At 71.5% G+C, this 88,053-nt stretch carries 81 protein-coding genes and 1 pseudogene; 41 read left to right on the forward strand and 41 right to left on the reverse strand.

Annotation, left to right across the window (positions count from 1 at the left end):
- Positions 1 to 232 (forward strand): annotated as a pseudogene (locus ACFPZN_RS26790) (cytochrome P450); the annotation flags it as partial.
- Here the strand turns inward: ACFPZN_RS26790 and ACFPZN_RS26795 are convergent.
- Positions 229 to 1,392 (reverse strand): acyl-CoA dehydrogenase family protein, encoded by a 1,164-nt coding sequence (locus ACFPZN_RS26795; protein ID WP_378284960.1) that lies wholly within the window; start codon positions 1,390 to 1,392, stop codon positions 229 to 231. The pseudogene ACFPZN_RS26790 and the gene ACFPZN_RS26795 overlap by 4 nt on opposite strands.
- Before the next feature lie 132 nt (positions 1,393 to 1,524).
- Here ACFPZN_RS26795 and ACFPZN_RS26800 point away from each other — a divergent pair, with 132 nt between their 5' ends.
- Entirely contained in the window at positions 1,525 to 2,190 is a 666-nt protein-coding gene (locus ACFPZN_RS26800) for a TetR/AcrR family transcriptional regulator (RefSeq protein WP_378284961.1), read from the forward strand.
- A 19-nt stretch (positions 2,191 to 2,209) separates the two neighbouring features.
- Here the strand turns inward: ACFPZN_RS26800 and ACFPZN_RS26805 are convergent, their stop codons facing one another.
- The 5 genes from ACFPZN_RS26805 to ACFPZN_RS26825 all read right to left on the reverse strand — a co-directional run bounded on the left by ACFPZN_RS26805 (position 2,210) and on the right by ACFPZN_RS26825 (position 6,696).
- Positions 2,210 to 2,641 carry an SMI1/KNR4 family protein gene (locus ACFPZN_RS26805; protein ID WP_378284962.1) on the reverse strand — a complete coding sequence of 144 codons (432 nt, stop codon included), beginning with the start codon at positions 2,639 to 2,641 and terminating at the stop codon, positions 2,210 to 2,212.
- Between the two features lie 97 nt (positions 2,642 to 2,738).
- Positions 2,739 to 3,341, reverse strand: a complete 603-nt coding sequence (locus ACFPZN_RS26810; RefSeq protein ID WP_378284963.1) for a hypothetical protein — start codon at positions 3,339 to 3,341, stop codon at positions 2,739 to 2,741.
- Between the two features lie 197 nt (positions 3,342 to 3,538).
- Entirely contained in the window at positions 3,539 to 5,014 is a 1,476-nt protein-coding gene (locus ACFPZN_RS26815; protein ID WP_378284964.1) for an aldehyde dehydrogenase family protein, read from the reverse strand.
- Between the two features lie 126 nt (positions 5,015 to 5,140).
- Positions 5,141 to 5,914: an SDR family oxidoreductase gene (locus ACFPZN_RS26820; protein ID WP_378284965.1), complete on the reverse strand. Its 774-nt coding sequence runs from the start codon at positions 5,912 to 5,914 to the stop codon at positions 5,141 to 5,143.
- On the reverse strand, positions 5,911 to 6,696 hold the full coding sequence (locus ACFPZN_RS26825; RefSeq protein ID WP_378284966.1) for an SDR family oxidoreductase: 786 nt from the start codon (positions 6,694 to 6,696) through the stop codon (positions 5,911 to 5,913). The genes ACFPZN_RS26820 and ACFPZN_RS26825 overlap by 4 nt, the downstream gene beginning before the upstream one ends.
- Positions 6,697 to 7,060: 364 nt before the next feature.
- Between ACFPZN_RS26825 and ACFPZN_RS26830 the strand changes: the two genes are divergently transcribed.
- Complete coding sequence (locus ACFPZN_RS26830) at positions 7,061 to 7,825, forward strand: carboxymuconolactone decarboxylase family protein (RefSeq protein WP_378284967.1); 765 nt, start codon at positions 7,061 to 7,063, stop codon at positions 7,823 to 7,825.
- A gap of 85 nt (positions 7,826 to 7,910) precedes the next feature.
- Positions 7,911 to 8,594 carry a TetR/AcrR family transcriptional regulator gene (locus tag ACFPZN_RS26835; RefSeq protein WP_378284968.1) on the forward strand — a complete coding sequence of 228 codons (684 nt, stop codon included), beginning with the start codon at positions 7,911 to 7,913 and terminating at the stop codon, positions 8,592 to 8,594.
- 34 nt (positions 8,595 to 8,628) lie between these two features.
- Here the strand turns inward: ACFPZN_RS26835 and ACFPZN_RS26840 are convergent, their stop codons facing one another.
- From ACFPZN_RS26840 to ACFPZN_RS26870, 7 genes are all read right to left on the reverse strand, one after another.
- Entirely contained in the window at positions 8,629 to 9,339 is a 711-nt protein-coding gene (locus tag ACFPZN_RS26840) for a TetR/AcrR family transcriptional regulator (RefSeq protein WP_378284969.1), read from the reverse strand.
- Positions 9,340 to 9,422: 83 nt separating this feature from the next.
- On the reverse strand, positions 9,423 to 10,484 hold the full coding sequence (locus tag ACFPZN_RS26845; protein WP_378284970.1) for a phosphotransferase: 1,062 nt from the start codon (positions 10,482 to 10,484) through the stop codon (positions 9,423 to 9,425).
- 68 nt (positions 10,485 to 10,552) lie between these two features.
- Entirely contained in the window at positions 10,553 to 12,016 is a 1,464-nt protein-coding gene (locus tag ACFPZN_RS26850) for an MFS transporter (RefSeq protein ID WP_378284971.1), read from the reverse strand.
- Between the two features lie 116 nt (positions 12,017 to 12,132).
- Positions 12,133 to 12,357 carry a ferredoxin gene (locus ACFPZN_RS26855; protein ID WP_378284972.1) on the reverse strand — a complete coding sequence of 75 codons (225 nt, stop codon included), beginning with the start codon at positions 12,355 to 12,357 and terminating at the stop codon, positions 12,133 to 12,135.
- 47 nt (positions 12,358 to 12,404) lie between these two features.
- Entirely contained in the window at positions 12,405 to 13,595 is a 1,191-nt protein-coding gene (locus ACFPZN_RS26860) for a cytochrome P450 (protein ID WP_378284973.1), read from the reverse strand.
- Between the two features lie 45 nt (positions 13,596 to 13,640).
- Positions 13,641 to 14,477, reverse strand: a complete 837-nt coding sequence (locus tag ACFPZN_RS26865; RefSeq protein ID WP_378284974.1) for a mycofactocin-coupled SDR family oxidoreductase — start codon at positions 14,475 to 14,477, stop codon at positions 13,641 to 13,643.
- A gap of 403 nt (positions 14,478 to 14,880) precedes the next feature.
- The gene (locus ACFPZN_RS26870) at positions 14,881 to 15,486 is read right to left on the reverse strand and encodes a TetR/AcrR family transcriptional regulator (protein WP_378284975.1); all 606 of its coding nucleotides are present in this window, start codon (positions 15,484 to 15,486) and stop codon (positions 14,881 to 14,883) included.
- Between the two features lie 245 nt (positions 15,487 to 15,731).
- On the opposite strand from ACFPZN_RS26870, the gene ACFPZN_RS26875 reads away from it, so the two are divergent.
- The 6 genes from ACFPZN_RS26875 to ACFPZN_RS26900 all read left to right on the forward strand — a co-directional run bounded on the left by ACFPZN_RS26875 (position 15,732) and on the right by ACFPZN_RS26900 (position 22,404).
- Complete coding sequence (locus ACFPZN_RS26875; RefSeq protein ID WP_378284976.1) at positions 15,732 to 18,059, forward strand: xanthine dehydrogenase family protein molybdopterin-binding subunit; 2,328 nt, start codon at positions 15,732 to 15,734, stop codon at positions 18,057 to 18,059.
- Positions 18,056 to 18,931 carry an FAD binding domain-containing protein gene (locus tag ACFPZN_RS26880; protein ID WP_378284977.1) on the forward strand — a complete coding sequence of 292 codons (876 nt, stop codon included), beginning with the start codon at positions 18,056 to 18,058 and terminating at the stop codon, positions 18,929 to 18,931. The genes ACFPZN_RS26875 and ACFPZN_RS26880 overlap by 4 nt, the downstream gene beginning before the upstream one ends.
- Positions 18,924 to 19,409 carry a (2Fe-2S)-binding protein gene (locus ACFPZN_RS26885; protein ID WP_378284978.1) on the forward strand — a complete coding sequence of 162 codons (486 nt, stop codon included), beginning with the start codon at positions 18,924 to 18,926 and terminating at the stop codon, positions 19,407 to 19,409. Before ACFPZN_RS26880 ends, ACFPZN_RS26885 begins: the two co-directional genes overlap by 8 nt.
- A 46-nt stretch (positions 19,410 to 19,455) precedes the next feature.
- Positions 19,456 to 20,190 carry an SRPBCC family protein gene (locus tag ACFPZN_RS26890; protein WP_378284979.1) on the forward strand — a complete coding sequence of 245 codons (735 nt, stop codon included), beginning with the start codon at positions 19,456 to 19,458 and terminating at the stop codon, positions 20,188 to 20,190.
- 177 nt (positions 20,191 to 20,367) lie between these two features.
- Positions 20,368 to 20,979, forward strand: a complete 612-nt coding sequence (locus tag ACFPZN_RS26895) for a hypothetical protein (RefSeq protein WP_378284980.1) — start codon at positions 20,368 to 20,370, stop codon at positions 20,977 to 20,979.
- A gap of 225 nt (positions 20,980 to 21,204) precedes the next feature.
- Positions 21,205 to 22,404 (forward strand): cytochrome P450, encoded by a 1,200-nt coding sequence (locus ACFPZN_RS26900; RefSeq protein ID WP_378285043.1) that lies wholly within the window; start codon positions 21,205 to 21,207, stop codon positions 22,402 to 22,404.
- On the opposite strand, the gene ACFPZN_RS26905 is transcribed toward ACFPZN_RS26900, so the two are convergent.
- From ACFPZN_RS26905 to ACFPZN_RS26925, 5 genes are all read right to left on the reverse strand, one after another.
- Positions 22,388 to 23,734, reverse strand: a complete 1,347-nt coding sequence (locus tag ACFPZN_RS26905) for a cytochrome P450 (RefSeq protein ID WP_378284981.1) — start codon at positions 23,732 to 23,734, stop codon at positions 22,388 to 22,390. The genes ACFPZN_RS26900 and ACFPZN_RS26905 overlap by 17 nt on opposite strands.
- Positions 23,731 to 24,372 (reverse strand): GTP-binding protein, encoded by a 642-nt coding sequence (locus ACFPZN_RS26910; RefSeq protein ID WP_378284982.1) that lies wholly within the window; start codon positions 24,370 to 24,372, stop codon positions 23,731 to 23,733. Before ACFPZN_RS26910 ends, ACFPZN_RS26905 begins: the two co-directional genes overlap by 4 nt.
- Entirely contained in the window at positions 24,353 to 24,715 is a 363-nt protein-coding gene (locus ACFPZN_RS26915) for a DUF742 domain-containing protein (protein WP_378284983.1), read from the reverse strand. Before ACFPZN_RS26915 ends, ACFPZN_RS26910 begins: the two co-directional genes overlap by 20 nt.
- The gene (locus ACFPZN_RS26920) at positions 24,712 to 25,125 is read right to left on the reverse strand and encodes a roadblock/LC7 domain-containing protein (RefSeq protein ID WP_378284984.1); all 414 of its coding nucleotides are present in this window, start codon (positions 25,123 to 25,125) and stop codon (positions 24,712 to 24,714) included. The genes ACFPZN_RS26915 and ACFPZN_RS26920 overlap by 4 nt, the downstream gene beginning before the upstream one ends.
- A 91-nt stretch (positions 25,126 to 25,216) precedes the next feature.
- Entirely contained in the window at positions 25,217 to 26,929 is a 1,713-nt protein-coding gene (locus tag ACFPZN_RS26925; protein ID WP_378284985.1) for a sensor histidine kinase, read from the reverse strand.
- A gap of 258 nt (positions 26,930 to 27,187) precedes the next feature.
- Between ACFPZN_RS26925 and ACFPZN_RS26930 the strand changes: the two genes are divergently transcribed.
- From ACFPZN_RS26930 to ACFPZN_RS26985, 12 genes are all read left to right on the forward strand, one after another.
- Complete coding sequence (locus ACFPZN_RS26930; protein ID WP_378284986.1) at positions 27,188 to 27,946, forward strand: GntR family transcriptional regulator; 759 nt, start codon at positions 27,188 to 27,190, stop codon at positions 27,944 to 27,946.
- On the forward strand, positions 27,943 to 29,406 hold the full coding sequence (locus ACFPZN_RS26935) for an aldehyde dehydrogenase (protein ID WP_378284987.1): 1,464 nt from the start codon (positions 27,943 to 27,945) through the stop codon (positions 29,404 to 29,406). Before ACFPZN_RS26930 ends, ACFPZN_RS26935 begins: the two co-directional genes overlap by 4 nt.
- A 65-nt stretch (positions 29,407 to 29,471) precedes the next feature.
- Positions 29,472 to 30,794, forward strand: coding sequence for an MFS transporter (locus ACFPZN_RS26940; RefSeq protein ID WP_378284988.1), 1,323 nt, complete (start codon positions 29,472 to 29,474; stop codon positions 30,792 to 30,794).
- Entirely contained in the window at positions 30,791 to 32,284 is a 1,494-nt protein-coding gene (gene tcuA, locus ACFPZN_RS26945) for an FAD-dependent tricarballylate dehydrogenase TcuA (protein WP_378284989.1), read from the forward strand. Before ACFPZN_RS26940 ends, tcuA begins: the two co-directional genes overlap by 4 nt.
- The gene (locus ACFPZN_RS26950) at positions 32,281 to 33,153 is read left to right on the forward strand and encodes an isocitrate lyase/PEP mutase family protein (RefSeq protein WP_378284990.1); all 873 of its coding nucleotides are present in this window, start codon (positions 32,281 to 32,283) and stop codon (positions 33,151 to 33,153) included. Before tcuA ends, ACFPZN_RS26950 begins: the two co-directional genes overlap by 4 nt.
- Positions 33,150 to 34,016, forward strand: a complete 867-nt coding sequence (locus ACFPZN_RS26955) for an NAD(P)-dependent oxidoreductase (protein WP_378284991.1) — start codon at positions 33,150 to 33,152, stop codon at positions 34,014 to 34,016. The genes ACFPZN_RS26950 and ACFPZN_RS26955 overlap by 4 nt, the downstream gene beginning before the upstream one ends.
- An 18-nt stretch (positions 34,017 to 34,034) precedes the next feature.
- The gene (locus ACFPZN_RS26960) at positions 34,035 to 34,856 is read left to right on the forward strand and encodes an N-acyl homoserine lactonase family protein (protein ID WP_378284992.1); all 822 of its coding nucleotides are present in this window, start codon (positions 34,035 to 34,037) and stop codon (positions 34,854 to 34,856) included.
- A 35-nt stretch (positions 34,857 to 34,891) separates the two neighbouring features.
- Complete coding sequence (locus tag ACFPZN_RS26965; RefSeq protein WP_378284993.1) at positions 34,892 to 35,986, forward strand: PrpF domain-containing protein; 1,095 nt, start codon at positions 34,892 to 34,894, stop codon at positions 35,984 to 35,986.
- A 262-nt stretch (positions 35,987 to 36,248) separates the two neighbouring features.
- Positions 36,249 to 36,800, forward strand: coding sequence for an NUDIX domain-containing protein (locus ACFPZN_RS26970; protein WP_378284994.1), 552 nt, complete (start codon positions 36,249 to 36,251; stop codon positions 36,798 to 36,800).
- 138 nt (positions 36,801 to 36,938) lie between these two features.
- Positions 36,939 to 38,171, forward strand: coding sequence for a class I SAM-dependent methyltransferase (locus ACFPZN_RS26975; protein WP_378284995.1), 1,233 nt, complete (start codon positions 36,939 to 36,941; stop codon positions 38,169 to 38,171).
- Between the two features lie 44 nt (positions 38,172 to 38,215).
- Complete coding sequence (locus ACFPZN_RS26980; RefSeq protein WP_378284996.1) at positions 38,216 to 39,208, forward strand: GDP-mannose 4,6-dehydratase; 993 nt, start codon at positions 38,216 to 38,218, stop codon at positions 39,206 to 39,208.
- 111 nt (positions 39,209 to 39,319) lie between these two features.
- Entirely contained in the window at positions 39,320 to 40,588 is a 1,269-nt protein-coding gene (locus ACFPZN_RS26985; protein WP_378284997.1) for an ROK family protein, read from the forward strand.
- Here the strand turns inward: ACFPZN_RS26985 and ACFPZN_RS26990 are convergent.
- Positions 40,564 to 41,013 carry a VOC family protein gene (locus tag ACFPZN_RS26990; protein WP_378284998.1) on the reverse strand — a complete coding sequence of 150 codons (450 nt, stop codon included), beginning with the start codon at positions 41,011 to 41,013 and terminating at the stop codon, positions 40,564 to 40,566. The genes ACFPZN_RS26985 and ACFPZN_RS26990 overlap by 25 nt on opposite strands.
- Before the next feature lie 307 nt (positions 41,014 to 41,320).
- On the opposite strand from ACFPZN_RS26990, the gene ACFPZN_RS26995 reads away from it, so the two are divergent.
- The gene (locus ACFPZN_RS26995; protein ID WP_378284999.1) at positions 41,321 to 41,872 is read left to right on the forward strand and encodes a VanZ family protein; all 552 of its coding nucleotides are present in this window, start codon (positions 41,321 to 41,323) and stop codon (positions 41,870 to 41,872) included.
- 160 nt (positions 41,873 to 42,032) lie between these two features.
- On the opposite strand, the gene ACFPZN_RS27000 is transcribed toward ACFPZN_RS26995, so the two are convergent.
- Both ACFPZN_RS27000 and ACFPZN_RS27005 read right to left on the reverse strand, forming a co-directional pair.
- Entirely contained in the window at positions 42,033 to 42,980 is a 948-nt protein-coding gene (locus ACFPZN_RS27000) for a PDR/VanB family oxidoreductase (protein ID WP_378285000.1), read from the reverse strand.
- A 12-nt stretch (positions 42,981 to 42,992) separates the two neighbouring features.
- Complete coding sequence (locus tag ACFPZN_RS27005) at positions 42,993 to 44,264, reverse strand: Rieske 2Fe-2S domain-containing protein (RefSeq protein WP_378285001.1); 1,272 nt, start codon at positions 44,262 to 44,264, stop codon at positions 42,993 to 42,995.
- A 420-nt stretch (positions 44,265 to 44,684) separates the two neighbouring features.
- On the opposite strand from ACFPZN_RS27005, the gene ACFPZN_RS27010 reads away from it, so the two are divergent.
- The 8 genes from ACFPZN_RS27010 (at position 44,685) to ACFPZN_RS27045 (ending at position 54,611) form a co-directional block, all read left to right on the forward strand.
- A complete protein-coding gene (locus ACFPZN_RS27010) occupies positions 44,685 to 45,473 on the forward strand; it encodes an SDR family oxidoreductase (protein ID WP_378285002.1) in 789 nt (262 codons plus the stop codon).
- 343 nt (positions 45,474 to 45,816) lie between these two features.
- Positions 45,817 to 46,818, forward strand: a complete 1,002-nt coding sequence (locus ACFPZN_RS27015; RefSeq protein ID WP_378285003.1) for an ABC transporter permease — start codon at positions 45,817 to 45,819, stop codon at positions 46,816 to 46,818.
- A 4-nt stretch (positions 46,819 to 46,822) separates the two neighbouring features.
- Positions 46,823 to 47,743, forward strand: a complete 921-nt coding sequence (locus ACFPZN_RS27020; RefSeq protein ID WP_378285005.1) for an ABC transporter permease — start codon at positions 46,823 to 46,825, stop codon at positions 47,741 to 47,743.
- 1 nt (position 47,744) lies between these two features.
- Positions 47,745 to 49,403, forward strand: coding sequence for a dipeptide ABC transporter ATP-binding protein (locus tag ACFPZN_RS27025; protein WP_378285006.1), 1,659 nt, complete (start codon positions 47,745 to 47,747; stop codon positions 49,401 to 49,403).
- 32 nt (positions 49,404 to 49,435) lie between these two features.
- Positions 49,436 to 51,064, forward strand: a complete 1,629-nt coding sequence (locus ACFPZN_RS27030) for an ABC transporter substrate-binding protein (RefSeq protein WP_378285007.1) — start codon at positions 49,436 to 49,438, stop codon at positions 51,062 to 51,064.
- 64 nt (positions 51,065 to 51,128) lie between these two features.
- Positions 51,129 to 52,442, forward strand: coding sequence for an NtaA/DmoA family FMN-dependent monooxygenase (locus ACFPZN_RS27035; RefSeq protein ID WP_378285008.1), 1,314 nt, complete (start codon positions 51,129 to 51,131; stop codon positions 52,440 to 52,442).
- Positions 52,443 to 52,461: 19 nt separating this feature from the next.
- Positions 52,462 to 53,760, forward strand: coding sequence for an NtaA/DmoA family FMN-dependent monooxygenase (locus tag ACFPZN_RS27040; protein ID WP_378285009.1), 1,299 nt, complete (start codon positions 52,462 to 52,464; stop codon positions 53,758 to 53,760).
- Positions 53,757 to 54,611 carry a hypothetical protein gene (locus ACFPZN_RS27045; protein WP_378285010.1) on the forward strand — a complete coding sequence of 285 codons (855 nt, stop codon included), beginning with the start codon at positions 53,757 to 53,759 and terminating at the stop codon, positions 54,609 to 54,611. Before ACFPZN_RS27040 ends, ACFPZN_RS27045 begins: the two co-directional genes overlap by 4 nt.
- A gap of 48 nt (positions 54,612 to 54,659) precedes the next feature.
- Here the strand turns inward: ACFPZN_RS27045 and ACFPZN_RS27050 are convergent, their stop codons facing one another.
- Together ACFPZN_RS27050 and ACFPZN_RS27055 are read right to left on the reverse strand one after the other, a co-directional pair.
- Positions 54,660 to 55,835 carry an amidohydrolase family protein gene (locus ACFPZN_RS27050; protein ID WP_378285011.1) on the reverse strand — a complete coding sequence of 392 codons (1,176 nt, stop codon included), beginning with the start codon at positions 55,833 to 55,835 and terminating at the stop codon, positions 54,660 to 54,662.
- Positions 55,836 to 56,129: 294 nt separating this feature from the next.
- Positions 56,130 to 56,291 (reverse strand): hypothetical protein, encoded by a 162-nt coding sequence (locus ACFPZN_RS27055; protein ID WP_378285012.1) that lies wholly within the window; start codon positions 56,289 to 56,291, stop codon positions 56,130 to 56,132.
- 316 nt (positions 56,292 to 56,607) lie between these two features.
- Between ACFPZN_RS27055 and ACFPZN_RS27060 the strand changes: the two genes are divergently transcribed.
- The gene (locus tag ACFPZN_RS27060; protein ID WP_378285013.1) at positions 56,608 to 57,825 is read left to right on the forward strand and encodes an extracellular catalytic domain type 2 short-chain-length polyhydroxyalkanoate depolymerase; all 1,218 of its coding nucleotides are present in this window, start codon (positions 56,608 to 56,610) and stop codon (positions 57,823 to 57,825) included.
- Positions 57,826 to 57,897: 72 nt separating this feature from the next.
- On the opposite strand, the gene ACFPZN_RS27065 is transcribed toward ACFPZN_RS27060, so the two are convergent.
- The 14 genes from ACFPZN_RS27065 to ACFPZN_RS27130 all read right to left on the reverse strand — a co-directional run bounded on the left by ACFPZN_RS27065 (position 57,898) and on the right by ACFPZN_RS27130 (position 72,589).
- Positions 57,898 to 59,124, reverse strand: a complete 1,227-nt coding sequence (locus ACFPZN_RS27065; RefSeq protein ID WP_378285014.1) for an MFS transporter — start codon at positions 59,122 to 59,124, stop codon at positions 57,898 to 57,900.
- On the reverse strand, positions 59,117 to 60,100 hold the full coding sequence (locus ACFPZN_RS27070) for an LLM class flavin-dependent oxidoreductase (RefSeq protein WP_378285015.1): 984 nt from the start codon (positions 60,098 to 60,100) through the stop codon (positions 59,117 to 59,119). The genes ACFPZN_RS27065 and ACFPZN_RS27070 overlap by 8 nt, the downstream gene beginning before the upstream one ends.
- A gap of 38 nt (positions 60,101 to 60,138) precedes the next feature.
- On the reverse strand, positions 60,139 to 60,360 hold the full coding sequence (locus tag ACFPZN_RS27075; protein WP_378285016.1) for an acyl-CoA carboxylase subunit epsilon: 222 nt from the start codon (positions 60,358 to 60,360) through the stop codon (positions 60,139 to 60,141).
- A gap of 40 nt (positions 60,361 to 60,400) precedes the next feature.
- Positions 60,401 to 61,987, reverse strand: a complete 1,587-nt coding sequence (locus ACFPZN_RS27080) for an acyl-CoA carboxylase subunit beta (RefSeq protein ID WP_464044054.1) — start codon at positions 61,985 to 61,987, stop codon at positions 60,401 to 60,403.
- Positions 61,988 to 62,072: 85 nt separating this feature from the next.
- Positions 62,073 to 64,124: an SDR family oxidoreductase gene (locus ACFPZN_RS27085; RefSeq protein WP_378285019.1), complete on the reverse strand. Its 2,052-nt coding sequence runs from the start codon at positions 64,122 to 64,124 to the stop codon at positions 62,073 to 62,075.
- A 3-nt stretch (positions 64,125 to 64,127) separates the two neighbouring features.
- A complete protein-coding gene (locus ACFPZN_RS27090; protein ID WP_378285020.1) occupies positions 64,128 to 65,075 on the reverse strand; it encodes an aromatase/cyclase in 948 nt (315 codons plus the stop codon).
- Positions 65,076 to 65,104: 29 nt separating this feature from the next.
- Positions 65,105 to 65,914, reverse strand: coding sequence for an SDR family NAD(P)-dependent oxidoreductase (locus ACFPZN_RS27095; RefSeq protein ID WP_378285021.1), 810 nt, complete (start codon positions 65,912 to 65,914; stop codon positions 65,105 to 65,107).
- A 21-nt stretch (positions 65,915 to 65,935) separates the two neighbouring features.
- Positions 65,936 to 66,196: an acyl carrier protein gene (locus ACFPZN_RS27100; protein ID WP_378285022.1), complete on the reverse strand. Its 261-nt coding sequence runs from the start codon at positions 66,194 to 66,196 to the stop codon at positions 65,936 to 65,938.
- Between the two features lie 60 nt (positions 66,197 to 66,256).
- The gene (locus ACFPZN_RS27105; protein WP_378285023.1) at positions 66,257 to 67,495 is read right to left on the reverse strand and encodes a ketosynthase chain-length factor; all 1,239 of its coding nucleotides are present in this window, start codon (positions 67,493 to 67,495) and stop codon (positions 66,257 to 66,259) included.
- Positions 67,492 to 68,772, reverse strand: coding sequence for a beta-ketoacyl-[acyl-carrier-protein] synthase family protein (locus ACFPZN_RS27110; protein ID WP_378285024.1), 1,281 nt, complete (start codon positions 68,770 to 68,772; stop codon positions 67,492 to 67,494). Before ACFPZN_RS27110 ends, ACFPZN_RS27105 begins: the two co-directional genes overlap by 4 nt.
- On the reverse strand, positions 68,769 to 69,095 hold the full coding sequence (locus ACFPZN_RS27115; RefSeq protein WP_378285025.1) for a TcmI family type II polyketide cyclase: 327 nt from the start codon (positions 69,093 to 69,095) through the stop codon (positions 68,769 to 68,771). The genes ACFPZN_RS27110 and ACFPZN_RS27115 overlap by 4 nt, the downstream gene beginning before the upstream one ends.
- 18 nt (positions 69,096 to 69,113) lie before the next feature.
- Positions 69,114 to 70,574 carry an FAD-dependent monooxygenase gene (locus tag ACFPZN_RS27120; protein ID WP_378285026.1) on the reverse strand — a complete coding sequence of 487 codons (1,461 nt, stop codon included), beginning with the start codon at positions 70,572 to 70,574 and terminating at the stop codon, positions 69,114 to 69,116.
- A 58-nt stretch (positions 70,575 to 70,632) separates the two neighbouring features.
- Positions 70,633 to 71,058, reverse strand: a complete 426-nt coding sequence (locus ACFPZN_RS27125; RefSeq protein WP_378285027.1) for a MarR family transcriptional regulator — start codon at positions 71,056 to 71,058, stop codon at positions 70,633 to 70,635.
- Between the two features lie 205 nt (positions 71,059 to 71,263).
- On the reverse strand, positions 71,264 to 72,589 hold the full coding sequence (locus ACFPZN_RS27130) for a helix-turn-helix transcriptional regulator (protein WP_378285028.1): 1,326 nt from the start codon (positions 72,587 to 72,589) through the stop codon (positions 71,264 to 71,266).
- Positions 72,590 to 73,759: 1,170 nt separating this feature from the next.
- On the opposite strand from ACFPZN_RS27130, the gene ACFPZN_RS27135 reads away from it, so the two are divergent.
- From ACFPZN_RS27135 to ACFPZN_RS27145, 3 genes are read left to right on the forward strand one after another with little or no spacing between them, the layout of a single operon-like run.
- A complete protein-coding gene (locus ACFPZN_RS27135) occupies positions 73,760 to 74,590 on the forward strand; it encodes an SDR family NAD(P)-dependent oxidoreductase (protein WP_378285029.1) in 831 nt (276 codons plus the stop codon).
- Positions 74,591 to 74,615: 25 nt separating this feature from the next.
- Positions 74,616 to 76,379, forward strand: coding sequence for an acetyl/propionyl/methylcrotonyl-CoA carboxylase subunit alpha (locus tag ACFPZN_RS27140; protein WP_378285030.1), 1,764 nt, complete (start codon positions 74,616 to 74,618; stop codon positions 76,377 to 76,379).
- A gap of 7 nt (positions 76,380 to 76,386) precedes the next feature.
- Positions 76,387 to 77,289: an alpha/beta hydrolase gene (locus tag ACFPZN_RS27145; protein ID WP_378285031.1), complete on the forward strand. Its 903-nt coding sequence runs from the start codon at positions 76,387 to 76,389 to the stop codon at positions 77,287 to 77,289.
- A gap of 124 nt (positions 77,290 to 77,413) precedes the next feature.
- Here ACFPZN_RS27145 and ACFPZN_RS27150 read toward each other — a convergent pair whose 3' ends face one another.
- The gene (locus ACFPZN_RS27150) at positions 77,414 to 78,847 is read right to left on the reverse strand and encodes an MFS transporter (protein ID WP_378285032.1); all 1,434 of its coding nucleotides are present in this window, start codon (positions 78,845 to 78,847) and stop codon (positions 77,414 to 77,416) included.
- A gap of 411 nt (positions 78,848 to 79,258) precedes the next feature.
- On the opposite strand from ACFPZN_RS27150, the gene ACFPZN_RS27155 reads away from it, so the two are divergent.
- Positions 79,259 to 79,765: a nuclear transport factor 2 family protein gene (locus tag ACFPZN_RS27155; RefSeq protein ID WP_378285033.1), complete on the forward strand. Its 507-nt coding sequence runs from the start codon at positions 79,259 to 79,261 to the stop codon at positions 79,763 to 79,765.
- 499 nt (positions 79,766 to 80,264) lie between these two features.
- Here ACFPZN_RS27155 and ACFPZN_RS27160 read toward each other — a convergent pair whose 3' ends face one another.
- Complete coding sequence (locus tag ACFPZN_RS27160) at positions 80,265 to 81,011, reverse strand: class I SAM-dependent methyltransferase (RefSeq protein WP_378285034.1); 747 nt, start codon at positions 81,009 to 81,011, stop codon at positions 80,265 to 80,267.
- Between the two features lie 223 nt (positions 81,012 to 81,234).
- On the opposite strand from ACFPZN_RS27160, the gene ACFPZN_RS27165 reads away from it, so the two are divergent.
- From ACFPZN_RS27165 to ACFPZN_RS27180, 4 genes are all read left to right on the forward strand, one after another.
- A complete protein-coding gene (locus tag ACFPZN_RS27165) occupies positions 81,235 to 81,816 on the forward strand; it encodes a TetR/AcrR family transcriptional regulator (RefSeq protein WP_378285035.1) in 582 nt (193 codons plus the stop codon).
- Positions 81,817 to 82,993: 1,177 nt separating this feature from the next.
- Entirely contained in the window at positions 82,994 to 83,992 is a 999-nt protein-coding gene (locus tag ACFPZN_RS27170; RefSeq protein ID WP_378285036.1) for an RNA polymerase subunit sigma-70, read from the forward strand.
- Positions 83,993 to 83,997: 5 nt separating this feature from the next.
- Positions 83,998 to 84,744 (forward strand): DUF6069 family protein, encoded by a 747-nt coding sequence (locus tag ACFPZN_RS27175; RefSeq protein WP_378285037.1) that lies wholly within the window; start codon positions 83,998 to 84,000, stop codon positions 84,742 to 84,744.
- 506 nt (positions 84,745 to 85,250) lie between these two features.
- The gene (locus ACFPZN_RS27180) at positions 85,251 to 86,039 is read left to right on the forward strand and encodes a phytanoyl-CoA dioxygenase family protein (RefSeq protein ID WP_378285039.1); all 789 of its coding nucleotides are present in this window, start codon (positions 85,251 to 85,253) and stop codon (positions 86,037 to 86,039) included.
- Positions 86,040 to 86,195: 156 nt separating this feature from the next.
- Here the strand turns inward: ACFPZN_RS27180 and ACFPZN_RS27185 are convergent, their stop codons facing one another.
- Positions 86,196 to 86,684, reverse strand: coding sequence for a LysR substrate-binding domain-containing protein (locus ACFPZN_RS27185; RefSeq protein WP_378285040.1), 489 nt, complete (start codon positions 86,682 to 86,684; stop codon positions 86,196 to 86,198).
- Positions 86,668 to 87,066, reverse strand: a complete 399-nt coding sequence (locus ACFPZN_RS27190; RefSeq protein ID WP_378285041.1) for a LysR family transcriptional regulator — start codon at positions 87,064 to 87,066, stop codon at positions 86,668 to 86,670. The genes ACFPZN_RS27185 and ACFPZN_RS27190 overlap by 17 nt, the downstream gene beginning before the upstream one ends.
- A gap of 70 nt (positions 87,067 to 87,136) precedes the next feature.
- Between ACFPZN_RS27190 and ACFPZN_RS27195 the strand changes: the two genes are divergently transcribed.
- The gene (locus tag ACFPZN_RS27195) at positions 87,137 to 87,970 is read left to right on the forward strand and encodes an SDR family oxidoreductase (RefSeq protein ID WP_378285042.1); all 834 of its coding nucleotides are present in this window, start codon (positions 87,137 to 87,139) and stop codon (positions 87,968 to 87,970) included.
- The last annotated feature ends 83 nt before the right edge of the window (positions 87,971 to 88,053 follow it).

Genomic DNA, 88,053 nt, shown 5'->3' on the forward strand with positions numbered 1-88,053 from the left:
CAACCGGGCCCATCTGTCCTTCGGGCAGGGCGAGCACGGGTGTCCCTTCCCGGTGCCCGAGCTCGCCGAGATCATCGCCAGGACCTCGGTCGAGGTGCTCCTGGACCGCCTGCCCGACATCGAACTGTCGGTCAAACCCGACGAGCTGGAATGGGTCCCCTCGTTCTGGGTCCGCCGCCTGGCCGCCCTTCCCGTCCGCTTCACCCCGGCCGGCTTCCGCCCGGACGCCTAGCCGCGGAGCAGGTGCCGGGCCATGACCAGCCGCTGGATCTGGTTGGTGCCCTCGTAGATCTGGGTGATCTTGGCGTCGCGCATCATGCGCTCGACCGGGAAGTCGCGGGTGTAGCCGGCGCCGCCGAGCGCCTGGACGGCGTCGGTGGTCACCTGCATGGCGACGTCGGAGGCGTAGCATTTGGCGGCGGCGCCGAAGAAGGGCAGGTCGTCGTCGCCGCGCTCGGACTTCGCGGCGGCCACGTAGACCATCTGGCGGGCCGTCTCGACCGCCGTGGCCATGTCGGCCAGCATGAACTGGAGCCCCTGGAACTCGGCGATGGCCTTGCCGAACTGCTTGCGCTCCCTGACGTAGTCCAGGGCGATGTCCAGCGCCCCCTGCGCGATGCCGACGGCCTGGGCGCCGATGGTGACCCGGGTGTGGTCCAGCGTGCGCAGCGCGATCTTGAGTCCCTCGCCGGGGGAGCCGACCATCCGGTCGCCCGGGACGCGGACGTTGTCGAAGTGCAGCTCGCGGGTCGGTGAGCCCTTGATGCCGAGCTTGCGTTCGGGAGCGCCGAAGGTGAACCCGGGGTCGCTCTTCTCCACGACGAACGCGCTGACGTTCGAGCCGCGCCTGCCGTCGGGGTCGGTGACGGCGAGCACGGTGTAGTACTCGGAGACCCCGGCGTTGGTGATCCACGCCTTGTGCCCGGACAGGATCCAGTCGTCGCCGTCGGGGACCGCCCGGCATTTCATGGAGGCGGTGTCGGACCCGGCCTCGCGCTCGGACAGCCCGTAGGAGAACCCCGCCTCGCCCCGGGCCAGCGGCGGGAGGTACCTGGCCTTCACCTCCTCGGACGCGGCCAGGATCAGCGGCATGCTGCCGAGCTTGTTCACCGCGGGGATGAGCGAGGACGACGCGCACGCGCGGGCGACCTCCTCGATGACGATGCACGTCGCCAGGGCGTCCGCCCCCACCCCGCCGTACTCCTCGGGGACGTGCGGCGCGTGGAAGTCCGCGGCGATCAGGGCGTCGTGGGCGGCCTGGGGGTACACCGCCTGCTCGTCGACCTCCGCGGCATGCGGGGCGATCTTGTCCTGGGCCACCGCGCGGACGGCGTCCCGGACGGCCTCGTGGTCGTCGGAGATGCGGAACAGATCGAAGCCGGTGGCGGGCATGGGCGTCCTTCGGGGTCGGGGAGGGCGGTGTGGTACTAGATACCTAGTAGACGGTACTCAGTCCCTTCGAGGGAGGCAACCCTCGGACGCCGCCGCGGATAAGGTCGCAGCGGCACAGGTGAGGAGCACGGGATGCCAGAGCGAACCGCCAAGGACCGCCTGATCGAGGCGGCGTTCGCGCTGTTCGAGGAGCGCGGCTACGAGGGCACCACGATCGACGACATCACCGAGCGGGCCGGGGTGGGCCGCACGACCTTCTTCCGTGCGTTCCGCTCCAAGGAAGACGTGATCTTCCCCGATCACGAGGCGCTGCTGGCCACCATCCGCTCCCGTCTCGCCGGTTCCACCCAGCGGACCGCGCTCGTCGCGGTCTGCGAGGCGGCCCGGCTCGTCCTCCTGCACTACCTCGGCGAGGGGGAGACGGCCATCGCCCGGTACCGCCTCACCCGGACCGTCCCCGCCCTGCGGGACCGCGAGATCGCCGGCACCCAGCAGTACCAGCGGGTGTTCCGCGAGTTCATCCACACCTGGATGGGCGGTGGCGAGGAGAGCGCCCTGCAGGCCGAGCTCATGGCCGCCGCGGTGGTGACCGCGCACAACCACGTGCTGCGCCGCTGGCTGCGCGGCCTGACCGGGAGCCCCGAGGAGGAGCTGGACGCGGCCTTGGACCACACGGTCGAACTCTTCACCGATGCCGCCGCGGCCGGCGGCGCGGGTTCGATCGTCGTGTTCCGTACGACCAAGAACCTCAACGCGGTGCTGCCCGTCCTGCGCAGCGTCCTCGGCGAACCGGGCTAGCCGGGCGCAGGCGCCCGGGTCACAGCTGGATGTGCCCGGTGAGCCAGGATTCGACGAAGTGCTCCAGGGACTGGGCGACGCAGCGGCGGTTGTCGGTGCGGTGGTCCCAGACGAAGATGTCCGGCCTGCCTTCGGGGACGAGCGCGTAGGCGAACAGGTTGCCGTCGCCGGGAGCGTCGGAGAAGAACAGCAGCTGGTCGAAGGCCATGTAGAGCCTTTTCAGGGCGGGGTAGGTGCGCATTTCCAGGTTGCCCTGGAGGAGCTGTTCGGCGGAGAAGACCAGGTTGTAACCGTTGGCGTCGACCACGCCGTCGGTCTCACCGAGGAGTTTGACCAGGTCGTCGGGAAGCAGGTGCCCCAGTGTCTCCTCGGTCCGGTACAGGGCCTCTTCCGTGGCCGGGGAGGCGAAGCGGGCCTGGGAGGTGTGTTGTTCGATCAGCTCGCGCCACATTCGCGAATCATGACGAAAACGGGCCCGCGCCGTCCAGTCGCCCGATCGGCACGCCCGGATCCTCCTGCGGCCATCACCGTGCCGGTGCCCCACGCCCTTACAGAAGGATCTCGTCGGGCGACGGCGCGGCCAGGTCGCCGAGGTCGATTCCGAACTCCCAGCAGTACAGGCTGTATGTTCTCACCCCGGTGCGCCTGGCGTGCGCACGGTGCAGTGTCGCGTGCTCGCGCGTCTGCCACAGCCGGTCGTCCCCGGTGAGCCAGGCGTCGAAGCGCAACTGCTTGATCCCCTCACTCCGCACGTGCTCGTGGACGCCCTTGAGCAGCGGGTCGGTGGCCGCCGGGTCCGGCCGGACGCGCAGCGAGTACCGTCGGAGCCGCTGCCCCGCCAGCTTCTCGGAGCCGACGCGTACGGGCTCGGACAGGTGCCGTATCGAGGCCACGGTCTCCGAGCGCTCGCTCCTCCAGTTCGTCTGGCCGCCGGTGGCCCGCGTCCAGCGCTTTCCGCTCTGGAGCCGATCTTGTGGCGACAGCTCGGTGAACATGTCCGGTCCCGCGTGGAGAAGGTGCACGGCGTCCGCTCCCGTGCCGAAGCGCAGCAGGCGCAGATGCCGTTCGAAGTCCCAGACCCCCTCACCCCTGTGGTCCCCGCCGATGCCGTGGAACGCATCGGCCACCACGGCGACGCGGGCGGTCCTCACCGCCTCCACCTCATCGGCTATGTGCTCGATCGGCACATCATGGGACCGCAAACCGGTGTCCGTCCGCCACCCGCCCACGCACGCCTCCCCGCCGGTCCTTCCTGCCCACGTCCAGTGGAACGGTGGCAGGCCGGGCGCGGCCCGGACGGGTGATCTTGGTGGATGGCCTGTGGTGGCCAGGCCGCGGGACCGTCCGGTCAGGCGCTGATGTAGACGTTCTTGGTCTGGAGGAACTCGTAGAGGCCCTCCTTGCCGCCTTCCCGTCCGAAGCCGCTCTGCTTGTAGCCGCCGAACGGGGCGCCGGGGGGCTGCCCGGAGACGCCGTTGACGAGCACGGTGCCGGATTGGAACCGGGGCACGAGGCGGTGCACCCGTGCGACGTCGCGGGTCTGGAGGTAGGTGCCGAGGCCATAGGGGGTCGAGTCGGCCAGTTCCACCGCCTCCTCCTCACTGTCGAACGGGGTGATCGACAGCACCGGGCCGAAGATCTCCTGCTGCGCGGCCTCGCTCCGCGGGTCCACGTCGGCCAGGACCGTCGGCTCGATGAAGTAGCCGTCACGGATGTCGGGCGCCAGGGCCGACCGCTCGACGCCGCGGCCCCCGGCGACGACGCGGCCGTCCCCGCCCGCGCGGTCGATCATGCCGAGGATGCGGTCGTAGGCGGCCTGGTCGACGACGGGGCCGACGATCGTGCGCTGGTCGAACGGATCGCCCACCCGCAGTCCGGCGACGCCCTGCGCGGTGGCCTCCACCACCTGGTCGTACACCTGGCGATGCACCAGCATCCGGGTGGCGAGGTTGCAGCCCTGCCCGGCCAGGGTGGTGCAGGACCCGATCGTCAGGGCGATGGCCTGGCCGAGGTCGGCGTCCGGGAAGACCACGTTCGCCGCCTTGCCGCCCAGTTCCAGGACGACCGGTTTCAGGGTGTGCCGGGCGGCCTCCAGGATCTTCTTGGCGGTGGGGATGCCGCCGGTGAAGGAGATCTTGGCGACGTCCGGGTGGCGGACCAGCCTGTCGCCCGCTTCGGGCCCGCCCGGCAGGACGTGCAGGACGCCCGGGGGCAGGCCCGCCTCCAGGGCGATCTCGGCGAACCGGGCGACGGTGTACGGCGACTGCTCGGGGGCCTTGACGACCACGCAGTTGCCCGCGGCCAGCGCGGGCGCGATCTTCATGCCGACCGACACGATCGGCCCGTTCCAGGTCAGGATGATGCCGACCACGCCGTACGGTTCCGGGACGGTGTAGTCGAAGCCCTGCCCCATCAGCGGGCTGGGCGGGATCGTCGCGCCCTCGAGCTTGTCCGCCCAACCGGCGTAGTACCCGAACCATCCCGCGCAGAGGTTCGCCAGCGCCGCCGACACGGTGGCGGGGACGCCGAGTTCGAGCGTGGTGAGGCGGCCGAGCTCGGGCACCCGGGCCTCCATCAGCTCCTCCACCCGCTGCAGGATGCGCCGGCGCTTGTCCGGTGACATGGCCCGCCACTCGGGGAATGCCTTCCTGGCGGCGGCGACGGCCGCGTCCACTTCGTCCGGGCCGCTCAGCACGACGGTGCCGTTGACGCGGGCCGTCGCGGGGTTGATGTGGTCCATCGTGCCTGCGGACGCCCGGTCGAGCCGGCTGCCGTCGATGAGCGGTCCGGTGACGCCCAGGTCGTGTGAGATGGGTGGGGACACGGTCATTCCTGGTACCGCCTTGTCTCCTGTTCGGGGAAGGCGGGGCCGCCGCCCCGCCGTCATTTCTCTTCCGGGGGCCTGAACGCCCCCTTGGCCGGACTGGACGCCGCCGCGGCGGCGTCGCCTTCACAGGCGCATGACCCAGCCGCCGTCGACGCTGATCGTCTGGCCGTTGATCCACTCCCCGGCCGGGGAGGCCAGCAGGAGCAGCGTGCCCAGCAGGTCCTCGGCGGGCGCCTGCTTCTTGCCCGGAATGGCCGCGGCCAGGGCGGCACGGGCGGGGTGGTCGGCCGGCAGGCTCCGCATGCCCGGCTCGTTCTCGACCAGGCCGGGGGCGATGGCGTTGACGTTGATGCCCAGCGGGCCCAGCGAGCGGGCGAGGCCGGCGGTGACGCTGACCAGGGCGAGCTTGCTGATCCCGTAGATGCCGCCGGCCATGAACGCCCCGGCGGACACCTGGTTGATGATCCGTCCGCCGCCGCGCTCGGCCATCGGCGCCCTGACCGCCTTCGAGCACTGGACGGCGCCCAGGACGTTCACCCGCATCACGCGGTCGAACCATTCCGGCGGGAGGTCGAGCAGGTCGACCTGGGGGATCTCGGCCATGACGGCGGCGTTGTTGACCAGGATGTCGACACCGCCGTGCGCGGCGACCGCGGCTTCGGCCATCGCCGCCGCCGACGCTGGGTCGGTGATGTCGACGCGCACGCCGGTGGCCTGGAAGCCGTCGGCCGCCAGGGCCGCGGCGGCCCGTTCGGCGCCGTCGCCGTCGAGGTCGGCCAGTGCCACCGCGGCGCCGGCCTCGGCCAGCGCGCGGCCGTAGACCTGGCCGATGGCTCCGGCGCCGCCCGTGACGATGGCGACCTTCCCGTCGAGGCGGAGACGATCGAGTGTGCTCATGGCGCTTCCTTGAGGAGGTGGGACAGGTAGGCGTCGACGTCGGCTCCGTGCGCGCGGAGTTCGCCGGCGGCCTCCGGGGCGGTGAGGATGAGGAAACGGTCCGCGGCGACGCCGTCGGCGACGATCTCGCCGACGGTCTCGGCGTCGAGAACGGGGAAGCTCGGCCCTCGCGGCGGCGCCGGCTCCCCGTGGAAGGTGATCTGCTCGACGATGTTGGTGGCGACCCCGGCCGGGCACAGGCAGGAGACGCCGATGCCGCGCGGCCGCAGGTACAGCGCGAGCGCCTCGGACAGCCCGACCACCGCGTGCTTCGTCGCCGTGTAGGGCAGCCGGTCGTACCCGTAGGGCAGCAGCCCCGCGGTCGAGGCGGTGTTGACCACGTGGCCCGATCCCCGCTCCAGCAGCAGCGGCAGGAACACCAGGTTGCTGCGGACGATGCCGAGCAGGTTGACGTCGACGACGCGCTGCCAGGTCTCGAGGGGGATGGCCTCGACGGGGCCGACGGCGAGGACGCCGACGTTGTTCATCACCAGGTCGACGCGGCCGAACCGGTCGAGTGCCAGATCGCGCACCGCCTCGAGGTCGCCGAGGCTGGTGACGTCGCAGGTCGCGGCGGTGCCGCGGCCGGCGAGCCCGGCGGCGACGCGCGCCGCGCGGTCGCCGTCGATGTCGGTGACCACGACGCGCGCCCCGCGCCGGGCGAAGGCGTGCGCGGCGGCGCGCCCGATGCCGCTGCCCGCGCCCGTGATGACCGCGACGGCGTTGTCCAGATCGATGCTCATGGGACGCTCACCTTTCCAACGGGGGCGGACAGGCCGGTCGAGACCTGCCGGGTGCGCGAGAGCGGGATTACCGGCGGCGAGAATGTGGCTACCGTCAACGACTGGCATCAAAACATGCGGCCATCGTGAAGTCAATCGCCTTAGTTTGATGGCGGTCGCATAGGGCGAGGCGGAGGAATCGCCGGGTGCGGAGGAGTGGGTGTGGACCGAATTTCACCAGGTGAACGCGGTCAAACGGCTCGCTGCCGGTGCCTGCCGCGCGTGGAACTCGGCGGATCGGCTGCCACAGTCCCCTTGTCCTAGAGAGTCAAGCGACTTAGAGTCTGCCACTCGAAGGCAGGCCGGGGCGTCAGAGGAGAAGCGCATGGGCAACGCAGCCGCCGAGCGGACCTATCGCGAGGTCATGACCCGTGAGGCGCCGGCACCGGCCACGCCGTTCGAGGCGGCGACCCGCGACTTCGTCTTCGGCGAGGTGTGGCCGCGCCCCGGGCTGAGCCGGCGTGACCGCCGCTGGGTCACGCTCACCTGCGTCGGCGCGGCGGACGCGCCCGAGCCGATCGACGAGCACGTGTACGCGGCGCTCAACAGCGGGGACATGGAGCTGGAGGCGATGCTGGAGTTCGTGCTCCACTTCGCCGTCTACTGCGGCTGGCCGAAGGCGTCGCACATCGAGGGCGTGATCCGCCGGCAGTGGGCCCGGATCCGGCAGGAGCGCGGCGAGGAGGCCGGGCCGCTGCCGGTGCTCGACAACGCCGCGCTCGGCCTCAATGACTGGGACGAACGGATCAGGCGCGGAGCGGAGGAGTTCGTCGACGTCAACCTCATCCAGGCGCCCAGGGGCGAGACGCCGTACACCCACGCCGGCATCCTCAACTTCGTCTTCGGGCACGTCTGGCAGCGGCCCGGGCTCACCCGCCGCGAGCGCCGCATCATCACCGTGGCGTGCGTCGCCATCGACGACTCGCCCATGCCGCTGCGGTCGCACGTCGGTGCCGCGCTGAACTCCGGCGACATCTCCAAGGAGGAGATGGACGAGATCGTGCTCCAGTTCGCCGCCTACTACGGCTTCGCCAAGGGGGAGGCGCTGGGGGGCACCGCCGACGCGATCTGGGCCGAGCGGGACCGCTGAGCGTTCGTTCTGACAGTGCGGCCGGGAAGGGACGCCAGGCAGCCGACCTTCAAGTCATTTGACTTACATGCGGACGGTTGGTTACATGACCGCCATGTCAATGCTGGCGCCCTCGACCAAGGCGCAGATAGTCCTCGCCGCCGAGCGCCTCTTCGCCCGGCACGGGATCGAGGGCGTGTCGCTCCGCCAGATCGGCGCCGAGGCGGGGAACGGCAACAAGTCCGCCGTCCAGTACCACTTCGGCACGAAGGACCGCCTGCTCCAGGCGATCTTCGAGCACCGGCTGCCCGGCGTCTACGGGCGGCGCCGGATCCTCATCGCCCAGTACCGCCCCGCCGACCTCCAGGCGTGGGTCAAGTGCTATGTGCTCCCCATCCTGGAGCAGGGCGAGCAGGAGGGCAGCCACTACCTGACCTTCGTCAACATGCTGCGGCACCACGGCCGCCGGGACGTGTTCGAACGCCTTCCCGAGGAGTTCCAGGCATCGACGCGCGAGTTCTACGAGCGGGTCGGGGCGCTGCTCCCGCACATTCCCGAGCCCCTGCGGGCGCACCGCGTCAGCCAGGCGGTGGCCTTCAGCGTCGACGCCGCGTCGCACCGCGAGCACGCCCAAGTGAACGGGCAGCCGGTGCTGCCCTTCGCCGTGCACGTCGCCGATCTCCTCGACGGCCTCGTGGGGTTCCTCCAGGCCCCCGTGTCACCGGTCGCCCGCGCCGTCCTCGACGACGCCTCGCTCGAGAAGACCTGGGCGCCGTCGCCGGTCCTGTGACCGCGAACCGCGACGGCGCCCAGGCCGGCCGCGCTCAGTGCCGTCCCGGCCCGACCTCGGCTCCGGGGGACGAGGGCGCGCTCCGGACACCGTTGAAGGCGGCCCGGCAGAACACCCACAGGCGCTCGATGGTGTCGTCGAGGCTCTCGCGGGCGGTGGTGAAGGCGTAGCGGTGGTAGACCGACATCACCAGCTTCATCACCAGCCATGAGTCGGCGGCCGGATCGGCCGGGGAGAGCAGGCCCAGCGCGGCGGCCTCGTGCAGCTCCCGCTCGATCAGGTCCGCGAAGGGCTGGTTGATCCGCGCCATCTCGTCGGGGAAGAGCTGGTGGAGCCGCCAGTGCTCGGCGGTGACGAACCGCGGCCCGATATCGGGGGGCCGGCCGTGCGGGGCGTCGGCGTCCTGGCGGTGCAGTGACTCCAGCGTGCTGGTGATGAGGAAGCGCAGGCGGGCGACGGGGTCGGGCAACCGGCGGGCGGCGGCTCCGGTGCGAGCGGCCTCGGCGAGGATCTCCTCTTCGAGGACGGCGAGCAGGAGCCGGTCCTTGTCGGCGAAGTACCGGTAGAAGGTCCGCAGCGTGATTCCGGCCTCGTTCACCAGCTCCTGGATGGTGAACGAGGACCCCTTGGCACGGGTCAGCCGGCGCGCGGCCTCGACGATCTCCCGCGCCTGCCGGATGCCGCGCGTCCGCGACCGCTGGACGGAGGGGGACCGTTCCACGGCCCGGTCGGCCAGGGCCGCCACGGAGTTCCCGGCCCCCGGACTCGCGTCCTCCGACTGGGACGGCCCGCTCGCTCCTTCCGGACGGCGCGGTCGCGGACCGCCTCTCACGGCGCGACCGATGTGAACGACTCGTGCTCGCTGGCCGCGATCCCGAGGCGCCGCAGGAGCGCGCTCGTTATCTCGGGGGCGACCTTCTGCGTGACCCCCCACAGGTAGAAGCCGTAGAGGATGCCGCGGCGGAAGCCCAGCCGGACCTCGTCCCAGGACGGGGGTTCGACCCCGTTGGCGCGAAGGCTGTCGAGGTAGTGGCGCAGGAGGTCCTTCTCGGTCCGCCGCCGGTCCTCCACGGTGAGGGTGGAGACGATGTGGTAGCCGACGTCCAGGTACCAGGGGCCGCGCTGCACCAGCTGCCAGTCCACGAGCGAGGGGCGTCCGGCGCCGTCGAGGTAGAGGTTGCCGACGTGGGCGTCCCCGTGAATCACCGACCACGGCGACGCGGTGAGCGTCTGCTCGGCGAGCGCCCGGTACGCCGCGTACAGCCGTTCCGCGTCGCGGACCTCGTCCGGCACGCCCGCGCCGATCTCGCTCTCGAAGTTGGCGCGGATGTCCTTGACGCCGCGGTGCACGGCGATGGCGCCGAGCCGCGGCGCCAGCCACTCGGCCGCGGCCACCGTGGCATCGCCCCAGGTCGCGGCGTGCAGCTTGGCGAACTCCCCGAGGCTCTGGGCCGTCTGCTCCGGGGTGTAGTCGCTGAGGGCGTCGAGGAACCGGCCGCCCTGGGCGACGACGTCCTCGGTGATGACCACGCCGTGCCGGGTCTCCGGGTCGATGTCGGCGTACACGCTGGGCAGGGTCCGCACGCCGCTGGTGGCCGCCAGGTGGCGGTAGAAGGACACCTCGGGGATCCCGGTGCCGCGGGCGTCCCACACGCCGATGTCGGAGAAGTAGCCCTTGCCGCACAGGTCCGGCGACAGCCCGCCGGGGAGGCCCTCCGCCGACTCGATGTGGAACCGGACGTTGGTCGAAACGCGGTTCACCACGGGCCCGGGGGTGACGCCGGTGATCCGGATTCCGGGAAAGCGCGGGGCGAGCGCCGAGTTGAGCCATTCCGGCGACATCAGTTCCGTCGTCGTGCTGGGCACCGGAACGGTGGCTTGGTGCGGCATTCTCTGTCCTTTGATCCTTTGAACGCTGATGTGCGGCGGTCGCCAGGGGGTGCCTGGGGAAGGGGTGGTCAGGCGGCCGCCTGCTCGGTGCCGAGACCGGGCGTGGGCGCCTGCTGCACGGGTGCCCGCCGGGTACCGCCGATGAGCAGCGCCAGCACCAGGCTCACCGCCGAGCAGGCGACCATGAACAGGCAGGCGCCCGTCAGCGCCTTCTCGGTCGGCAGGTGCGTGCCCGGCACGGTCGAGACGGTCAGGATCACCGCGGTGATCGACAGGCCGGTGGCCACCGCGACGTTCAGCGTCACCCGGTTCATCCCGGTCGCCGCGGCGGTCTGCTCGGACGGCACCACCTCGACGATCAGGTTCGCCAGCGCGCTGTAGGCGAAGGCCGAGCCCACGGCCAGGAGCCCGGTGCAGAGGATGGTGCCCGGCAGGCTCTTCGCCATGAAGATCCACATCCCTGCCCCGGCGATGTAGAGGACGCCCGCGACCACCAGCGCCCAGCGGGCGCCGGCCAGCTCGGCGATCCGCCCGCTCACCGCGGCCCCGCCGTACCCGATCGTGGAGGCGATCACCATCACCACCCCGGCGGTGGTGGCCGACAGCCCCTGCCCGATGGGCGAGGCGTCGGGCAGTTGCAGGACCATCGGCGTCAGGAGCGCGGCCGCGCCCATCGGCCCGGCGCCGACCAGGACCGTCGCCAGGGTGGTCAGCGCCACCTTGCGGTCGGTGAACTGCCGGACGTCCACGATGGGCTCGCGGACCCGCAGCTCCCACCAGACCCACAGGGCGAGCGCCACCAGCCCGACCGCGATCGCCGCGAGCACCCGCGCGTCGCTCCAGCCCCACTCCTCGGCCCGGGAGACGCCGAACAGCACGCCGCCGGTCGCCGGGACCAGCAGCACGGCGCCGACGATGTCGACCGGCGGCCGGGGCCTGATCCCGGGCGTGCGCGGCAGGCCGATGAGCGCGGTCAGCGACGCGGCGGCGCCCATCGCGGTCGCCACGATGAAGAGCAGGCGCCAGCCGCTGTGGTCGATCAGCACCCCGGCGAGCAGGGCCCCGGCGCCGGTGCAGATCGGGACGATGCCGCCCAGGAGAGCGACCGCCAGCGGCACCCGCCGCTCCGGCAGCAGCTCGCGGACCAGGCCGAACGACAGCGGGAGCGCGCCGGCGGCCAGGCCCTGGACACCGCGGCCGACCGTGATCATCCACAGGTCGTTGGCCAGCACGCTGACCAGCGAGCCGCAGGCCGCGCCGGCCAGGATGACCACCAGGACGTTCCGGCGGCCGAAGATGTCGCCGAGGCGCCCGGCCGTGGCGGCCGAGGAGGCGCCCACCAGCAGGTAGGCGGTGGTGGTCCAGCCGGCCGCCGCCGCGTCGGCTTCGAAGACCTTCATGAAGTTCGGGATGGCCGCGATCGCCATCGCGGTCTCGAAGACCGCGAAGACCTCGATCACGATGAGGGCGATCAGGATCCGCGTGTGCGAACGTCCACCTGGTGGAACGGTCCTGTCCTGGGGGATGGTCATGGGCTTCTCCGGGCACTGGGGTGGGGTGGGGTGGTCGGCCGGAGCGAGCGGCCGCTCGCCGCGCCCCGGGGCGTGCGGCCCCGGTGGCGGCGCGGCGAGTCCGGGAGGGAGGGCCGCTACGGGAAGACTCGTTCTCCGGTGCCGGCGTCGGTGATGGTGATGGCTTCGACCGGGCACGACTCGGCGGCGTCCCGCACCGCCTCGGACGCCGGCAGCGTCTCGGCCGTCGCGCATCCCTTCCCGTTCTCGTCCAGGTCCAGCGCGTCGGGGGCGGTGGCCGCGCACAGACCCGTGCCGACACAGATATGCCGGTCGAAGGCGACCGTCCAGCGGTCGGTCATCGGTGACCTCCTGAGATCGTTCCTGCCGGGGGCGCGTCGTCCCGGGTTCACCCGATGACGAGCGGCAGCGTCTTCCAGCCGCGGACGGTGGAGGTCTGCGCCAGCTCGGCGGCGTCCCAGTCCACGTCCCAGTCCGGGAAGTTCTTGAGGATCTCCTCCGCCGCGACGCGGCCCTCCAGCCGGGCGAGCGCCGCGCCCAGGCAGTAGTGGGCGCCGACACCGAAGGTCATGTGCTGGGAGACCCGGCGGATGTCGAAGGTGTCGGGGTCGGGGAAGCGCCCGGGGTCGCGGTTCGCGGCGGCGGCGATGAACAGCATGGCGCTGCCGGCCGGGACGGTCTGGCCGTGCAGTTCCACGTCCTTGTTCACGTAGCGGGCCGTGAAGGGGCTGGTCGGCTCGAAGCGCAGGATCTCCTCGATGGCGTTGGGGATGAGGGACGGGTCGGCCGCGAGCTCGCGGCGCTGCTCGGGGTAGCGGGCCATCAGCGCGCCGAACCACCCGATGAGACGTCCCGTCGTCTCGTTCCCCGCGCCGGCGATCACCGAGCAGTAGGTGAGGACCTCGTCGTCGGTGAGCGTGCGGGTGACCCCGTTCTCGTCCTCGAACTCGGCGTTCATCAACTCCGTCATGAGGTCGTCGGAGGGGTTCTGCTTGCGCCACTCGAGGTAGGTCCGGTACGCCTCGGTGTTGAGGATCTCGCCCTCTTTCGGGTTCATCTTCCCGCGGCCCTCGGTGCTCAGCACGGCGTCCACCCTGTCGCGGATGGCCGGCTGGTCGGGCTCGGGGATGCCGAGGAGCATGCCGATGACGCGCATGGGCATCTCGGCGCCCACGGCCTCGATGAGGTCGAACCGGCCGCTTCCGATCACCGGTTCCAGGGTCCGCCGGCAGTACGCCCGGATCTGCGGTTCGAGCATGGCGATCCGGCGCGGGGTGAAGACGCGTGCGAGGAGACGGCGGTGGATGTCGTGGACAGGCGGGTCCTCCATGATGAGGGTGCCCGAGGGCCACTCGATCCCCGACTGGACCAGTTCGAGGATGTCGCCGCGGACGGAGGTGTAGGTCCGCCAGTCCGCGAGGCCACGCTGGCAATCCTCGAAACGCGTGAGCGCGTAGAAGTCGTGTTCCTCGTTGCGGTACAGCGGAGTTTCCTCGCGCATCCGCCGGAAGATGGGGTAGGGGTTGAGCACGAGCGAGGGGTCGTAGGGGTCCCAGTTCAGCTCGGCGACGGTACTCATGAACTCGCCTCCTGGTGGCGGGGGTCGGTGGGCGTTGGCGGCGGCCTACTTGAGGAGGGCTCCGGCGTCGATCGGAAGGGTCACGCCGGTGAGGAAGCGGCCCTCGTCCGAGGCCAGGTACAGGATCGCGTTGCTGATGTCGAGCGGCTCCACCCACGGGGTGGGCAGGATGTGCATGCCCTGCGACACCGCCGCGAAGTCGTCGATGGTCGGGTTCTCCAGGTCCGGCCGGAACATGCGGTACGTGCCCTCGTGCATCACCATCGGCGTGTTCACCTGGCTGGGGTGCACCGTGTTGACCCGGATGTTGTACTGGCCCAGTTCCACCGCCAGGGTCCGCATCAGGCCGACCACGCCGTGCTTGGCGGCGATGTAGTGGCCGATGTGGGCGTGGCCCTTGATCCCCCCGACGGAGCTGGTCAGGATGATCGACCCGCCGCGGCCGCCCTCGAGGATGTGCGGCGTCGACACCCTGGTGGTGATCCACACGCCGGTCAGGTTGACGTCGATCATGTCGCGCCAGGTCTTCTCGGTCATCTTGTGGAGCACGGTGCCGTCGCTGCCGAGACCGGCGTTGGCCACCACGATGTCCAGGCGCCCGAGCTCGGTCACGCCCTCGTCGACCGCGGCCTTGAGCGCGTCGTAGTCGCGCACGTCCGCCTGCACGGCGACGATGCGGCGGCCCAGCGCCTTCACCTGGGCGACCGTCTCGTCCAGGTCCTCGGGGGTCGACATCGGGAAGGTCACGCCGTCGAGCTGCTTGCAGACGTCCACGGCGATGATGTCGGCGCCCTCCTCGGCCAGCCGCACCGCGTGGCTGCGCCCCTGGCCGCGCGCCGCGCCGGTGATGAAGGCGACCTTGCCTTCGACTCGTCCAGGCATGGGGAACCTCGTTTCCTGAGTGGGACCGGACGTCGACGGGGGGCGTCGCGCCGGTCGGAGAGGGACGGTCGGGGGAGGGGGATCGGCTCGCGAGGAGCCGCTGACCCGATGGCGGGCGGGCGCCGGCGTGCCGGCCCGCCGCGATGCTGAACAACTGTGTAACATGAGGCCGCGGGCAGGGTCAACCATGGTTCGAGCACGGATCGCGCTCTCTTCACGGGTGGAGTCGTGCTGGGAAGCCGCCCTGCGGCGCCCTGGGAAACGTGGGCCTGTGCATGCCCGGCTCAGCCGGCCGGCAGCCCGCCGCCGGTCGCCGGCCGCACCTCACTCGGTGTTGACGAATCCGGGTGCGGCGAGAGGAATTCCGCCGCACCCGGAGACCGCGAGACCTCCTGGAACCGGGTTACTTCGCTTCCTTGGGCGGTGCGGGCGGGCCGTCGATCTGGAGCACGGACCGCTCGATCAGGTCGAGGGTCTCGGCGTGGCCGGTGGTCAGCCCCATGGCCTGCTCCATGACGAAGATCCGGGAGATGGCCGAGATCACGACCAGGACGGCGAGCGGGTGCAGTTCGCCGGTGTCGATGCCGCGCTCTTTCAGGTACCCGTCGAGGGACTCGATCTGGGCGTTGCGGAACCGTTCGGCGTAACTGGCCAGTTCCTGGCGGATCACCTTGCGGTGATTGGAGAGGGCCGTGAACTCCATCATCAGCGTCGCGCCGGCGGGATGGCTGCTGTACTTCCACAGGGCCCGCAGGGGCTGGTCGGATTCCAGGGCGCGCGACTGCATCGCGAACTCCTGCTCGGCGCGCCGCCGGAGCACGGCGAGAAAGAGCTCGTCCAGTGACGGGAAGTAGTAGTTGACCAGCGCCGGCGTGACGTCGGCCTCCCGGGCCACGCGCCGGATCCCGACGGCGGCGTAGCCCTCGTCGAGCATCAGCCGTTCGGCGGTGTCCAGGAGGAGGAAGCGCGTCTTGGAGGTCTCGGTGCCCCTACGGCGAGGTGAGGTCATGCCTCACATTGTCCTTGACGGTTCGCCCGGGGCGATGCTACACAGTCGTTCAGCATTCGGTGCCGGCGGGACGGACCCCCGCCGGTCGCCCCTGGACTGCCGGGCGCTTCTCGCCCGCCGGGCGACCGGTGGGGGCGGAGGCGTCCCAGGTGAACGGAGGATCTGTTTGTGACACGGATCACGCTCGTCTCTCGCGGTGATCGGCCGGCGGGGATGATCGGGGACGTCGGGGCGGCGGTGGGCCGGTGAGCGGCCCGCAGGCGGGCGCCGCCCGCTACGCCGGCGCGCGCGTCCCCCGGGTGGAGGACCCGCGGCTGCTGACCGGACACGGCGGCTTCGTCGACGACGTCGTGCGCCCGGGCATGCTGCACGCGCATTTCGTCCGCAGCCCGATGGCACGGGCCCGCATCGCCGGCATCGACGCCTCCGAGGCGCTGGCCCTGCGCGGCGTCCACGCCGTCTTCACGGCGCAGGACCTGAACCCGGACGTGCGTGATCCCTGGTACTCGCTGGTCGGCCGCGATGTCGCGGACACGCCGCGGCCCCCGCTGGCCGAGGGCGAGGCGCGGTTCGTGGGAGACCCGGTGGCGCTGGTGGTCGCCGACGACCGCTACGTCGCCGAGGACGCGGCCGAACTGGTCTACGTCGACTACGAGCCGCTGCCGCCGGTCGTCGACTACGCCACCGCCCAGCAGGCCGGGGAGCTCGTGCACGCCGGGCATCCCGGCAACCTCGTCGGCGAGCTCGCCGGACGCCCGGCGGCCGGCCTCGCGGAGGTCTTCGACCAGGCGGCCCACGTGGCGCGGGAGACGATCCACCAGCAGGCGTACGCGGCCGTGCCCATGGAGACCCGCGGGCTGATCGTGGAGTGGTCGCCGCCCACCGGCGAGATGACGATCTGGGCGTCCACCCAGGTGCCGCACGAGATGCGCCTGTTCTGCAGCAGGCTGCTGGGGCTGGACGAGCACCGCATCCGGGTCGTGATGCGCGACACGGGCGGCGGGTTCGGGCAGAAGGCCCTCCCTCAGCGCGAGGACATGTGCGTCATGCTGGCCGCGCGAAAAGTCCCTGCCCCGCTGAAGTGGATCGAGGACCGCCAGGAGAACCTCATCTCGGCCGGACAGGGCCGCCACGAGCACGCCGACGCCCGGATCGCGTTCGACGCCGACGGCCGGATCCTTGCCGCCGCGATCGACCACGTGCAGGACGCGGGCGCCTACCCGGTGCCCTGGCCGGTGCAGACGACCGCCGTCGTCGGGCTGCTCTTCCCTGGGCCCTACCGGGTTCCCCAGGCCACGTTCTCCTGCAGGTCGGTCTTCTCCAACACCACCGGCCGCACGGCCTACCGCGGCCCGTGGCAGTTCGAGTCGCTGGCGCGCGAAGTGCTCCTGGACATCGCGGCGCGCGAGATGGGGATGGACCCGGTCGAACTGCGCCGCCGCAACCTGCTGCGCCGGGACGAACTGCCGGTGGCGAACCCCAACGGCATGCCCTACAGCGACATCACGCCGCTGGAGACCTTCGAGCAGGCGCTCAAGATGCTGGACTACGGGGCCTTCCGGCGCGAGCAGGAGCGGGCGCGCGCCGCCGGCCGCCACATCGGGGTCGGCACGTGCACCTACGTCGAGCCGACCACGAGCGGGATGGGCTTCCACGCCACCGAGGGCGCGACGATCCGGATCGAGCCCTCGGGCAAGGTCAACGTGTACGTGGCGGGCGGATCGACCGGCAACAGCCTCGAGACGACCGTCGTCCAGCTCGCCGCCGACGCGCTCGGAGCCGACATCGCCGACGTCAACACCATCCAGGGGGACACGGCGATCACCCCGTTCGGCGGCGGCACCGGCGGCAGCCGCTCCGGTTCGATGACCGCGGGCGCCATCGCCGAGACCGCGTCGGTCCTGCGGGAGCGCATGGTGGCGATCGCCGCGCACCGCCTGGAGGCCGCCGCCGGGGACATCGAGCTGGCAGGCGGGCGCGCCCATGTGCGCGGCACGCCCGACATCGGGCTGTCCTTCCCCGAGATCGCCGCCATCGCCTACTTCCAGCCCGAGAAGCTGCCGCCCGGCGTGCCGGCGGGCCTGGAGGCCAGCGGCCGCTACCGTGCGCGCAGCCCGATGATCTGGGCGAACGCGACGCACGTGTGCACCTGCGAGGTGGACGTCGTGACGGGCGAGGTGAGACTGCTGCGCTACATCGTCAGTGAGGACTGCGGCCCGATGATCAACCCGGACGTGGTGGAGGGCCAGATCGCCGGCGGCACCGTGCAGGGGATCGGCGGCGCGCTCTACGAGCACTTCGACTACGACGAGGACGGCAACCCGCTCACCACCACCTTCATGGACTACCTGCTGCCGACCACCACCGAGGTGCCCACCATCGAGTACGGCCACATCGAGACCCCGGGGCCGGGGCAGGGGGGCTACAAGGGCGTCGGCGAGGGCGGCGCGATCGGCTCGCCGCCCGCCGTGGTGAACGCGGTCGCCGACGCGCTCGCGCCGCTCGGCGTCAAGATCACCCGACTGCCGCTGTCGCCCGCGTTCCTCTCCGACCTGGTGAGCGAGGCGCGATGAAACCGGCACCTTTCGACTATCACGCGCCCGCGACGATCGAGGAGGCGGTCGGCCTGCTCGCCGAACTGGGCGAGGACGCCAAGGCGATCGCCGGAGGGCAGAGCCTGGCCCCCATGCTCGCCCTGCGGCTGGCGGCCTTCGACCACCTCGTCGACCTGCGCCGGGTCGCGGGACTGCGGGGCATCGAGCGGCGCGACGGGTCCCTGTGGATCGGGGCCGGCACGACCCAGGCCGCGATCGAACGGTCCGCGGAGGTCGCCGAGGCCGTTCCGCTGCTGGCCCGCGCGACCCCTCTGATCGGCCACTTCCAGATCCGCAACCGCGGCACCATCGGCGGCTCGATCGCCCACGCCGACGCCGCCGCCGAATACCCCGCGGTGGCCCTGGCCCTCGACGCGCGACTGGAGGCGTGCTCGCCCCGGGGGCGCCGGACCATTCCCGCCACCGGCTTCTTCACCGGCCTGTGGAGCACCGACCTGGCGGACGACGAACTGCTGACCGGGATCACCTTCCCGGTCGCCGGCGGCCGCCGCGGGTTCGCCGTCGAGGAGTACGCCCGCCGGCACGGCGACTTCGCCATGGCCGGCGCCGCCGTCGCGATCGAGCTCGACGACGGCGCCCGGATCCGGCGGTGCGGCATCGGACTGTTCGGCCTCGGACCGGCGGCGCTGCGCGCCACGGCCGCGGAGTCGGCGGCGACCGGATCCGCGGCCGCCGACGCGTCGCCCGGCGAGGTCGGGCGGGCCGCCATGGCGGAGCTCGATTCGGTCCCGTCCGACCTGCACGGGTCCGCCGCCTACCGCAGGCGGGTGGGCGCGGAGATGGTGGCGCGTGCCTGGCAGAAGGCCCTTCAGGAGGCGAGCGATGGCTGAGATCGACATCGAGATGAAGGTCAACGGCAGGGTGCGGCGCGCGAGCGTGCAGCCCCGCCTCACCCTCGCCGACTTCCTCCGGGAGCGCTGCCGGCTGACGGGCACGCACCTGGGCTGCGAGCACGGGGTCTGCGGCGCGTGCACGGTCCTGGTGGACGGCGAGGCCGTCCGCGCCTGCCTGGTGTTCGCGGTGCAGGCCGACGGCGCGGACGTCACGACCGTCGAGGGCATCGCGTCGCCGGACGGCGAGCTCTCGCCGGTGCAGGCCGCCTTCCGCGAACACCACGGACTCCAGTGCGGATTCTGCACCCCGGGCTTCATCGTCTCCGCCACGGCGTTCCTGCGCGACAACCCCGATCCCACCGACGACCAGATCCGGGAGGGCCTGTCGGGCAACCTGTGCCGCTGCACCGGTTACCAGGGAATCCTCAAGGCCGTCCGGGCGGCGGCGGACGCGTCCACCGCCGGCGAGGCGTGAACCCCCGTTCCCGGCGCCGACATCACCGACATCAAGAAGGATCCGGATGAAGCTGGAGAACAGCCTCAGCATTCCCGTGCCGGCGCCCGAGGCGTGGAAGGTTCTGCTCGACATCGAGCGGATCGCCCCCTGCGTGCCCGGGGCGACCCTGACCGCCCGCGACGGCGACCGCTACACCGGCAAGATCAAGGTCAAGCTCGGCCCGATCGGCCTGACCTACAACGGCACCGTCACCTTCGTCTCCCAGGACGAGGACGCCGGGGTCGCGGTCCTGGAGGCCACCGGCCGCGAGACCCGCGGCAACGGCACCGCGAAGGCCGTCATCACCTGCCGGCTCGTGGAGTCCGCCGGGGCGACCGACGTCCTGGTGGAGACCGATCTCGCCATCACCGGCAAACCCGCCCAGTTCGGCCGCGGCGCCCTGGCGGAGGTGGCGGGCACGCTCATCGGCCAGTTCGCCGCCAACCTCGCCGAGGTGATCTCCGCGGGCTCCGCGGACGGCGGCACCGAGCCGGACCGGGCGGACGCCCCCGGCCTGCCGGCGACCGGGGACGGCCGCGTGGAGTCCTCCACGCTCACGGCCGGAGCCGCCCCCGCCTCCCGTGCGTCGGCCGAACCGATCGACCTTCTCGGCGCCGCGGGCGGCGGGATCATCAAGCGCGTCGGCCCCGTGGCCGCGGCGACCGCCGTGCTGCTGCTCCTCCTCGCGCTCCGCCGCCGCCTCGGCCACCGGGCCGGCTCCACCGGCGAGCATTTCCCCGAAAAGAATCGATCATGGTGATCATGATAAAACCCGCTCGCCGGCTCATCATGCGATGACAAGGAATGCGGCCATTATCGATTCCCGGCGACCCGCCTCTTGTCGAGCCGATGGCACCTGCTTAATCTCTCGGTCATGGCGGCCTGCCGAAAAGCCTTCGGCCCCGCCCCGGCAAGACGGACGCCTCCGGAGGCGAACATGGCCCACATCAGAAGAATACTGGCGGCCGCCCTGACGATCGCTCTGGTCGTCGGCCTGTCCGCCGTTCCCGCCCGCGCCCTGGACGGCAACTGGGACGTCGTTCCGGGCGGCGAGGTCGTGCTTTACGGCAACAGTCTCCAGGTCACCAACAACGGCGCCACGATCATTATCCAGCAGCCCTTCGTCGAAGGCGACCTTTTCGACGATCAGCCGATCGGCGGAGTCCCGGATCCGGGGCTCGACCGTGTGGGCTATCTGAACTACCTGACCTGTAACGGCGCCCAAGGTCCTCTCGGGCTGACGCTCAACGTGGAGATGCTCAGCGCCTGGAAGGTCTACGCCGACTCCCAGTCCGGTGGCATCGTCGACATCAGGATCACCGATTTCGGGCTACGGTTCTCCGGCCCCGGGTGCGTTTGGCGCGTCACCGGGACGCTGCACGGGACCTACAACAACTTCACGGATACCCTGACGATCGACGAGCCGGAGGACAGCGGGAGCCTCGTCATCTCGAACGCGACCTGCTTCCCCTTCCAGAACGGCCAGTCCCCGGGGATCTCGGGGAGCTTCCAGATCGATCCCTCCACCACGATCAACCGCCGTATCTGACGCCGGGCCGCGCGGACCGGACCAGGCCGGGGCCCTTCGCGGCCCCGGCCTGTCGGCCGCGCCGCGGGCGTCGACGGCGCCCGGTTTCGGTCATGCTGCTTTTGTGACCGAAACAACGATCAAGATCGAACCGTGGATGTGCCGGGCGATGCCTCCCTAGGCTCGGAATGGAACGTTTGTCCGGACCGTCTGCCAGGAGCGTTGCGCGTGACCGTGATTCCAGAGATGCCCGACATCGTGTCAGCCGAGTTCGCCGCCGATCCCTACGCGGCCTACCGGATATTCCGCGAGAATGCCCCGGTCTACTGGCACGAGGGCACGCAGAGTTATGTCGTGTCGCGCTACGAGGATGTGTCACGCGCTTTCCGCGACCAGATCTTCACCACCGCCAACTACGACTGGCAGCTCGAGCCGGTGCACGGCCGCACCATCCTCCAGCTCAGCGGCCGGGAGCACGCGGTGCGCCGCGGGCTGGTCGCCCCCGCCTTCCGCGGGAGCGAGCTGCAGGAGAGGTTCCTGCCGGTGATCGAGCGGAACGCGCGCACGCTGATCGACGCGTTCCGGGCCGACGGCCGGGTCGAGCTGGTCGGCCAGTTCAGCACCCACTTCCCGATCAACGTGATCGTCGACATGCTGGGGCTCGACCAGGCCGACCACGCCCGGTTCCAGAAGTGGTACACCTCGATCATCGCATTCCTGGGCAACCTCACCCAGGACCCGGACGTGGCCGCCGCGGGCGTGCGCACCCGCGACGAGCTGGCCGCCTACATGCTGCCGATCATCGCCCGCCGCCGGGAGGACCCGGGCGACGACCTGCTGTCGAAGCTGTGCCTGGCGGAGGTCGACGGCACCCGGATGAGCGACGAGGACATCAAGGCGTTCGTCAGCCTGCTGCTCGCGGCGGGCGGGGAGACCACCGACAAGGCCATCTCCGCGCTGTTCGCCAACCTGCTCGCCCACCCCGACCAGCTCGCCGCCGTGCGGGAGGACCGCGGCCTGATCCCGCAGGCGTTCGCCGAGACGCTGCGCTTCACGCCGCCGGTCCACATGATCATGCGGCAGCCGGCCGAGGACGTCGAGCTGAGCGGCGTCGCGATTCCCGCCGGCAGCACCGTCACCGCCCTGATCGGCGCGGCCAACCGCGACCCCGACCGCTACGCCGACCCCGATCGCTTCGACCTCTTCCGGAGCGACCTGACCACCACCAACGCGTTCTCGGCCGCGGCCGACCACCTGGCCTTCGCGCTGGGCCGCCACTTCTGCGTGGGGGCGCTGCTGGCCAAGACCGAGGTGGAGGTCGGCGCGAACATGCTGCTGGACGCCATGCCGGACGTGCGGCTGGCCGAAGGGGCGGCGCCGGTCGAGCGCGGGGTGTTCACCCGCGGCCCGGGGGCGCTGCCGCTGGAGTTCACGCCTGCGGCGTGACCTCGGGCGGGACGAAGGGCGGCGGGGCGAGCGGGCTCGTCCCGCCGAGCTGGTCGGCGGCCGGGGTGAACGCGACGGGCAGCGAATGCAGCCCGCGCATCCACAGCGACGCGTGCCATTCCAGCGTCCGGTCCGGGACGGCCAGCTCGATGTCGGGCAGCCGGTCGAGCAGCACCTCGATGGCCACCTTGGCGATCACTTCGGCGTGCTCGGGGGCGGGGAAGGGGCAGCCGTGCTCGCCGTGCCCGAACGACATGTGCGCGCGGTTGCCCGGGTCACCGCGCTCGGCCGGCCGCACCGAGGGGTCGGTGTTGGCCGCCGCCAGGCCCAGGACCAGCAGGTCGCCGGCGCGGATGTCGCGGCCGCCGAGCCGGCAGGCGTGCACCGCCCAGCGGCCGATGAAGTTCTGGGTGGGGGTGTCCTCCCACAGCACCTGGGTGAGCGCCTGGTCGACGCTGTTGCGGCCGCCCTGCAACTCCATCGAGAACTGGTCGTCGACGAGCATCAGCCGCAGGGTGTTGCCGATCCAGTTGCCGGTGGGCTGCTGCGCCGCGGCCATCACCACCAGCAGGTCGATGGTCACCTCCTCGGCGGTGAGCCCGGCCGGGTGGCCCAGCAGGCGGGACGGGACGTCCGGTCCCGGCCGCCGCTCCCGTTCGGTCACCAGCCGCCGCATGCGCTCCTGGATGCGCTGGTGGGCGGCGGCCGCGTCGGCGTCGACGTTCAGCGACTCGGCCACGTCCTGGACCAGGGCCGGCACGTCGGCGTCGGGCAGCCCGAAGAGGCGGGCGATGACCAGCAGCGGGATCCGGTGCGAATACTGCGCGATCAGGTCGGCCCGCCCGTCGCCGGCGAACCCGTCGATGAGGCCGTCGGCGAGTTCCTCGCAGATCTGGGCGAGTTCGGTGCGGTCGACGGCGTCCAGCGCGTCGCCGATCGCACCCGCCCGCCGCTGGTGCTCCTCGCCCTCGGCGAACATCACCGACGGGGCCCAGCCGACGTAGGGCATCAGCGGCCAGTCGTCGGGCACCTGGTCCCAGGCGTTCCAGCGCCGGCAGTCGCGCGCGAACAGCCGGGGGTTGCTGGTGATGTGGTGGATCTCCCGGTAGCCCGCCACGAACCACGCGGGCACGTCGCCGTCCAGCAGGACGGGCACCACCGGGCCGTACTCGTGCCGCAGCCGGTGGTAGAAGGCCTCGGGCTCGCGGGCGACACCCGTCCCGGTCAGCCTGACCGGCTCGACCTCGAGGCCCGCGCCCGGGCCGGCGGCCGTCGCGGTGGGCGGGTGCGGAAGGCCGTCCTGCGCGGACGGATCGGTGCGTTCGGTCACGGCGCGATCTCCTCGAAGGCCGTCGGGTCCTGGAGGCGGGCGAGGTGGCGGACGAGCGTGATCAGCACGGTCTTGGACGACTCCCGCGCCCGCGCGTCGCAGTCGACCAGCGGGATGCCGTCGGGCAGCGAGAGCGCGTCGCGGACCCGTTCGATCGGGGGCCGGGGCCCGGCGAACCGGTTGACCGCGACCACGAACGGCATCCCGTGCGCCTCCAGCCGGTCCAGGCAGTAGAAGGAGTCCTCCAGCCGGCGGGTGTCGACCAGCACCACCGCGCCCAGGCTGCCGGAGAACAGCTGGTCCCACAGGAACCAGAACCGCTCCTGGCCCGGTGCCCCGAACAGGTAGAGGACCCGCTGCGCGTTCAGCGTGATCCGGCCGAAGTCGAACGCGACCGTGGTGGTGCTCTTGTGCGCGACCTGGCTGGGGTCGTCGATCCCGACGCCGGCCTTGGTCATGACCTCCTCGGTGCTGAGCGGGCGGATCTCGCTGACCGAGCCGACCATGGTGGTCTTGCCGACGCCGAATCCGCCGACGATCACGATCTTGGAGGCGTCCCGGACGGTGCGGCGCAGCGGCGTGCCCGGGAGCGGGCCGGACCGCGGGCCCGCGGCGGGATCAGAGGTCTTGGAGTCCAACGAGCACCTGCTTCAGCGTTTCCAGGTCGGCCGTGTGCGCGGGCGCGGCGGCCGAGGACGGGTGGCGGACGGTGACGCGGCCGGCGTCCCGCAGGTCCAGCAGCAGAATCTTCACCACGCTCACCGGCATCTCCAGATGGGAGGACAGCTCGACGACCGCGACCGGGCTGTGCCGGCACAGCCGCAGGATCGCGGCGTGCTCGGACTGCATGCCGGGCACCGGGTCGTCCTCGGCGACGATCAGCGAGACCACGTCGAGTTCGTCGCCCTCGACGCGGCTGCGCCCGCCCGTCACGGTGTAGAGCCGGTCGGGGTTCTCCTTGTCCAGCGGACGCGGGTTCATGGGTGCGCGTCGGGTCCGGGAGTGCGCGGCGCCGCGGTCAGGTAGCCGCCGATCTGCTCGACCAGTTCGTGCATGCTGTGGCCCACCAGCCCCACGTCGGCGATCTCGTCGGCGACCACGGCCAGGTGGGCGCCCTGGCCCGCGGGCACGATGAGCAGCACCCCGCCGGGGAACTCCACCATGGACTGGCCCGCGCCGATCCCGTTGCCGAACTCCCCGGAGGCGCTCAGCGACAGGCTCTGGATGCCCGAGGCGATGGCCGACAGCTGGTCGGCCTTGTCCTCGTCGAGCCCCGGCGTGTGGCAGATCTTCAGGCCGTCCTTGGACAGCACCAGGACGTGCCGTACGCCGGGCGCGCGGTCCACGAGGGTCGCCAGCAGCCAGTCGAGGTCGCGCTGATCGGTGCTCATCGGTTTCCGGGACGCGGCCGGTCGGCTGCGCCCCTCCTCCCCTCAGTCGTCCTGTCATGTGAGCGTCGCGCGGCGGTCGCGCACGCGCGCTCTAGGAATCCGGGTCCGCGCCGGACCGTCCCTGCGCGTCCCCTTCCTGCGCGTGCCGTCCCTGCTCGTCCTGTTTCTGCTCGTCCTGTTTCTGCGCGTGCCGGCCGGCCGCGCCGTCGGTGGTGCGGCCGCGCCCGGAGGCCGACTGGCGGAACGCCGCGAAGCGGGTGCCGGTGTCGCGGGCGCGCGGCACGGCGGCGTCCGGGGCGCTCGTGCCCGGGGCCTTGGCGAGGGCGGCTCCCCTCCGGCGTTTGGGCAGATCGGCGTCGCCGCCCGGGTCGGCCGGGACGGAGATCCGGCTCTCACCGGTGCCGGCGGGCGGCGAGACGGGGAACGCCCCCGAGCTGTGGCCGCCCGCCCGGCCGGTCACGGCCGGGCCGTGCTCGGGGAACGGCGCCTCCACCGCGACGTGCGTGATGAGCTTGCTCGGGACCAGGACGACCACGCCGATGCCGCCGCGCGAGGAGGGCCGGAAGCTGACCCGCAGGTCGTGCTTGCGGGCCAGCCGGCCCACCACCGCCAGGCCCAGCCGCGTCCCGGGGATCGAGGTGAGGTCGGCCGCCTCGGAGACCAGCCGCTCGGCGCGCTCGCGCTCGCGCCGCCGCATGCCCAGCCCGGCGTCCTCGATCATGACCACGACCCCGGCGTCCTCCTCCTCGACGTACACGTGCACCACGCTGCCGCGCGGGGAGAAGTTGGCCGCGTTGTCCATGAGCTCGGCCAGCGCGTGCATCACGCCCTCGGCGGCGAACCCGGCGACCGCGGCGTTGCCCGTCGAGTGGTACTGGACGCGCCGGTAGGCGCTGATCCGGCCCATGGCGCCGCGCACGATGCTCTCCATGACGATCGGCTTGGTCCAGCGCCGCCCCGACCGGCCGCCGCTGAGCAGCGCGATGCTGTCGGCCAGCCGGCCCAGCTGCGAGACGTCGTGGTCGAGGGCGAGCAGGTCGCCGAAGACCTGGTCGTCGCCGTGGCGGTCCTCGAGCTCGCGCAGCTGGGCGAGCATCCGGGTCGTCTGCGCCTGGATCCGCGCCGCCGCGTTCGCGCAGGCGCCCATGGCGGCGGCGCTGGTGCGCTCCCCGGAGGCCAGCTCGTCGGCGAACCGGCCCAGCACCCGGCGCGCGGCCTCGTGCCGGGGTTCGGGAAGCTCGGCGAGCGCCGCGGGGGCCGAGGACTTGCCGCCGCGCAGCCGGCCGACCACCTCGGGGATCGCCGTGTCGGCCAGCCAGACCGCCTCGTCCGCCAGCGCGGCCGCCTCCTTCCGCGCCGCCTCCGCCTCGCGCGTGCCCGACGCGACGCCGTCGACGACGAGGTGCAGCAGGCGCCTGAGCACGGGGTCGGGCACGGCCGGGAACCCGGTCAGCGCGGCCTCCGGCTCCATCCCCTTCCTCAGCCGGGCGACCAGCACGGGCAGCGGACCGTCCACCAGTTCGCGGAGCCGGTGGTCCAGCCGCTCTCCGTCGCTCTCCACCCCCGCCAGCACGGTGCCGATCCGGCGGGCGCGCTCGGCGAAGTAGACCGCCGCCGCGACCGCCAGGCTGAACGCCAGGCCCGCCACGCCGCCGTACAGGCCCAGCAGCGGATCGGGGGACCCGGACGTCAGGTAGACCGCGACCCAGGCGACTCCGGCGACGAGCGCCGCGGCCGACCAGGTCAACAGGGCACGTCCCAAGGCCGCTCGGTCGTTGCCGGACCGGCCTGCCTGTACTGACATCCATCATCCTTGGGAAGGGTGCGGGCGGAAGGTCACGACGGGCCCGGACGACGGGCGTCCCGTGCCGAGAAAGATCGGTGACCATGATGCATCACCCGCGGATCGGCATGCCGGAATTCTCGGAGAAACCGACTTTGAATCGTCCCTTCCGATACGTCCCCTAAGGGTCCGCGGACCCGGATCACGATCAGCTCTTGTGACGAGGGGGGCGCTGGGTTACTTTGTCGTCTGTCGACAGACGACAGATTGGCAGGTTCAATGTCGCCCGCACGTGACCGCAAGGGACTGCCGGAAGGCTTCGACAGCTCGGTGTTCCAGGCCCGCCGCTTCGCCGACGAGGTCGCCGTGATCATCCGGCAGCTCATCCTCTCCGGACGGTTCGGGCCGGGGGAGCGGCTGAACGAGCTGAACCTCGCCGAGACGCTGTCGATCAGCCGGTCGCCGATCCGGGAGGCGCTGCAGGCGCTGGCCGCCGAGGGCATCGTGCGCGCGGTTCCGGGCCGCGGCATGTTCGTGGCCACCTTCGACGCCGACACCATCGACCAGCTCGCCGAGGTGCGGCAGGCGCTGGAGTGCAAGGCGGCCGCGCTGGCCGCCGAGCGCGCGGACGACGCCCTGCTCGACGCGCTGGAGCGGCTGCTGGCCAGCACGAGGGAGGCCCTGGCCGACCCCGATCACTCCTACCCCCGCGACCTTGACTTCCATCAGCAGGTCCTCGACATGAGCGGCAACCTGAAGCTGGTGGAGACGGCCCGGAGCGTGGCGACGCAGTTCCAGCTCGCCCGGGCGCGCTCGGGCGAGGTGCCGGGGCGGGCTCAGGCCGCCTACGAGGAGCACCTGCGCATCTACGAGGCGATACGCGCACGCGACCCGGAGGCGGCCGGCGCGGCCATGCACGCCCACCTGGAGTCGTCCCGGCGGAGCGTCAGGCAGCTGATCGAAGGGACGGGCGGCGAGCCCAGGGCGACCGGCGACCGGCGCCTGGACCTCGGCGGGCAGGAGGGGACCCGGCCGTGAAGCACGCGCGCATGGTCATCGACGGTGCTCCGGAGGACGGCACCGCCCGCTTCGAATCGTTCAACCCCTACACCGGCCAGGCCTGGGCGACCGTGCCCACCGCGACCACCGGTGACGTCGACCGGGCCGTGGAGGCGGCGACCCGGACGTTCCACGACACGTGGCGGACCACCCCGGGCGTGCAGCGCGCCCGGCTGATGACCGCCCTGGCCGACCTGCTGGAGTCCCGGGCCGACGCCATCGCCGAGATGGAGACCCGCGACAACGGGAAGGTCATCCGCGAGACCCGCAACCAGATGGGCTTCGCCGCGCGCAACCTGCGGTTCTTCGCCGGGTACGCCGACAAGCTCTACGGCCGGACGGTGCCGCTCGACCATCCGGGCATGTTCGACTTCACCCGCCGCCGCCCGTACGGCGTCGCCGGGCTCGTGACCGCCTGGAACTCGCCCATCGCGCTGCTGGCCAACAAGCTGCCCCCGGCGCTCGCCACGGGCAACACCGTGGTGGTCAAACCGTCGGAGCACGCGTCGGTGACCACCTGCGAGCTCGGCCTGCTGGCCGCCGAGGCGGGCTTCCCGCCCGGCGTGGTCAACGTCGTCACCGGCGACGGCGCGGTCGGCGACGCGCTGACCGGGCATCCGGGCATCGGCAAGATCAGCTTCACCGGGGGCAGCGCGACGGGCACCCGGGTGGCGGAGGCCGCCGCCCGCCGGCTGGTCCCGCTCACGCTCGAACTCGGCGGCAAGTCGCCCAACATCGTCTTCGCGGACGCCGACCTCGACCGCGCGGTCGTCGGCGCGGTGGCCGGGATCTTCGGCGCGGCGGGGCAGACCTGCATCGCCGGCTCCCGGCTGCTGGTGCACCGGCCCGTGTACGAGCGGGTGGCCGGCGCCATCGTGGAGCGGGCCGGCCGGATCCGGCTGGGCGACCCGCTCGACCCCGGCACGGAGATGGGCCCGGTGGCCAACCGTCCCCAGTTCGACCGGATCCTCGCCCTGATCGAGGCCGGACGCGACGAGGGCGCCGCCCTGCTCACCGGCGGCGGCCCCGCCGAGGGCGCGGGCGAGGGGCTGTTCATCCGGCCGACCGTCTTCGGGGACGTGTCGCCCGGCATGCGCGTCGCCGCCGAGGAGATCTTCGGCCCGGTGCTGTCGATCATCCCGTTCGACGACGAGGACGAGGCCGTCCGGATCGCCAACGACATCGACTACGGCCTGGCCGCCGGGGTCTGGACCGGCGACATCGACCGCGCGCACCGCGTCACCGAACGCCTGGAGGCCGGGTCGGTCTGGGTCAACACCTACCGCGCCACCGCCGCGCAGGCCCCGTTCGGCGGCGTCAAGCGCAGCGGGTACGGCCGCGAGCGCGGCGAGGAGGCGCTCGCCGAGTACACCTACGTCCAGAACGTGATGATCGACTATTCCGGCGCCGCCAGGGACCCGTTCTCCATCCGCACCTGACCCCCTTACCCCCCGCCCCTCCCCACCTCCGAGAGCCTCGCCCCACCCCCTTACCGAGGTGACTCATGTCCGGACAGAGCCGGCGCGTCGCGCTCGCGACCCTGATCGGAACCACCGTCGAGTGGTACGACTTCTTCATCTACGGGACCTCGGCGGCCCTCGTCCTGAACGAGCTGTTCTTCCCCGAGTTCTCGCCTGCCGCGGGCACCATGCTCGCCTTCGCCACGTTCGCCACCGGCTGGCTGGCCCGCCCCCTCGGCGGCGTGCTGGCCGGGCACTTCGGCGACCGGGCCAGCAGGAAGACGATGCTCGTCGTCACCGTCGTGGGCATGGGCGTGGCGACCATGCTCATCGGCGTCCTGCCGACGTACGCGAGCATCGGCGTCGCCGCGCCCGTCCTGCTGGTGGCGCTGGGCTTCGTCCAGGGCGACTCGGCCGGCGGCGAGTACGGCGGCGCCGTCGTCCTGGCCGTGGAGCACGCCCGCGACGGGCGGCGCGGGCTGGCGGCGAGCTGGGCGCAGATGGGCGTGCCCGCCGGGCTCGTGCTCGGCACGGGCGTCTTCTACGCCTTCTTCACCGCGTTGCCCGAGGACGCCTTCCACGCGTGGGGCTGGCGGGTGCCGTTCCTGCTCAGCTTCGTGCTCGTCCTGGTCGGGCTCGTGATCAGGATGCGGATCGTGGAGAGCCCCGCCTTCGAGGACGCCAAGCAGGCCCGGGAGGTCGTGCGGGTGCCGCTGGTCGAGGCCGTCAGCCGCCACCCGCGCAGGATCGCGCTGCTCATCGCCGCGCACATCGCGCCGAACACCTACTTCTACACCTTCGCCACGTTCATCCTGACCTACGCGACCTCGACGCTCGGCTACTCCACCGGCCTGGTGCTGGTGGCGGTCAGCGTCGCCGCGCTGATCGAGACGTGCACGCTGCCCGCGTTCGCCCACCTGTCCGACCGGGTCGGCAGGCGGCCGGTCTACCTCGGCGGCCTGGCCTTCCTCGCGGCGACGACGTTCCCGTTCTTCTGGCTGATCGACGGGGGCTCGGGGCCGGCGCTGTTCGCCGGCATCGCCGTCTGCATGGGCCTCGGGCACTCGGCCGTGTACGGCACGCAGGCGAGCTTCTTCTCCGAGCTGTTCCCGACCTCGGTCCGCTACACCGGCCTGTCCCTGGGCTACCAGGTGGCGGGCGCGCTGTTCGGCGGGCCGCTGCCGATGATCGCCACCGCGCTCGTCGGGTTCGGCGACGGCCGGCCGTGGTACTTCGCCGGGTACATGGCGCTCACCGCCCTGATCAGCGCGGTGGCCGTGTACGCGGCGCCCGAGACCTCGCGCGCCGGGCTCGCCGGCTCGCCGCCCTCCCCTCTCCCCACCGAAAGGAAGATGTCTTGTCCATGACGGAGACCGATGTCGTCGTCGTCGGCGCGGGCAACGCGGCGCTGGTGGCCGCTTTGGCCGCGCACGAGGCGGGCGCCCGCGTGATCGTGCTGGAGGCCGCCCCGGAGGAGGAGCGCGGCGGCAACAGCCGCTTCTCCGGCGGCATCTTCCGCGCCGCCCACGACGGCCTGGAGTCGCTGCGCCCGCTGCTGGCCGATTCGGACGAGAAGGTGCTGCGAAGGGTGTCGGTCGGGCCGTACACCAGGCGGCGCTACGCCGAGGAGTGGCTGGCCGCCGCCATGGGCCGCCCGCCGCGCGACCTGGTGGACACCGTCGTCGACCGCTCCTTCGAGACCCTCGAATGGATGCGGCGCCAGGGCGTGGAGTGGGAGCTGACCGCCAACAAGCTCTTCGACCTGGACAACCTCGACGGCGTCCACGAGCTGCCGCCCGGCGGCGCGATCCGCGCCAAGGGCGAGGGCGTGGGGCTGATGGAGCGGCTGTTCGCCGCCGTCGAGCGCGCCGGCATCGAGATCCGGTACGGAGCGCCCGCCGCCGGCCTCATCACCAGGGGCGCCGCCGTCGACGGCGTCCTGGTGCACCGCGAGGACGGCGTCGACGAGGTCCGCGGCGCCGTCGTCCTCGCCAGCGGCGGGTTCGAGGCCAACCCCGAGATGCGGCTGCGCTACCTCGGCCCGGGCTGGGACCTGGTCAGGGTGCGCGGCACCCGCTACAACATGGGCACGATGCTCACCCAGGCGCTGCTGGCCGGCGCGCAGCCCGCCGGGCACTGGGGCGGCTGCCACGCCAGCCCGCAGGACGCCGCGCACCCGCCCGTGGGCGACCTGCGCATGACCGACAAGCTGAGCCGCTACTCCTACCCGTACGCGATCCTGGTCAACGGCGAGGGCAGGCGCTTCGTCGACGAGGGCGAGAACGAGGTCTGGCTGACCTACGCCAAGACCGGCGCGGCGATCATGCGGCAGACCGGCGGTGTCGCCTACCAGGTGTTCGACCGGAAGACCGCCCATCTCCTCGAGCCCCGGTACAGGACCGGCACGCCCGTCCAGGCGGGCACGCTCGCCGAACTGGCCGGAAAGCTCGGCGTCCCGGCGGACGCGCTGGCCGAGACCGTGTCGGCGTTCAACACGGCCGTCGCCGCCGACGCCGGATCCCGGTTCGACCCGATGCGCAAGGACGGTGTCGCGGCCGGGCCGCAGGGGCAGCCGCCCAAGTCGAACTGGGCGCAGACCGTGGACGAGCCGCCGTTCACGGCCTACGCGGTCACCTGCGGCATCACCTTCACCTACGGCGGTCTGAAGATCGACACCGCGGGCCGCGTGCTGGACACGACGGGCCGCCCGATGCCCGGCCTGTACGCCACCGGGGAGATCGCGGGCGACTTCTTCTACCACAACTACGCCGCGGGCTCCGGTCTCGTGCGCGGCGCGGTGTTCGGCAGGATCGCCGGGGAGAACGCCGCGGCCCGCGCGACCGGGGCCGCCGGATGAGCGGCCTGCGCGCGCTGCTCGGCGCGGGACGGCCGCTGGTCGTGCCCGGCGCCGCGAACGCCCTGACCGCCCGGGTGATCGAGGACTGCGGGTTCGAGAGCCTCTACGTCACCGGCGCCGGCGTGGCCAACACCCACCTCGGGGTGCCCGACATCGGCCTGCTGACCTTCGGCGAGATGCTCGCGCACGTGGCGGCGATCCGCGAGGCGGTGAGCGTGCCGCTGATCGTCGACGCCGACACCGGGTTCGGCAACCCGATCAACGTCCGCCGCACCGTGCGGGACCTGGAGCGCGCCGGTGCCGCCGCGATCCAGATCGAGGACCAGACCTTCCCCAAGCGGTGCGGCCACTTCGCGGGCAAGGGCGTCGTCCCGGCCGCGGAGATGATCGCCAAGATCCGCGCCGCGGTGGACGCCCGGCGCGACGACGGCACCCTGATCGTCGCGCGCACCGACGCGCGCGCCGTCGCCGGGCTCGACGAGGCGTGCGACCGCGCCAACGCCTACCGCGACGCCGGCGCCGACGTGGTGTTCGTCGAGGCGCCGCGGTCGGAGGCCGAGGTCGAGGCCGTCGCGGCCAGGGTGCGCGGGCCGCAGGTCATCAACCTGGTGCACGGCGGCGTCACGCCCATGCTGCCCGAGCGGCGGCTGCGCGAGCTGGGGTTCGCGATCGTGCTGCACGCCAACCTGCCGCTGCTGGCCGGGCTGAAGGGCGTCCAGGACGCGCTGCGGACGCTGCGCGCCGGCACCGTCCCGGGAGAGGAGCGGCTCGCGAGCTGGGAGGAGCGGCAGCGCCTGGTCCGGCGGGCCGAGTTCGAGGAGCTCGAGGCCCGCTACGCCACCCCGTCCCCGGAGGAGGGAACGTCATGAGCACCAGACTCGGCTTCATCGGCCTCGGCGTCATGGGCGGGCCGATGTGCCGCAACCTCGTGCGCCGCGCGGGCGTCCCGGTGACCGCGTTCGACGTGAACGCGCAGGCACTGGAGGCCGCAGGGGCGGAGCGGGCGGCTTCGGCGGCGGAGGTGGCCGAACGCGCCGACGTCGTCTTCCTGTCGCTGCCCGGCGGGCCGCAGGTCGAGGACGTCGTCCTGAACGAGCTGCTGCCGCACGCCCGCCCGGGGCAGACCGTGGTCGACCTGAGCACCTCGCCCGTCCAGCTGGCCCAGCGTCTGGCCGCCACCCTGGCCGAACAGGACGTCCTGTTTCTCGACGCGCCCGTCGCACGGACCAGGCAGGCGGCCGTCGACGGCACCCTGAGCATCACCGTCGGCGCTCCCGACGCCGCCGCCTTCGACCGCGTCGAGCCCTACCTGCGCTGCATGGCGACGGAGGTGCGGCACTGCGGACCGCCCGGCGCGGGCGCCCTGGTCAAGCTGGTGAACAACCTGGTCGTCTTCGAGACCGTCGTGGCGCTGGCCGAGGCGGTCACGCTGGCCAGGCGCACCGGGCTGGTCGGCGACGAGACGCTCTTCGACGCGCTGGCCGCCGGATCGGCCGCCAGCTTCGCCCTGGACAACCACGGCCGCAAGGCGCTGCTGCCCGACACCCACCCCCGCGGCGCCTTCCCCGCCTCCTACATGCGCAAGGACATCGGGTACGCCCTCGACCTGGCCGAGCAGGCCGGCCTGCGGCTGCCCGCCGCCCTGCTCGCGCACGAGCTGCTCGACGCCGCGTGCGGGGCGGGGCACGAGGAGGAGTACCACACCGTCGTCGTGCGGGTGATCGATCAGTGAGGTGGCAGTGAGGTGGCAGTGAGCGGCAGCGAGACCACGACCACGGCGACCGCGGCGACCACGGCGCACGAGGTCTACGCGATCAAGTTCGGCCAGCACCCCGGCGGCAAGCACGGGGACTACTTCTACGGATCGGCGGCCGAGCCGATGGACCGGCCCGTCCAACTCGACTACTTCGTCTGGCTCATCCGGTCGCCCGGCCACGACATCGTGGTGGACGCGGGGTTCACGGCCGAGACGGCGGCGCGCCGCCGCCGCGAGCACTGGTGCGCCCCGTCGGAGGCCCTGGCCGGGCTCGGCACCGACTGCGCCGCCGTGCCCTACGTGATCCTGTCCCACTTCCACTACGACCACGTCGGCGACCTGGGGGCGTTCACCGACGCCAGGTTCGTCGTCCAGGGCAGGGAGATGGCGTTCTGGACCGGCAGGCACGCCGCGCGCCGCGAGTTCCGCAGGCTCGTCGAGCGCGACGACATCGAGCGGCTGGCCGGGTACGGGCTCGACGGGCGGCTGCTGTACGTGGACGGCGAGCACGAGGTGGTGCCCGGCGTGCGCGTCCACCACGTCGGCGGGCACACCGCCGGGATGCAGATCGTCAGCGTGGCCACCGGGCGCGGGACCGTCGTGCTGGCGGCCGACGCCTCGCACCTGTACGCCAACGTCGAGGACGACGCCCCGTTCGGCGTCCTCACCGAACTGCCCGCGATGTACGACACCTTCGACCTCATGCGCCGCCTGGCCGGCTCGCCCGAGCTGATCGTGCCCGGGCACGATCCCGAGGTGCTGACCAGGTTCGAACCGGTCGACGGCCTGGAGGGCAGGGCCGTCCGGATCGCATGACAGGATTCCGGAGCGGACGAAGGGGGTGACGGCTCATGGCGAAGGCCATCCCGGCCGTGCTGATGCGGGGCGGCACGAGCAAGGGCCTGTTCCTGCACGCGCGCGACCTGCCGCCGCCCGGCCCCGCACGGGACGCGCTCGTGCTCGACCTCATGGGCAGCCCCGACCCGATGCAGATCGACGGCCTCGGCGGCACGCACTCCAGCACCAGCAAGGTCGTCGTGGTCGAGCCCGGAAGCGGCGGCGACGATGTGTGCTACTGGTTCGCCCAGGTCGGGGTGGACCAGCCGATCGTGGACTGGTCGGGCAACTGCGGCAACCTCACCTCGGCCGTCGGGCCCTTCGCGGTCGACGAAGGACTGGTGGAGGCCGTCGAGCCGGTGACGCGGGTGCGGATGCGCAACGGCAACACCGGCGTGCGGATCCTGGCCGAGGTGCCGGTGCGCGACGGGCGCGCGCTCGCCGAGGGGACGCACCGCATCCCGGGCATCCGGCGTCCCGGCGCGCCGGTCGTCACCCGGTACGTCGGCCTCGGGCCGTGCTTCCCGGCGTCCGCGCCGGCGCAGGAGCTGGACGGCGAGGACGGGCCCGTCGAGGTGACGATCCTGGACGTCACCCACCCCTACGTGTTCGCCCGTGCCGAGGACCTCGCGGTGGACCTGCGCGACGCGAGCCCGCCCGCGCTCAACCAGGACGGCGCGCTCCTGGCCCGGGTGGAGCGGCTGCGCGGTGAGGCGGCGGTCGCGCTCGGACGCGCCGCCTCACCGCGGGAGGCGGCCCGGCTCTCACCGATCGTGCCGCGCATCGTGCTCGTCGCCGAGCCGGCGGACGGAGACCACCACATCGCCGCGCTCGGCGTCTCCATGGGCAAGATCCACCACGCGCTGCCGATGACGGGGGCGCTGTGCCTGGCCGCCGCGGTGCGCCTGCCGGGCACCGTCCCGTCGGGCGCGGCACGCGGCGTGAGCGGGGAGAGCGTTCGCGTCAGGCATCCGCGAGGGGTCGTCGAGGTGCTCGCCGACGTCGCCCCCGCCGCCGACCCGCCCGTGCGCTCGGTCGGCGCGATCCGGACCGCCCGCCGGCTCATGGCGGGCTCGGTCTACGCGGTCGACGACGGCCCGGCCGGCTGAACGGTGGCCCCTCGCGCCGGTCGTCGCCGGGTGTCCCTTATTCGGTGACCGGGACGGCGGAAGCACCGAGATCGGGCCTGGTAGACGGCCGGTTTTTGCCCTCCCATTGCCTTTCTCTCCTCGATTTGGGCATCCCATAAATGGTGCCAAAATGCGAGTCTTGAATATCAATGTGATAGTTGCAGAAAGCGGGATCTGTCTGCGACACTTCCGATATGGAGGTCGTCGCCACCGACGGCTGACCCGAGCCAGGAGTCCGGCGATGAGACCTGCCATTCATGAACTCGTCGAAGACGATTTCCTTCCGCGCGACGTCCCGGACTTCGGCCTGCCGCTCGACGATTACGGCCGGGCGCTCGACCACCTGGTACAGGCCAACGTCGATGTCATCGTCCATTCGCCCGCGGGGGAGATCCTCCTCGGCTACCGCAAGGACGTGCCGCTCCGCGGCAGGTTCTGGGTCTTCGGGCGGCGGATGAAACCCGGCGAGCAACTGGCCGGCACCGCCGAGCGCGTCCTCGAACAGGAGATCGCCCTCCAGGTGGACCGGGACCGGCTCGCGCTGGACAACGTCTACAACGTCATGTGGGGCAGCAGGACCGCTCCACCCGAGGAGGCAGGCTTCCAGACCGTCATCACGGTGATGAGGTACGAGTGCACCGATGACGATGTCGAGGCCGTCGCCGCCGCCGACCGGACCCATGAATGGATCCGGTGGTACTCGCCCGCGGAACTGCGTGAACTCGAAGCCGCGAAATCCGAACTGCTCCATCCCTTCCTCCTCGTCATATTGAGGAACGCCGGCCTGTACTGAGAAAACGGCGCGGTGCCGCCCGGAGGGCCCGCCGTTCCGGGGTGGAACGGGCCGGACATGCCGCACGCGGCCGTGCGAGGGCGCGAGCGACCGCTCAAGGAGACCTTTCCGGGAACACGTTGACCCTCGGAGGCGCACGTGCGTTGCCGTTCCTGCCGCTCCGGCGAAATGATCGAGGTCCTCGATCTGGGCAGCCAGTACCTCAGCGATTTCCGCGATGACGACAGCCGCCCGCCGAAGTGGCCGCTGGTGCTGACGCTGTGCGGGAAATGCGGGCTGCCGCAGCTGCGGGACACCACCCCCGCCGAGCTGATGTACCACGATCGCTACGGTTTCCGGTCCGGCGTCAACGAGGCGATCCGCGACGACCTGCGCGACATCGTCGACCACGCGCTGAAGGCCCATCCCGGCGCGCTGCGCTGGCTGGACATCGGATGCAACGACGGCACCCTGCTGTCGTTCGTGCCCGAGCGCGTCCACCGGGTCGGCATCGACCCGGTGGCGCCGTTCGCGGAGGAGTCGCGCCGGCACGCCGACCGGGTCGTCGTCGACTTCTTCGGCCCGCGGCACTTCGCCGGGGACGGCGACGGAGCGGGGTACCGGACCTTCGACGTCATCACGAGCATCTCGATGTTCTACGACCTGGACGACCCCAACGGGTTCGTCGCCGACGTCCTGAAGGTGCTCGCGGCGGACGGGGTCTGGGTGATCCAGCAGAACTACGCGCTCACCATGCTGGAGCTCGGCGCCGTGGACAACGTCTGCCACGAGCACCTCACCTACTGGTCGCTGACCGCGCTGGAGGACCTTCTCGGCAGGCACGGGCTGGAGGTCAACGACGTGCAGGTGACCAGCGTGAACGGCGGTTGCTTCCGCACGCTGGTGTCGCGTCGCGGGAGCCGTCCCGTCAGCGCCTCGGTGGCCGGGCACAGGCGGCGGGAGGAGGAGCACGGACTGCGGGACCCCGCCGTGTGGCGGGACTTCGCCGCGCGGGCCGCGCGGGCCTTCGGCGACCTGCGCCGGCTCGTCGACGAGATCAACGCGGCCGGGCAGCGCTGCTACATCTACGGCGCGAGCACGCGGGGCGCGACGATCTGGCAGGGCGCGGGCCTGACGGTGAAGGACCTGCCCTTCGCCGTGGAGCGCCAGGCCGCCAAGGTGGGGCGGAGGATGGCCGCGGTCGGCGTGCCCATCATCTCCGAGCGGCAGGCCCGCGCGGACCGGCCGGAGTACATGCTGGTGGGGCCGTGGTTCTTCCGGGACGTGCTGATCGAACGGGAACGCGGCTACCTGGAGGCCGGCGGCCGGCTGATCTTCCCGCTGCCCGACCTGGAGATCGTGGGCGCCGGTGCGGCGACGCGTTCACCGTGACGCCGCCGTCCCCGGACCCCGGACCCGGACACGAAGGAGTTCCAGTGCCACGCGCTCTCATCACGGGGATCACCGGCCAGGACGGAATGTACCTCGCCGAGCTCTTGACCGCGCGAGGGTACGAGGTCTTCGGCCTGGTCCGCGGCCAGGCCAACCCGAAGGCGCCCGCCGTGCGCCGGGCCCTTCCGTCGATCCGGCTGCTGGAGGGCGACCTGCGCGACCTGCCGAGCCTCATCGGCGCGCTGGAGCGGTCCCGGCCCGACGAGGTGTACAACCTGGGCGCGATCAGCATGATCAGGCTGTCCTGGAGGCAGGCCGAGCTCACCAGCGAGATCACCGGCACCGGCGTGCTGCGGATGCTGGAGGCCATCCGCATCCACACCGGCGGCGACATGGCGAAGGTGCGCTTCTGCCAGGCGTCCAGCTCGGAGATGTTCGGGAAGGTCCGCAAGGCCCCGCAGACCGAGGCCACGGCGTTCCGTCCCCGTTCCCCGTACGGGGCGGCCAAGGCGTTCGGCCACCACATCACCGTCAACTACCGCGAGTCGTACGGGGCGTTCGCCTGCTCGGCAATCCTGTTCAACCACGAGAGCCCGCGCCGCACCGAGGACTTCGTGACCCGCAAGGTCACGCGGGCGGCGGCCCGCATCTCGCTGGGCCTGCAGGAGAAGCTCGTGCTCGGGGATCTGGAGGCGCGCCGGGACTGGGGCTTCGCGGGCGACTACGTCGAGGCGATGTGGCTGATGCTCCAGCAGGACGAACCGGACGACTACGTGGTCGCCACCGGCGAGTCCCATTCGGTCAGGGACCTCCTGGACGTCGCCTTCGCCCGCGTCGGCATCACCAACTGGGAGGGGCACGTCCAGTACGACCCGCGGCACGCGCGCCCCGAGGACGCGCAGGTGCTGATAGGCGACGCGTCGAAGGCGCGGACGCGGCTCGGGTGGGCGCCCCGGATCGGTTTCGGCGGCCTGGTCGAGATGATGGTCGACGCCGATCTCGCCGCCGCGCGCCGTGAGGCGACGGGCCGCGCGTAGGGCTGCGCGGCCAGCGCTCGCGTTGCAGAATGGGGGAGTACGTTCCCGGACGGGGCCGCAGGCGAGCTGCCCTGGCCGGTCGGCGGCATTCGCGGTCGTCAGGAGGAGCCGATGTCGTCGCCTCTGGTGTCGGACGCAGGCGCTGCCGCCGACGCGCCGCAGGGCGCGGTGCCGGAGACGGCGCGGGGCGGCAACCTCGGAGTGCTGCTGCGGCTGCTGCATCGGCACGGCCCGCTGTCGCGCAGCGAACTCGCCGACCGGATGGCGGTCAACCGCAGCACGATCCTGGGTCTGACGGCGCGCCTCGCGGCGGCGGGCCTGGTGCGGGAGGAGCCCGCCACCGCGACGGGGCGGGCGGGCCGGCCCTCGCGGCTGGTGTGCCCCGAGCGGGACCGGGCGTACGTGCTGGCGTTCGACGTGGCGGTGGACCGGCTGGTGGCCGCCAGGGTGGGGCTCGGCGGCGCGGTGCTGGAGCGCAGGGAGACGGTCCGGCGGCGCCGGTATCCCGATCTCGACGAGGTGGTCGGCGTCCTGGCGGGATTCGGCGGCGCGCTCGTGGACGCGGCGCCGCGCGCCGCCGGGTGCGTGGGCGTCGGCGCGTCGTTCTGCGGTCTGGTCAGGGCGGCGGACGGGATGGTGCGCCTGGCGCCGAACATGGGATGGGCCGACCTCGACTTCGGCCCCGCGCTCGGCCGGCGGCTGGGCCTGGGGCTGCCCGTGGCCGTCGGCAACGAGGCCCATCTCGGGGCGCTGGCCGAGTACGAGCGGGGCGCGGGCGCCGGCAGCCGCAACCTCGTCTACCTGCACGGGGACGTGGGCGTGGGCGGCGGCGTCATCGTCGGCGGCAGGCTGCTGGACGGCGACGACGGCTACGGCGCCGAACTCGGGCACATGATCGTCAATCCGCATGGCGGCCGCCCCTGCAACTGCGGTTCGCGCGGCTGCCTGGAGGCGGAGGTGGGCGAGGCCGCGCTGCTGGAGGCGGCCGGGCGCGCCGGCGGGCCGGTCGGCCGGGACGGCGTGCGGGCGGTCGTGGACGCGGCCGCCGCCGGTGACGCGACCGCCCGCCAGGCCCTGGACCGGGCCGGCGACTGGCTCGGGATCGGCGCGGTCAACCTGATCAACCTCTTCAATCCCGGCGCCATGGTCTTCGGCGGCGTGCTCAGCGAGATCTACCGGGGCGCGGCGGCGCGGATCCACGCCCGGGTGGACGCGGGCAGCCTGCCCGTCTCCCGGGAACGCGTCGAGCTCCGCACCGCCGCCCTGGGCGAGGACTCGTGCCTGAGCGGTGCCGCGGAGCTGGCCTTCGCCCCGCTGCTGTGCGATCCCTTGGGCGTCCTGGAACGCCGCCCCCGTCAGCTGGGGGAGGGGTCGGCGTAGACGCCGCGCAGCATGCCCGTCGCCTGGCCGATCTCGATGAGGTACCCGTCCGGGTCGCGCAGGTAGCAGCGGATCTCGGCCTTGCGGTCCAGCGGCTCGGTCACGAAGGTCGCCCCCTGGGCCCGCGCGGCTTCGTAGAACGCCATGATGTCGGCCACGCGGACGTTGATGAAGGACGACACCGGGTCCCCCGGCTCGGGCGGCCTGAGAACGATGTCCGGCTTGTCGGGCGTCGGGCCGCCGCCGGGGTTGAGGATGATCCAGCTGTTGGCGACCCGCACGATCGCGGGGTTCTCGGCCAGCACCACCTCCCCGCCGAGGATCCCCGCGTAGAAGTCGCGGGACACCGCGACGTCCCGCACGGTCAGGAAGTGCGTGATCACCAGCCCCCGCTCGGGGGCGGGGAGGTCAGCGCGGTTCACCATCGGTCTCTCCTTCGGCGGTCGTGGACGCTCACCGGGCACCTCCCCGGCGGAGGTCGTCGAGAGACCTCGCCCGCGTAACGAATGCCCCCGGATTCTCCGCGGGACCGCGCCGCGTGTGTCACGGGCGCATCGAAAAACGCATACACCCGCGATACGGTCTTCCGTCTTCAATGCAGGCATGGACCACAGCGCATCATCGTCAGCCCCGGCCCGTCGCACGCGCAGGATCGTGCTCGTCGGTCTGGCGATCCTCGGTGCGGCGATCGCGGCATTCGGCCCCGTCGGCGCGGTACTGAGGATCTTGTCCATGCCGATGCGCACGCCGGGGTGGCACGGCTGGGTCGGCACGATCAACGGCGTCGTACTCATCACGGTGGCCGCACTGCCGGTGGCCGCGCTGGCGGCGTGGGCTCTGGCACGCCGCCGGAGCGCCGCCGACGTCACGCCGGCGTGGCGGACGTCGCTGGCCGAGGTGGGCATCGTCTACGGGACGGTGCCGTGGGTGTGGATGATCATGCTGCCGGGCGACGAGGGCGGCGCCGCCGTGAGCCTGGTACCGCTGCGGGACCTGCTCACGATGAACACGGGCCAGGTCGTCGGCAACCTGCCGGTGTTTGCGGCGCTGGGGTTCTTCGCCCCGCTGCGGTTCGCGGCGCTGGCGTCGGTACCGCGGATCCTGGCGCTCGCGGCGGGCTGCTCGGTCCTGGTCGAGACCGCGCAGTACGTCCTGCGGCTGGACCGGGTGTCCTCCGTGGACGACGTACTGCTCAACACCGCCGGCGCCGGGCTGGCCGCCCTGGCATCGCTCCGCTGGTGGCTGGTCGACCGGTCGTCGACCGATTCCACCGCGGTTCCTTGATGGCCGGGGATCGGGTGTATCGCGGGCGTATCGAAAATCGCCTACGCCGCCGCAACAGTCCTCCGTCTTCACTGGAGGCATGGACCACAGCGCGTCAATGGTCGGTCCGCCGATCGGGAAAGGACTGTGACGTCGTGGGAGGCGTCGGCCGCGAATCTCCTTACCCGTTCAGGTCCAGTTCCAGGACGGGGGAGCGGGCCCTGGACGAGCACGTGGTGAACATGCCTTCGGCGCGCTCGTCGTCGGTGAGCACGTCGTCGCGGTGATCGGGGTCGCCCGCCAGCACCCGGACGACGCACGTCCCGCAGATGCCCTGCCGGCAGGAGTAGGGCGCGTCGACACCGTTCTCCAGCAGCACGTCGAGCACACTGCTGCCGTCCGGGACGAGGTACTCGGCGCCGGTGGAGGCCAGGCGCACGGTGAAGCCGCCCGTCCCTGCCCCGGGTGGCTGGGCCGCCGCGGCGAACCGTTCCTTGTGCAGCGCCTGCGGCGGCCAGCCCAGCGCTTCGGCCTTGCCCAGCACATAGTCCATGAACCCGTCCGGGCCGCAGACATAGACGGCCGTGTCCGGTTGCGGGTCGCCCAGGTCGCGGGCGATGTCGAGCAGCTGGCCCGGGTCCCCTTCGTCGAAGTGCAGGGCGACCCGCGGATTGCCTGCCAGCTCTTCGACGAAGGCGGCCCGGTCGCGGCTGCGGGCACAGTAGTGCAGCGCGTAGTCGCCGCCCTCGTGCTCGAGCCGCCGCACCATCGCCAGCAGGGGCGTGATCCCGATCCCGCCGGCGAACAGGAGATGCCGCCGTGCCGTGACGAGGGGGAAGCGGTTGCGCGGCGCCGAGATCCGCAGCCGGTCGCCCACCCTGAGTCCGTGGATCGTCTGTGATCCGCCGCGCGAGGAGGGTCCGTCCAGCACGGCCAGGCGGTAACGGCCCCCCTCGGGCGGCCCGCACAGCGAGTACTGGCGGACCAGGCCCGGGGCGATCAGCACATCGATGTGCGCCCCGGCGGTGTAGGCCGGGAAACCGTCCCCGGCGGCCGGAGCGAGGTCGATCACGACGATGTCCGGGGTGGCGGGGGAGTGGGAGACGACCACCGCCTCCGTCCACGTCACGGCCACGTCCCGTCAGCGTCCGGCCGCGGGCACGGCCGCCGCGGACGTGCTGAACAGGCCGGCCTCGGTGTGACGTGGCGGCACATCGACCAGGCTCACACCCTGCGGATCGCGACCGGCCTCCACATCGGCGACCATCGCCTTCAGCAACCGGCGGAGCATCACCACGCCGCGGTCGCTGGTCGCCAGGGTCTCCTCGGAGTGCAGCGTGATCGCACCCTGCGACCGCTGCGCCTCACCGTCGCCGGGGAAGCGCTGTTGCTCCTCCTCGGTCAGTTCCCATGGGTCCTTGCCGTTCTGCTTGACGCCGTAGAAGAACCGGTCCAGGCGCTCGGGATCGCTGGAACGGATGGAGAAGAACGACCGGTGGCTGGTGTCGTCGCTCGGAATGACCCAGAGCAGCATGTCGGCCTTCGCGTCAGGGGCCAGCTTCACGAAGTCCGGCAGCACGAGGACGTTCGGCAGATGGAGTTCCGCGCCCCAGACGCGCTCGGTCCGGACCCCGTTCTCCGCCTTGTCCAGGAAGCGGATACCGTACTTCGCCCCGAATTCGGTCCGGTCGTAACCGACCCTGTCGGCCACGGTGTCGGGGTCGTAGAAGTCCTCGGGGAAACCGGTGGTCCCCGTTCCCAGGAACTGGTATCCGCTGTGCTGGGAGTGCAGCCAGTTGATGTGCACCGGGTCGATCGCGTTCTCGTAGATCTGCAGCCAGTTGAAATCCTGCACAAGGCCGGTCACGTTCATTCCGGGGACCGGCCACTCGGCGTAGTACTTCTCGCCCTCCTCCTGGGGTTCCAGGCAGTCGTAGCGGGGGAGGACGGGCTTGCGGTCGGGCGGTCCCATGTAGACGAACACGAGACCGTACCGCTCCTCGACCGGATACCACGGCTGGCGGACGGCGTCGCGGCGGCGGCCGCGATCGGGTTCGCCCGCCTGCGCCAGGCAGTGCCCTTGGACGTCGAACTTCCAGCCGTGGTAACAGCACCGGATGCCGTCCTCCTCGACACGGCCGAAATAGAGGCTGGCGCCCCGGTGGGCGCAGCGTTCGAACACCACGCCGGGACGGCCCCGGCCATCGCGGAACACCACCAGGTCCTCGCCGAGGACGCGCGTGCGGTGCGGCACGTCGGGGGTGAGCGCCGCCGAGGTGGCGATCGGCTGCCAGTACCGCCGCAGAGCCTCGCCCATGGGGGTGCCCGGGCCGGCCTCGGTCAGCCGCGCGTCGTATGAGGGAGTCTTGCGGCCGTAGCCGGTACCGGTGTCGACAATGGATCGTTCAGTCATGTCGATCTCCTCAGCTGTGGTCCCGGACCTCCGGGCAGGCCGAAGCGTCCCGGCCACCGTTGTCGGGACGACGGGGAAATCGGCAGCGCGAGGTCGTGAGGTCGCGGGCGGCTTTGCGGTCGTCAGCGCGTTCGGCGGGCCGCGGCGACATGGTCGCCGCGGCGCATCCCGCTGACTGCCGAATTCAGGGAGCGTGCGTTGGTGAAACGAGACGTGGCGGTGCGGGGGGACGGAACGAAAGTGAATACGGCGCGCATTGCGCAGGTCGGTGGCGTATCCACTTTGCAATCAGGCGGCGCCGGTCGCAAGGGTTCGCGGCGGGACCTGTGGGAGGGCCGCAGGGACACCGGCGGCCCGCCCGTCCTAGCTTGACGGGACAGGGTTTTCACCGGCCGGCGCGTACGGCCGCTAGGAGGGCACATGGGCGAGTCGCGGCGGGTGGCGTTGATCAGCGGGGCGGGCCGGGGAATCGGCGCGGCGACCGCACGGGAAATGGCGCGGCGGGGATATCACGTGGTCGTGAACTACCGGGAGAACGCGTCCGCCGCGCAGGGTGTGGTCGATGAGATCGAGGCCGCCGGGGGGACGGCGGAGGCGCGGCGGGCCGACGTCTGCGACGCCGGCCAGGTCGGTGAGCTGGTCCGGCGGGTGACCGCCGACCATGGCCGCATCGATGTGCTCATCTGCAACGCCAACACCGTGAACCCGCCGTTCGAGCCGCTGCTCTCGGTCTCCTGGGAGGCGTTCATCGGGAAGGTCGGCGGGGAGCTGGCCGGGGCGTTCCACCTCACCCAGCACGTGCTGCCCGCGATGCAGCGGCAGCGCGCGGGCCGGATCGTGTACATCTCCAGCACCGCCGCCGACCTGGTCGGCAGCGTCGCCGCGCACTCCACCGCGAAGGCGGCGCTGAACACCTTCAGCCGCCATGTGGCCGCACAGGCCGCGCAGGACGGGATCGTGGTCAACACGGTCGCGTTCGGGACGGTGCGGACCGACGCGACCGCGGGGGTGCTGGGCGACGGTCTGCGGAAGTTCACCGAGGAGCGTTCGGTGCTCGGCCGGGTCATGGACCCCGAGGACGCCGCCAGGAGCGTGGCGTCGGTGGCCGATGACGGCTTCGGCGCGGCGGTCGGCCAGGTGATCCGGGTGGACGGCGGCTACGACGTCCTCGACCAGCAGCTGCACGCGGTCATGGAGTTCTTCCGGTGATCCGTGCCCGCCCGTTCGTGACCCGCGTCCCGCCGGCGGCGCGCACGCCGCGATGACCACCTGCGTTCGCCGCGCCGGGACGGGAACGGCGTCCCCGTCCTGACGTCGGCGCGATCGCGCACGTCAGGACCGCGACGGCGGACCGGTCGGTCCCGGACGCCGTTCCGAGGCTTGACAGCCCCGGCCGGGTGCCCAATACTTCCCGCTAAGACCGATCGGTCCGGGTAGGTCGATGTGCCGGCGCGGTTCGCCGTGGCGGCGGGTCGGCACGCCTCGCTCCCGCTTGTCTTATTCCCTACTCATCCGATCAATTATGTCGTTATTTCGACATGGAGGCGGGGCAATGCCGGATACGGAAACGCGGGCCCGCGCCCGCGGCCGCCTCGCTCCGCGTCAGGCGAGCGGGCAGGCCCGCTACATCGTCCGCCGCGTCTACTACGCGGTGTTCGTGGTCTGGGCCGCGTACACGATCACCTGGCTGCTGCTCTTCCTCATACCGAGCAACTCGGCCGAGGTCATGCTCCGCAACATCAGCGGCGGCAATTCCGCCGCGGACCGCGCGGCGGTCGCCGCGCTCGAGCACCGCTACGGCCTCGACCGCCCCCCGCTGGAGCAGTACCTGACGCTCCTGTGGCGCGCGGTCAGAGGCGACTTCGGCACCTCGACCGCCACCGGGCGGCCCGTCATCGAGGTGATCGGGCAGGCGCTGCCGAGCACCATCCAGCTCGGCCTGGCCGGCCTGGTCCTGGGAACGTTCCTCGGCCTCGGCATCGCGCTGGCCGCCAACGCGGTCCGGACCCCGTTCCTGCGCAACCTGCTGTTCTCGCTGCCGCCGCTGTTCTCGTCCCTGCCGGCCTTCTTCGTCGGCCTCCTGCTGGTCCAGGCCTTCGCCTTCGGCCTGAAGATCGTGCCCGCGGCCGGGACCGGCAGCACGGCGCATCTCGTCCTCCCGGCGATCACCATCGCGATCCCCGCCAGCGCGGGGATCGCCCAGGTCACCGCCAAGAGCCTGTACGTCAACCTCCGCTCGCCCTATGCCGACCACCTGCGCGCCAAGGGAGTCCCGCACCGGCGGATCCTGCTCACGCACGCCTTCCGCAACGCCGTCATCCCCGCGACCACCCTGCTCGGGATGTCGATCGGGGGCGTCCTCGCCGGCACGGTCGTGGTCGAGACGGTGTTCTCGCGCCAGGGGCTCGGCCGCCTGATGCAGAGTTCCGTGACCCTTCAGGACATCCCCGTGGTGCAGGGCGTCGTCGTCTTCTCCGCCGTGCTCTACGCGGTGGCCAACCTCCTGGTCGATCTGGTCTATCCCAAGATCGATCCTCGGATCTCGATCGGTTGAACCCATGTCCGAAAGAACACTCGCCGAGGCGCCGACCGGGCAGCAGACCGCGGACGTGAAACCCGGCCGCACGGTCGCCCGCGAAGGCTCCGCCTCGTGGCTGCGACGCGCGCGGGCGCGAGGTCTGCTGTCGCAGCTGCTCCAGCCCAGCCTGGTGCTGGCGGTACTCGTCCTCGTCACGGTCTGCCTGTGGGCCCTCTTCCCCGCGCTCTTCTCGCCCCACGACCCGTACGCCAGGGACATGACCGCCAAGCTCGCGCAGCCCTCGCTCGACCATCCCTTCGGCACCGACAGCCTCGGACGCGACCTCCTGTCACGGTTCGTCCACGGGAGCAGGACGACGCTCGTCGCGGCGCTGCTCGCGCTCGCCATCGGCTTCGCCGTCAGCGCGGTGATCGGCCTGCTCGCCGGCTACCTGGGCGGCGTCATCGACGAGATCGTCGGCCGGCTGATCGACATCTTCCTCGCCGTGCCCGGACTGCTGATCTCGCTGATGCTGGTCACCGGCATCGGCTTCGGCACCGTCAACATCGCGGTCGCCGTCGGCGTCGGGTCGATCGCGACCTTCACCCGGGTCCTGCGCGCCGAGGTGCTGCGCGTGCGGGAGTCCGACTTCGTCACGTCCGCGGTGCACTCCGGCGTGCGCTGGCCCACCGTCCTGCGCCGGCACGTCCTGCCGCACGCCGCCGGGCCCATGATCGCGCTCGCCGCGCTCGAGTTCGGCACGGCGCTGCTGTCGATCTCGGCCCTGAGCTTCCTGGGCTTCGGCGCGCCGCCGCCGACGCCGGAATGGGGCTCCCTCGTCTCGGACGGCCGGACCTACCTCGCCTACGCCTGGTGGCTCACCACCCTGCCGGGCCTGGCGATCGTGCTGGTGGTGGTCTCGGCGAACCGGGTGAGCAAGTTCGTGGAGAGGGTCCGCTGACATGGCCGCGGAGAGCACCGCCGACATCGTCCTCGACGTCGAGGACCTGGACGTCTCCTACGTGCGGCCGCGGGATCTGGTCGCGGCCGTGAAGGGGGTGTCGTTCCGGGTGCGCCGCGGTGAGCGGCTCGCCGTGATCGGCGAGTCCGGCGCCGGGAAGTCGACGATCGCGGGCACCCTCCTGGGCCTGCTTCCCGGGAACGCGGTGACCGGCTCGGGCACCGCCCGCTTCGGCGACCGGGACCTGCTGGCGATCCGCAGCGAGCGGGTGTGGAACCGGATCCGGGGCGGGTCGATCGCGTTCATCCCCCAGGACCCGAACATCGCGCTCGACCCCGTCAAGCGGGTCGGGCACCAGGTCGACGAGACCGTCCGGCTCCACCGGCACCGGCGGGACCGGCGCGAGCTGCGGACGCTGTCGATCGAACTGCTCGGCCAGGCGGGCCTGCCGGACGCGGAACGCGTCTACGACGCCTACCCCCACCAGCTCAGCGGCGGTCAGCGGCAGCGGGTCCTCATCGCGATCGCCCTCGGCGGCGAACCGGAGCTGATCATCGCCGACGAACCGACCTCGGGCCTGGACGTCACGGTGCAGAAGCTCATCCTCGACGTGCTCGACGACCTCGTCCGCGCCCGGGGCCTGTCGGTCATCCTCATCACCCACGACCTCGCGGTGGCCGCCCAGCGCACCGACTCGGTCGTGGTCCTCCAGGACGGCCGCGTCGTCGACCGGGGCCGGACCGCCGAGGTCATCGCGTCCTCCGACCACCCGTACACGAGACAGCTGTTCGAGGCCGCCCCGTCGCGCTCCGCCCGCCGGCTGACCGCGACCTCCGACCGTGCGGTACGCGACCGGCCGGGTGCGGAACCCCTCGTCACGGTGGAGGGGCTGGACAAGAGCTACGTGACCCGCGGCGCGAGGTCGGGGAAGACCGTCACGCGAGCTGTCCGCGACGTCGGCTTCGCGATCGCCGAGGGGACCACCTACGGCCTGGTCGGCGAATCCGGCTCGGGCAAGTCGACGGTCGCGCGGATCGTCGCCGGGATCGACCGGCCTGACCGCGGCACGATCGCCTACCGCGGCCGCGACGTCTCGCACGCCGGGCGCGCCGAGCGCCGCCGGTTGAACCGGGCCGTCCAGTACGTCTTCCAGAACCCGTACTCCTCGCTCGATCCGAGGCTCGACGTCGCCGAGATCGTCACCGAGCCGCTGCACGGCTTCAAGGTGGGCGCCAAGGGCGAGCGCCTCGACCGCGCGGCCGAGGCGCTGACCGCGGTCGGGCTGGACACGACCTACCTGCGGCGCAGGCCGGGCGAGCTGTCGGGCGGCCAGCGCCAGCGCGTGGCGATCGCGCGCGCGGTCGCGCTGCGACCCGAGCTGATCGTGCTGGACGAACCGACCTCGGCACTCGACGTGTCCGTGCAGGCGCAGGTCCTGCAGCTGCTCGTGGACCTCCAGTCCGAGTTCGGCCTGACCTATCTGTTCATCTCGCACGATCTCGGTGTCATCCGGCTGGTCTCGGACCGGGTGGGCGTGCTGCACAACGGCGTCCTCGTCGAGGAGGCACCGGTCGAACAGATCTTCACGACCCCCCGCCAGGACTACACCCGGCGTTTGGTCGACGCGATTCCCGGATCCACGCCCCACCGGGTCACGTGAACCTTCGCCATTCGAGAAAGAGGACGCGGAACATGCCTGTGCTGACACGGCGCACATCACTCTTGCTGGGCGGCGGCCTCGTGGCCGCCCTCGCCCTTCAGGGCTGCGGGGGAGCGGACACCGACGCGGGCGCGTCCTCGGGGCAGCGGCAGGACGGCGGCACCCTGGTCGTCTACGCGGCCCCGAATCCGGCCTTCGACCCGCGCCAGTCCTACGGCTGGCTCAACCGGGCACTGAGCGACTCGCTCATCGACAGGGACCCCGGCACCGGGAAGTTCGTCCCCTGGCTGGCCCAGACATGGGAGCACAACGAGAAGCAGACGGAGTTCACCTTCCGGCTGCGCAACGGCGCCTCCTTCTCGGACGGCACGCGGGTGAACGCCGCGTCGGTCAAGGCCAACTTCGACGGGGTGATGCAGGACCTGGCCGCGGGCGGAGGCTGGTACGTCCGCGGCCAGTTCGAGCACTACGTCGAGACCAAGGCCGTCGACGAGAACACCGTCGTCGTGAAGTTCTCCAAGCCGAACCCGTCGTTCCTGACCACGGCGGCCACCAGCCAGCTGGCCATGCTGTCGCCCGGCTCGTTCAAGATCCCGCTGGAGAAGCGCAGGACCGAGTTCGTGGCCAGCGGCCCGTTCGTGGTGGAGAAGTACGTCCCCGACGAGCGGCTGCTCCTCAAGCGCCGGGACGACTACACGTGGGGCTCGGCGCTCTCGAAGCACCAGGGCAAGGCCAGCATCGAGAAGATCGACGTCCGGCTCGTCGCCGAGGCGGGCGTGCGCGAGGGCGCGCTGACGAGCGGTGAGGCGCAGGTCGCCGAAGCGCCGACGGTGGACGGCTCGACGCTCCTGGAGAAGCAGGGCAACAGGCTCTACTGGCGTGCCACCGTCGGGATCCCCTACTCCCTCCAGCCGAACTTCAAGAAGCCGCTGGCCCGGGACCTCAACGTGCGGCGCGCGGTGCTCAAGGCCATCAACCGCGACGAGATCTCGAAGAACGTCACGGGGAAGACCGCGCCGCCGGCGACCAGCGTGATCACCCGGACGCTGAACGGGTACAAGGACTTCAGCGCGCTGCTGAAGTACGACCCGGCCGGGGCGCGGAAGATCCTCGACGACGCGGGCTGGAAGCCCGGTGCCGACGGCATCCGCGTGAAGAACGGGCAGCGGCTGTCCCTGGTGATCACCGGATCCGCGGAGCAGAAGCCGATCCAGGATTCGATGGTGCTGATCAAGGAGCAGCTCAAGGCGGTCGGCATCGAGATCACGATCAAGCCCGAGACCGGGATCGGCCCCACCTGGTGGCAGACCGGCGCCGACCTCTGGTTCTCCGGCAACAAGAGCTCCGAGGCGGACGTCCTCCGCAAGATGTACCAGAACGACGGGACCAAGGCGCAGCCGTGGCTGTTCTCCGACAGCGCCGAGGTGAGCTCGCACGGCAAGCGGCTCCAGGAGGTCCTGCAGGGCCAGGCGGTCGAGGTGGACGCGACCAAGCGCGATCAACTCCTCGCGGAGGCCCAGGAGATCCTGATCGAGGACGCGATCGTCATCCCCCTGGTCGAGCACGAGTCCGGTTTCGTGGCGGCGGCACCACGCGTGCACGGCCTGCGCCTGGACAGCCTCTCCAACCTCGTCGTCTACGACGCCTGGCTCGGCAAGTAGGACTCGCCGGCCGGCGAACCGGCGTCACTGGAACCGGCGTCACCAGACCCACTGCGGGAGAACCATGAGCAAGGGACACGACCGACACCTTCACCTGGGGCTGTGGCTCACCTTCCTGGACGCGGCCGAATGGCGCGACCCCGCCAGCAGGGCCGAGGAGCTGAACTCGCTCCAGCCCTACGTCGAGGTGGCCGAGATCGGCGAGCGGGCCAAGCTGGACGCGCTCATCCGCGGCGACGGGCTCGGACTCCCGCTGCCCGACCCGGAGCAGGCGTTCGCGGGCTCGCTCGAGATCCTGACGCTGCTGGCCGCGCTGGCGGCGCGGACCGAGAGGATCGGGCTGATCGGGACGGCCTCGACCACGTTCACCGAGCCCTACAACCTCGCCCGGACCCTGGCGACGCTCGACCATCTCAGCAACGGGCGGGTCGGCTGGAACATCGTCACCTCCATCGCGGGCGAGGAGCAGTTCGGCTACGACGAGATCCCCGGCCACGAGGAGCGGTACGAGCGCGCCGACGAGTTCATCGAGGTCGTGTCGAAGCTGTGGGCGAGCTGGGAGCCGGACGCGGTGCTCGTCGACCGCGAGAACGGGGTCTTCTTCGACCCGGACAAGATCAACACCATCGATCACCACGGCAAGCACTTCCGCGTCGCCGGTCCGCTCAACATCGCCCGGCCCCCGCAGGGCCGGCCGGTGTTCGTCCAGGCCGGCGACTCGGAGAAGGGGAGGGACTTCGCCGCCAGGCACGCCGAGATCGTCTTCACCGCGCAGAACGACATCGGCAAGGCGCAGGCCTTCTACCGCGACGTGAAGAGGCGTGTCGAGCGGCAGGGGCGGGACGCGGCGCGCGTCAGCATCCTTCCGGGGCTCGTCGTCACCATCGGCGGCAGCGAAGCGGAGGCGCAGGAGCTGCACGACCGGTTCCTCGCCCGGATCGACTACGAGCGAACCCGCCGGAATCTGGAGTCACTGCTCGGCGGGGTCGATCTGTCCGACATCGACCTGGACGAGCGGGTCCCCGAGGAGCGGCTGCCGGAGGCGGGCGCGCTGACCCGCCAGCCGGGACGCGCGCAGATCTTCATCGACCTCGCCAAGGAGAAGGGCGCCACCCTGCGGCGGCTGCTCCAGGCCCTGGGCACGGCCCACGGCCACGGCCGGGTCTTCGGCACCCCGGAGCAGGTCGCCGATCACATCCAGCGCTGGGCCGGAGCCCGGGCGGCCGACGGATTCGCCGTCTCGCCCGCGCAGGGGCTGGCGGGCGCGCGGCTGTTCGCGGACGAGGTCGTGCCGATCCTCCAGGACCGCGGCCTGTTCCGGCGGGAGTACACCGGCGGCACGCTCCGGGACCACCTCGGCCTGCCGCCGGTGCCATGAGCGGAATGAGAGGACGGAAATGACCGAGGATGGCAGGCGACTGTTCCTCGCCTACAACGTGCGCAGCTACGGCGTGTCGCCGCGCGCCTGGCTGTCGCAGGGATCGACCGGCCTGGAGATCTTCACCGCCGACTACTGGGCGCGCATCACCAAGCTCGCCGAGAGGGGGCTGTTCGACGCGGTGTTCGCGGGGGACTCCGCGCAGTTCCTCGGATTCAACCGGGTCGACATCGACGGCGTGGACCGGTTCGTCGCCTGGGCCTCGGTCGTTCCGCACACCGAGCGGATCGGCGTCATCGTCACGGCCTCGACCACGTACAACGACCCCTACCGGCTCGCCGAGCGGCTGCTGTCCCTCGACGTCCTGTCGGGAGGGCGGGTGTCGTGGAACCTCGTCACGACCTTCGCCGAGGACGCGGCGGCCAACTTCGGGCTGGCCGGGCACCCCGAGCGGGGGCTGCGCTACCGGCGCGCCGAGGACTTCGCCGAGGTCGTCGTCGGTCTGTGGGACTCGGCCGGCGACGGCCCCGAGGTGGCGCACGCGAGCGAGAACTTCACGGTCTCCGGACGCCTGCCGCTGCCCCGCTCCCCGCAGGGACGGCCGCCCATCATCCGCGCGAGCTCGTCGGACGAGGGCCGGCGGCTGGCCGGCCGCCTCGCGAGCGCCGTCTTCGACTCGGCGCTCACGATCGCCGAGGCCCGAACGCGGTACCAGAAGGTGAAGTCCGACGCGCTGGCCGCCGGCCGCCGCCCCTCCGACCTCGCCTACCTGCCCGGCCTGCGGATCGTGCTCGGGAGCACGAACGCGGAGGCGAAGGCCCGTGTCGACGAGTTGTTCACCGAGGACGCGATCACCCGGTCGGAGCACGAGAACTGGCTCGGCGGGCTGATCGGCGCGACGGTGCCCGACCTCGACCCGGACAAGCCCATTCCCCCGTCGGTGCTGGAATCCGCCTTCGCCGCCGCGGCGGCGGACCGGGACCATCTGCGGACGTCGACGCTGCAGGTCCTGGCCGCCGAACCGGGGATTCCGCTGTCCGAGCACCTGCTGCGCACCCGCTATCTGAGCGGCGGTCACGGCATGTACGTCGGGGCGCCGGAGCCACTGGCGGAGCGGATGGAGGACTGGTTCCGCTCCCACGCCGCCGACGGATTCGTGATCGCACCCGATCTCGTCACCGAGACCCTGCCGATCCTGGTCGAGGAGTTGGTCCCGCTGCTCCAGCAACGCGGCATCTACAAGCGCGAGTACGCGTCGTCGACGCTGGCGGGCCACTTCCAGGCCGCCGGCGGCCAGGTGAGCGAGGTGCCGGCATGAGCACCCGGTGGCGGTCCATCGCGCTGTCGGACGGGCTCGCCCGGCACCTGCTCCTCGACGCCGACCTCGCGGAACGCCTCGACCAGGCCGGTCTCGACGCCGTGGTCGTGGGCCTGGAACGGCTCGACCCGCTCTCCCCGGAGGACCGGCACCTGGACCCGAGCTCGCTGGCCGCGATCCTGGCGCCGCGGATCCCGGGCACCCGGGTGCTGATCGCCGCGGCCAACCATCGTGAGCACCCCTGGAACCTCGCCCGGGCCGTCGCCAGCCTCCAGGACTTCGTGCCGTCCGGCAGCGGCCTCGTGCTGGGAGTCCGGGACCGCACCGTGCCCGACGGGCGGCCCGGGGCGGAGGCCTGGGACGTCAGGGACCTGTCCAGGCCGGTCGAGATCGGCCTGGAGGCGACCCTGGACACCGGCGTGGTGGCGCGCAAGCTCTGGGACGACTACCCGCTCGACGCGGTCATCGCCGACCGGGCCTCGAACACCTACCTCGACCTGGAACGCCTCCGCGCCAGCGACCACCGCGGCGTCTACGACGTGGCGGGCCCGCTGCCGGTGCCGACCCGCGGCCGCCCGCTGCTGTCCCTGTTCGCCCCGGACGGCGTCCCGGCCGCCGTTCCACCCGCCTTCGACTCCGTCACCGTGCCCCTCGACACGGCGATCGAGACCCCCGGCGGTGCGGACGCGTTCGGCGGACGCCCCCTGATCGCGCACGTCCGCGACCCGGACGAGCTCGGCCGCGCCGACGAGCTCGCCCGGCACGGCGAGCAGGTGCAGGGGATCCAGGTCCTCGTCACCGACGACCACGCGCTCCGGACGGTGCTCAAGTCCCTCGGCCCGGCCGGGTGAGCCCGTGAGCATGCCGGCCGGCCGTCGGCGGGACCCGCCACGAAGGAGTCAGATCCGGTAGAGCTCGGCGGCGTTGCCGCCCATGACCTTGCGCTGGGTCTCGGGGCGGAGGGTGGCGATCTTCTCGCTCACCTTCTCGATCGGGTCGGGGTGCAGGCAGGTCGGGTGCGGGAAGTCGGTCTCGAACATCACGTTGTCCTCGCCGACCGCGTCGATCAGGTGCTGCAGGTTGCCCCGGCCGGTCTCGAACCAGAACGTGGCGTACCAGTTGTCGCGGAAGTACTCCGAAGGGAGTTTCTGCAGCTTGTCGAACCAGGCCGGCGCGTTCTCCTCGAGCTCGTAGTCCATCGCCTCGAGCATGAAGGGCACCCAGCCGATGCCGCTCTCGACGGAGACCATCTTGAGGTCCGGGTGGCGGTCGAAGATCCCCGCGTAGGCGCTGTTGAGCAGCAGCCGCGAGTTGTTCTGGAACAGGGAGGCGCCGCCGATGGCCGGTTTCACGTAGTCGTCCTGGCTGGGCCAGTACGTGGTGCCGAAGTAGGTGAGGGACGTCTGGCTGGCGCCGATGTGGAAGTGCACCGGCAGGTTCAGGCCGGCGCACACCTCCCAGAACGGATCCCACGCCTTGTCGCCCAGGTCGGGGGAGCCGGAGTCCTGCGGGTCGGCCGTCAGGTTGACCCCCCGGAAGCCCAGCCCGGCGCAGCGCTGGGCTTCGCGCACGCACGCCTGGATGTCCCACGCGGGCATGATCGGCATGGGCAGCAGCCGGTTGCCCGACTCCTCCTGCACCTCCGCCATGGCGTCGTTGTAGAGCTCCAGGCACATCCGGACCGCCGACTTGTCGTCGAGGGTGTTGTACAGGTTCTGGCCGCCGATGCCGATGTTGTTCGGGTAGAGGACCTGGGCGTCGATGCCGAGGTCGTCCATCAGCCGGACCCGCTCCCCGGTGTCCCACGCCGCCGGATGGACGTCGTCGATGCCCCAGGACCCGCCTTGGGAACTCCGGAAGGGGTGCTTGTTGCCCTGGGGGTCGATGGTGCCGCCGGAGCCCGCCTTGCCGAAGGTCTTGCCCTCGATCACCCACATGTCGACGCCGTCGATCCGCTCGACACGGGGGACCTTGTCCTCGTAGCCCTTCGGCGCCCGCTCGGTGAACAGGTCGTGCCGCTCGGTCAGATGCGAGTCCGCGTCGATCACACGGATGTCTTCGGCCAGCTTCGCCATCGTTGCCTCCCAGGGTGGCGCCCATCCACGCGCTCTCACCTCACCCTAACGATCCGTGATTAACAAGTAAATGTTCACTCTGATCGACGATGCGAGCGTTCGCGAGTGCGCGAACCGCGTCAGAGCGCGATGAGGCCTGCGTTCGTCGACGTGAAGCCCCAGGCGTCGAAGCCGGCGAGCTCGCCGTCGCCCCAGGCGCAGACAAGCCGGGGGCTCCAGCCAGTCGATGTCCAGGACCCGATGGTCGCAGCCCTATGCCGTGAGCGTAGGCCGCCCGGAGCGACCGCCGTGCCGTCACAGGTCAGGCCGGTTTGCTGGCCTTGATGAGGAACCGGGCCGAATGGCGACGAACGATCCGTTCTTCTGGATCTGCTCGTGCAGTTCGCGGTAATGGTCGACGGTGAAGTCCGGGACGGTCCAGATCACTTTGCGCAGGAAGTAGACGACGAACTCCATCCGCAGCCGCTCCCCGCGCAGGTCGACGATCCGCAGTCCGGCGGCCAGGACTCGGTGGCGACCGTGGTCGGCGGCAGCTTCGGCGCCTCCGCCAGCACCTCCCCACCGCCGGTCTGCACGTCCCTCTGCGCGGCGAGCCGTCCCCGCAGGCACCGTGGACGGCCGGCACCGGCCCGTGCATGGCGATCGCCACCTTGTTGATCAGGAAAATGTGTGGGCGGCGAATGTGGTGCGGAACACGTTCTCTCCCAAGAATGACGGCACCCCTGTCCGAGGAGGACAAATGCGAATACGGATGAGAAAGGTGCTCCCAGCGATGGCGGCGGCGGTCGGGCTGGCGGCGGCCTCGCTGTCCGTCGCGCAGGCCGCGGTGCCCTCGCCCACCCCCGGCACGCTCACCAAGTACGACATCAGCGGGACCTACGTCAGCGGGCTGTCGTCCGGCGGGTTCATGGCGAACCAGCTGCACGTCGCCTACTCGGGCGTCTTCAAAGGCGCAGGGATCTTCTCCGCGGGTCCGTACGACTGCGCGCAGAACAACCTCAACACCGCCCTGTACGCGTGCATGGACACTTTCATGGCACGCAAGACCCCCGCCCAACTGGTCCAGCTCACCCGGCAGCGGGCGGCCGCGGGCCAGGTCGACCCGGTGCAGAACCTCTCCGGTGACCCCGTGTGGATGTTCCACGGCAGTGCCGACACGACCGTCGACCGGGCGGTCAACGACGACCTGGCGGCCTACTACCGGCAGGTCGGCTCGAACGTCGTGTTCAACAGCGGTTCCGGGGCCGGGCACGCCTGGGTCAGCCCGATCGGCCCCAACGCCTGCGCCTCCACCTCATCCCCGTACATCAACAAGTGCGGCACGACGGACCCGGTGAAGGAGATGCTCGGCCACCTGCTCGGCACGGTGAGTCCCGCCGCCTCGCAGCTGACGGGCAGGCTCGTCCAGTTCGATCAGAGCGGCTACGCCCCTGGCGGCAGCGCCACCGCGATCAGCATGGGCAACGAGGGCTTCGCCTACGTGCCGAAGTCGTGTGAGACGACCTCGTGCAGGCTGATGGTGACGCTGCACGGGTGCTACCAGTACTACGGGCTGGTCGGGAACGCGCTCATGGACAAGGCGTACCTGAACGAGTACGCCGACACCAACAACATGATCGTGCTGTATCCCCAGGCCACCACGAGCGCCGCCGGCACCAATCCGCGCGGGTGCTGGGACTGGTGGGGCTACGGGTCCTCCGCATACGCGATGAAGAGCGGCCCGCAGATGACCGCCGTGGTCAACATGGTCAAGGCACTCGGCGGAGGCGACGGCACCACCCCCTCGCCAACCCCGACCCCGACCCCGACGCCGACCCCCGAACCCGTCTGTGTGACCGCCTCCAACTACACGCACACCACCACCGGACGCGCCCGCCACTCGGGTGGCTACACCTACGCCAACGGTTCCAACGAGAATCTCGGCCTGTGGAACACCTACACCCAGAGCACGATCAAGGAGATCAGTCCAGGTCACTGGGCCAGGTGCTGACCCCGGGCCCCTGGTGCCTTGCCCGCACCGCCGGCGGGCAAGGCATCTCAACCCATCTGGCCGGTCGTCGGATCAGGAGTCCGGTTCGGTGGAGCGGGGGCGCAGGCCGGTGGCGGCGACGGCGAGGCCGGCGGTGGCGAGCACCGAGGTGGCCAGCAGCGCCGACCGCGGTCCGCCCGGCGGGTTCAGGAGGGCGGCGACCAGGGGCAGCATGGCGATGCTGCCGACCTGGACACCCGTCTGGTAGACGGGGATCGCCGCGCGGCGCAGCTCGGGGGTGGCGCTCTGGGTCGCCTGCATGTTGAGCGCGGCGAACGAGACGACGAAAGCCGCCCCGACCAGGACCAGCGAGGGCAGCAGGTCCCAGGCGTAGGAGTCCGCGGCGCGGGCGTCCCCGCCCGATCGCACCAGGGCGAGCAGTTGCGCCGCGAAGGCGAGCAGCGCCCCGGCGGCGATCAGGCGGGACGTGCCGAACCGCTGGATCAGGCGCCCGGCGAACGGGACGGAGACCGCCAGCGGCAGGCACGCGGGCAGCAGGGCGAACGCGATCTGCCATGCCGGCCACCCGAGGCCGTCGCTCATGGTGAACGTCGCCAGCAGCAGCATGCCGATGTAGACACCGTTCAGGCTGCCCGCGCCCGCCATCGCGCGCACCAGCGGCCCGTTGCCGGTCAGCGCCCGGCCGAACCTCGGGGCCGACCGGCCCGGGACGTCCGGTATGACGCGATGCCCCACCACCAGCAGCGCCAGAGCGATCGGGACGGGGAAGAGGAACGTCCACCGCCAGCTGTCGGCGACGAGCGCCCCGGACAGGAGCAGCCCCAGGCTGAAGCCGTACGCCCCGAACATCGAGTACACCGACACCGCCCTGCGCTGCCGCGGTCCGGCGGGGAACGTCTCGCCGATCAGCGCCAGTCCCGCCGGCGCGGTCAGCGCCGCGCAGGCGCCCTTGACCACGCGGGAGCCCACGAGGATCCACATGTTCGCGCTCAGCCCCCCGACGAGGGAGGCGGCGGCGAACACGAGCATCGCGACGAGGTAGACCCTGCGCAGCCCCCAGCCGGCGGTCAGCCGCGGCCCGAGCAGCAGGAACGCGGCGAATCCGAGCGCGAAGCCGCTCATCAGCCACTGCACCGACCACAGGCCCAGCCCGAGATCGGCGCCGATGGCCGGCAGCGCCACCAGGACCACCGAGACCTCGACGGCGTCCAGCAGCATGTTCCCCGAGAGGACGAACAGCAGTGGCCATCCGCCGCCCCCGGTGCGGTGCCGGCCCGCCGTCGTGGACGGGCTACTCACCGGCCGACACCTTCTCCAGCAGTTCCGGCAGCCTCCCCGTGATCAGTTCGATGTTGCGCGTGACCAGGTCGTCCGGCATGCCCGCGACGCTCGCCCAGAAGATGAGGTGCTTGACCGGCAGCCCGCGGGTCTTCTCGTGGATGCGCACCGCCGCGTCCTCCGGGGTGAGGATCTCCAGCATGGCCCACGAGCCGTCGTCGGGCTGGTCCGGGAAGTCCTCCGCGCGCAGCGGCGGGGGCTGCGGGTGGTCGGTCCCCGCCGCCCAGGTCTGCCGGTAGGTGTTCTTCTGGTGGGCGAGGTGGGGGGCGACCCGCGGCCAGACGGACTCGGGGTCGTCGGCCAGGATCACCGGCAGCAGGTCCGACACCCGCGCCGCGGCCGGGTCGTGCCCGCCTTCGATCAGCCCGGCGCGGTAGTGCTCGAACATGTCGGGGGAGATGTGCAGGAGGCCGAGGCCGAGGCGGCCCGCGATGCCGGCGCCCCGCGGCCCGTAGAACCCGCCCCACACGGGCACCGGATCCTGCAGTGGAAGAGGCGTGACGCCCTTCTCCCGCCACAGCCGCAGGACCTCGGCGATGTTCCGCTCGACGTTGCGGAAGCGGCGTCCGTGGTCCGCGCCGAACAGCCCGTACTCCAGCACCCCGTAGCCCGCGCCGAACCCGAGTTCGAGCCTGCCGCCGCTGATGAGGTCCACGACGGCGGCCTCCTCGGCGATCTGCGCCGGATGGCGCAGGTTCGGCAGCATCACCGCGGTGCCGATGCGGGCGTCGCGGGTGCGGGCGGCCGCGGCGGCGGCCATGGTCAGCGGCTGCGGCAGGTAGCCGTCCTCGAACAGGTGGTGCTCGGTGAACCAGAGACCGCCCGCTCCGAGCCGGTCGGCCTCCTCGCACAGTTCCAGGGAGCGCGCGTAGTGATCGGTCCAGGGGCGCTTCCAGGGCTCGGGGTTGCGCAGGTCGAACAGCAGCCCGACTTCCATGATCGCTCTCCGTTCGTCAGGGGGGTCGAGGCGCGCCGTCAGGCGGCCAGCGCCTGCCAGCTCCGCGGTCCCCGGTAGGCGGAGATCCGCTCCAGACGCCGCCAGGGAGCCGGGGCGGCCGGCGGCCACGGGTAGCGGTCCGCCTCCTGCCGCGCCGCGTTCAGCCGCCGCATCAGCACCACGGTGACCGCGGCGAGCTCCAGGGGGTCCAGGGTGCCCTTCTCGACGCGCAGCAACGGCGCGTCCGTGTGCTCGGTCATCGCTCGAATCGCTCCTGTCGCTCTCGTCGTCCCGCCGGTCTCATTGGGGCGGGTTGCCGTGCTTGCGGTGCGGGAGGCCGGCGTCCTTGTGCCTGAGCATCGCGAACGCGCGGACGAGCACGGCACGGGTGTCGGCCGGGTCGATGACGTCGTCGACGAGCCCGTGCTCGGCGGCGAAGTAGGGGTGCACCAGCCGGCCGCGGTACTCCTCGATCTTCTGCGCCCGGGTCGCGGCCGGGTCCTCCGCCGAACCGATCTCCCGGCGGAAGATCACGTCCGCGGCGGCCTCGGCGCCCATCACCGCGATCTCGTTGCCGGGCCACACCAGCGACAGGTCGGCGCCGATCGAGCGCGAGTCCATCACGATGTAGGCCCCGCCGTACGCCTTGCGCAGCACCACCGAGACGCGGGGCACGGTGGCGTTGCAGTAGGCGTAGAGCAGTTTGGCGCCGTGCCTGATGATGCCGTCGTGCTCCTGGCTCACGCCGGGCAGGAACCCGGGCACGTCGACCAGCGTCAGCAGCGGGATGTTGAAGGCGTCGCAGAACTGGACGAACCGCGCCCCCTTCTCGCTGGCGGTGATGTCCAGCACCCCCGCCAGCGACGAGGGCTGGCTCGCCACCACGCCGACCACGTGGCCGCCGAGCCGGGCCAGGGCGCAGACCAGGTTGCGCCCCCAGTCGGCGTGCACCTCCAGCAGGTCCCCGTCGTCGACGATCTCCGAGATGACGTCGCGCACGTCGTAGGACCGGTTGCCGTCGGACGGCACCAGGTCGCCGATCCGGTCCAGCGGGCGGTCCGGCGGGTCCCCGCCGGAGGTGACCGGCGGCATCTCGCGGTTGTTGGACGGCAGCATGGACAGCAGGTAGCGCACCTCCGCCAGGCAGGACTCCTCGTCGTCGTAGACGAAGTGCGCCACCCCCGAGACCCCGCCGTGCACGTCGGCCCCGCCGAGTCCCTCGTGCGTCACCTCCTCCCCGGTCACCGCCGCGACCACGTCCGGGCCGGTGATGAACATCTGCGAGGTGCCGCGGACCGCGAAGACGAAGTCGGTGAGCGCGGGCGAGTAGGCCGCGCCGCCCGCGCACGGGCCGAGCATCACGCTGATCTGCGGGATGACCCCGGACGCCCGCGTGTTGCGCTGGAAGATGCCGCCGTACCCGGCGAGCGCGGACACGCCCTCCTGGATGCGCGCGCCCGCGCCGTCGTTCAGCGAGACCAGCGGGGCGCCCGCCGCCAGGGCCAGGTCCATGACCTTCTGGATCTTCTGGGCGTGCGCCTCGCCGAGCGCGCCGCCGAAGACGCGGAAGTCGTGGGCGTAGACGAACACGGTCCGGCCGTCCACCTCACCCCAGCCGGTGACCACGCCGTCGCTGTGCGGGCGCTTCGCCTCCAGGCCGAACCCGGTCGCCCGGTGCCGGCGCAGCGGTTCGACCTCGGTGAAGGTCCCCGGGTCGAGCAGCAGGTCGATGCGTTCGTGGGCGGTCAGCTTGCCCTTGGCGTGCTGGCGTTCGGTCGCCTTGGGATCGGGCCCCTGCCGGACCCGCCGTTTCACCTCCCGCAGCTCCTCGACCCGGTCGGCGAAGGTCTCCGGTCCGCGTTCCGTGGCCGGTCCCGGCGCGGTCATCGTTTCCTGTGCTGTGGTCATGGGACCCCGTTACTCCCGCGGATGCCGAGTGGTGGTTCGGTGGTTTCAGCCGAGCAGAGTCGTTTCAGCCGAGCAGGGTGCCGCCGCTGGCGTCGACGAACGACCCGGTGATCCACCGGGCCTCGTCGGTCGCCAGGAAGCGGATCACGTCGGCGACGTCCTCCGCCTCGCCGACGCGCTTGAACGCCGACAGCTGCGCCATCTGCTGCACCGCCTCCGGGACGTCGAAGATCGCGCTGCCGTTGTTGGTGATGCCGGGCGCCACGGTGTTGACCGTGATGCCGCGCGGGGCCAGATGCCGGGCGAAGTGCAGGGTGATCTGCTCGATGGCGCCCTTGGTCATCGAGTAGGCCACCTGCTCGGGGTTGGCCAGCCGGGTCAGCCCCGAGGAGACGTTGATGATCCGGCCGCCGTCCGACAGCAGCGCCAGGGCGCGCTGCACGATGAAGAACGGCGCCTTGACGTTGACGGCGTAGAGCCGGTCGAGGTCCTCGGGGGTGACCTCCTCCGGCGACTGGCCGGCCGGCGTGGTGATGGCCGCGTTGTTGACGAGGATGTCCAGCACGGTCTCCCCGGTGCGGGCCTTGAGCTCGTGCTCCAGCCCGAGGAACAGCTCGTGCACGTCGCCGGGCACGCCGAGTTCGGCCTGCACGGCGAAGGCGCGTCCGCCGTCCCCTTCGATCAGCCGCACGGTCTCCTCGGCCGCGTCCCGCTGGGCGGCGTAGTGCACGGCGACCAGGGCGCCCTCCTCCGCCAGCCCTCGCGCGACGGCCCGGCCGATGCCTCGGCTGGACCCGGTGACCAGCGCGGTCTTCTTCTCCAGGCGTTCCATCCTGCGTCTCCTCCCTTGTGGTGCCGTGTGCGTGCGAGCCGGCGCCGGAGCGACCGGAGCCGGTCCGCCGCCCGCGCCCCGGCCGATGGCCCAGGCGGCGGGCTCGCCGACCTGGCCGACCTGGCTGATCTTGCTCGCCAGGTTGCGCCGGACCGGGCCGAACTCCAGCAGCCCGGCGAAGATCTCCCGGAGCGGTTCCACGTCTTCTCCTCCGAGCAGCAGCAGTGTCTGCACCTGGATGTCGGTGAGCGCGCGGGCGCCGACGGCATGGCGCCGTTCGTGGTAGCCGTCGAGGACCTCGTCGCCGGACCGGCCGGCCACCCGGTCGGCGAGCGGCCCGCCGAGGTCGGCCGCGTCCTGGAGACCCAGGTTGAGCGCCTGCCCGCCGACCGGCATCTGCACGTGGGCGGCGTCGCCGGCGACCAGGACCCGGCCCCTGCGGTACCGCGTCACCTGCCAGTGCGCGTCGTCGAAGGCGTTGAGCCACAACGGCGTGCCCTGCTCGATCCGTTCCCCGGTCACCTCGGCCCATGCGGCCGCCACCTCGTCGAACGTCGGAGCGTCCCGGCCCGCGCGGGGCTCGGCTCCGAACACGTGCACCATGACCCGGGTGCTGCCGTCGGGCCAGCGGTGCGCGGTGGCCAGCCCCTTCGGCAGCCGTTCGAAGCGCCGGTCCGGCACGTCGATGCCCGCGACGTCGGCGCGCAGCATCTCGCGTCCGGCCTCGGTCCCGGCGAGCTCGAAGCCCGCGAGCCCGCGGACTGCGGACCGCTCGCCGTCGCAGCCCACCAGGAACGAGGCGCTCAGCGTCCGCTCGCCTCCGCCGGCCGCCCGGATCACGGCCGAGACCTGGTCGCCCCGGTCGCGCAGGGCGACCAGCCGCCATCCTCGCCGCAGGTCGGCCCCGGCCCTCAGCGCCCGTTCCTGCAGCACCGCCTCCAGCCGGGTCTGGGGGCACTTCCACTGCCCGGCGTAGGGGTGGTCGGGGTCGGCCTCGGTCAGGTCGAGCCGGATGCCGCCGAAGTGCCCGGGGCCGCCGTCGGGCAGCTCTCCCAACCGGTCCAGGACGCCCCGCTCCGCCAGCAGCCCCATGGTGCGCGTGTGCAGGGTGGACGCCCTGGACTCGGTCATGGGCTCGGCGAGCCGCTCCACGACCGTGGTGCGCACGCCCCGTTCCGCCAGGTCTCCCGCGAGCAGCAGCCCGACCGGTCCGGCGCCGACGACGACCACGTCGGCGTCGGCCGCGCCGGACTCCCGGGCGTCCCGTTCGGCGGTTCCGGCCATCGGTCAGCGCCGCGCTTCCGCGTACTCTTTGGCCAGGTCCAGCGTCGCCCGGCTGTTGCCGCCGAGCGCCTCGCGGATGAAGGAGCGCGCCTCCGGGACCCCGGCGTCCGCGCCGAGGATCGTGGTGATGTTCTCGGCCCTGATCACCACGGTGTGCTGGGAGCTGGCGGTGACGGTGCCGTCGTCGCCCTCCTCGAACAGCCAGTACCCGGTGTGCAGTCGCATCAGCGCGGGCAGGGTGGTCTGCTTGTAAACGATGCGGCCGGGCGGGAAGCACACCCGGACCGACTCGGTGGTGTGCGCGGAACCGTCCTTGGTGAGTGTCTCCATGCGCAGCACCTGGAGGCCCGGCGTGTCCTCGGTCAGCTTCACGTCGCTGACGTGCGGCAGCCGCTCGCGCCACCGGTCGGCCTCGTTGACGAAGTCGTAGAGGTCCTTGACGGAGCCGGCGACCTGGACCGAGTCGACGAAGGACAGCGTCAGCGGGTCGTCCCCGGCCGCCTCCTCCAGCGCGGCCTTCAGGGCCGGGAGCTCCTCCCGGCTGTTGCGGTCGACGGCCTCGTCGATCCAGGCCAGGCCCTCCGGGTCGTCGTCGATGGACCGGTACCAGTGCTTCAGGCGCAGCCTGGTCTCCTCCGCGCCCACGGGCTCGATGAGCCACGCGCCGGACATCTCCGCCACCGGGGGCGCCGAGACCTCCTGCCAGAAGTCGATGCGCAGCGACTCCTTGGAGAGCGTGCGGCGCGAGGACCAGTTCTTGGCCTCTCCGTTGGCGGTGGCCCAGATGCGGATCCGCTCCTCGCGCTCGCCGCGCTCCAGGTACTCGACGTGGACCGAGGGCGGGAACAGGCGCGGCCAGTTCTCGACCTCGGCGAGGAGCCGGTAGACCTCCTCGGCGCTCGCCCGCACCGTGGTCTCGTGCTCGACCTCTCGTCCCTGCTTTTCGGACACTGCCGTTCTCCTCTCAGAAGGTGCCCGGGTCAGAAGTTGCCCAGGCCGCCGCAGACGTTGAGCGCCTGGGCGGTGATGGAGGCCGCGGTGTCGGAGGCGAGGTAGCCGACCAGGCCCGCCACCTCGTCGGGCGTGGAGTACCGGCCGAGCGGGATCTTGGCCTCGAACTTCTCCAGGATCGCCTCCTCGCTGGTGGAGTACGCCTCCGCGTAGCCCTGCCGGACCCGCTGCGCCATCGGGGTCTCGACGTAGCCGGGGCAGACCGCGTTGACCGTGATGCCGGTCGGGGCCAGCTCGTTCCCCAGCGCCTTGGTGAACCCGACGACGCCGTGCTTGGACGCCGAGTACGGCGCCCCCAGGACCACGCCCTGCTTGCCCGCCGTCGAGGCGATGTTGATGATCCGGCCGCGGGACTTGCGCCGCATCCCGCCCGCGTTCAGCACCTCCCGGGTCACCACGAACACGCTGGTGAGGTTGGTGGCGATGACGTCGGCCCACAGGTCGTCGGCGATGTCGGCGGTGACCCCGCCGCCGCTGCGGCCGGCGTTGTTGACCAGCACGTCGATGGTGTCGAACCGGGTCACCGCGGCCTGGACGAGACGGGCGACGTCCTCCTTGGAACGCACGTCGGCGGGGGCCCCGTCCACGTCGAAGCCCTCGTTCTGCAGGCCCTTGACGGTGTCGGCGAGCTTCTCCTCGTCGCGCGCGCAGACGAAGACGCGGTGCCCCTGCCCGGCGAGCAGCCGGGCGCTGGACAGTCCGATTCCGCTGGTGGCACCGGTGACCAGGGCGACCCGGCCGGCTGACTGCGTGGTGGTGTTCTCGGTCGTGTCGGGCATGAGGGCTCCTCGGGGGTGCGTTCAGGCCGCGGCCAGGTGGGAGTTGACGAGGTCGATCAGCGCGCGCGGGGTCTGGGCCTCCACCAGCGCCTCCTCGTCCAGGCTGATGCCGTGGTCGCGTTCGATGCGGCCGGCGGTCTCCAGCAGCGCCAGGGACTCGTAGCCGAGGTCGTCGAACGGGGTGTCGATGATGTCCCCGTCGAGGTCGACGCCCTCGTCCGTTCCGGCCGCCTCACGCAGGACGGTCCTGAGCTCGTTCAGCGTGAACTGACTTCCGGGCATGTGTGCGGTCCTTTCCTTGGACGGTCGGTGTGGAGAGCGAAAATCGTCAGCGGTCGGTCGTCAGCGGTTCGGTGGAGCGGAGGGATCGACGGACCGCACGACCATGGCGGAGTTGAGCCCGCCGTGGCCGCGCGCGATGACCAGGACGTCGCGCAGCTCCGCCGCGCGGGGAGCCCCGGTGACCAGGTCGAGGTCGTAGCGGCGGGACGGGCTCGTGTTGACCGTCGGCGGGATGACCCCGTCCCGCAGGGACAGGAAGGCGGCGGCGAGGTCGAGCGGCGCCGCCCCCGAGTACAGCCGGCCGGTCGTCGTCTTGGGAGCGGTCACCGGTACGGCGGCCGGCCCGAACACCTTGGCGATGGCCTCCGCCTCGACGCGGTCGAGTTCTGGAACGGCGGCGGCGTCGGCGAAGACCGCGCCGATGTCGGCGGGCTCCACCCCGGCGTCCTCGAGCGCCCCCTCGACGGCGCTCTGCAGGGTCGGCTCCCGGCCGCTGTCCGGCCGGGGGTCGGTGGTGGCCGCGTAGCCGGCGATCTCGCCGTAGACCCGCCCGGCGCCGCGCGCGCGGGCGTGGTCGGCGTTCTCCAGCACCAGGAGCGCGCCGCCCTCCCCGGGGACGTGCCCGCTCGCGTCGTCGTCGAAGGGCAGGTAGGCCCGCTCGGGGTCGTTCCTGGTGCTGAGCCGGCCGCTGGAGAGCTGGGCGACCCACCCCCACGGGCAGATCGAGGCGTCGACCGCGCCGCTGATCACCATGGGGGTGCCCTTGCGGATCTGCCGCCGCGCCTGCGCGATCGCGTCGAGGCCCCCCGCCTGGTCGCTGACCACGACGCTGCTCGGCCCGCGCAGCCCGTGCCGGATGGAGATCTGGCCGCTGTTGACCGCGTAGAACCAGGCGAACGACTGGTAGGCGCTGACGTACTGGCCGCCCTTGCTCCACAGCGCGCGCAGCTCGTTCTGACCGAACTCGAACCCGCCGGAGTGGCTGGCCGTGATGACCCCGACGTCGAAGTCGGGCAGGTCCGACGGATCCACGCCCGCGTCGGCGAACGCCCAGTCGGCGCCGGCCAGCGCGAGCTGTGTCATCCGGTCGGTCTGCGGCAGCAGCCTGCTGGGCAGGTGCTCCGCGGCGGCGAAACCGGTGATCTCACCCGCCAGCCGGGACGGATAGGACGAGGGGTCGAAACGGGTCACGGCCCCGATGGCGCTGCGCCCGGCGAGGGTGGCCGCCCAGTACGACTCGACGTCCAGCCCGGTCGGAGCCGCCACCCCGAGTCCGGTGACCCAGGTCGCCGTGGTCATGCGCCGCTCCGGTCGGGGCCGGCCAGCACGATCGCGCTCTGGAACCCGCCGAACCCGCTGCCGACCGACAGCACCGCGTCCACCCGGTGCTCCCTGGCGGTCAGCGGCACGTAGTCCAGGTCGCACTCGGGATCGGGGCGGTGCAGGTTCGCCGTCGGCGGCACCACGTGGTGCGTCATCGCCAGGATCGACGCGGCGACCTCGATCGACCCGATGGCGCCCAGCGAATGCCCGACCATCGACTTGATGGAGCTGACCGGCGTGCGGTAGGCGTGCTCGCCGAGGCTGCGCTTGAACGCCGCGGTCTCGTGCCGGTCGTTCTGCTTGGTGCCCGAGCCGTGCGCGTTGATGTAGTCGACGTCTTCGGGGGCGAGCCGGGCGGCCTCCAGCGCGACCCGGATGGCCTCGGCCATCTCCCTGCCGTCCGGTCGCAGGCCGGTCATGTGGAAGGCGTTGGACCGCGTCGCGAACCCGGCCACCTCGGCGTAGATCCGCGCTCCGCGCGCCCGGGCGCTCTCCAGGTCCTCCAGCACGAACATCGCCGCGCCCTCGCCCAGCACGAACCCGTTGCGGCTGGCGTCGAACGGGCGGGAGGCGTGCTCGGGGTCGTCGTTGCGCGGCGTCGTCGCCTTGATGGCGTCGAAGCAGGCCAGCGTGATGGGCGAGATGGGGGCGTCGGTCGCCCCCGCGACCAGGACGTCGGCCGAGCCCTCCCGGATGAGGTCGGCGGCGTAGCCGATCGCGTCCAGCCCGGAGGTGCAGCCGGTGGAGACCACCGTGGCGGGCCCCTCCGCGCCCACGGCCCAGGCGACCTCGGTCGCGAACGAGCTGGGCACCATGTAGTTGTAGAGGTGCGGCACCGCGTAGGCGTGGTCGACCAGCTCGAGCCGGCCGCCGTCGCTGACGGTGCGGTACTCCTGGTCCAGCCCCATGGTCGCGCCCACCGCGCTTCCCACGGTCACGCCGGTGCGGTGCGGGGGGAGCCCCGCGAAGTCCAGCCCGCTGTCGGCCACCGCCTCGCGCGCGGTGACCACGGCGAACTGGGCCGCGCGGTCCATCCGCCGCGTCTCCTGCGGGGTCAGCCCGGCGAGCTCGGCGTCGAAGTCGGCCTCGGCGGCGACCTGGGAGCGAAAGGGCGACGGGTCGAAGAAGGAGATCCGGCGGGTGGCGGTGCGCCCGTCGGTGAGCAGCTTCCAGAACTCCTTGACCCCCGGGCCGCCCGGCGCGGTCACCCCGACACCGGTGATCACGGGCCGGCGGGGGAGCGCGCCGCTCATCGCGCGCTCCACGCGTAGAAGCGGCGGGCGATGGCGTCCTTGGGGGAGCGCCACGTGTCCGGGTCGTAGGCGGTGATGTGCGGCTTGAGGTCCTCGCTGATCTGGACGAACCGCGGGTCGGTCTTGGCCTCCTCGATCAGCTCGCCGCCGTTGTCGTCGTCGAAGTCCTGCAGGTGGAAGTACAGGCCGTTGAACTCGAACAGCTGCCGGCGGCGGGTTCCCATCCGGTCCGGCATGTCGGTTCGGTCGAAGTCGGCGAAGAGCTGGGAGACCTTGTCCGCGGAGGAGGGCGCGATCTTGGCCACGATCAGTGTGCTGTGCATCGTTTCTCTTCTCAATCGTTATCGGCTCGGCCCGAACCAGCGGTTCAGGGCGGTGCGCAGATCGTCGTCGGTTCCGGGCGCGGCCCAGGCGACATGGCCGTCGGGCCGCAGCAGCAGCGCGGTGGTGTCCTCCAGGGCGCCGCTCGTGCCGTCCGCGCGCGGCGTCGCCGTCACGATGTCGACCCGGTCCGCCCAGTCCCGGGCGCGCCGCCGCAGGATCCGGTTGCCGGCCAGGTCGAGGAGGACGCCCCGCCCGGTGCGCAGCAGCTCGCCGGCGTCGGTGCTCCGGCCCGCGTGCTCCAGCCGCAGCGGCGGTATGCGCGCGCCGAGCAGGGGGTGCCTGCCGCCGCCCACGTCGTAGGTGATGTCCAGGCCGCTCACCCGGGCGGCGAGCATCCGCTGCGCGTCCGTGGAGGCGAGCAGGTCGCCCAGGACGTCGCGGAGCGGCTCCGCCTCCTCGCCGCCGAGCAGGACCGTGCTCTGCGCGCGGGTGTTGGACAGCAGCGCGCGGCCGACCTCGTGCCGCTCGTCGTGGTAGGTGTCCAGCAGCGTCTCGGGGGCCCGCCCGCGCACCACGGCGGCCAGCTTCCAGCCCAGGTTCACCGCGTCCTGGATGCCGGTGTTCATGCCCTGGCCGCCGGCGGGCAGGTGGACGTGGGCCGCGTCGCCGGCCAGCAGGACCCGTCCCCGCCGGTACTGGGCGACCAGGCGGGCGGCGTCGCCGAACGCGCTGACCCACACCGGCTCCGCCATGGAGATGTCCGAGCCGACCACCCGCTTCCACACGTCGGCCACCTCGGAGAACTCCGGCGGGCCGGTCCGGCGCTGCGGCGGCGTCCCGCGCTCGCCCACGATGATCCGGCGCACGCCGCCGGGCAGCGGCGCCACCATCGCCATGCCGGTGTCGGTCCCCGCCCCGGCCAGCCGCGGCTCCAGCTCGACGCCGCGGATGTCGGCGAGGAAGAGCTCGATGGTGGCGGGCGTCCCGGGGAAGTCGAACCCGCCGGTCCGGCGCACCGTGCTGTGCCCGCCATCGCAGCCGACCAGGTAGCGGCAGCGCAGCGCCCTGCCGTCGAGCGAGGTGACGGTGACCCCGGCGGCGTCCTCGACGAAGCCGGTGCATTCCCAGCCGCGCCGGACGTCGGCTCCCAGCTGCCGGGCCCAGCTCTCCAGCACGGCCTCGGTGACGGTCTGCGGGATGTTCCGGGCCGCGCCGTGCGCCGAGCCCAGCAGCCCGAGGTCCAGCGGCAGCCCGCCGAAATGGCCGGCGAAGCTGGTCTGGATCTCCCCGAACCGCGGCAGCAGCCCCCGCTGGTCGAACACCTCCATCGTGCGGATGGTGAATCCGATGGCGCGGGACTGCCCGGTGCGCTCGCCCAGCCGGTCCAGCACGATCACGTCGACACCGGCCAGGCGGAGCTCCCCGGCCAGCATGAGCCCGGCCGGTCCGGCGCCGATGACGATTACGGAAGCGTCCATGCGAACCTCCAGTGGCGGCTGTTCTTACCGCGGAAACCGCCGCGCGTGCGGCGCGTTCTCAGGCCTGTTCGATGTTGCGGGCGATCCGTGCCAGCACGTCGTTGGCGGCGAGGAATTCGCTTTCACTGATTCCGGTGAGTGATTTGGCCGCGTGCGCGTTCACGAGCTTTTCGGCGCGTTCGTGCGCCGCCGCGCCGGTTTCGGTGAGCGCGAGGGATCCGCCGGAGTCGGTGACCCATCCGCGTTCGGTGAACTCGTCCACGATGGGCCGGTAGGACGTGTCGCCGTCGATGGCCAGGAAAGGGGCGAACGCGCCGTCCAGGCCGGCGACGGAGTCCACGCCGATGCTGAGGGCGTGCAGGACCTGCCACTGCCGGCGGTTCAGCTTCTCGTCCACCAGCGCGGAGGTGGTGGCCTCGTCGAAGAGCCGGTGCAGGTGCAGCAGCCAATAGCCGAGCCGCTTCGTCGTGTTCTGCTGGAGCATGGGAAACCTCTATTACCGGGGAATAGGTATTTACCGTCGAGTTCCCGATCAACGCTTTGACTCTGACATGCCCCTACACCCCTCACAAGAGGCGCCGGGCGAATCTACGGTAGGGCCACAGACCCCTGAATGCGGGCAGCCGGAAGCTCCATCCGCCGTGCCGGCGGATGGAGCCCGGACAATATGCGCGCTGTGCTCAGGCAGGCTAGGACACGGTGAGGCTCAATGCCACGGAAAGGTCGCGCCGACCGGAAATGCCGAGCTTGCGGTACACGCTGGACAGATGGAACTCGACGGTGCGGACGGTCAGGTAGAGCGTCTCGGCGATATTGCGGTTGCTGTACCCCGCGCGGGCGAGATTGGCGACTCTCGCCTCCTGCGGGGTGAGGGCCTGCGTGGCGTGGCCGTCACCGAACCTGGCCATGGCCGTGTCGGTCCGGGACACCCAGTACGCGCTGCCGCACTCGCGCGCCACCGAGGCGGCGGTCGCCAGTGCGGTCCGCCCCCCTGGAACGTTTCCACGCTGGATCCGCAACGCTCCAAGGTCGTAGAGCGCCTGGATCGACTCGGTGCCTGCCTGGGCCAGGACCAGTAGTTCGACGGCCTCTTCCAGCATCGCGGGCGAGGACTCGTCCCGGCGCGCCAAGGCGAGGGCGTGCAGCGCCACGCCGATGGCGCGCGGGGACCCCCACCGCCTGGCCGCGACGAGCTCCTCTTCGGCCAGGGCGCGCGCCAGGTCGCACCGGTGCACCGCCAGCGCCCCCATCGCCGCCCTGGAACGCCAAGGAATCACCGCGGGGTTGGCGACATTGAGCGACTTCAGCAGGCGACCGCATTCCAGGTAGTCGTCCACGCCGAGCTGGAACTGCCCCGTGGCCAGCCGTAGGTTCCCCCGGGCCGCCAGGACGTGCGCGCGCTCCGCCGGGCCGCCGCTCAGCCGGCCGGTCAGCCCGTGCGCGAGCACCACCTCGTGCGCCTGGTCGAACTCGCCGACGTAGACCAGCGACTCGATCAGCCAGGCGACGGCCAGGGTCCGCAGCGGCCCCGCCCCCATCTGGGCGAGCGCCGACCTGAGCATTCCCGCGGCGAGTCCCATCTCCCTGGTCTCCAGGCTGACGCGCGCCCGCAGCATGAGCAGCAGCCGCCTGCGGCGGGGCGTGCGCATCCACTCGTGATCCCGTGAGAGCTCGGCGCAGTAGGCGTTCACCGAGTCGAAGTCGCCGGTGTAGTACAGGGAGAGCAAGGTGAGCCACATCGCGTCCGTGCTCGCATGCGGCTCGCCCGCGTTCAGCGCCCTCTCCACCTCTTCGACCACGGTTCCGCGCAGCTGCCGGCCGAGCGTGGCGGTCTCGATGCGCCGCGCCGCCTCGTTCATCGCGCGGCACAACGGGCGGTCGGTCGGGAAGACGACGCCCGGCATGTAGACGGCCACCGGGCCGCCGCGCCCGCCCGCGCCACCTCCGCGCCCGGCGCCGCCGTGGGGATCAGGGGCGGAGAACTGCCGTTTCCCGCACCCTTCGTGGGCTTTCACGGTCGCCTCTGTGGTTTCCTGTTTCCTTCCGGCCATCATCTTGTGTCCCCATCAGCTAGCTCAATTCCGACGCGACCATTGGGAGACGGGGCCCAAGACAGTCCAGGGCGGGGTGGCCCGTCCGATCATTGAGAAGGCTCACACGTGGTAGCGGAATTCCGCCCCCGGACGGTGTGCGAGGGAACGCCACACGACACCTGAGGCAGGCCACACACCTGAAGATGGAGGTGCCGGGGGTGTGAGCGCCGACCAGCCGGAATTCCCGACCCAAGTACGCCGTCGTCCTCGACCCCGACCGGGGCTGAGGTTGGATTCGGGAAGCCTGCACGGCAATTCCTACTAGATCGGTAGTTTATCTAATTGACCGGTGAAGTCAAGCGATGCAAGAACATGTTACATGTAATGCAATTCAGTGATCTGCGTCACTCGGCGGCGCCGGTGAAGGTGCCGGTGCCAATCGAAGTGCCGGCCATTGCGTGAAGTCGCTGGTCCGGGGCGTCGGTGCCGTCCGCCGGTGGAAATCGCCGGCCGGGCGCCGGGTCGAAGTCCGTCCGCGGACGCCGCCCCGCTCCGCGGCCGCTCCTCGTCGACGGCGCTCCGGCGCGGTGCCGCGAACGCCGCCGCATGCCCGCCGCGAGACGCCGGGAGCCGGCTTCGCCGTGGTGCACCGCGGTGGTGCCGGGGCCTTTGCGGTGGTCCCCGGGGTGTGGGCGATATCGACCGGTGCGGAAATGTGCTCCGCGTCACAGGGGCCGGCCGCCGTCGGGAGCGCGGAATAACGGGTGGCCCCGATGTCCTCCGCCGCCGGGTCGCTTCACCGTCGCTTTGCCGGTGGTTAACGACCGCGTAATATGTCCGTCCGCGGGGCTCCCCTGCCGCCGTGCCGCCAATGTCCCGGCCCGCCCCGCTGACCAGCGCGATCCGATTTTGTCGCGCGACCACTCAGGCTCCCTATTCGGATCGGCTCCGGCAATCCATTGCTGCACCCTAAGCGCTCCCGAGTCCGGCGTCCCTACGGCTCCACCACAGGTCACGGACCGAACGGTCCGAACCTCTTGCGGCGACCCTGAAAGCTCTGCGAGAATTGCCGTGACCAGTGCATATACGCGCTGCCTGCAGAACGCTGACCGGGGGCCGCCGCGGGTCCTCGGCGACCGAAGGGATATTCCGGTGAAGAACATTGTTATAACGGGTGGAACATCCGGAATCGGACTGGCACTGGCCCGCCACTGCCGCGACCGCGGGGACAACGTCCTCGTCGTCGCGCCCGACCCCGTCAAGGGCGCCCGCTTCATCGAAGAGGCGGAGGAGAAGGGAGCCGGAAAGCGGGTATTCTTCGTCCAGGCCGATCTCAGCCTCGTCAGCGAGAACAAGCGGGTTCTCAAGGAGATCGCGGACACATTCACGGCCGTGGACGCCCTCGTCCTGTGCGCCCGGTTCTTCCGCTCCTACCGCCGGGTCACCGACGAGGGCATCGAGCACAACCTCGCGCTGTACTACCTGAGCCGGTACCTCCTGAGCCACGGCCTCGTCGAACCGCTGCACAAGGCCGGGCCCGGGGTGGTCCTCAACCTCGCCGGGCCGGGCATCTCGGAGGGCCGGATCCACTGGGACGATCTCGAACTGGAGCGGGGGTACAACGGCTGGGACGCGATGTTCCAGGGCGGCAAGCTCAACGACCTCCTCGGCGTCACCTGGGCCGCCGCGCACGGTGACCGGCGGGCCCGTTACGTCCTGCAGTTCCCGGGCGGTACGCGCACCGGCCTCGCCGGCGAGTTCGACCCGGAGACCGCGGCCCAGGTCGAGCAGATGAAGCGGGGCGCGGGCAAGTCCGCGGAGGAGTCGATCGTCCCGCTCGTCGACGTCATCGACGACCCGCCCGCCGAACCGCTCACCGCCCTGTGGGAGGACCGTCCGATCCCCCTGGACCCCAGGGTGTACGACGGCGACGCGGCGGCGCGGCTGCACCGCCTCACCGAAGAGATCCTGTCGCGGCGATAAGCCGACGCAGGGAGGGGAGCTCCACGTGCGCAAGGTCCTGATCGCCAACCGCGGTGAGATCGCGGTCCGTATCGCCCGTGCGTGCCGCGACGCGGGCCTGGCCAGTGCGGCGGTGTACGCCGAGCCGGACCTGGACGCGCCGCATGTGCGGCTGGCCGACGAGGCCTACGCGCTGGGCGGGCAGAGCGCGGCCGAGTCGTACCTGGTCATCGACAAGCTGATCGATGTGGCCCGGCGGGCGGGCGCGGACGCGGTGCACCCCGGTTACGGGTTCCTGGCCGAGAACGCCGAGTTCGCGGCCGCCGTCACCGAGGCCGGGCTGACCTGGATCGGGCCGCCCCCGGAGGCGATCACCGCGCTGGGCGACAAGGTGGCGGCCCGGCATATCGCGCAGCGGGTCGGCGCGCCGCTGGTGGCCGGGACCGCCGACCCGGTCGCCTCGGCCGGCGAGGTGGTGGCGTTCGCCGAGGAGCACGGCCTGCCGATCGCGATCAAGGCGGCGTTCGGGGGCGGCGGCCGCGGGCTGAAGGTCGCCCGCACGCTGGACGAGGTGCCGGCCCTGTACGAGTCGGCGGTGCGCGAGGCGGTCGCCTCGTTCGGCCGCGGCGAGTGCTTCGTCGAACGCTACCTCGACCGTCCCCGGCACGTGGAGACCCAGTGCCTGGCCGACAGGCACGGCAACGTGGTGGTCGTCTCCACCCGCGACTGCTCCCTGCAGCGCCGCCACCAGAAACTCGTCGAGGAAGCCCCCGCGCCCTACCTGACCGAGGAGCAGGTGGAGCTGCTGTACTCCTCCTCCAAGGCCATCCTGGCCGAGGCCGGGTACGTGGGGGCGGGGACGTGCGAGTTCCTGGTGGGCCAGGACGGCACGATCTCGTTCCTGGAGGTCAACACCCGGCTCCAGGTCGAGCACCCGGTCACCGAGGAGGTGGCGGGCATCGACCTGGTCCTCGAGCAGTTCCGGATCGCCGCCGGCGAGCCCCTGGGCTACGGCGACCCGGAGCTGCGCGGCCACTCCTTCGAGTTCCGGATCAACGCCGAGGACCCGGGCCGCGACTTCCTCCCGCAGGTGGGCACGCTCACCCACTGGCAGCCCCCGTCCGGCCCGGGGGTGCGCCTGGACGCCGGCTGCGCGCAGGGCCAGACCATCCCGCAGGCGTTCGACTCGATGATCGCCAAGCTGGTCGTGACCGGGGCGACCCGCCGCCAGGCCGTCGACCGGGCCCGCCGCGCGCTGGCGGAGTTCCAGATCGGGGGGATGCCCACGGTGCTGCCCTTCCACCAGGCGGTGCTGGACGATCCCACGTTCGTGCCCGCCGACGACGGCGCCCCGTTCGGCGTGCACACCCGGTGGATCGAGACCGAGTTCGACAACCGGATCCCGCCGTACGAGGACCGGCTCGCCACCGGCGGGGAGCCGTCGGCCGAACGCGAGACCGTGGTCGTCGAGGTCGGCGGCAGGCGGGTGGAGATCTCGCTGCCCGCCTTGTCGGGCGAGCCCGCCGCGTCCATCGGCGACGACGGAGCCAAGGCCAGGCCCCGGGCGGCGAAGCGATCCCGTTCGGCGCTCTCCGGCGACGATCTGGTCTCGCCCATGCAGGGCACGATCGTCAAGGTCGCCGTGGCGGACGGCCAGCCGGTGGAGGCCGGACAGCCCGTCGTCGTCCTGGAGGCGATGAAGATGGAACAGCCCATCACCGCCCACCGCTCCGGCACCGTCAGCGGCCTGTCCGCCGAGGTCGGCGCGTCCGTCTCCGGCGGCGCCGTGATCTGCAAGATCAGCGACTAGGGCCGCCATGACGCGGCCTCCCTCGCCCCCGCCGACGCGGGGCGGACCGCCCGGCGCCCAGGTGCGCACCGTGGAGATGGACGCGGGCGGCCTCCGGCTCTCCGGGCTCCTCGCCCTCCCCCCGGACTCCCCGCCGACGGCCGTGATCGTCGCCCTGCACGGCGCCGGCATGCGCGCGGGGTACTTCCACGGCCAGGCCGACCCGGCCACCTCACTGCTCTCCCTCGCTGCGTCGCGCGGTTACGCGGCGCTCGCGCTGGACCGGCCGGGATACGGCGTCTCGGCGTCCGCGGCGCCCGACGGGCTGGGACTGGACGAACAGGCGTCCCGGGTCCGGCGCGCTCTCGCCGGCTACCGCGCCCTGCACCCGGCCGGGGCGGGCTTCTTCATCGTCGGCCATTCGCTGGGCGGCAAGCTGGCGCTGTCGGTGGCCGCGGGCTGGACCGCCGGCGCCCTGCTGGGCGTGGACGTCTCCGGGATCAGTGACCGCTGGGCCGTCGACCCCGCTCTGCGGGGGGACGTGAACGACCGGCGAACCCGGCCCCTGCACTGGGGCCCGCTCGACCTGTACCCACCGGGGACCTTCCTGCACGCGATGCCGCTCGCCGCGCCGGTCCCGCCCCGGGAGGCGGCTGAGATACCGGACTGGCCCGACCGGTATCCGGAAGTGGCCCGCCAGGTCCGGGTCCCGGTGCGGTTCACCTTCGCCGAGCACGAACGCTGGTGGCGCTGCGACCCGCAGACCGTCGCCGCCATGACGGCCCGCCTGGCCGCGCCCCTGGTCCGTACCGAACGGCTGGCCGGCGCGGGGCACAACATCAGCCTCGGATACGCCGCCCGCGACTACCACCTCGGAGTGCTCGCCTTCGCGGACGAGTGCCTGGCCCTGTCGAGTTCCGGTACGGGGTGAGCCGGGGGAGACGTCCCGCCCAAGGGCGGGAGGCCGCCGCCGTGCCCTCGCCCCAAAGGCGATGGGTGTCCCCGGGACCATCGCCCCGGGGACACCCATCGGCCGTGAGGAACGCGTCGGCGAACTACGCCGGCTCCTTGTTCGGCGCGAGGGTGAAGCACAGTGCCGCGCTGACCACCAGGGCGCCCATCACCGCGATCGTGGCGGCCGTGAACGCCTCCGGGTGATCCCGGCTGTTCTCCAGGACGGTGAAGAAGACCGTGCCGAACGCGGCGACGCCCACCGCGCTGCCGAACTGCTGGCCGGTGGTCCAGACACCGGAGGCCGATCCGGCGTACTCGGGCGGTACCGCGGACAGGAACAGCGTGGTCAGCGGCGGCATCACCAGGGTCATCCCGACGCCGAGCGCGAACAGGCCGGGGACCAGCGACCAGCTGTTGAGCGAATCCGACGCCCCGTGCACCGCGAGGAGCAGGATGCCCCCGCCCGCCACGGACACCAGGCACCCGGTGAGCACGATGAACCGGCCGAACCGGATGGTGAGCCGTCCGGTGAACGCGGCCATGACGAGCCCGCCCGCGGCGAACGCGATCGAGACCGTACCCGCGTTGAGCGCCGAGAAGCCCTGCCCGTCCTGCAGCCACAGCGGGAAGATCATCATGAAGCCGGTGAAGCCCGAGAACGACAGCAGCAGCACGATCAGCCCGCCGGCGCCGGTGCGGTTCCGGAACAGCTCCATCGGCAGGAGGGCCCCCGCCCGCCGCCGCGGATCGCGGTGCTCGACGATCGCCAGCCCGACCACCGCCAGGATCCCGGCGGCGATCAGGAGCCAGCCCCACAGGGGCCAGCCGTAGACGCGGCCCTCCAGGAGGGGGAACACGATCGCCACGAGGGCGAGGACGAGCACGGCGGTGGCCCCCCACCTCGGGCGGGCTCCCCCCGCCACCTTGCTCTCCGGAACCAGCCAGATCGCGAGCGGGATCAGCACGATCGCCACCGGAACGGTGATCAGGAAGATCGAGCGCCAGCCCAGTCCGGCGACGTCCGTCGTGATCAGTACGCCACCGAGGATCAGCCCCCCGGCCTGGGTCAGGCCGGAGAGCAGCCCGAACGTGCCGAACACCGTGGCGCGCTCCCGGCCGGTGAAGATCGTGAAGAGAATGCTCATCACCTGGGGGGCGATCGCGGCGGCGGCCAATCCCTGGAACACCCGCGCGGCGATCAGCTCGGCCGGGCTGCCCGCGATTCCGCACCACAGACTGGTCACCGCGAAAGCGGCTACTCCTACCAGGAAAACGAGCTTCCGGCCGCGCAGGTCACCCAGTCTGGCTGCGGTGATCAGTGCGACCGCGAAGGAAAGCAGGTAGGCGGCGGATATCCACTCGAGGTCGGTGGGGCTGGCACCCAGATCACGCTGGATCGCCGACAGCCCGACATTGACGATGGTGACGCTCAGCAGGTCCAGCATGAAGGCCAGAAGGAGCACGACGAGCGCGGCCCACCGGCGCGGATACACCTCCTCGGATTCGGGTGGTGCGGTTGTCGTTTCTGCAGTCACACGGCACTCCTGGTCGGCCGGGAACGGAGAAGGCATGGCAGAGGGCGGACCGTCGCGGCGGGTCGTGCCACCGTGGTGACCGATCCGGACCGATCGGTCCGCAACTGCATTATCGGCTGGGCGGCGAAGACGTGTCAAGCTGAAAGCGGCGTTCGGGACCGATCGGTCCGACATTGCGGTACCAGCCCCCGCAAAGCTCCTACCAGGCCCGGAACGCCGCCGCGCACCCCGCCGGCACCTGACCGGACGGGCCGGCGGGCGTCCCTTCGGGCGGACCACAGAACATGTCGCCAAACCTTGCCGCGGCGGTACCCGCTTGCGACAGTTGTCCTGTCATTGACCGGCGCCACGCGCGCGCGAAATCCGTGCTCTTTCCTTCGCCGGGGCGGCCCCGATCCGAAAGGTAGCAGGATGTCCGAGGAACTGGATACCCAGACCACGCTGAAGCAGCTCACGAAACGCATCGAAGAACTGGAGGCCGTCCGCGACCTCACCAGCCTGCGCGCCGAGTTCCACCGCGCTCTCAACAACCGCGAATGGGACACCCTGGCCGGGCTGTTCACCGAGGACGCGCACCTCGACTACGGCGAATACGGCCAGGCCCACGGAAGTAAAGAGGTCCGGAGCTACTACGGCCAGCTCCTTGAGCAGATCAGGGACATGCGCAATGCCACGGCGATCGCCCTGAAGAACTACATCCACGGGCACCAGGTCCATATCAACGGCGAGGACACCGCCACCGGCGTGTGCTTCTTCGAAGAGCAGATTCGATTCAACAAGGACAGCCTGGCGTTCAGCAGCCTCGGCCAGTTCTCGGACAAGTACGTCCGCATCGGCGATCGCTGGTTCTTCGCGAAGGTCGAACTCGACCACTACTGGGTGGTCCCCGACAACGACGGCTGGCGCTGGCCCTGGTAGCCCGGACGCCGATTCCGCCGGACCGGGGCCGCTCGCGACCGGGCACGACCGCGCCACCGCCGTGATCAAGTGATCGGGGCGCATCCACGATGACCGGCGGCGACCGCGAACGATCGCCCACCTCGGGCCGCCTCCACGCCCCGCCTGCTTCGACGGGCCGGGCCGTCCGCATCGTGGCACGCGACCCGCCGCGCGCCGAGCCCCTCGACGGCTCGGCGCGACGGTCGTCCAGGGGGCGGCGCCCTCTCGAAGGCATGAACGCGGTCGTTCACGATGGGGGAGCGGTCGCAGTCGCCCGTACCGCCCGGCCGGGCCCACACAAGAAGCAAAGCCCCCGCTCGCAACGGAGGCATCGCCCCGTTCCACGCGAAGGCGTCACCCATCCTGACCGCGGAGTCGCCACGCTACGGCAAGGCGGCGGACCAGGGCTTCGACGAGCATTGCCGACTCAGCCGAGATCCGCCGCGACCCTGTCCTTCATACGACGCCGGAACTCGGGTTACCTCCGCCGGGCGCGGACGTGGGACATCGGCGTCAGGACCCGCCCGCGGTCGTCCACCTGCAGTGCGTCCGGGTCCAGTTCGTCGCTGCTCTCCAGCGCGTTCGTCTCCTGCATCTTGGTGAGCAGTTCACGGGTGAAACCGGTGGCGAAGACGGTCTCCGTAATGTCCTCGATTATCCAGTGCCGGTCCAGATTGGCGTGCAGGTTCGCCACGCTGACCAGGGCCTCCTGGGCGATCGGCGTCCCCGACGGCAGGGTTTCGGCGAAGCAGAACAGGTGCAGCACCGCGCCCGGTCCGCATACCCGGTGCAGCGCGGCGGCGTACGCCGACCGCTGTTCGTCGTTCAGGCAGTGGTACAGGCCGCTGTCGAGCGCCGTGTCGAAACCGGTCCCGATATCGCGCAACTCGGTGGCGTCGGCCACCGCGAACCGCACCTGGACGCCATGCGCCGTGGCGCGTCGCGCGGCCTGCTGGATCGCGCTGGGGGAGCCGTCCACCCCGGTCACCTCATGACCATTGCCGGCGAGCAGGATCGCGTTCTCGCCCAGCCCGCAGCCCGCGTCGAGCACCTTGCCCCGGAACCCCCCGGCTCGTTCCAATTCCACGATCACGGGCTGGGCCTCGCCGATATCCCAGGGGATGAACTGCTCGCCCTGTTCGGATCCCTCGAACGCCGCGCGGCCCGCATAGAGCGCGTCGAAGTCATAATCCTCTTGGGAGAAAGTCCGTTCTTCTGTCGCCATGCCGGTACTCCCGTCCACTCGCCAGTTCGTCAACCACCGCCTAGTGGATCTCGCGGGGCGACATTCGGATCGATGGTAGGCAGGCGATCGCCCGCGGTGCCATGTGGAAGCGGCGAAACTACGGGTTACCACGGGATTTCCGGGACGCTCCGGCCGGCGTCACGGCCGTCCGGCCGGAAGCCGTCCACCGCCGCCGGACTGATTGGTCTGCTATTATCGTGACATGCCTCGGCAACCGTCCGCCAGCGTGCGCGAACGCATTCTCGACGCCGCGACCGACCTGTTCGACCGTTATGGCGTCCACGCCGTCGGGATGCAGCGCATCATCGACGAGGCCGGCTGCGGCAAGCAACTGCTCTACCGGGAGTTCGGCAGCAAGGACGAGCTCGTCACCGAGTACCTGCACCGGTGCGAGGGGGGCTGGGAGCGGAGCCTGGCGGCCGCGCTCGAGTCGGGCGGGCAGCCGGAGGAGCAGCTCGTCGAACTGGTGCGGCTGGTGGGCGCGAGCGTGCCCGGTCCCCGCGGCTGTCCGATTCGCAACACCTACGCGGAGTTCCCGGACGAGGGACACCCCGTGCACCGCGCGGCCCAGGAGCACTTCGGCACCGTGCGTGAGCAGGTCTGCGAGTTGACCCGCCGCACCGCGGCGGTCGACCCGGAACGCCTCGCCGACCGGATTCTACTGATCATCAACGGTCTCTTCACCACGGGCTCCGTGCTCAGCACGGCGGAGAACGCCAAGGTGGCCGTGGAGCTCACACAGGACGTGATCGCCGTGGAGACAGCGGCGGCACGAGTCGGCTGACAGCCGTCCGGCCAGACCAGAGAAACACCGACGGTGGCGCGGCAATGAGCGGCCCATATCTCGGCAAGCGAAAACTGGTCGGCGAAACCCCCGCTCAAAGCGCGACACACCGCGGACGGAAATGATTTCGGGATCCCACACGTCCCGCTAGGCGTCCAAACGGTACTTGCCATTTTGCCCTTTTGGTAAATGGTCGGCCGATACGGCTGTCGGCACCCGTGATCAACATGCTCCGCGACTCGATGTGAACTACACTTTTCCCTGTGAACTTGCGGAATGCCCGCTATAGCGAAGACGCTCCGTCGCGAGAACCAGGGCCATGGAACAAGCGATCGCGCGCCGCATGGCAGAGGCCGGATCTGATACTGACCGACTTCAACGAGACCATGTTGAACGCCATTGCAGACGAGGATGCTGACGACGTCATCACCCGGCCGATCGAGGCCTAGCGTGCTGGCGTGGCTGCCAATGGTCCGCGCGTTCAAGCACACATGCGCCGGTCGGGCGCCCGCTCACGCTGCCCGTGGCACCCATCACCCGACTAAACCAAGATCATGACCGAGTGGCGCGCCCGGCGAAGGCGCCGATGGCCGCGACCTCGAGTGTGGCCAGGCCAGGCGTGGCGCTACTGACGCGCTGATTTTGAGTACTGCCGGGCACGTGGGTTCCAGGCTCCCACTGTGGGGGAGAAGACGCTCGTCGCCACCCCGGTCAGGGAGTTGCTGGTGCTGCTCTATGCGTCCATGGGCCGAGACGAACCGACCGGAAACAAGCCGAGCGGATAGAGGCGCCAATGGCCAGGTCCGCGACCAAGCACGTGGGGCCCAGAGGGCGCCGTCCCACGGCCGCCTGATGGTGCAGGTCAGTGGCGTGGTGAAGGTCGGAAGACGCCCCAACCGGGAGCCTCGTTGCTGTGTTATCCCGCTGGCGTCGACTCGACCCCGGTCGGCGGGCCCTGCTCGCCCTGGCCACCTGCGCAACGGCTGCACCAGGCGATGACCCAGGATCCGGCTGCCGGCCTACGTCATCGTCGACGGCACGGGATGAACGTGGAGATAGTCGTTCTCCGCCACGTCGATGAGAACGCTCAGCCGTGCCGACCGACCCCAGTGATGAGTTGTCGCGCCTCTAGCCGTCATAACTATGACGGGACATGACGCGAGGGAAGGATGACGTGATGGGTGCGGACACACGGCTGGAGGAGCTGGGCGGGAGCGGTCTGGGTGAGGTCGACGAGCCGGCGTTCTCGGGGCTGGCGGAGCGGCACCGGCGGGAGCTGCACGTGCACTGCTACCGGATGCTCGGGTCGTTCGAGGATGCCGAGGACACCGTGCAGGAGACGTTCCTGCGTGCCTGGCGGCGGCGGGAGACCTTCGAGGGGCGGTCGACGTTCCGGGCCTGGCTGTACCGGATCGCCACCAACGCCTGCCTTGACCTGCTCGCCAAGCGCCGTCCGGAGCCCGCGACCGGCGGTGAGGTGCCCTGGCTGCAGCCCTACCCGGACCGGCTGCTCGACGAGCTGCCCGCGGGTGACGCGGACGAGCCGGAGACCCTCGCCCTCGCGCGGGAGACGATCGAGCTGGCGTACCTGGTCGCGGTCCAGCACCTCGCGCCGCGCCCGCGGGCCGTGCTGATCCTGCGGGACGTGCTCGGCTGGCCGGCGAAGGACGTCGCGGAGCTCCTGGGCGACTCGGTCAACTCCGTGAACAGCGCGCTGCAGCGGGCCCGCGCCGGTCTGCGGGAGCACCTGCCCGCCGAGCGGCAGGACTGGACCGGCGGCGAACAGGACGCCGGGACGCGCGAGCTGGTGCGCCGCTTCACCGACGCCAGCGTGGCCACGGACGTTCCGGCGCTCGCCTCGATGCTGCGCGACGACGTCCGCTACTCGATGCCGCCCACGCCGGGCCTGTACGTCGGCCGCGACGCGGTGGTGAACGACTGGGTCGAGGACGGCTTCGCGCGCATGACGGGCCTGCGCGCCGTCCAAACCGCCGTGAACCGGCAGCCCGCCGTCGCCTTCTACCTCTGGCAGGAGCGGGAGGGCGCGTACCTGCCGCTGACGATCGACGTCCTGCGCGTCACCGGCGGGGCGATCACCGAGATCTTCATCTTCCACGACGACCGGTTCCCGCGGCTCGGGCTGCCGGAGCGCCTGCCGGCGGACGGCGCGGAGTAGTCCCGGTGCGGACGCTCGCGCTGCGCGGTGGCGCGCGTGTCGCGGTGGTCGCGGCCGAGTGGCACGACGCGTTCGGCGTCGTCACCCGCGGGCGGGTGCAACTGGAGTTGCGCGACGGCGAGCCCGGGCCTGTCCTGGGACGCGACGCCGGATTCTGGCTCCGCGGCACCGGCGTCCGCGCCCTGCGCAACCCCGGCCGTCGCACGGCGAGGGTGCGCATCATCACCCCCAGGGCCAGGACCGCCACATGCCGGCCAACACACCCCTACGCCATGCACCGAATGATGGAGGATGACATGAACAGCCTGAATGACACCGGCGTCGTCGCAGGCCCGGCGTCGGGCCACACCAGCTATCCCCACCGACTCCGCGGGCTCGCCGGTACCGGCTTCGTCGCCACGCTCGCAGCGATGGCGGCCACCACCCTCGCCGCTGCGCTCGCCCAGGCCGTCGGCGTCGACTTCGAGGTCTCCGATGGTGACGAGTCGATCCCGTTGCCCGGGTTCGCCGTAGTGACCGGCTTCTGCTCGGTCGTGGGTGTCGTCATCGCCGCCGCTCTTCTCCGCTGGAGCGCGCGCCCCGCCGCGCGATTCGTGTGGACGGCAGTGTCGCTGACCGCGATCTCGTTGATCCCGCCCTTCCTGTCCGGGGCGAACACCGCCACCACCGTTGCCCTCCTCGTGCTCCACCTCGTCCCTGCGACGGTGATGATCCCCACCCTGGCGCGGAGCCTCCGCACCCGGACCGACTGACGATCCCGCAACGGGACGCGCACTACGTGGCCCCCCGGGTGCCGCCACCCTCCAGTCCAGGCCGAGTCGCGTCTGCGAAGATGCACAGGGCGCCTTGCGGGAAGGGCGCCCCGCGTACCCCGGTCGCGTTCATCCTGGCCGCCCCCGCCGCCACGTGCCTCCCACGTGGATTCGGCTCCCTTGGGCCGGGATCTGCCCCTCTCTCGGGTCGACGTCAGGCTCAAGCCGCGCCAGACGCTCGCAGCCGAGCCCTGACATGCGGGAGAAGGCGCTGCGCGCGACCGCCAGCCCCGGCGACACCGCACGATCGGACGGGCGCGACGCCCATCACCGTGTCGCGACCTTGCCTCACCCGACAGCGCAGAAGGAGCACGAGAGAGCAATTTCGACATCGATATTGATTATGGGTCGCCGGTCGGGACATACTCGGCCGGGAGCCAGGAGCGCGGGCACATCCCGGAACGGGCCTGTGACCACCGCCTCGACGAGCGGGAGGAGACCCGATCGTGACCACGCCGCAGACCCTCGACGCCGATGCGGTGAGCGCGGCCCTCGACGCGGACGGGTTCGCCGTGGTGCCGGGGGTGCTCGATGAAGCCGAGGTCAAGGCCGCCCGCGAGCGTCTCTGGGCCACCGTCGAGGAGAGCGAACGCCGGGGCGTGCCGACTCATGTGCCCGGGCTCGACCCCAACGCCAGTAACGTCCGGGTGTTCAACCTGGTCGACCTCGACGCGCTGTTCGGCCGGCTGCTCGAGCACCCCGTGGCCGATGCGATCGCCGGTCGTCTCCTCGGCGAGGACTACGTCGTCAGCAACATCACGGCGAACATCGCCCGTCCGGGAAGCGGGTCGATGGCGCTGCACTCGGACCAGGCCCTGGTCCACGAGGGGCCCTGGACGCAGCCGTGGTCGCTGAACGTCATCTGGTGCCTCGACGACGCCTATGGCGACAACGGCGCCACGCTCTACGTGCCCGGCAGCCACCGTTACCAGACCCGGGACGAGTTGCCGGCCGACCTCGGTGACCGGCTGGTGCCGTTCGAGGCCGCGGCCGGTTCGACCGTGGTGATGGAGGGCCGGCTCTGGCACACCTCGGGCGCGAACATCACCGAGGACAAGGACCGCCCCCTGGTGTTCGCCTACTACACGAGGTCCTTCGTGCGGCCACAGTTCAATTTCACGGCGGCGCTGCGTCCCGAGGTCACGGAGAAGCTGTCGAAGACGATGCGCTACCGGCTCGGGCTGAACAGGATCCTCAACAAGCCGCCGGAGGGCGTCGTCATGCGGCGTCCATGAGAGCGCTGCGGCTTGCCGCCCGGCACTGGCGCCCAGCGTACTCGGCGCCATGCCAACCAGGCGTCCTCGAGAGGGCTTCACCATCCAGGACGCTGCCCGAGGCGGCTCCGTTCCTGCCTTGAGCGCGGAATGCCGGGCCCGCGCGGAGGGACGGAGTTAGCGCGAGCCCTCTACCGCGGTCCGGATGAACCAGGTGATCCAGGGCGACCGATTGCCCGCCGGCCAGAGGGCCAGGGTCTGGTACGGCGCGGCGTCGGACAGCGGGCGGTAGATCACGTCGGGCCGGATGTTCCTCGCGGCCAGCGAGGAGGGCACCAACGCCACGGCCTGGCCCAGGGCGACGACCTCCAGCATCTGGGCGATGTCTTCGACGACCGGGCCGTCGGCCGGTCGATCCGGGCTGCCCAGCCAGTGGTCGCGGTCGACAACCGCCGGAACACTCCACCGGGGTGCGGGCTCGGCTATGAGGTCGGCGGTACTGAGGACATCGCGTCCCGCCAACTCATGTCCCGAGGTGAGCGCGGCGACGCGTGGTTCGGTCGTCAACAGCCGGGTCTCGAGGCCGTGGCCGTCGAAGCAGGCGGCGATCGCCACGTCCGCGCGGCCGTCGCGGACCATGTCGGCCTGCTCACCGAATCCGCTCACCAATGACCTGGATCTCTGGTGCGTCCGGGTCCGCACGAGACCGTTCGCGGATCCGGTGAAGCAATTCTGTGGCCACCCCAGGCTTGGCGGTGACCACGAGTCGTCGACCGGCGAGTCCCGCACGCCGCGTCCGGCGTACGGCGGAGTTGAGGGCGCCCAGGACGACGGCCGCCTCCTTGACCAGGATCTCGCCGGCCTGCGTTAGGGCCAGTCGGCGCTCGGTGCGATCGAACAGGGCGACACCGAGCCGGCGCTCCAACTGACGTATGGCCCGGGACAGCGGCGGCTGAGCCATCCCGAGCCGCTCGGCCGCGCGGGTGATGTTCAGCTCCTCGGCGACGGCGCAGAAGTAACGCAGTTCGCGGATTTCCGGCTCCGTCATACCGCCAGGGTAGGGAACTGCACCCGATCGGTCTTTCCCTTCCGGCGCTCCGGCCGCTGGACTGGGAGGCATGGCAACGAACGAAGTCGCACTCGTCACCGGCGGCAACAAGGGCATCGGCCGGGAGATCGTCCGCCGACTCGCCCAGCGGAACTTCACCGTGTACCTCGGCGCTCGCGATCCGGAGCGCGGCCACTCGGCCGTCGAGGAACTGAGGCAAGAGTCAGCGACCTCGGTGGAGTCGACCGAGGAACCGGCCGGCGTTGGCGACGACCCCGGCCGAAGCGGCGACGGACTGGACATCCGGTTCGTGCGACTGGACGTGACCGACCCGGAATCGGTCCAGGCGGCCATCAGGCAGATCGACACCGAGACGGGACGGCTGGACGTCTTGGTCAACAACGCCGGAATCATGGCCGAGTGGGGTGTCCGGACCGCCGACGTCACGGCCGCGCACCTCCGCGAGGTATACGAGGTCAACGTCTTCGGCGTCGTCACCGTGACATCAGCCTGTCTCCCCATGCTCCGCCGCTCCCGCAACCCGAGGATCGTCAACATGTCCAGCGGGCTCGGCTCGCTGACGCTCCTGGGCGACCCGGCGAGTCCCCTCTCGACACGCGGCTTCCTCGCGTACAGCTCGTCCAAGGCCGCGCTCAACGCCCTGACCCTGCTCTATGCCAACGCCCTGCGCGGCGACGGCATCAAGGTCAACGCCGCCAGTCCCGGCCTTGTGCCGACAGACCAGAACGCCCCCGCCACTTTCCCTCGCGGCGACCGCACCACAGCCGACGGCGCAGTCGTCCCGGTCCTGCTCGCGACGATCCCCACCGATGGCCCCACCGGCGTCTTCCGAGGCCCCGACTCCCTAGCCTCGGGCTTTCACCGGGCGATGGGCCGGGAGTGACCGTTTAGATAAGAAAAGTGCCTCTGTGCTGGGAGGATAGGGCTTGTCGAAGGTCCTGTCCGTACCAGTCCAGAAGGCACTTT

Origin of the sequence: Actinomadura rugatobispora (assembly GCF_042656285.1) — a bacterium.
In the GTDB taxonomy this organism is placed as follows: Bacteria; Actinomycetota; Actinomycetes; order Streptosporangiales; family Streptosporangiaceae; genus Spirillospora; species Spirillospora rugatobispora.

Coding starts and splice junctions, on each gene's coding strand:
- ACFPZN_RS26795 (WP_378284960.1), bottom strand. CDS start 1,392: ATGCCCGCCACCGGCTTCGATCTGTTCCGCATCTCCGACGACCACGAG.
- ACFPZN_RS26800 (WP_378284961.1), top strand. CDS start 1,525: ATGCCAGAGCGAACCGCCAAGGACCGCCTGATCGAGGCGGCGTTCGCG.
- ACFPZN_RS26805 (WP_378284962.1), bottom strand. CDS start 2,641: ATGTGGCGCGAGCTGATCGAACAACACACCTCCCAGGCCCGCTTCGCC.
- ACFPZN_RS26820 (WP_378284965.1), bottom strand. CDS start 5,914: ATGAGCACACTCGATCGTCTCCGCCTCGACGGGAAGGTCGCCATCGTC.
- ACFPZN_RS26825 (WP_378284966.1), bottom strand. CDS start 6,696: ATGAGCATCGATCTGGACAACGCCGTCGCGGTCATCACGGGCGCGGGC.
- ACFPZN_RS26830 (WP_378284967.1), top strand. CDS start 7,061: ATGGGCAACGCAGCCGCCGAGCGGACCTATCGCGAGGTCATGACCCGT.
- ACFPZN_RS26835 (WP_378284968.1), top strand. CDS start 7,911: ATGACCGCCATGTCAATGCTGGCGCCCTCGACCAAGGCGCAGATAGTC.
- ACFPZN_RS26845 (WP_378284970.1), bottom strand. CDS start 10,484: ATGCCGCACCAAGCCACCGTTCCGGTGCCCAGCACGACGACGGAACTG.
- ACFPZN_RS26850 (WP_378284971.1), bottom strand. CDS start 12,016: ATGACCATCCCCCAGGACAGGACCGTTCCACCAGGTGGACGTTCGCAC.
- ACFPZN_RS26855 (WP_378284972.1), bottom strand. CDS start 12,357: ATGACCGACCGCTGGACGGTCGCCTTCGACCGGCATATCTGTGTCGGC.
- ACFPZN_RS26860 (WP_378284973.1), bottom strand. CDS start 13,595: ATGAGTACCGTCGCCGAGCTGAACTGGGACCCCTACGACCCCTCGCTC.
- ACFPZN_RS26865 (WP_378284974.1), bottom strand. CDS start 14,477: ATGCCTGGACGAGTCGAAGGCAAGGTCGCCTTCATCACCGGCGCGGCG.
- ACFPZN_RS26870 (WP_378284975.1), bottom strand. CDS start 15,486: ATGACCTCACCTCGCCGTAGGGGCACCGAGACCTCCAAGACGCGCTTC.
- ACFPZN_RS26880 (WP_378284977.1), top strand. CDS start 18,056: ATGAAACCGGCACCTTTCGACTATCACGCGCCCGCGACGATCGAGGAG.
- ACFPZN_RS26885 (WP_378284978.1), top strand. CDS start 18,924: ATGGCTGAGATCGACATCGAGATGAAGGTCAACGGCAGGGTGCGGCGC.
- ACFPZN_RS26890 (WP_378284979.1), top strand. CDS start 19,456: ATGAAGCTGGAGAACAGCCTCAGCATTCCCGTGCCGGCGCCCGAGGCG.
- ACFPZN_RS26895 (WP_378284980.1), top strand. CDS start 20,368: ATGGCCCACATCAGAAGAATACTGGCGGCCGCCCTGACGATCGCTCTG.
- ACFPZN_RS26900 (WP_378285043.1), top strand. CDS start 21,205: ATGCCCGACATCGTGTCAGCCGAGTTCGCCGCCGATCCCTACGCGGCC.
- ACFPZN_RS26915 (WP_378284983.1), bottom strand. CDS start 24,715: ATGAACCCGCGTCCGCTGGACAAGGAGAACCCCGACCGGCTCTACACC.
- ACFPZN_RS26920 (WP_378284984.1), bottom strand. CDS start 25,125: ATGAGCACCGATCAGCGCGACCTCGACTGGCTGCTGGCGACCCTCGTG.
- ACFPZN_RS26925 (WP_378284985.1), bottom strand. CDS start 26,929: ATGTCAGTACAGGCAGGCCGGTCCGGCAACGACCGAGCGGCCTTGGGA.
- ACFPZN_RS26930 (WP_378284986.1), top strand. CDS start 27,188: ATGTCGCCCGCACGTGACCGCAAGGGACTGCCGGAAGGCTTCGACAGC.
- ACFPZN_RS26940 (WP_378284988.1), top strand. CDS start 29,472: ATGTCCGGACAGAGCCGGCGCGTCGCGCTCGCGACCCTGATCGGAACC.
- tcuA (WP_378284989.1), top strand. CDS start 30,791: ATGACGGAGACCGATGTCGTCGTCGTCGGCGCGGGCAACGCGGCGCTG.
- ACFPZN_RS26950 (WP_378284990.1), top strand. CDS start 32,281: ATGAGCGGCCTGCGCGCGCTGCTCGGCGCGGGACGGCCGCTGGTCGTG.
- ACFPZN_RS26955 (WP_378284991.1), top strand. CDS start 33,150: ATGAGCACCAGACTCGGCTTCATCGGCCTCGGCGTCATGGGCGGGCCG.
- ACFPZN_RS26965 (WP_378284993.1), top strand. CDS start 34,892: ATGGCGAAGGCCATCCCGGCCGTGCTGATGCGGGGCGGCACGAGCAAG.
- ACFPZN_RS26970 (WP_378284994.1), top strand. CDS start 36,249: ATGAGACCTGCCATTCATGAACTCGTCGAAGACGATTTCCTTCCGCGC.
- ACFPZN_RS26985 (WP_378284997.1), top strand. CDS start 39,320: ATGTCGTCGCCTCTGGTGTCGGACGCAGGCGCTGCCGCCGACGCGCCG.
- ACFPZN_RS26990 (WP_378284998.1), bottom strand. CDS start 41,013: ATGGTGAACCGCGCTGACCTCCCCGCCCCCGAGCGGGGGCTGGTGATC.
- ACFPZN_RS26995 (WP_378284999.1), top strand. CDS start 41,321: ATGCCGATGCGCACGCCGGGGTGGCACGGCTGGGTCGGCACGATCAAC.
- ACFPZN_RS27005 (WP_378285001.1), bottom strand. CDS start 44,264: ATGACTGAACGATCCATTGTCGACACCGGTACCGGCTACGGCCGCAAG.
- ACFPZN_RS27010 (WP_378285002.1), top strand. CDS start 44,685: ATGGGCGAGTCGCGGCGGGTGGCGTTGATCAGCGGGGCGGGCCGGGGA.
- ACFPZN_RS27015 (WP_378285003.1), top strand. CDS start 45,817: ATGCCGGATACGGAAACGCGGGCCCGCGCCCGCGGCCGCCTCGCTCCG.
- ACFPZN_RS27020 (WP_378285005.1), top strand. CDS start 46,823: ATGTCCGAAAGAACACTCGCCGAGGCGCCGACCGGGCAGCAGACCGCG.
- ACFPZN_RS27025 (WP_378285006.1), top strand. CDS start 47,745: ATGGCCGCGGAGAGCACCGCCGACATCGTCCTCGACGTCGAGGACCTG.
- ACFPZN_RS27030 (WP_378285007.1), top strand. CDS start 49,436: ATGCCTGTGCTGACACGGCGCACATCACTCTTGCTGGGCGGCGGCCTC.
- ACFPZN_RS27035 (WP_378285008.1), top strand. CDS start 51,129: ATGAGCAAGGGACACGACCGACACCTTCACCTGGGGCTGTGGCTCACC.
- ACFPZN_RS27040 (WP_378285009.1), top strand. CDS start 52,462: ATGACCGAGGATGGCAGGCGACTGTTCCTCGCCTACAACGTGCGCAGC.
- ACFPZN_RS27045 (WP_378285010.1), top strand. CDS start 53,757: ATGAGCACCCGGTGGCGGTCCATCGCGCTGTCGGACGGGCTCGCCCGG.
- ACFPZN_RS27050 (WP_378285011.1), bottom strand. CDS start 55,835: ATGGCGAAGCTGGCCGAAGACATCCGTGTGATCGACGCGGACTCGCAT.
- ACFPZN_RS27055 (WP_378285012.1), bottom strand. CDS start 56,291: ATGGAGTTCGTCGTCTACTTCCTGCGCAAAGTGATCTGGACCGTCCCG.
- ACFPZN_RS27060 (WP_378285013.1), top strand. CDS start 56,608: ATGGCGGCGGCGGTCGGGCTGGCGGCGGCCTCGCTGTCCGTCGCGCAG.
- ACFPZN_RS27070 (WP_378285015.1), bottom strand. CDS start 60,100: ATGGAAGTCGGGCTGCTGTTCGACCTGCGCAACCCCGAGCCCTGGAAG.
- ACFPZN_RS27075 (WP_378285016.1), bottom strand. CDS start 60,360: ATGACCGAGCACACGGACGCGCCGTTGCTGCGCGTCGAGAAGGGCACC.
- ACFPZN_RS27080 (WP_464044054.1), bottom strand. CDS start 61,987: ATGACCGCGCCGGGACCGGCCACGGAACGCGGACCGGAGACCTTCGCC.
- ACFPZN_RS27085 (WP_378285019.1), bottom strand. CDS start 64,124: ATGGCCGGAACCGCCGAACGGGACGCCCGGGAGTCCGGCGCGGCCGAC.
- ACFPZN_RS27095 (WP_378285021.1), bottom strand. CDS start 65,914: ATGCCCGACACGACCGAGAACACCACCACGCAGTCAGCCGGCCGGGTC.
- ACFPZN_RS27100 (WP_378285022.1), bottom strand. CDS start 66,196: ATGCCCGGAAGTCAGTTCACGCTGAACGAGCTCAGGACCGTCCTGCGT.
- ACFPZN_RS27105 (WP_378285023.1), bottom strand. CDS start 67,495: ATGACCACGGCGACCTGGGTCACCGGACTCGGGGTGGCGGCTCCGACC.
- ACFPZN_RS27110 (WP_378285024.1), bottom strand. CDS start 68,772: ATGAGCGGCGCGCTCCCCCGCCGGCCCGTGATCACCGGTGTCGGGGTG.
- ACFPZN_RS27115 (WP_378285025.1), bottom strand. CDS start 69,095: ATGCACAGCACACTGATCGTGGCCAAGATCGCGCCCTCCTCCGCGGAC.
- ACFPZN_RS27120 (WP_378285026.1), bottom strand. CDS start 70,574: ATGGACGCTTCCGTAATCGTCATCGGCGCCGGACCGGCCGGGCTCATG.
- ACFPZN_RS27125 (WP_378285027.1), bottom strand. CDS start 71,058: ATGCTCCAGCAGAACACGACGAAGCGGCTCGGCTATTGGCTGCTGCAC.
- ACFPZN_RS27145 (WP_378285031.1), top strand. CDS start 76,387: ATGACGCGGCCTCCCTCGCCCCCGCCGACGCGGGGCGGACCGCCCGGC.
- ACFPZN_RS27155 (WP_378285033.1), top strand. CDS start 79,259: ATGTCCGAGGAACTGGATACCCAGACCACGCTGAAGCAGCTCACGAAA.
- ACFPZN_RS27160 (WP_378285034.1), bottom strand. CDS start 81,011: ATGGCGACAGAAGAACGGACTTTCTCCCAAGAGGATTATGACTTCGAC.
- ACFPZN_RS27165 (WP_378285035.1), top strand. CDS start 81,235: ATGCCTCGGCAACCGTCCGCCAGCGTGCGCGAACGCATTCTCGACGCC.
- ACFPZN_RS27170 (WP_378285036.1), top strand. CDS start 82,994: ATGGGTGCGGACACACGGCTGGAGGAGCTGGGCGGGAGCGGTCTGGGT.
- ACFPZN_RS27190 (WP_378285041.1), bottom strand. CDS start 87,066: ATGACGGAGCCGGAAATCCGCGAACTGCGTTACTTCTGCGCCGTCGCC.
- ACFPZN_RS27195 (WP_378285042.1), top strand. CDS start 87,137: ATGGCAACGAACGAAGTCGCACTCGTCACCGGCGGCAACAAGGGCATC.